The 115,343-nt window shown below is 59.8% G+C and carries 97 protein-coding genes and 2 tRNA genes (2 of these 99 only partly in view); 17 read left to right on the forward strand and 82 right to left on the reverse strand.

The window, feature by feature from the left end:
- The 10 genes from ACEG18_RS04210 to ACEG18_RS04255 form a co-directional block, all read right to left on the reverse strand.
- Nucleotides 1–418, reverse strand: partial view of a hypothetical protein gene (locus tag ACEG18_RS04210; protein WP_368145756.1) — the 5' portion only. 146 nt of this gene lie to the left of the window's left edge; the window shows 418 of its 564 coding nt (coding positions 1–418); it begins with the start codon at nucleotides 416–418; the stop codon falls past the left edge of the window.
- The gene (locus tag ACEG18_RS04215) at nucleotides 382–615 is read right to left on the reverse strand and encodes a hypothetical protein (protein ID WP_349100624.1); all 234 of its coding nucleotides are present in this window, start codon (nucleotides 613–615) and stop codon (nucleotides 382–384) included. The genes ACEG18_RS04210 and ACEG18_RS04215 overlap by 37 nt, the downstream gene beginning before the upstream one ends.
- 10 nt (nucleotides 616–625) lie before the next feature.
- On the reverse strand, nucleotides 626–1,267 hold the full coding sequence (locus ACEG18_RS04220) for a type II secretion system F family protein (RefSeq protein WP_372541380.1): 642 nt from the start codon (nucleotides 1,265–1,267) through the stop codon (nucleotides 626–628).
- A complete protein-coding gene (locus tag ACEG18_RS04225; protein WP_372541382.1) occupies nucleotides 1,264–2,190 on the reverse strand; it encodes a type II secretion system F family protein in 927 nt (308 codons plus the stop codon). The genes ACEG18_RS04220 and ACEG18_RS04225 overlap by 4 nt, the downstream gene beginning before the upstream one ends.
- Nucleotides 2,163–3,491, reverse strand: coding sequence for a TadA family conjugal transfer-associated ATPase (locus ACEG18_RS04230; protein ID WP_006235095.1), 1,329 nt, complete (start codon nucleotides 3,489–3,491; stop codon nucleotides 2,163–2,165). Before ACEG18_RS04230 ends, ACEG18_RS04225 begins: the two co-directional genes overlap by 28 nt.
- On the reverse strand, nucleotides 3,488–5,137 hold the full coding sequence (locus tag ACEG18_RS04235; RefSeq protein ID WP_372541384.1) for a nucleotide-binding protein: 1,650 nt from the start codon (nucleotides 5,135–5,137) through the stop codon (nucleotides 3,488–3,490). Before ACEG18_RS04235 ends, ACEG18_RS04230 begins: the two co-directional genes overlap by 4 nt.
- Nucleotides 5,137–5,796 (reverse strand): Flp pilus assembly protein CpaB, encoded by a 660-nt coding sequence (gene cpaB / locus ACEG18_RS04240; RefSeq protein WP_231500753.1) that lies wholly within the window; start codon nucleotides 5,794–5,796, stop codon nucleotides 5,137–5,139. The genes ACEG18_RS04235 and cpaB overlap by 1 nt, the downstream gene beginning before the upstream one ends.
- Nucleotides 5,797–6,047: 251 nt before the next feature.
- Nucleotides 6,048–7,001, reverse strand: a complete 954-nt coding sequence (gene rsgA, locus ACEG18_RS04245) for a ribosome small subunit-dependent GTPase A (RefSeq protein WP_372541599.1) — start codon at nucleotides 6,999–7,001, stop codon at nucleotides 6,048–6,050.
- A gap of 482 nt (nucleotides 7,002–7,483) precedes the next feature.
- Nucleotides 7,484–10,165 (reverse strand): cation-translocating P-type ATPase, encoded by a 2,682-nt coding sequence (locus ACEG18_RS04250; protein ID WP_372541386.1) that lies wholly within the window; start codon nucleotides 10,163–10,165, stop codon nucleotides 7,484–7,486.
- Between the two features lie 140 nt (nucleotides 10,166–10,305).
- On the reverse strand, nucleotides 10,306–10,500 hold the full coding sequence (locus ACEG18_RS04255) for a hypothetical protein (protein ID WP_372541388.1): 195 nt from the start codon (nucleotides 10,498–10,500) through the stop codon (nucleotides 10,306–10,308).
- Between the two features lie 106 nt (nucleotides 10,501–10,606).
- Here ACEG18_RS04255 and pyk point away from each other — a divergent pair, with 106 nt between their 5' ends.
- On the forward strand, nucleotides 10,607–12,067 hold the full coding sequence (pyk, locus tag ACEG18_RS04260; protein ID WP_349108356.1) for a pyruvate kinase: 1,461 nt from the start codon (nucleotides 10,607–10,609) through the stop codon (nucleotides 12,065–12,067).
- Nucleotides 12,068–12,269: 202 nt separating this feature from the next.
- Here pyk and ACEG18_RS04265 read toward each other — a convergent pair whose 3' ends face one another.
- The 6 genes from ACEG18_RS04265 to pheS form a co-directional block, all read right to left on the reverse strand.
- Nucleotides 12,270–13,118 carry a hypothetical protein gene (locus tag ACEG18_RS04265; protein WP_372541389.1) on the reverse strand — a complete coding sequence of 283 codons (849 nt, stop codon included), beginning with the start codon at nucleotides 13,116–13,118 and terminating at the stop codon, nucleotides 12,270–12,272.
- 79 nt (nucleotides 13,119–13,197) lie between these two features.
- Nucleotides 13,198–13,968 carry an energy-coupling factor ABC transporter ATP-binding protein gene (locus ACEG18_RS04270; RefSeq protein ID WP_233509116.1) on the reverse strand — a complete coding sequence of 257 codons (771 nt, stop codon included), beginning with the start codon at nucleotides 13,966–13,968 and terminating at the stop codon, nucleotides 13,198–13,200.
- Between the two features lie 46 nt (nucleotides 13,969–14,014).
- Nucleotides 14,015–14,851 (reverse strand): energy-coupling factor transporter transmembrane component T family protein, encoded by an 837-nt coding sequence (locus tag ACEG18_RS04275; RefSeq protein ID WP_118384977.1) that lies wholly within the window; start codon nucleotides 14,849–14,851, stop codon nucleotides 14,015–14,017.
- The gene (cbiM, locus tag ACEG18_RS04280) at nucleotides 14,829–15,914 is read right to left on the reverse strand and encodes a cobalt transporter CbiM (RefSeq protein WP_117790189.1); all 1,086 of its coding nucleotides are present in this window, start codon (nucleotides 15,912–15,914) and stop codon (nucleotides 14,829–14,831) included. The genes ACEG18_RS04275 and cbiM overlap by 23 nt, the downstream gene beginning before the upstream one ends.
- A 325-nt stretch (nucleotides 15,915–16,239) precedes the next feature.
- Nucleotides 16,240–18,693, reverse strand: a complete 2,454-nt coding sequence (gene pheT, locus ACEG18_RS04285) for a phenylalanine--tRNA ligase subunit beta (RefSeq protein WP_372541392.1) — start codon at nucleotides 18,691–18,693, stop codon at nucleotides 16,240–16,242.
- A gap of 180 nt (nucleotides 18,694–18,873) precedes the next feature.
- The gene (gene pheS / locus ACEG18_RS04290; protein ID WP_055250566.1) at nucleotides 18,874–19,950 is read right to left on the reverse strand and encodes a phenylalanine--tRNA ligase subunit alpha; all 1,077 of its coding nucleotides are present in this window, start codon (nucleotides 19,948–19,950) and stop codon (nucleotides 18,874–18,876) included.
- A gap of 505 nt (nucleotides 19,951–20,455) precedes the next feature.
- On the opposite strand from pheS, the gene ACEG18_RS04295 reads away from it, so the two are divergent.
- Nucleotides 20,456–22,039, forward strand: a complete 1,584-nt coding sequence (locus tag ACEG18_RS04295; protein WP_372541395.1) for a carboxypeptidase M32 — start codon at nucleotides 20,456–20,458, stop codon at nucleotides 22,037–22,039.
- A 205-nt stretch (nucleotides 22,040–22,244) separates the two neighbouring features.
- Here the strand turns inward: ACEG18_RS04295 and glmM are convergent, their stop codons facing one another.
- The 3 genes from glmM to ACEG18_RS04310 form a co-directional block, all read right to left on the reverse strand.
- Nucleotides 22,245–23,576 carry a phosphoglucosamine mutase gene (glmM, locus tag ACEG18_RS04300; protein ID WP_118206072.1) on the reverse strand — a complete coding sequence of 444 codons (1,332 nt, stop codon included), beginning with the start codon at nucleotides 23,574–23,576 and terminating at the stop codon, nucleotides 22,245–22,247.
- An 83-nt stretch (nucleotides 23,577–23,659) separates the two neighbouring features.
- On the reverse strand, nucleotides 23,660–25,972 hold the full coding sequence (locus tag ACEG18_RS04305) for a DUF4012 domain-containing protein (RefSeq protein ID WP_372541396.1): 2,313 nt from the start codon (nucleotides 25,970–25,972) through the stop codon (nucleotides 23,660–23,662).
- A 149-nt stretch (nucleotides 25,973–26,121) separates the two neighbouring features.
- Nucleotides 26,122–27,144, reverse strand: a complete 1,023-nt coding sequence (locus ACEG18_RS04310; protein ID WP_372541398.1) for a DMT family transporter — start codon at nucleotides 27,142–27,144, stop codon at nucleotides 26,122–26,124.
- A 289-nt stretch (nucleotides 27,145–27,433) separates the two neighbouring features.
- On the opposite strand from ACEG18_RS04310, the gene ACEG18_RS04315 reads away from it, so the two are divergent.
- Nucleotides 27,434–27,508, forward strand: a tRNA-Val gene (locus ACEG18_RS04315).
- 334 nt (nucleotides 27,509–27,842) lie between these two features.
- Nucleotides 27,843–28,529, forward strand: a complete 687-nt coding sequence (locus tag ACEG18_RS04320; RefSeq protein ID WP_372541399.1) for a DUF5710 domain-containing protein — start codon at nucleotides 27,843–27,845, stop codon at nucleotides 28,527–28,529.
- 319 nt (nucleotides 28,530–28,848) lie between these two features.
- Here ACEG18_RS04320 and ACEG18_RS04325 read toward each other — a convergent pair whose 3' ends face one another.
- Nucleotides 28,849–29,418 (reverse strand): hypothetical protein, encoded by a 570-nt coding sequence (locus tag ACEG18_RS04325; RefSeq protein ID WP_372541401.1) that lies wholly within the window; start codon nucleotides 29,416–29,418, stop codon nucleotides 28,849–28,851.
- An 11-nt stretch (nucleotides 29,419–29,429) separates the two neighbouring features.
- Between ACEG18_RS04325 and ACEG18_RS04330 the strand changes: the two genes are divergently transcribed.
- Nucleotides 29,430–29,921 carry a hypothetical protein gene (locus ACEG18_RS04330; RefSeq protein ID WP_372541403.1) on the forward strand — a complete coding sequence of 164 codons (492 nt, stop codon included), beginning with the start codon at nucleotides 29,430–29,432 and terminating at the stop codon, nucleotides 29,919–29,921.
- A 100-nt stretch (nucleotides 29,922–30,021) separates the two neighbouring features.
- On the opposite strand, the gene ACEG18_RS04335 is transcribed toward ACEG18_RS04330, so the two are convergent.
- The 13 genes from ACEG18_RS04335 to ACEG18_RS04395 form a co-directional block, all read right to left on the reverse strand.
- Nucleotides 30,022–31,488, reverse strand: a complete 1,467-nt coding sequence (locus tag ACEG18_RS04335) for an ATP-binding protein (protein WP_372541405.1) — start codon at nucleotides 31,486–31,488, stop codon at nucleotides 30,022–30,024.
- 430 nt (nucleotides 31,489–31,918) lie between these two features.
- Nucleotides 31,919–32,767, reverse strand: a complete 849-nt coding sequence (locus ACEG18_RS04340; protein WP_199408835.1) for a PTS system mannose/fructose/sorbose family transporter subunit IID — start codon at nucleotides 32,765–32,767, stop codon at nucleotides 31,919–31,921.
- Nucleotides 32,767–33,516, reverse strand: coding sequence for a PTS mannose/fructose/sorbose/N-acetylgalactosamine transporter subunit IIC (locus ACEG18_RS04345; RefSeq protein WP_372541406.1), 750 nt, complete (start codon nucleotides 33,514–33,516; stop codon nucleotides 32,767–32,769). Before ACEG18_RS04345 ends, ACEG18_RS04340 begins: the two co-directional genes overlap by 1 nt.
- A gap of 103 nt (nucleotides 33,517–33,619) precedes the next feature.
- Nucleotides 33,620–34,654 (reverse strand): SIS domain-containing protein, encoded by a 1,035-nt coding sequence (locus ACEG18_RS04350; protein WP_147349540.1) that lies wholly within the window; start codon nucleotides 34,652–34,654, stop codon nucleotides 33,620–33,622.
- Between the two features lie 97 nt (nucleotides 34,655–34,751).
- The gene (locus ACEG18_RS04355) at nucleotides 34,752–35,636 is read right to left on the reverse strand and encodes a PfkB family carbohydrate kinase (RefSeq protein WP_117790911.1); all 885 of its coding nucleotides are present in this window, start codon (nucleotides 35,634–35,636) and stop codon (nucleotides 34,752–34,754) included.
- A 30-nt stretch (nucleotides 35,637–35,666) separates the two neighbouring features.
- Nucleotides 35,667–36,665 (reverse strand): SIS domain-containing protein, encoded by a 999-nt coding sequence (locus ACEG18_RS04360; protein WP_055310759.1) that lies wholly within the window; start codon nucleotides 36,663–36,665, stop codon nucleotides 35,667–35,669.
- A gap of 48 nt (nucleotides 36,666–36,713) precedes the next feature.
- A complete protein-coding gene (locus tag ACEG18_RS04365) occupies nucleotides 36,714–37,544 on the reverse strand; it encodes a PTS system mannose/fructose/sorbose family transporter subunit IID (protein ID WP_055310758.1) in 831 nt (276 codons plus the stop codon).
- On the reverse strand, nucleotides 37,531–38,316 hold the full coding sequence (locus ACEG18_RS04370) for a PTS mannose/fructose/sorbose/N-acetylgalactosamine transporter subunit IIC (RefSeq protein WP_055310757.1): 786 nt from the start codon (nucleotides 38,314–38,316) through the stop codon (nucleotides 37,531–37,533). The genes ACEG18_RS04365 and ACEG18_RS04370 overlap by 14 nt, the downstream gene beginning before the upstream one ends.
- Before the next feature lie 27 nt (nucleotides 38,317–38,343).
- A complete protein-coding gene (locus tag ACEG18_RS04375) occupies nucleotides 38,344–38,805 on the reverse strand; it encodes a PTS sugar transporter subunit IIB (protein WP_099432598.1) in 462 nt (153 codons plus the stop codon).
- Nucleotides 38,806–38,818: 13 nt separating this feature from the next.
- Nucleotides 38,819–39,235: a PTS sugar transporter subunit IIA gene (locus tag ACEG18_RS04380; RefSeq protein ID WP_055287649.1), complete on the reverse strand. Its 417-nt coding sequence runs from the start codon at nucleotides 39,233–39,235 to the stop codon at nucleotides 38,819–38,821.
- 214 nt (nucleotides 39,236–39,449) lie between these two features.
- The gene (locus ACEG18_RS04385) at nucleotides 39,450–40,154 is read right to left on the reverse strand and encodes a GntR family transcriptional regulator (protein ID WP_055287651.1); all 705 of its coding nucleotides are present in this window, start codon (nucleotides 40,152–40,154) and stop codon (nucleotides 39,450–39,452) included.
- Between the two features lie 8 nt (nucleotides 40,155–40,162).
- Nucleotides 40,163–40,951, reverse strand: coding sequence for a GntR family transcriptional regulator (locus ACEG18_RS04390; RefSeq protein ID WP_117790910.1), 789 nt, complete (start codon nucleotides 40,949–40,951; stop codon nucleotides 40,163–40,165).
- A gap of 372 nt (nucleotides 40,952–41,323) precedes the next feature.
- Nucleotides 41,324–42,358: an SIS domain-containing protein gene (locus ACEG18_RS04395; protein ID WP_147349540.1), complete on the reverse strand. Its 1,035-nt coding sequence runs from the start codon at nucleotides 42,356–42,358 to the stop codon at nucleotides 41,324–41,326.
- Between the two features lie 850 nt (nucleotides 42,359–43,208).
- On the opposite strand from ACEG18_RS04395, the gene ACEG18_RS04400 reads away from it, so the two are divergent.
- The 4 genes from ACEG18_RS04400 (at nucleotide 43,209) to ACEG18_RS04415 (ending at nucleotide 47,704) form a co-directional block, all read left to right on the forward strand.
- Nucleotides 43,209–46,247 (forward strand): insulinase family protein, encoded by a 3,039-nt coding sequence (locus ACEG18_RS04400; RefSeq protein WP_372541409.1) that lies wholly within the window; start codon nucleotides 43,209–43,211, stop codon nucleotides 46,245–46,247.
- A 146-nt stretch (nucleotides 46,248–46,393) separates the two neighbouring features.
- Entirely contained in the window at nucleotides 46,394–46,657 is a 264-nt protein-coding gene (locus ACEG18_RS04405; RefSeq protein WP_372541411.1) for a type II toxin-antitoxin system HicA family toxin, read from the forward strand.
- Complete coding sequence (locus ACEG18_RS04410) at nucleotides 46,650–46,979, forward strand: type II toxin-antitoxin system HicB family antitoxin (protein ID WP_022094981.1); 330 nt, start codon at nucleotides 46,650–46,652, stop codon at nucleotides 46,977–46,979. The genes ACEG18_RS04405 and ACEG18_RS04410 overlap by 8 nt, the downstream gene beginning before the upstream one ends.
- A 128-nt stretch (nucleotides 46,980–47,107) precedes the next feature.
- The gene (locus tag ACEG18_RS04415; protein ID WP_372541412.1) at nucleotides 47,108–47,704 is read left to right on the forward strand and encodes a 5-formyltetrahydrofolate cyclo-ligase; all 597 of its coding nucleotides are present in this window, start codon (nucleotides 47,108–47,110) and stop codon (nucleotides 47,702–47,704) included.
- Nucleotides 47,705–47,924: 220 nt separating this feature from the next.
- On the opposite strand, the gene ACEG18_RS04420 is transcribed toward ACEG18_RS04415, so the two are convergent.
- Both ACEG18_RS04420 and metA read right to left on the reverse strand, forming a co-directional pair.
- A complete protein-coding gene (locus ACEG18_RS04420; protein WP_372541413.1) occupies nucleotides 47,925–48,887 on the reverse strand; it encodes a hypothetical protein in 963 nt (320 codons plus the stop codon).
- Between the two features lie 467 nt (nucleotides 48,888–49,354).
- On the reverse strand, nucleotides 49,355–50,281 hold the full coding sequence (metA, locus tag ACEG18_RS04425) for a homoserine O-acetyltransferase MetA (protein WP_006235124.1): 927 nt from the start codon (nucleotides 50,279–50,281) through the stop codon (nucleotides 49,355–49,357).
- 210 nt (nucleotides 50,282–50,491) lie between these two features.
- Between metA and ACEG18_RS04430 the strand changes: the two genes are divergently transcribed.
- On the forward strand, nucleotides 50,492–51,469 hold the full coding sequence (locus tag ACEG18_RS04430; protein WP_372541415.1) for an L-lactate dehydrogenase: 978 nt from the start codon (nucleotides 50,492–50,494) through the stop codon (nucleotides 51,467–51,469).
- A 314-nt stretch (nucleotides 51,470–51,783) separates the two neighbouring features.
- On the opposite strand, the gene ACEG18_RS04435 is transcribed toward ACEG18_RS04430, so the two are convergent.
- The 13 genes from ACEG18_RS04435 to ACEG18_RS04495 form a co-directional block, all read right to left on the reverse strand.
- Entirely contained in the window at nucleotides 51,784–52,431 is a 648-nt protein-coding gene (locus ACEG18_RS04435) for a cyclase family protein (RefSeq protein ID WP_372541417.1), read from the reverse strand.
- A gap of 85 nt (nucleotides 52,432–52,516) precedes the next feature.
- Complete coding sequence (locus ACEG18_RS04440; protein WP_372541419.1) at nucleotides 52,517–53,485, reverse strand: SIS domain-containing protein; 969 nt, start codon at nucleotides 53,483–53,485, stop codon at nucleotides 52,517–52,519.
- Between the two features lie 144 nt (nucleotides 53,486–53,629).
- Nucleotides 53,630–54,385 (reverse strand): GntR family transcriptional regulator, encoded by a 756-nt coding sequence (locus tag ACEG18_RS04445; protein ID WP_372541420.1) that lies wholly within the window; start codon nucleotides 54,383–54,385, stop codon nucleotides 53,630–53,632.
- Between the two features lie 2 nt (nucleotides 54,386–54,387).
- Nucleotides 54,388–56,370, reverse strand: coding sequence for a RecQ family ATP-dependent DNA helicase (locus ACEG18_RS04450; RefSeq protein WP_372541422.1), 1,983 nt, complete (start codon nucleotides 56,368–56,370; stop codon nucleotides 54,388–54,390).
- A 416-nt stretch (nucleotides 56,371–56,786) separates the two neighbouring features.
- Nucleotides 56,787–57,506: a GntR family transcriptional regulator gene (locus tag ACEG18_RS04455; RefSeq protein WP_117821108.1), complete on the reverse strand. Its 720-nt coding sequence runs from the start codon at nucleotides 57,504–57,506 to the stop codon at nucleotides 56,787–56,789.
- A 104-nt stretch (nucleotides 57,507–57,610) separates the two neighbouring features.
- Nucleotides 57,611–58,618, reverse strand: a complete 1,008-nt coding sequence (locus tag ACEG18_RS04460; RefSeq protein WP_117821107.1) for a YitT family protein — start codon at nucleotides 58,616–58,618, stop codon at nucleotides 57,611–57,613.
- A gap of 206 nt (nucleotides 58,619–58,824) precedes the next feature.
- A complete protein-coding gene (locus ACEG18_RS04465) occupies nucleotides 58,825–59,454 on the reverse strand; it encodes an HAD family hydrolase (protein ID WP_372541424.1) in 630 nt (209 codons plus the stop codon).
- A gap of 160 nt (nucleotides 59,455–59,614) precedes the next feature.
- Nucleotides 59,615–60,598, reverse strand: a complete 984-nt coding sequence (locus tag ACEG18_RS04470) for an SIS domain-containing protein (RefSeq protein ID WP_372541426.1) — start codon at nucleotides 60,596–60,598, stop codon at nucleotides 59,615–59,617.
- 200 nt (nucleotides 60,599–60,798) lie between these two features.
- A complete protein-coding gene (locus ACEG18_RS04475; RefSeq protein ID WP_117848824.1) occupies nucleotides 60,799–61,632 on the reverse strand; it encodes a PTS system mannose/fructose/sorbose family transporter subunit IID in 834 nt (277 codons plus the stop codon).
- 13 nt (nucleotides 61,633–61,645) lie between these two features.
- Complete coding sequence (locus ACEG18_RS04480; RefSeq protein ID WP_006235136.1) at nucleotides 61,646–62,440, reverse strand: PTS mannose/fructose/sorbose/N-acetylgalactosamine transporter subunit IIC; 795 nt, start codon at nucleotides 62,438–62,440, stop codon at nucleotides 61,646–61,648.
- 36 nt (nucleotides 62,441–62,476) lie between these two features.
- Nucleotides 62,477–63,400, reverse strand: coding sequence for a PTS sugar transporter subunit IIAB (locus tag ACEG18_RS04485; protein ID WP_117583855.1), 924 nt, complete (start codon nucleotides 63,398–63,400; stop codon nucleotides 62,477–62,479).
- Nucleotides 63,401–63,582: 182 nt separating this feature from the next.
- Nucleotides 63,583–64,665: a DMT family transporter gene (locus ACEG18_RS04490; RefSeq protein WP_372541428.1), complete on the reverse strand. Its 1,083-nt coding sequence runs from the start codon at nucleotides 64,663–64,665 to the stop codon at nucleotides 63,583–63,585.
- A gap of 260 nt (nucleotides 64,666–64,925) precedes the next feature.
- Complete coding sequence (locus ACEG18_RS04495; RefSeq protein WP_006235139.1) at nucleotides 64,926–65,918, reverse strand: SIS domain-containing protein; 993 nt, start codon at nucleotides 65,916–65,918, stop codon at nucleotides 64,926–64,928.
- Between the two features lie 204 nt (nucleotides 65,919–66,122).
- Between ACEG18_RS04495 and ACEG18_RS04500 the strand changes: the two genes are divergently transcribed.
- Nucleotides 66,123–66,845 (forward strand): GntR family transcriptional regulator, encoded by a 723-nt coding sequence (locus ACEG18_RS04500; protein WP_372541430.1) that lies wholly within the window; start codon nucleotides 66,123–66,125, stop codon nucleotides 66,843–66,845.
- 47 nt (nucleotides 66,846–66,892) lie between these two features.
- Here the strand turns inward: ACEG18_RS04500 and ACEG18_RS04505 are convergent, their stop codons facing one another.
- The 22 genes from ACEG18_RS04505 to ACEG18_RS04610 form a co-directional block, all read right to left on the reverse strand.
- Nucleotides 66,893–67,474, reverse strand: coding sequence for a GNAT family N-acetyltransferase (locus tag ACEG18_RS04505; RefSeq protein WP_372541432.1), 582 nt, complete (start codon nucleotides 67,472–67,474; stop codon nucleotides 66,893–66,895).
- A 78-nt stretch (nucleotides 67,475–67,552) separates the two neighbouring features.
- Nucleotides 67,553–68,578: a threonine aldolase family protein gene (locus tag ACEG18_RS04510; RefSeq protein ID WP_372541434.1), complete on the reverse strand. Its 1,026-nt coding sequence runs from the start codon at nucleotides 68,576–68,578 to the stop codon at nucleotides 67,553–67,555.
- Between the two features lie 45 nt (nucleotides 68,579–68,623).
- Entirely contained in the window at nucleotides 68,624–69,487 is an 864-nt protein-coding gene (locus ACEG18_RS04515) for a phosphatase PAP2 family protein (protein ID WP_372541436.1), read from the reverse strand.
- 215 nt (nucleotides 69,488–69,702) lie between these two features.
- On the reverse strand, nucleotides 69,703–73,335 hold the full coding sequence (gene mfd / locus ACEG18_RS04520) for a transcription-repair coupling factor (RefSeq protein ID WP_372541438.1): 3,633 nt from the start codon (nucleotides 73,333–73,335) through the stop codon (nucleotides 69,703–69,705).
- A gap of 158 nt (nucleotides 73,336–73,493) precedes the next feature.
- On the reverse strand, nucleotides 73,494–74,159 hold the full coding sequence (gene nth / locus ACEG18_RS04525; RefSeq protein WP_035136768.1) for an endonuclease III: 666 nt from the start codon (nucleotides 74,157–74,159) through the stop codon (nucleotides 73,494–73,496).
- A gap of 63 nt (nucleotides 74,160–74,222) precedes the next feature.
- Nucleotides 74,223–76,025: an ABC transporter ATP-binding protein gene (locus tag ACEG18_RS04530; RefSeq protein ID WP_372541440.1), complete on the reverse strand. Its 1,803-nt coding sequence runs from the start codon at nucleotides 76,023–76,025 to the stop codon at nucleotides 74,223–74,225.
- Between the two features lie 126 nt (nucleotides 76,026–76,151).
- Nucleotides 76,152–77,507 (reverse strand): DNA recombination protein RmuC, encoded by a 1,356-nt coding sequence (locus ACEG18_RS04535; protein ID WP_372541442.1) that lies wholly within the window; start codon nucleotides 77,505–77,507, stop codon nucleotides 76,152–76,154.
- A 124-nt stretch (nucleotides 77,508–77,631) separates the two neighbouring features.
- Nucleotides 77,632–78,066, reverse strand: coding sequence for a hypothetical protein (locus ACEG18_RS04540; protein WP_372541443.1), 435 nt, complete (start codon nucleotides 78,064–78,066; stop codon nucleotides 77,632–77,634).
- A 438-nt stretch (nucleotides 78,067–78,504) separates the two neighbouring features.
- A complete protein-coding gene (gene rbr / locus ACEG18_RS04545) occupies nucleotides 78,505–79,044 on the reverse strand; it encodes a rubrerythrin (protein ID WP_117634424.1) in 540 nt (179 codons plus the stop codon).
- Between the two features lie 115 nt (nucleotides 79,045–79,159).
- Nucleotides 79,160–80,065, reverse strand: coding sequence for an HhH-GPD family protein (locus tag ACEG18_RS04550; protein ID WP_372541445.1), 906 nt, complete (start codon nucleotides 80,063–80,065; stop codon nucleotides 79,160–79,162).
- Between the two features lie 21 nt (nucleotides 80,066–80,086).
- Nucleotides 80,087–80,572, reverse strand: coding sequence for an RrF2 family transcriptional regulator (locus ACEG18_RS04555; protein WP_022094514.1), 486 nt, complete (start codon nucleotides 80,570–80,572; stop codon nucleotides 80,087–80,089).
- A gap of 343 nt (nucleotides 80,573–80,915) precedes the next feature.
- Nucleotides 80,916–80,993: transfer RNA gene (locus tag ACEG18_RS04560), tRNA-Asp, on the reverse strand.
- 409 nt (nucleotides 80,994–81,402) lie between these two features.
- On the reverse strand, nucleotides 81,403–81,870 hold the full coding sequence (locus tag ACEG18_RS04565; protein WP_372541447.1) for a YfcE family phosphodiesterase: 468 nt from the start codon (nucleotides 81,868–81,870) through the stop codon (nucleotides 81,403–81,405).
- Between the two features lie 96 nt (nucleotides 81,871–81,966).
- The gene (locus ACEG18_RS04570; RefSeq protein ID WP_006235156.1) at nucleotides 81,967–82,683 is read right to left on the reverse strand and encodes a LytR/AlgR family response regulator transcription factor; all 717 of its coding nucleotides are present in this window, start codon (nucleotides 82,681–82,683) and stop codon (nucleotides 81,967–81,969) included.
- A gap of 72 nt (nucleotides 82,684–82,755) precedes the next feature.
- Nucleotides 82,756–84,099 carry a histidine kinase gene (locus ACEG18_RS04575; protein ID WP_372541449.1) on the reverse strand — a complete coding sequence of 448 codons (1,344 nt, stop codon included), beginning with the start codon at nucleotides 84,097–84,099 and terminating at the stop codon, nucleotides 82,756–82,758.
- Nucleotides 84,096–85,283: a glycosyltransferase gene (locus ACEG18_RS04580; protein ID WP_372541450.1), complete on the reverse strand. Its 1,188-nt coding sequence runs from the start codon at nucleotides 85,281–85,283 to the stop codon at nucleotides 84,096–84,098. The genes ACEG18_RS04575 and ACEG18_RS04580 overlap by 4 nt, the downstream gene beginning before the upstream one ends.
- 171 nt (nucleotides 85,284–85,454) lie before the next feature.
- The gene (locus tag ACEG18_RS04585; RefSeq protein WP_372541452.1) at nucleotides 85,455–86,714 is read right to left on the reverse strand and encodes an MFS transporter; all 1,260 of its coding nucleotides are present in this window, start codon (nucleotides 86,712–86,714) and stop codon (nucleotides 85,455–85,457) included.
- Between the two features lie 101 nt (nucleotides 86,715–86,815).
- Entirely contained in the window at nucleotides 86,816–87,760 is a 945-nt protein-coding gene (locus ACEG18_RS04590; protein ID WP_372541454.1) for a zinc dependent phospholipase C family protein, read from the reverse strand.
- A gap of 92 nt (nucleotides 87,761–87,852) precedes the next feature.
- Nucleotides 87,853–88,587 carry a LytR/AlgR family response regulator transcription factor gene (locus tag ACEG18_RS04595; protein ID WP_372541456.1) on the reverse strand — a complete coding sequence of 245 codons (735 nt, stop codon included), beginning with the start codon at nucleotides 88,585–88,587 and terminating at the stop codon, nucleotides 87,853–87,855.
- A gap of 38 nt (nucleotides 88,588–88,625) precedes the next feature.
- On the reverse strand, nucleotides 88,626–90,017 hold the full coding sequence (locus ACEG18_RS04600) for a sensor histidine kinase (RefSeq protein ID WP_254179401.1): 1,392 nt from the start codon (nucleotides 90,015–90,017) through the stop codon (nucleotides 88,626–88,628).
- 112 nt (nucleotides 90,018–90,129) lie between these two features.
- Complete coding sequence (locus tag ACEG18_RS04605) at nucleotides 90,130–91,407, reverse strand: metal-dependent hydrolase family protein (RefSeq protein WP_055285286.1); 1,278 nt, start codon at nucleotides 91,405–91,407, stop codon at nucleotides 90,130–90,132.
- Nucleotides 91,408–91,538: 131 nt separating this feature from the next.
- Nucleotides 91,539–92,990, reverse strand: a complete 1,452-nt coding sequence (locus tag ACEG18_RS04610; protein WP_148332789.1) for an APC family permease — start codon at nucleotides 92,988–92,990, stop codon at nucleotides 91,539–91,541.
- A gap of 354 nt (nucleotides 92,991–93,344) precedes the next feature.
- On the opposite strand from ACEG18_RS04610, the gene ACEG18_RS04615 reads away from it, so the two are divergent.
- The gene (locus ACEG18_RS04615) at nucleotides 93,345–94,346 is read left to right on the forward strand and encodes a C39 family peptidase (RefSeq protein WP_372541458.1); all 1,002 of its coding nucleotides are present in this window, start codon (nucleotides 93,345–93,347) and stop codon (nucleotides 94,344–94,346) included.
- A gap of 188 nt (nucleotides 94,347–94,534) precedes the next feature.
- On the opposite strand, the gene arcC is transcribed toward ACEG18_RS04615, so the two are convergent.
- The 3 genes from arcC to ACEG18_RS04630 form a co-directional block, all read right to left on the reverse strand.
- Complete coding sequence (arcC, locus tag ACEG18_RS04620) at nucleotides 94,535–95,497, reverse strand: carbamate kinase (protein ID WP_055310076.1); 963 nt, start codon at nucleotides 95,495–95,497, stop codon at nucleotides 94,535–94,537.
- Nucleotides 95,498–96,152: 655 nt separating this feature from the next.
- On the reverse strand, nucleotides 96,153–99,692 hold the full coding sequence (gene nifJ / locus ACEG18_RS04625) for a pyruvate:ferredoxin (flavodoxin) oxidoreductase (protein ID WP_117800772.1): 3,540 nt from the start codon (nucleotides 99,690–99,692) through the stop codon (nucleotides 96,153–96,155).
- 449 nt (nucleotides 99,693–100,141) lie between these two features.
- Nucleotides 100,142–100,624 carry an FHA domain-containing protein gene (locus ACEG18_RS04630; RefSeq protein ID WP_372541460.1) on the reverse strand — a complete coding sequence of 161 codons (483 nt, stop codon included), beginning with the start codon at nucleotides 100,622–100,624 and terminating at the stop codon, nucleotides 100,142–100,144.
- 518 nt (nucleotides 100,625–101,142) lie between these two features.
- Between ACEG18_RS04630 and ACEG18_RS04635 the strand changes: the two genes are divergently transcribed.
- The 3 genes from ACEG18_RS04635 to ACEG18_RS04645 all read left to right on the forward strand — a co-directional run bounded on the left by ACEG18_RS04635 (nucleotide 101,143) and on the right by ACEG18_RS04645 (nucleotide 103,091).
- A complete protein-coding gene (locus ACEG18_RS04635) occupies nucleotides 101,143–102,501 on the forward strand; it encodes a radical SAM protein (protein WP_372541462.1) in 1,359 nt (452 codons plus the stop codon).
- A 170-nt stretch (nucleotides 102,502–102,671) separates the two neighbouring features.
- Complete coding sequence (locus ACEG18_RS04640) at nucleotides 102,672–102,875, forward strand: hypothetical protein (RefSeq protein ID WP_196033940.1); 204 nt, start codon at nucleotides 102,672–102,674, stop codon at nucleotides 102,873–102,875.
- Nucleotides 102,876–102,905: 30 nt separating this feature from the next.
- Nucleotides 102,906–103,091 (forward strand): hypothetical protein, encoded by a 186-nt coding sequence (locus ACEG18_RS04645; RefSeq protein WP_196033943.1) that lies wholly within the window; start codon nucleotides 102,906–102,908, stop codon nucleotides 103,089–103,091.
- 884 nt (nucleotides 103,092–103,975) lie between these two features.
- Here ACEG18_RS04645 and ACEG18_RS04650 read toward each other — a convergent pair.
- The 6 genes from ACEG18_RS04650 to ACEG18_RS04675 form a co-directional block, all read right to left on the reverse strand.
- Nucleotides 103,976–105,607: an ATP-binding cassette domain-containing protein gene (locus ACEG18_RS04650; protein WP_349099981.1), complete on the reverse strand. Its 1,632-nt coding sequence runs from the start codon at nucleotides 105,605–105,607 to the stop codon at nucleotides 103,976–103,978.
- 344 nt (nucleotides 105,608–105,951) lie between these two features.
- On the reverse strand, nucleotides 105,952–106,890 hold the full coding sequence (locus ACEG18_RS04655; RefSeq protein WP_022094220.1) for an FHA domain-containing protein: 939 nt from the start codon (nucleotides 106,888–106,890) through the stop codon (nucleotides 105,952–105,954).
- A gap of 3 nt (nucleotides 106,891–106,893) precedes the next feature.
- The gene (locus ACEG18_RS04660; protein ID WP_372541464.1) at nucleotides 106,894–108,738 is read right to left on the reverse strand and encodes a serine/threonine protein kinase; all 1,845 of its coding nucleotides are present in this window, start codon (nucleotides 108,736–108,738) and stop codon (nucleotides 106,894–106,896) included.
- Nucleotides 108,735–109,640, reverse strand: a complete 906-nt coding sequence (locus ACEG18_RS04665; RefSeq protein WP_349099984.1) for a hypothetical protein — start codon at nucleotides 109,638–109,640, stop codon at nucleotides 108,735–108,737. The genes ACEG18_RS04660 and ACEG18_RS04665 overlap by 4 nt, the downstream gene beginning before the upstream one ends.
- Before the next feature lie 245 nt (nucleotides 109,641–109,885).
- A complete protein-coding gene (recR, locus tag ACEG18_RS04670) occupies nucleotides 109,886–110,482 on the reverse strand; it encodes a recombination mediator RecR (RefSeq protein WP_118385154.1) in 597 nt (198 codons plus the stop codon).
- A gap of 13 nt (nucleotides 110,483–110,495) precedes the next feature.
- Nucleotides 110,496–110,816, reverse strand: a complete 321-nt coding sequence (locus ACEG18_RS04675; protein WP_006235174.1) for a YbaB/EbfC family nucleoid-associated protein — start codon at nucleotides 110,814–110,816, stop codon at nucleotides 110,496–110,498.
- Nucleotides 110,817–111,154: 338 nt separating this feature from the next.
- Here ACEG18_RS04675 and ACEG18_RS04680 point away from each other — a divergent pair, with 338 nt between their 5' ends.
- Entirely contained in the window at nucleotides 111,155–111,631 is a 477-nt protein-coding gene (locus ACEG18_RS04680) for a hypothetical protein (RefSeq protein ID WP_372541467.1), read from the forward strand.
- A 25-nt stretch (nucleotides 111,632–111,656) separates the two neighbouring features.
- Here the strand turns inward: ACEG18_RS04680 and ACEG18_RS04685 are convergent, their stop codons facing one another.
- From ACEG18_RS04685 to dnaX, 3 genes are read right to left on the reverse strand one after another with little or no spacing between them, the layout of a single operon-like run.
- Nucleotides 111,657–111,929, reverse strand: coding sequence for a DUF4160 domain-containing protein (locus ACEG18_RS04685; protein ID WP_117757924.1), 273 nt, complete (start codon nucleotides 111,927–111,929; stop codon nucleotides 111,657–111,659).
- Nucleotides 111,922–112,182 carry a hypothetical protein gene (locus tag ACEG18_RS04690; protein ID WP_117817911.1) on the reverse strand — a complete coding sequence of 87 codons (261 nt, stop codon included), beginning with the start codon at nucleotides 112,180–112,182 and terminating at the stop codon, nucleotides 111,922–111,924. Before ACEG18_RS04690 ends, ACEG18_RS04685 begins: the two co-directional genes overlap by 8 nt.
- A 54-nt stretch (nucleotides 112,183–112,236) precedes the next feature.
- Nucleotides 112,237–114,717 (reverse strand): DNA polymerase III subunit gamma/tau, encoded by a 2,481-nt coding sequence (gene dnaX, locus ACEG18_RS04695; RefSeq protein WP_372541469.1) that lies wholly within the window; start codon nucleotides 114,715–114,717, stop codon nucleotides 112,237–112,239.
- Between the two features lie 115 nt (nucleotides 114,718–114,832).
- On the opposite strand from dnaX, the gene ACEG18_RS04700 reads away from it, so the two are divergent.
- Nucleotides 114,833–115,343, forward strand: partial view of a hypothetical protein gene (locus ACEG18_RS04700; protein ID WP_372541471.1) — the 5' portion only. 206 nt of this gene lie beyond the right edge of the window; 511 of the gene's 717 nt are visible here — the first part of the coding sequence; the start codon lies at nucleotides 114,833–114,835; its stop codon lies beyond the right edge, outside the window.

Below are 115,343 nucleotides of genomic sequence, written 5' to 3' on the forward strand. Positions count from 1 at the left end.
TGATGTCGAGATAGCCGCTCAGAGCAAGTTGCGCCGTGGGTACCTCGCGATAGGCACGCAGCATATCCGCCGCCGCTTCGGTCATCGGTCGGTCCTCGGACCATGCAAGCCGGACCGCAATCGCGTTGCCCTCAGGCGAATCCGTCGCAGTGCCAGACCGCTTGTCGAGCGTCCGCAGAAAGGTTTGCGCCGTGACAGCGACATCCGAATCGTCCGCATCTCGCATCTCATCTTTTTGAGACGCCACCGCCGAATCTGAGCCCAAATCGGAGGCGGTCCCAGGACGCTGCTGCCGCGCGGCGTTAAGCCCCCAAAGCACCGCCGCTATCGCCACGGTCAGGCAAGCAAACACCAGCAGCACCCCGATGGGGCGCTCGCCCTCTACAGGCTGTTGATGCCCTCGCTGATAGCGTTCCATAGATCTTGGACCTTGCCCTTAAATGCGACGATGGCGATAATCGCGATCACCACGAGCACGCCGACCAAGATGGCATACTCGGTGGTACCCTGTGCACCCTCCTCCTGCAATAGTTCCTTGGCGCGCTGACGAACATGTGCCGCCCGGCAAAACGCCCAGCCCTGGACCTTGCCAGCAGCGTCAGTCATCGTGTTCATGTATTCCTCCCTACATCATCCCGCCTGTTCCCAGCAGCGGGCCCAATATGGACAGAAGCAACCCCGGCAAGATGAGCGTGCCGGTGGGAATCAGCAGCTTGACGGGCGCACGCTCGATCTCGCGCTCGACCGCGGCGCGATGAGCCGCACGGATCTCGCGACTTTGAGCGGCCAGCGTCTCGGCAAGTGGGGCACCCAGGGCGAGCGCCTGCCCCACCGTGATGGCAAAGGTCTCGAGCGCTCGCACGTCCAGGTCGCGCGCGGCGGCCAACAACTCGTCCTCACGCGTGCCCACGCCCACCTGCCACGCCATGCAGGCGCGCTCAAGGCGAAGAGCCAGCACTGACCGGCGGTTGGCGCAGAAAATCTCAAGCGCCGCATCAAACGAAAGACCGGCCGAAAGACCCAAGCGCACAACATCGATCATCTCGGACACTTCGCCGAGCGACACTCGCGCCGGGCCGCCCGCTCCAACCGCGCCCTTCACTCGCGCGGTCAGAGCATCGACCACCGAGCGACCCGCGGCAGCGACCAGCACCGCCTCGCGCTTGCAGGCCCCTGCGATCTTGCGTGCATCCGCCCGATCCAAACCCGTCGCGACAAATACACTCAGGGCGCACAGGCAAGCCGCAACTGCAACCGGGGCGCTCATAGCTCCACCCGCATAATGCGCCGGATAACCACCAGGGCAACGGCGTTGAGGGCAAGATCCAGCACCACAGCGCCCGCGCCGGCAGGCGTCGCAAGACCGCGACGAAAATCTGCCGAAAGCAGCGCCAACACCGCGCACATGCCCGCCGGCATCGCCGCGACCATATGCGCAGACATGCGAGCCTGCGACGTCTTAACATCTAGGCGGCGCTTGAGCTCAATGCGCTCCCCCACCATGCTCGACGCCTCGGACAGTAAGTCGGCAAGCGGAGCGCCGGTGCGCTGAGACACCTTAAGCGCCAAGGTCACAAGCGAAAGACCGGGGGCGTCGATACGCACGAGCAAGTCATCGAGCGCGTCGGTCGCCGAGATGCCGCAATCGATCGCCGCCGCCACCCGCAAAAACTCGGTATGCACTGGCTCTTGCGCATGAGCGCCCACAAAGCGCATGCCCTGGGCCAGCGAATGTCCTGAGGCAAGCGACATGGAAAGTGCGGTAAACGCCTCGGGCATTGCCTCTTCTGCATCGTGTTGCTCGCGCCGGCTCTCAAAGCCATCCCGAGCGGCACCAACGGCAAACGGAGCAACAAGTCCCAAGGCAAATCCGAGGGGCGATAACGACACCATCGTTAGTAAAACGCAGCAGACACCGCTCGATAGCAGCAGAAACGTCAAACGTCCCGAAGCATCTTCGATCACGAGGCCAAGGCGATGCGCCGGAGCCAGCGATGCCCACGAACGGGCGATCTTTTTCAGCAGATCGTTTTCCACCAGCTCACGCGGCAGCTTCTCTGTCACCGTCTCGAGCGCCTGACGTGCCAGCTCCGCCGGCGGTACCTGCGGCACACGAGGTTCCGCCCCGCACGCCGTCGCGACAGAAAGCCCTGCCAAACCCCCTACGACGAGGGGCACAGTGATCTCCATTCGTCCACCTCCTCTTGTGTGAGCGTCCCCGACCGCAGGCCTTCTGCGATAAACGGCGGCTCGCGGTCAAGCGTCCAGGTGCGCTCGGCGGCATCGAACGTCACATAGCGCTCGAGCTCTACGCCGCCCGATGCGGCGCGTCGCACCCCCGAATACGAGGAGACGAAACGCCTGCCATCGGCGTGGCGCTCGGACATCACGATGCCGTCGAGCGCCATGGCAATCTGCTCCTCGATGAGCTCGCTCGGCAGATCGATGCCATAACGTGCAAGCAACGTCAGACGCACCACGGTCTCCTGTTCTGAGCCCGCATGAAGTGTGGTGAGCGACCCGTCGTGGCCCGTGTTCATGGCCTGCAACATGTCGCAGCACTCGGCACCGCGCACCTCGCCCACCACGATGCGGTCGGGGCGCATGCGCAGGGCATTGGTCACCAGGTCGCGGATCGTCACCGCGCCCTCGCCCTCAATTGAAGCCTCGCGCGCCTCTAGACGCACCACGTGCGGATGATGCGCAAACTTGAGCTCGGCAGAGTCCTCGATCGTCACGATGCGCTCGCCGGTGGAAATCTCGCATGACAACGCGTTGAGCAGGGTGGTCTTACCAGATCCCGTGCCTCCCGCAACCGCCAGGTCCTGTCGCAGCGACACCGCGCACGACAGCAGCTGCGCATACCAAAGCGGCAGCGACCCCAGCCCCACAAGCTCGTCCAGCGAGCAGATACGGTCCGAGAACTTTCGGATGGTGAGAATCGGTCCGTCAATCGCCACAGGCGGAATCACCGCGTTGACGCGATAGCCCGTTTTGAGGCGAGCGTTGACGATGGGGCTGCGCTCGTCGATACGGCGGCCAAGTGGCGAGATAATGCGGTCGATAAGCACACGGATCTGCTCATCATCCTCAAACGCATGCTCGATGGGGTACAAGACGCCGCCACGTTCAAAGAAAGCCGAGCGGCAGCCGTTGATCATGATCTCGGTAACGGTGTCGTCCTCGATGAGCGGCTGCAACGGCCCCAAGCCCACCACGTCATCCAAAATCTCGTCGATGATAGTCTCGCGCTCGGGCGTCGCGAGATCGGTCGGCTCCTCAACATTGAGCGCCGCCTCCACCGCAGGACGCAATTCCGAGCGGGCAAGTGCCGGGTCGATATAGGCGCTGATACGCGCCACTTCGTCGTAACCCATGCGGTCCATCACGGCGCGCTTGGTGCGTCGTTTCACCGCGCGGCGACGCCCCGCATCTACAGGCGCTGCCGCCGCCGCAGCGCCGGCAGCCTTAATCCTCGTTTGCAGGCTCATCGCTGATCACCCTCGCGCGACCAGGGAAGGCGAATACGCGGGCGTTCGGTGCGCATTGCACGGTCGGCGACCATATCGCTCCAAGGGCCGACGGCGCACCCCAGTTCCACGAGCATCTCGCGCGTGGCCTCGCGCACGCTGGTCGCAAAAGCGCTGGTCTGCCCCACTGCCTCGTCAGCACGCCCAAACGCCATGAGCGCGGCGAGATCCTGCCCGCCATCGGCGATACGAATCTTGGAGCTCAACGCACAGGCAATCTCAAAGCGCATAGCGACATCCTCGTCTGCCCCGCGCGCACCGAACCGGTTGAACACGGCGCTCATACGCGTGCGCGGCACACCTACTCGACTTGCCAGTTCAATGACGCGCGACGCCGATGTCGCGGACGACACCGCAGCATCGCCAACGACCAGGCAACGGTCGCTCGCCGCCACCGCAGCCGCCACGGCGTCGCCCCAAAAGACCGAGGTATCGATAAAGACCACGTCGGATTCGCGACGCAGAGCATCAAGCAGTAGCTCCACCGGACGTGCCATGAGCTCGGCTTGCTCGGGCGCCGCGACGGGACCCCAGAGCGTAACGCCCGGTGCCACGCGCATCGATGTGGCTACGATATCCGGCTCGGTGAGCGTGCCCGCCGCCGACGGCTCGATAAGTGCCGCCATATCGCGCGGAGCATCGACGCCTAACAAGTCGTAAAGGTTTCCAAACATCAGGTCCAGGTCGAGCACGGCGGCACGCAAGCCCAACAGCGACGATGTGTGTGCCATGGTGGCAACGATCGTCGACTTGCCGCAACCGCCCGAACCCGAAATGGCGCAGATGACCGGAGCTCGATGCGGCGAAGCGGCAGCGTCTGCCGGCGGCATCGGAGGCGGCGGGGCGGGCGTCGGTGACAGCGTCCCCGTCTCCCCCGCCGCAACCGCATGCTGCGTCCAAGCCGGCATGGCAGCTTGTTCGGTCTGCGAGGCAGGCTCGTTCTGTGCAATCTGCTCATGCTGCATCAGCGACAACTCGCCGCACCCGGCAAAGCCCTCAACTTCATCGAGTTCATCCGCCAGATTCACGCCGTGCACGTATCCCATATCTACAACCGGGGAATCGCCAGCATGCTGCGCCGGCCCTCCAGCGTCATCGTATACAAGAGGGTTCCGGGGGCGCCGACCATGCTCGGCTTCCGCTTTTCCATAATCATCAACACGCGGGCCTCTTGTAGCGCGAGGCGCCCCGGGTTCCCTATCAACAAAAGCATCGGGCTCAATCGTCATGCGCCGATCGGAATCAACCGCTCCCTCGCCCGCGCGCCCGTTGCCGCATATACCGTGTGCAGCGATGACCTCGGTCGCCCCCGCGCGAAACAGCCCCTCGATATCCGACGGATCGAGCGCTTCTATCAACACGACCACGCGACTCACGCGGCCTTCGGCCGTCAGGCGCGCAACAGTCTTGCGCACATCTTCGGTATCAAACAGAGGCGCCGCGATGATGGCAGCCCCGCGGCGCGACGGAAACGCCCGCGCCATGGAAACCAGCCCGTCCAGGTCACCCACGCGAAGCACCTGTGCACCCACATCACGGCCCTCGACTTCCCGCTGCAACAGCCCGTAATCGCCGCACGCGCAGCACGCAAGCCAGATCGCCTTCATCACTCGTCGCCTCCGCTCTTTTTGCCGCGCGCCGTGGCGGGAATCGTCAGGCTGACCGTTCCCTTGCCCGAGGCTCCCAGCAGTTCCTTGACGTCTTCGGGGTCAGCCGCCAGCGTCACCCATTCGATCTTGCCCTCGCGCGTGGCACCGGAATCCTCACTGGTATCGATCACGTACGCGCCGCACAGCCGATCGGTTACGCCGTCTTTTTGCACATACACATCCACGTAGCTGCCCACGCCCGTAGCACCGCCGACCGAGTGCTCGGCATCGACCGCCACCGAAACGGCGACCTTGCCCTTAGGCACCTCGAGCTTGCGGCTCTCGGCCTTGGTGTAGACATTGCAGATCACGGCGTTTTTGGGAATACGCGAAGTCGTCACGTCGCCGCGCACCTGGCGCAGCTCGGTCGCCGCGTCACGCGGCAGCAGGCTCGTCAGCCATTCCTGGGTTATGACATTGGTCTCATCGAGGGTCTCGCCCACATCGATATCGCGCGCCGCGACGCATACCTCGACGCGATCGCCACCGTACTTGGCCAAGGTCTCAGCCTGGACCTGTTCGGCTTGCGAGCGGATCGATGAACCGTAAACCATGCAGAGCAGAGCAGCGAGCACGCCCGCGACCAGACTGATAGCGATGCGCTTGCTCTTGTTCACGGCCGCTCCTCTCATGGCAGTGCCGGGCGAATGCCCGTACCACCATTGTCTGGGCGGTCAGAGTGCAAAGCGGCGCAATCGCGATCTTGGTTTTCGATGTCAAACCAATCGCTGACCAAAAGCTGACCAGCCCGTCAAGCTCGTGGCAAGGTTTTGGTCGGCACGTCAGCAAACTGCATGTTTCGAGGCTTTTCCGCAGCAAAAAGCCGTCTCCCGAACAGTTGGGAGACGGCTGTCATAGGAAAAATCAATTACAGATGGACATCGGGATCGAGCATTTGAGCGCTCACGCGCATGGATGACGCCAGGTTTTGGAACGTTTCCAGACGCAGGCTGTCAATCTGCCCGGCGTCTTCGGCCTCGCGAACGGCGCAACCCGGCTCATGGACATGCGTGCAATCGCCAAACCGGCACGCACGCGATGCCTCGACAATCTCGGGGAAGGCGCGCGCCAGACCCCGCTCGTGACCCACGAGCGGTAGGCTGCGCAGGCCCGGGGCATCGGCGATCACGCCGGCGTCGCCCGGCAGCGTCACCATCACGCGCGCGACGGTAGTGTGACGGCCCTGGTCGTCGCGTTCGCGCACACCGCCGGTCGCCAACGTATCGTGGCCCAGCAGTGCATTGAGCAGCGTCGACTTGCCGGCACCCGACTCGCCCAGAATCATGGCGCAGCTCCCGACAGGCACGCAGGCACGGACCTCGTCCAGGCCGCGGCCCTCGGCAGAGGACGTCACGATCACGCGCACGTCCGGACCCACCAGGCGGCACACGCGGTCCAGATCGCGCTCGAGCTCCTCGGTATCGCAGCGATCAGCTTTGGTGAGTACCACCACCGGCTCGGCATCGCAGTCGAGCGCCAACACCAGCGAGCGCGCCACGCGGTCGAGCAGCACCTCACCGGCACCGAGCGCCTGCACGATTAGCACGCTATCCACGTTGGAGCAGAGCACCTGGCGCTCTCCGCGGGCACGGCCGCGCCAACGCTCAAAGCTCGTACGGCGCGGCAGCACGCACTCAATCACGCCCATATCGTGCCCGGGAGCGCGGCGCACCGCCACACGATCGCCCACGGCAGGCAGCAGGACCTCGTCCTCACCGCGCGACTTGGCAAACCCCACGGCATGCTCGGCGCGGAAGGTATCGTCGGCAGTCGCCACCAGCGGAAACCCGCGATCCAAGCGCACCACGGCGCCAAGCTGCATCTGCTCGGGCTCCTCGGCATGTGCGCAGAAATCATCAAAGGCAGTCTGCTGAGCTTCATCGACCGGCAGGTCATCAAACGCCGGAACGTCCTGCAGCGCGTCGAGTCCCGGCACGCTTGCCAGCAGCTCCTCAGCAGATGCGGGAGCCTCGGTCGCGAGCTTCCGACGACGATCGCGCTTAGCCCGCGCCCCCGTCGTCTTTTTCTTCGCTTTAGCCTTAGCCTTGCCCACAGATGCCTCCCAGCACAAAACCACACAACTGAGCAGGTATTTTACCCACAAAAAAGAGTCGGTCGAGCAAACGCTCGACCGGCTCACACACTTTCCCTCAGCCCTTTTCATCCGCACGAGAGAAAAGCCAGCAAAGTCACCGCAGGGCCCGCCCGCCGAGAGGGGTTTCCTAAGGGCACATCCCGCAGCCGCAACGCGGCGAGGACGTGCCCGTGGAAACCCCGCAGGCGGGCAGGCCCGGGCAGGTTAACTTACTCCTTTTCCACGGCGCGCATGATCGCCTTGTAGATCTCCATCAGCGGGATGATCAGGAAGGCCAGGCCCAGGGCAGCGACAACGCCCTTGAGCTCAAGCGTCACGGGGCCAAAGAACATCTCGGCAAGCGTCGGCTGCACGGTTACGATCACCGTCAGCACCAGCGCCAGCGCGGCGGAAGCCCACAGCCACTTGTTCTGATTCTTCATGGTGAACAGCGACGCACGACGGCTGCGCATATTGAAGCAGTGGAAAATCTCGACCATGTTGAGCGTGATGAACGCCATCATCACACCTTCCTCGTCGGCATTGCCGGCGATCATATCGGCGATGTGGATGTAGCCCATGTCAAAGTACACGCCCACAAAGAAGCTCGCCAGCACCAGCACGGTGATGATTAGGCCCTGGACCACACAGTCCAGGCCCATATTGCCAGCAAAGACGCCGTCCTTGGCGTTGCGCGGCTTGCGCTTCATGATGTCGCCCTCGGCATCCTCCATGCCCAACGCGAGCGCGGGGAAGCAGTCGGTAACTAGGTTCACCCACAGCAGCTGCACCGGCTGGAAGATGGTAAAGCCGATGAGCGTGGCGATAAACACCGAGAACACCTCGGCAAGGTTGGCCGAAAGCAGGAACTGGATGACCTTGCGGATGTTGTCGTAGATGCGACGGCCCTCTTCGCAGGCACCGATGATGGTGGCGAAGTTGTCGTCGGCAAGCACCATGTCGGCGACGTTCTTGGTGACATCGGTACCGGTGATGCCCATGCCCACGCCGATGTCGGCGCGCTTGATGGACGGAGCGTCGTTGACGCCGTCGCCCGTCATGGCCACGATCTGATCGCGCGACTTCCAAGCCTCGACGATGCGGGTCTTGTGCTCGGGCTGGACGCGGGCGTACACGCCGTAATCCTCGATGTGCGCATCGAGCTCCTCGTCGCTCATGCGATCGAGGTCGGCACCGGTGATGGCCTGGCTGCGATCGGCGACGATGCCCAGCTGCTTGGCGATGGCCACGGCGGTGTCGATGTGGTCGCCCGTGATCATGACGGTGCGGATACCGGCGTCGTGCGCCTCGCGGATGGCGTCGGCGACCTCGGGGCGGACCGGGTCAATCATGCCGGACAGGCCGCAGAAGACCAGGTCGTGCTCGAGCGCGGCGGGGCTGCAGTCGGCCGGGACCTCGGTGTAGGTGCGGCTTGCCAGCGCCAGCACGCGCAGGGCCTCGTCGGCCATGGCCTTGTTGGCGGCCACGAGCTCGGCACGACGCTCCTCAGTCAGTGGAACGACCTTGTCGCCGTCGTAGATATGGGTGCACAGGCCGATCACCACATCGGGCGCGCCCTTGGTGTACTGCTCATACTCGCCGTCCAGGGTCTCGACGACCACGGACATCATCTTACGGCCCGAGTCGAACGGGGCCTCGCCCACGCGCGGGTGCTCGGCAGTCAGGCCAGTAAGACCAGCCTTGCCGGCGTCGTTGACGAGCGCGCACTCAGTCGGCTCACCCACGGCCTCGCCCAGCTCCTCATCCCACTGGGCGTCGGAGCACAGAGCCATACCGGCCAGGAACTTCTCCTTGGGCGCGGCGAGCTCGTGCTTGACGACGGTCATCTTGTTTTGGGTAAGGGTGCCGGTCTTGTCGGAGCAGATGGTCTGCGTGCAGCCAAGGGTCTCGACGGCAGAGAGCTTGCGGATAATCGCCTGGCGCTTGGCCATCTTGGTCACGCCAAGCGACAGCACGATGGTCACGACGGCGACCAGACCCTCGGGGATGGCAGCGACGGCGAGCGAGACAGCGACCATAAAGGTGTCGAGCAAGGCAGTCGGATCGGTAAGGACGTTGCCCACGCCGTGGCGGAGGATGTCAACGCCAAAGATCACGACGCAGATGATAATCACCATGATGGTGAGGATGCGGCTGAGCTCGGCAAGCTTCACCTGCAGCGGCGTGAGCTCTTCCTTGGCCTCGGCCAGGGCGCCGGCGATCTTACCCATCTCGGTGTTCATGCCGGTGCCGACCACGACGGCGCGGCCGCGGCCGTATACCACGGTGGAACCCATGTAGCACATGTTCTTGCGGTCGCCGAGCGGCACGTCATCGGTGCCCGCGGCAAGCTCAATCACGTCGGCGTGCTTCTCTACGGGCACCGACTCGCCGGTGAGTGCGGCCTCTTCGATCTTCATCGTGGCGCTCTCGAGCACACGGCAGTCGGCCGGGACGGAGTCGCCCGCCTCGAGCATGATCACGTCACCGGGCACGAGCTCGGCGCTCGGCAGGTGCACGAGCTTGCCGTCGCGCAGCACCTTGGACTGCGCCGCGCTCATCTCCTGCAGGGCCTCGAGGGCCTCCTCGCTTTTAGCCTCCTGGACCACGCCCAGCACCGAGTTGACGATAACGACGAACATGATGATGGCGACATCGGCAAAGTCCGCCTCGCCCTTGACCATGCCCGTGAGCGCGCTGATGACGGCGGCAACGATCAGCATGATGACCATGGGGTCGGCCATCTGCTCAAAGAAGCGCTTCCACAACGGTGTCTTCTCTGCTTCCTCGAGCTTGTTAGGGCCTGTCTTGGCGAGGCGCGACGACGCCTCGTCGTTGCTCAGGCCGAGGTTCTCATCGACACCCTGGTCGCTGAGCACCTCCGCCGCAGCGGACAGGTATTCCTTTTGCATATAGAGTCCCCTCCTGGGATTCGGGCCACTCAGCAGATTGATGCCCGATCATAATTCCCAGGAGAAGGGCAAGGGCTCATCAAGGCTGCCATGCTGAGCGGCAGTTGATAGTGGAGCTATGGTACCCCAAAGCGACGCGTCTAGCCAAAACATTCCATCTGGAAACACGGCACAGGCGCAACGGTGCAGACCGTGTGATGCTCAATGTTGGTAAAACGTTTTTTCTTCGGCACTTCGTCAAACTGAAATATCGCCCAGATAGCAGCGGTAAGAGCAGTTGATAAAATTTTTTCATATACCGTTTTCCCGCAAAAAATGAACTTCTTAATCGGCATACGGTCGTTTTTTTGGGGTATTCGGTCGGTATTTCGTTATAATCAACTCGATTTTATTTCTTATGGTTTATCTATCAGCGCAAGACGATGTCAGATGGAGGTCTGAATGTACAAGCGCACTAAGATTGTATGCACCATGGGTCCCGCCTGCGATAGCGACGAGACCATCCGCGAGATGATCAAGGCGGGCATGAACGTCGCCCGTTTTAACTTCTCGCACGGCTCTTACGACGAGCACCACGGTCGCATTGAGCGCGTCCGTCGTATTTCCAAGGAGCTCGGTCTGCCCGTCGGCATCCTGCTCGACACCAAGGGCCCCGAGGTCCGCACCGGCCTTCTGGTCGATGGCAAGAAGGTTGCCGTCAAGACCGGCGACAAGATCGTCGTCACCGCTCAGCCCACGTCCGAGGATTTCCACGGCACCGCTGAGCACATCTCCCTCGACTACCTGGCTCTGCCCTCCGAGGTCGAGAAGGGCTCCCTCATCCTGATCGATGACGGCCTGGTTGCCCTCGAGGTCGAGTCCGTCAGCGGCCAGGACATGACCTGCGTCGTCAAGAATGACGGCCTGATCGGCGAGCGCAAGGGCGTCAACATGCCCAACGTCAACATCTCGCTGCCCGCCATCACCGAGCGCGATCGTCAGGACATCCTCTTTGGCCTGACCGAGAACATCGACTACATCGCCGCTTCCTTCATCCGTGACGGCGAGTCCGTCCGCGGCATCCGCAAGCTTTGCCGCGAGAACGGTGGCGAGCACGTGACGATCTTCCCGAAGATCGAGTGCGCTCTGGGCGTCGAGAACTTCGATGAGATTCTCGAGGCTTCCGACGGCATCATGGTCGCCCGTGGCGACCTGGGCATCGAGATCAAGCCCGAGCTCGTTCCCCACATCCAGAAGGAGATCATCGCCAAGTGCAACGCGGCCTACAAGCCCGTCATCACCGCTACGCAGATGCTCGACTCCATGCAGCAGAACCCGCGCCCGACGCGCGCCGAGGTTGCCGACGTTGCCAACGCCATCTACGACGGCACCGACGCCGTTATGCTCTCTGGCGAGTCCGCTGCCGGTAAGTACCCGGTCGAGGCCGTTAAGATGCAGGCCAGCATTGCTCTCGAGACCGAGAAGTACCTCCCGGCCCACGCTCCGCTCGAGGTTCCGGCCGATGCTCACGGCACCCGCGTCGTCAACAACGTTGTGGGTATGTCCGCTGTGAACATGGCCACCACCGTTGGCGCCAAGTGCATCACCGTGCCGACGACCACCGGTCGTACTGCTCGCCTGATCTCGCACTTCCGTCCCAACATGCCGATCTGCGCGTTCTCCCGCCACGAGTGGGCCGTCCAGCAGATGATTATGTACTGGGGCGTTATCCCGCACCAGGCCGAGATTACCCAGGGCACCGTTAACGGCACGATCGTCAAGGCAATCGAGACCGCTAAGGAGCTCGGCTACGTCGAGACCGGCGATCTGACCGTCGCCACCGCCGGCGATCCCCGCATGAGCGTCCAGCTCGAGGACAAGGTCTCCTCGACCAACGTCGCTTACGTCGCTCAGGTGCGCTAAATCGCACTTGCAAGCACACTTGCATTGCAAAGGGCCCGGAAGGCTTCGCCTTCCGGGCCCTTTTTTAGACCTTCTTCGTATGCCGCATCATCGATTTGTGTTCAGTCGCGAACCTTTCCAATGTCGAGCGTACCACCGAAGATGCCCTGCGACGGGAGCTGTTGGTCAATTGGGATGAACTGTTCACCGTTAAGCCGACCGGCTAGCAGCTAGCGATCAGGGGGACTGCGGGAACGTCAGAAGCAGCAACGCGAGCCGCAAATCCCGCCTCGGTTAGCTCGATGACCTCGGTAAATGTTGCATCGAAGAACTCCTCGGTTAGCAGGCGATACGGCGGATGATCGGGCTCACCAGGGTTTTCGCGCACAATCTCGTGCATAACGCCAATGGTCTTGAGCACATACTCCTTATGGATGGGATACTGCCCAAAACGCGTCGCCGCAGTATACAGGCGATCGGTCGCACGCGGAATGGAAACGATGCCCAGCGTCTTGCCAAACCAGTCAAAGTCGCCTTGCTTTTTAATGCGGAATTCCTCGCACGGCTTGCCGCCGTGCGCCTCCAGGTACTGATTCACGCGCGTATTCCATACGGTATCCGCCACCAGATGCGACCAGACGCCCAGCGTCAAATCGAGCAGCGACTGCGCCACGTCACCGGGCGCGATCGAAAGCTCGCTAGCACCGGGACCAGCAACCGGCTCGGCGTCCTTGTAGCGTTGGGGATAATGCACCCGATTGAGTCGCTCGCGCTCCTCGGCGATCGAGGTCGCGGCAGCCGGCGTACCAACAGACGCCCCTTTGAGCAGCGGCGCCACATAGGTATCCCAGAACTCGTGCTCGCGCGGCTTAGGGATAGGCTCGGGGTTTGCAAAGTGCGTAATGCGATACGGAATGGGATCAGCGATACCAGGGACCATATAGCCCACGAAGATATCCGGAACCACGCAGCCAAACAAAAAGGCATTGCGGTCGCGCACGCTATTGGCAAGCGCGCCGGTGCACTCCAGCAAACGCTCCGTCTGAGCGATATGAATGTTCCAGCTTGGCATAGCCACCCCCATAAAAACCTGGATAACTATACCATCACGGCAAAGCCGCGCGGGCCGCTACGCACGCTCTACGCAGCAACTATTCCGCAGCGCCGCTCTCGGTTCCATACGAAGACACCGGCGCCTCGACCACATGGTGATATCGATCGATATAGATGGCGCGGGCACCCAGGCGTCGTACCAAATCCTGATGGTGCGTGCTCATCAAGACCGTCTTACCGGCAGCAACATAGGCCAGTAGAAAGTTGACCACGATGTCGCACGAGTCCTCGTCAAGTCCGTTGGTAGGCTCGTCGAGCACCAGGATATCGGGGTTCATCGACACGACGGCAGCCAGCGCCACGCGCTTCTTTTGCCCGCCCGAAAGCTGATAGGGCGAGGCATCGACCAGATCGGCAACCTGGAACAGCTCCATGGCATCGCGCACGCGGCGCTCGAGCTCGTCTGCCGGCAGCCCCATCTGCGCGGGACCAAAAGCAACTTCCTCGCCCACCGTAGCGCAGAACAGCTGGGCGTCGGCATTTTGAAACACAAAACCTACGCGCTGATGAAAACGCTGAGCGGCCGCGGAATCCTTTAGAAACGCCGCGTCGATCGCGTGCCCGTCAAACAGGTATGCCCCTGCGTCCGCGAGTTCAAGGCCGTTAATAAGGCGCATAATCGTCGTCTTACCGCAGCCGTTGGGACCGAGCAGGGCAACGAGTTCACCACGATCGACCTGCAGCGACACACCATCGACAACCGTATGGCCCGCATAGGAGAACACCACGTCGCGCAGCTCGATGAGCGGCGTGGCCTCGGCGCCGCCCGCACCGTTCGTGCCCGCCGCACTATTCATATCGATCGTCAAAACGTCGCCCTTCCCTAGTTGCATCCCCAGCCGGAACCAGCAGCGCCTACAGCACCGCGCACAACACGGCGAGCAGAACCACGCCGGCCGCATAGACCGCATCGCGCCAGCCAAACCCGGCGCGTGCAGGCGCCGGGTACACGCCGGCAAAGCCGCGGCAAAGCATAGCCTCGTCCATCGCGCGGCTGCACTCCATCGCCTTGATAAACGTCATGCCCATGATACCCGCCAGCGAGTCGGTGCGCGAAAAACCCGCAGGCGCGGAACCGACGCTGCGCAGCATGACCGATTCGCACAGATCGTGCGCTGTGCGTCCCAGCACCTCGATATGCTTGAGCGCCATATCGAAAGTAAAGATGACCTCGTCGGGCAGGTGCAGCATCTTAAGCGCCGCCGACATGCGGCTCCAGGTGAGCGTCCACGAAACACCCAGCACCAGCGACACGTTAATGAACGTCTTGAGTGCAATCTTGAGCATGGCGCCCGAGGCAGAAGCACCCAGCAGCAGGGCAGGCAGCGCCAGAACCACGGCAAACCCCGCGGCAGCCAACGCCGGCACAAAGGTAGCGCGCAGCCCGCGTACGGGGCGCACCGCGACCAGCACCAACGCGATCGCCGCCATCAACATCAGGTACAGCGGGCTTTGCGTCAGACACACGCACAGGACGCAAACGAACATCCCTAACAGGCGCACCGGAGCCGAAACGCAAGAAAGGGCGCGGTCGACCATCGACCCGCCCTTGTTCGCGCCTCCACCCAGGCGAACCCGCTCAAGCAGGCTCGCCAGGTGCAGGACGTTCTTTTGCATCACACGATGCCGAGCCCCCGCGGGCTCGTATCGCTCCTCGGCCGCAAGCCAACTAGGCAGCTCGGCTATTGCCATGAGCACCGCTTTCCTTGACCGTCAGCGAGACCAGGCGGAATGCGATGGTGAGCACCGCCACGCCAATCACGCCCGAAAGAATATACATCGCGGCCTGGCCGGCAAAGCCAAGGCCCTGCTCCTCGGAATAGGCCTGCAGATAATCGCCCGTGGGCAGGGCATCGGCAAAGGTCGGAGTGTCGAGACCGACCGAAGCCTGCAGACTGTCGTCACCAGCCTCCTGAACGGCGATCGCGGCGCCCTCGGCGTCCCACTCACCCCAGGCGTCACCGGTGGCAAGCAAGCCGAGCGGCGTAGCCACGACAAGCACGGCGACCAGGATGAGCGTGGGGACCAGCGAGGTCTTCTTGGCGGTTGTGCCCTCGGCAGCAAGCTGGCCATCGACGGCCTCGGGCCCGACGATAACGCTCGGCGCCGTCTTCTTGATAAAGCCGTAGATCGCGGCAGTCGCCACGCCCTCGACCACGCCGGCAACCAACATATGCGGAATCATCATGGCCGGAATGGCAATGGACAGCGGGAAGGGGCAGTACAGCGGCGCGCCCGAAGCGTTAGTAAAGAGCATGGGCTGAATACCAAACTCGACCGCCGCGCACAGGGCCGCCAGGCACAGGCCGACCCAGCCGCTTACGATGGCCGAAACCGAGGTGCCCCAGCTCTTGTCGTGCAAACGGCTGTTGAGCGCACGGAACACGATAGCAGCGGCAAACGGCAGCACGAAGGCCATGTTAAAGCAGTTGGCGCCAAAGGACAGGATACCGCCGTCGCCAAACAGCAGCGCCTGCAACGCCAGCGCGACCGAAACCGCGATGGCCGCGGCCTCCGGGCCTAGCAGCAGCGCGATGAGCGCGCCGCCGACGGCGTGACCAGTGGTGCCGCCGGGCAGCGGCACGTTGAACATCATGAGCAAAAAGGAGAACGCAGCGCAAATACCCAGAAAGGCCATATGCTCGCGATCGAGCGTGGCGCGCACTTTCTTGATGCAGTGAACCCATACGGGCACCATCGCCACCGCCATAACGGCATCGGTCTGCGGGGACAGATAATTATCTGGAATGTGCATGAGCCCTCTCAATCAGAACGTTGCGTGTTACGTTTCCAACAATCCGTAACACCGACTCTGCATACTAACAAAAAGGCGCACCGCCCACAACGCAGCACGCCCTTGCAATACGTACGTTATTAACCCAGGTCCACGCACCGTCCAATAAAGGCCCATGCACTCCCAACTTTCCGGTCAACCGGAAGAAGGTGCGGTCCGCTCGCAACAAGGTTAACGCAGGAACCCGCCCCCGAGAGGGGTTTTCTAAGGCAACATCCCGCAGCCGCGAAGCGGTGAGGACGTTGCCGTGAAAACCCCGCAGGGGGCGGGTTCCGAACGGCAAAGATTACGAGCGAACCTCGCCGTTTACGCCCTTGCACACCTTGGTGACGATCTTCTGGTGCGCCTTCTCGACCTCTTCGCTGGTAAGCGTGTGGTCGTCGGAGCGATACGTAAGCGCAAAGGCCATGGACTTTTTGCCCGCTCCGATGCGGATGGGATCGCGGTAGACGTCGAACAGGCGCACGCCCTCGAGCAACCTACCGCCGGCGCTGGTAATGCGACGCTCAAGATCCTCGCAGGTCACAGTGTTGTCGACCACGATAGCAAGGTCGTGCTCAACGGCCGGGTACTGCGAGAACTCGCGATAGTTCTCCTGGTTGCGGGCGCCCTTGATCAGCTTGTCCAAGTCGAGCTCAAAGGCAACGACGACCTCATCGATGCCCATCGCCTCGCGCGCCTCGGGGTGAATCTCGCCGACCCAGCCCAGCACGGTACCGCCGGACAGAACCTCGGCGGCACGACCCGGCTGCAAGAAAGCGTAGCCCTCGCCCTCGACGGGACGGAAGCGAACCTTCTCGATGCGCAGTTGGGCGAGCAGCTCCTCGACAATGCCCTTGCCAAAGAAAAAGCGCAGCTTGCGGTACTTCATGTTCCAAGACTGCTCGCTCCACTGGCCCGAAAGCACGCCCGCGACGGACTTGGTCTCCTTGGGCAGGCTGGCGTTTTCGCGGCCATGGAACAGGCTGCCGACCTCGTACAGGTGCACGTTGGGCGTACCGTGCGCCTCGTTGTAGGCCACGGATTGCAGCAGGCCCGGCAGCAGCGAGCGGCGCATCTCGGTCTGCTCGGCCACCAGCGGGTTCATGAGCACCACGGGGCAGCCGCGACCCTCGGCGGGCATGCCGATCTTCTCCAGGTCGCCCGGGGCGGCAAAGCCAAAGGTCGTGGTCTCGTTGAGGCCGCAGGCGCGCAGGATCTCGCCGACCTTGCGGGTAAGCTTCTGCTCGCGCGTCAGGCCGCCGATGTGGTTCTTGGCAGCCGGAATGGTCGCCGTGACGCGACCCATGCCCCACAGGCGCAGGACCTCCTCGATCAGGTCGATCTCACGCGGCAGGTCGGGACGGAAGCTCGGCGGCGTGACCATAAAGTCCTCGCCGTTGCGCTCGACGGTGCAGCCCAGGCGGGTGAGCGAGCGCTCGATAAAGTCGGGCTCGATGTCGGCACCGCAGATGGCGTGCACACGGGCCAGGCGCAGCTTAATGCTGTCGATGGTCTTGGGCGCGGGGAAAACGTCGACATAGCCGGGAGCAACCTCGCCGCCGGCGATCTCTTCGATGAGCGCGCAGGTAACGTTGGCGACATCCACGCAGCCGGTCTCGTCAACCTGGCGCTCAAAGCGAATGGAGGCGTCGGAGATCAGCGACAGGTCACGGCTGGTGTGCGAGGTGCGGCCGGCGTTGAAGCAGGCGCTCTCGACCATCACGTCGACGGTATCGTCCTCAATCTCGGAATCCATGCCACCCATAACGCCGGCCAGCGCCACGGGACGCTCGCCGTCGGTGATAAGGCCCATGCCGGCGTCGAGCACGCGCTCCTCGCCATCGAGGGTCGTGAACTTCTCGTCCTGCTGGGCGGCACGAACCACCACGCGACGGTGGCCATCGCGCTCGGCAAAGGTAGACAGGTCAAAGGCGTGCAGCGGCTGACCGGTGAGCATCATCACATAGTTGGTGATGTCGACGATATTGTTGTGCGGGCGCACGCCCAGGGCGTTAAGGCGCTTGACCATCCAGTCGGGCGAGGGGCCGACCTTCACGTTACGTACGATGCGGGCGACGTAGCGGTCGCACAGGCCCTCGTCGGCAATCTCGACGGAAAGCTCGTCGTCGGTCGCGCGGCCGGTCTCGGCCTTGATGGCGGGCAGCTCAACGTGGAAATCGCGGTCGAAGATGGCGCCGGTCTCGCGGGCCATGCCGATCATGGACAGGCAGTCGGGGCGGTTGGGCGTGATCTCGCAGTCGAGCACAGTGTCGCTCGAACCCACGTACTCGGCAAACGGCATGCCGCAGGGCGTATCCTCGGGCAGGATCATAATGCCGGAGTGGTCGCCGCCCAGGCCGAGCTCGCGTGCGGAGCAGTTCATGCCCATGGACACGACGCCGCGGAGCTTGCTCTTCTTGATTTTGACGTCGCCGGGAAGCACGGCGCCGATCATGGCCGTGACGATGTGGTCGCCGGCCTCGAAGTTCTGCGCGCCACAGACGATCTGCAGCGGAGCGGGGTTGCCGTCGGCGTCGAGATTCTTGTCACCCACGTCGACCGAGCACACATACATATGGTCGCTATCGGGGTGCGGGGTCTTGGTGAGCACCTTGGCAGTCACCACGTGGTCGAAGGACTCGCCCACGGTGTCGATCGCCTCGATCTCGGTGCCGGTACGGATATATTCGTCCGAAAGGGTCTTGGGATCCTCCGGAATATCGATCATGGTCTTGAGCCAGTCGTAAGAAACGCGCATCTAACTGGTCTCCTTTCATCTGTAACGTCTGCAATAAACAGACGGAAAACTCCAGCTACGGAGACGGGTTTCCGAGGTGCCGCAGATTGCCTTGAAAGAGGAGGGCCGCGTACTTAGGTACGCAACCGACGATTGAAAGGCAAGGTGCGGTGGCTCGGGAAGCCGCCGGGACAGGTCAACTTAAAATTGGTTCAAGAAGCGCATATCGCCCGTCATGAGCGTTCTGAGGTCGGGCAGGTCGTAGCGCAGGGCCGCGACGCGCTCGGCGCCAATGCCAAAGGCGAAGCCGGTGTACTTCTCGGGATCGATGCCGCAGTTGATCAGGACGTTGGGGTCGACCATGCCGCAGCCCAAGATCTCGATCCAGCCGCTGTGCTTGCAGAAGTTGCAGCCCTTGCCGCCGCACACGTGGCAGCTCACGTCCACCTCGCAGCTGGGCTCGGTGAAGGGGAAGAAGTGCGGGCGGTAACGCGTCTTGCGATCCTCGCCAAACATGCACTTAACAAAGTAGTCGAGCGTGCCCTTCAGGTCGCCAAAGGTGATGCCCTCGTCGACGACCAGGCCCTCGATCTGGTTGAACTGCGGCAGGTGGCAGGCATCGGCCGTGTCGGGACGGTAGACGGTGCCCGGGCAGATCATGTAGATGGGCGGCTTCTGCGACTCCATAGTGTGGATCTGCACGCCCGAAGTCTGGGTGCGCAGCAGCACGTCGGACTCGCCGTGGGCGTGAGCCTCGGGGTGCGCGACGCTGCCGGGGTTGTTGTCGACCACGTAGAAGGTATCGCGGGCCGAGCGGCTCGGGTGATCCATGGGAGCGTTGAGCGCGGTGAAGTTGTAGTAAGAGGTGTCGACCATGGGGCCGGACTCGACGGTGTAGCCGATGCCGCAGAAGATGTCCTCGGCCTCCTCGATGATTTGCTTGATCAGGTGCTGGTGGCCGATCTGCGGACGGATGCCCGGCAGCGTGATGTCGACGGCGTCGTGCTCGAGTGCGCGCTTGAGGGCGGCGGCCTTCATCTCGGTGTTTCGCTCGTCGAGCATGCCCTCGATCAGCTGGCGCATCTCGTTGGCGCGCTTGCCCATCACGGGACGATCCTCGGGGGCGAGCTTGCCCATCATGCGCATCAAGCCGGTGATACGACCCTTGCGACCGAGCAGCTCAACACGCGCAGCCTCGAGCTTGGCGGCGTCATCGGCGCCTGCGACGAGCTCCTTGGCCTCTTCCTCGAGTTTGACCAGATCATCAATCAGACTCATGTCTTCCCTTTCGTCTCTCGCGCATCCACTTGCCGCGGCGGCTGGAGCCACCCGGAGCTGCGGATGTGCGGCCCGGTTCGGTAACAAAAAAACCGCCCTCGGGCATGTGCATTGCCCAAGGACGGTTGAATTCCGCGGTACCACCTTGTTTGACCCGGCGGATGTCTGGCCCGCCGCGCCCACTCTGTGCCCCTTGTCGCGAGGCTCACGGCTTCCCTACTGGGGCTTCGCCGCCGCTGGCCGCGTGCCCGTTGAGGTCGCTGCTCGGGAGTGAACGCTTGGCCCTTGTCACCGCAGGAAGGCTCGCAGCCCATGACCTTCCCTCTCTTGCCGGCGACGCGGCGGGCAAAACCCTCTCCGTCAACGCATTGGGCTATAGGATAACACATTCTGCGTGTGCATCGCCGCGTTCCGTTTTGTTCGCACTGGGTACAAGGCAGGTAGCTGTGCAAACTGGCCGCACGCCCACCCGTGGCGCTCGACCTGCGAGATCAAGGATATAGGTATGGGAAAGAAACTCGATAAGAAGGCCAAGGCCGCCGTGGCAAAGACTGTCAAGGGCGTCAAGGCTGCTAAAGTCGACAAGGCCGTCAAAAAGTTCCGCAAACTCGAGGGCAAGCTGTGGACTCGTGAGTACCTGCTCAAGATTGCCGAGTTCGATGGAGCGACGATTGCTCCTGCCAACGGCGCAGCAGCGCGTGCCGACGCCATGGGCACGCTTGCCGGTGAGCATCACAAGCTGCTGACCAGCGAGAAGTCCGTTGAGCTCGTACGCTCGTTAGCGCGCGAGACCGTCGCCGGCGGCAAAATCGACGACCCGCAGCTGCTCGACGAGATCCGCGTGCTCGGCCGCGACCAGCGCGAGGCAAGCGTTATTCCTACCGAGGAGGCCGAGGCCTGGACCAGGCTCACCTGCGAGGCCGACGCCGTGTGGCATAAAGCAAAGGCGGCCAACGACTGGGCAAGCTTTGAGCCCTATGTGGACAAGATTGTGGGCCAGCTCAAGCATCAGGCCGAGCTTATGGACCCCAAGCGCGACCCATACGACGTTTGGCTCGACCAGTACGAGCGCGGCCTTTCGGCCAAGAGCTTCGATGCGTTTTGCGATGAGGTCAAGGCGACGGTCGTGCCGCTCGTGCACGCCATCGGCGAGCGCGGCCAGCAGCCCGATGCCGACTTTTTGCACGCCCGCGTGCCCGAGGCCGCCCAGCGCGCCATGAGCTTCGACCTTATGAAGCTTGTCGGCCTGAACCTGGACGACACCACGCTTGCCTTTACCGAGCACCCGTTTAGCGAGGGCTTTGCCGTGGGTGACGCGCGCATCGCGACACACATCTACGAGGACGATTGCATCTCCAACGTCTACAGCATCATCCACGAGGCGGGACACGCCATGTACGAGCTGGGCGTCAATCCTGCCTATGCGCGCACCTGTCTTGAGGGTGGCACCTCCATGGGCATCCACGAGAGCCAGAGCCGCTTCTTCGAGAACACCGTGGGTCGCAGCCGCGCCTTTATGGGACCGCTGCTCGAGGTGCTGCGCCGCCACGCACCCGAGGTCTACGGCAACGTCGACGAGGACACGCTCTACCGCGCCGTGAACATCGCGCAGCCGTCGTTGATCCGCACCGAGGCCGACGAGCTCACCTATCCGCTGCACGTTATGGTGCGCTACGAGATCGAGCGCATGCTGTTTGCCGGCGAGGCCACGGCCAAGGACATCCCCGCGCTTTGGAATCGCTTTATGAACGAGTACCTGGGCATTCCCGTTCCCGACGACACGCGCGGCTGTCTGCAGGATACGCACTGGAGCGGCGGATCGTTTGGCTACTTCCCCACCTATGCGCTGGGCAGCGCCTACGACGCCATGTTCGTGCCGGCCATGTGCCGCGACGGCGTCGACCTCAATGGCGCCTGTGCGAGCGGCGACCTGGCACCCGTCCGCACCTGGCTGGGCGAGCACATTTGGCAGTGGGGCCGCGCCAAAGACGCGCCGGAACTCATCAAGGGCGCCTGCGGCATGGCCTTTGACGCCCGCTACTACTGCAGCTACCTGCAGGACAAGTTCACCACGCTGTACGAGCTGTAAGGATTGACCAGCACGCCATCGCCAACGCCAACCATGTTGACGCCAATGTCTTGGCAACGTCAGCGAAAACGACCCTAAGCGAGCAAGGTGACGTGAAATGAAAGGGCGCTGACCTTCTGGTCGCGCCCTTGAAATTGAACGTCAGATTGCCGCTTAGGGACGTTTGCAGCGTCGAGCCGTTACGCGGTTTGGTAAAACCGCGTAACTACAGAGCCTCGAGTGCGCTAGCGATGCGCTTCATGGCGGCGTCGGCGGCCGATTGGTCCGGAGCCTCAGCCAGCACGCGAATCACCGACTCGGTTCCGCTCTTGCGCACCAGCACGCGGCCCTCGCCCGCCAGCGACGCCTCGGCCTCGGCGATGGCGGCCTGCACGCCCATGTTGCCCAGCGCGGCGTCCTTATCCGCCACGCGCACGGCAACCTGCGCCTGCGGCAGCAGCTTGCACGGAGCCGTGAGCTGCGAGAGCGTCTCGCGCTCGGCACGAATCACTTCCATCACGCGCAGCGAGGTCATAATGCCGTCGCCCGTGCGCTCGATATCGCCAAAGATCGTATGGCCCGTCTGCTCGCCGCCCAGGCTGTAACCGCCCTCGCGCATCTTGGCATACACGTGACGGTCGCCCACACCGCTGGTCACGGCACTTAGGCCGGCAAGCTCCAACGACTTGATCAGGCCAAAGTTGCTGGCAATCGTCGGAACCACGGTACCGCCCGAAAGGCGACCGTGCTTGTTCAGGTACACGCCGCACACGTACAGGATCTGGTCGCCATCGACCACGCGGCCGCGCTCGTCCACGGCCAGACAGCGGTCGGCATCGCCGTCGTAGGCAAAGCCCACGTCCAGGCCCTGCTCCACCACGTGGCGCTGCAGACGCTCCATATGCGTGGAGCCGCAGTCGACGTTGATGTTAAAGCCATCGGGCGCGGCGTTGATCACGCGCACGTCGGCACCAAGCGCGTCAAACACCGGCTTGGCCACCGAGGACGCCGAGCCGTTGGCGCAGTCGATACCGATCTTGACGCCCTGCAACGAAAAGTTCGCGCTGGCGATGAGCGAGGCAATGTAGCGGTTGCGGCCCTGCATGTAGTCCACCGTGGCGCCGATGTGGTTGCCCGTGGCCAGCGGCACCTCGCTCTTGCCATCGATGTAGTCCTCGATGAGCTCCAGTACGTCCTCGTCCATCTTAAAACCGTCGCTGTTGACGAGCTTAATGCCGTTATCGCAAAACGGATTGTGACTCGCGCTGATCATGATGCCGCAATCGAAGCAGCCTTCCACGGTCTGATGCGCTACGCCCGGCGTGGGGATCACGTGCAGCATATAAGCGTCCGCACCGCTCGCGACCAGGCCACTCACCAGCGCCGCCTCGAACATATAACTCGAGCGACGCGTGTCCTTACCCACGATGACGCGCGCCTTGCGCTCGCGGTTGGCGCCGTAATACCAGCCCACAAAACGGCCAATCTTATAAGCGTGTTCTACCGTCAGCCCAACGTTGGCCTCACCGCGAAAGCCGTCGGTGCCAAAGTACTTCATGCGCTCTCCTTACAAAATAGGGGCGAACAGATTGCCTGTCCGCCCCAAAATGGTACTCGATTATCTGCGCTACCAGAAAAATCCTACGCCGACGCGCTGTCGCGAGCCGCCTGGCATGTAGGAGTCTGACGCAGCGTAAGCGGCTTGTCCCCCGCCTCGGCCGACGTGGTCAGCGTATACGTGATCGTCGTCGTCTCGCCAGCATGCAGGTCAACGGTGCCCGAATAGAAGGGAATTCCATGCCACGTAGCGGCGCCAAGACCAAACTGGGTGCCCTCAACCGTAAGGTCACTGATGTTGCCGCCCGTCGGGGCAAACAACGAGACATTCAGACGCTCGTCGTCGCGCGCGGCATCGGGCGCGCTCGCCGCGACGTAATCGGGCAGCTTGCCTGCCTCCTCCTGCGTCATGATGTTCGTCAGGGTAACGGTGATGCGATACGAGCACGTGCCGTCGCCGTTCTTGACGCCCTGGCCAATCTGCGTATCAGCGTTCAGGTACCAGTCGAGCTTGGAGAAGCTCAGGTTGTTAAAGTAAACGCCGGCAACGGGATCGGCACTCGGATCATCCGGATCGGGTAGCGAAGCGTCAATGCCCGTCTCTTTGATGGCATTCTGCTCATCATCGTTTCTCATCCAAGCAATCAGACGGCCCTCTTCGGCACCGCGCTCGAATGCACCGACAAGCTTTGTAACGTCGACGTCACCGATGCCACCGAGAATCTTGTCGAAGGCGGCGCTGGCAACAGCCGCAAAGATGCCGTCCGATTCCTCGACCGGATAGTTCCAATACACATCGTGCATGAGAACCTTCGCCGCGTTGGTACCGTCGACGACCGTACCATCGGGCAGCGAGACATTACCGACAAGGCCCAGCAGATACTGCAGGAACACCGGGTCGATACCCACGACGCCGTCAACGTCCTGCCCATACTGGGACTTCCACAGCGCGGCGACACGCTGTGAGTTGCGGGGCCAATCGGGCGAATACGCGTTACCAGAGTTGTACAGGTTACTGTGGTCACCAAACAGTGCCTCGTCCTCTTCGTCGACGCTCTCAACCGCCTCGTCTTTGCCAAGCGCAATACATGGAACAAACTCGCCAATCGACATCTGGCCGTCGGTGACCGAAATCAGGCCCTGCGAACCGCCAAAGCCGCCGCAAGCACGAATCTCGACGTTGTTCATGGCGTACACAAGGTAGTTACGCGTCTGGCCGTTGGCGCCGAGCATCTGGGGAAGGACGGGGGCGACCTTCTCCGCCGCGTCAACCGCGCCGTTGAGGGTAGCAAAGCCGTCCTTGGCCTTATCGACCAGCTCGGTCACCTGGGAAATATGAGTATCGCCAATGCCCTGGATCTTCTCGTTGGCGCTCTTGAACACCTTCGAGCTGCTGGAAAGCGAATCAGCGACCGCCTGCAGCGCGGACACGTTAATCATGCCGTCCTGGAACAGCTTGCCGGGCGTGGCCTGCGAAAGGTTATCGGCCATGGGAACCAGCGCATTGCTCGAGACATCGGACAGGACGTCGATCATGGTGCGGGCCGCATTGATGTCACTGCCATACACCGGGATAAACGAAGCCGCCGCCCACAGCGGGCTCGAGGTCTCCGCTTTCATGCTGTCGCAGAGCTCATCAATCTTCTTCGCGTCGTCAGGCAGCGTCGAAAAATCGCCCGACGTGACCTTGTCCTTAAGGCCACCGACGATCTCGACAGCCTCCTTCGCTTCGCTCTTTACGGTCTTTGCCGAGTTAAGCAGCATAAAGCCGCTTGCGCCAAGCGCAACGAGAAGCACCGCGACTACAGCGGCAATAATGGCGCCGGTGTGACGCTTTTTGCGCTCGCCCTTGCGATGGCGATGACGGACCAGACCGTCAGAGGTCGAACTCGACGAAGCGTCGCTACCGTAGTTCAAGCCAAAATCGTAATAATCTTCCTTGGAACCCGAGCCCGCAAACTCGGCACCGCTATCATCCAGGCGGGCGAACGTGCCAGTCTCGGAAGCGCCGGTGTAGATCGTGCCAAGGTTACCCGTAAGCCCCGCGCCACCGGCAGAGGGAGTATTGTTGGCGGCCTTGCCGGCATTAACGTTGCCGGCGGCATTCGCGGCGTTGGCAGCACCTGCATTGTTCTCAGGTGCCGAAGGAGCCCCGCTCGGCTGCGACGTGGAGGTTGCACCGCCCGCAAAGACATTCCCTCTTGCACGGCCGGTCTTTTTTGCCTTTTGTGATTGCTCGTACAGAGCGGTAAACATCGCCGTCTCGCCCGGGGATACGCGCTTACCGGAACCGCCCTGTCCAGCGCCGCCCGGCGTGCCAGCCTTACCAGCCCCGTTCGGACGCGGCGGAACTGCAGGACGGCCGCTATCGCTGCCCTTAAAGTGATTACCAGCCATAAAGAAATCCTCGCAATTGAGTCGTAATGAAAAAATCCATAACGTTACTAGTTTATGGCATTTTGGGCATCGACAGCTAAACTCCAGACACGGACATCAATTGGCGAAAATGTGGCACAACACCTTTTCTGTCTTGGCGGCGGCGCCAGCTACACCGTGAGGAACATCATCACGATGATCATGGCAAAGCCGATAAGGTCGGTCGGCAAAAACACCGTGCCCAGCATAACGGCGCTGGTGATGGTCGCCGAAACCGGCTCCACAGTTCCGATGAGACTCGCACGCACCGAGCCGATGTCCTTAACGCCCTGCATATAGAGCATGTAAGCAAAAAACGAGCCGATAACCACGAACACCGCGAGCGCCTCGACGCCGGCAGCGTCGAGCGCCGGTATATGCGCCCAGGGCTGCACGAAGACACACGAGACCACACCCGCCGTGAGCATTGCCGAGCCCGTGACGATGGGGCTGCCGTATTCGGGCAGGATCTTAGCGGGAATCACCGCCATACACGTGGCGCTGACCGCACACATAAGACCTGCTGCCAGGCCAAGCGGCGAGATATTCAGGCTGGTGGGGTCGCCGCCGGTGGCGATTAAAAAGGTTCCACCCAGAGCCAGGCCAATGCCGATGACTTCGCGAGTACGCGGCATGCGGCGATCGGTCACGCAGGTGTAGCCCATGATGATAACGAGCTGCAGGCACTGGAGCACCGTCGCGGTTCCGGCGTTCGTCAGACGCACGGCCGAAAGGTAGCAAAACTGGTTGAACAGCAGACCAAAGGCGGTAAAGAGCAGCAGCTGCTTGCGATCGGCGGGTGTGGTCCAGAGCTTAATCAGGCGCTCGCGGTCGCGCGTAACAACCACGGCCATAAAGAGTAGACCGGCGAGAATCTGACGCACGCTCATAAGCCACAAGGTGTCGACGTGGTAGGTATCGAACAGAAAGCTCGCGCTGGTGCCCGAGAAGCCCCAAAACGAACCGCCCACCAACGTAGCCAAGACGCCCGTGATCATCTTGCGCGTCGAAGCGCTGTTCAGGCGGTCGCGCCATGCGCGACGGGTGTTGCGGCTGAGCTCGTCGGTGCCCTCGGGCACGTCAATGTTCGATATATCGGTCATCGGCACCGAAGCCCCTGCGCCTTCGGCCTGCTCGACACGCTCTTTGCTCATTCCACTCCCCCGAAGCAGCCTGGAAACAATTCGGCTTACCTTACCACGGCGAAGGCACCAGCTGGAGGCTTGTCCGCTTATCGGTAGGACAATTCCGCAGGCGTCTTTCCATAGCTCGATACCGCAATGGCCTTGCATTGCGCGACAGCCAAATCGCGGCAGCAGGCTCTTTTGAAATGGATATGACAAAGCCCCCGAATTCCACAATGTAAGCGATTTTTAAAAATGTTCTTGCCACCGAGTTCAGGCTCCGTTATATTATCCCTTGCGCGCTTGCGCACCCTTGATCGGGCGTTTAGCTCAGGGGGAGAGCGCTTCCCTGACACGGAAGAGGTCAGAAGTTCAAATCTTCTAACGCCCACCAAATGTTCGCAGCTCAGAGGCTATGTCTCTGGGCTGTTTTGTTTTATGTCGCTAAATCCGCTGGCAGCTCCAACCGTCATCGCAACGTAACATCAATTCACCTGACAAATGGCAGCCAAACAAATTCAATACCCCAACATCAACAATAGCCAGGCACAAAACTGCGCCGCAAGCTGCTCCAGCCGCCCAACTGGCCAAAAGCCGACCATCTACTTGCCGATCTATCCATCGGCATAACCAATCAGTCCGCACCGCAACTTCTCAGCAAAACGCCGCGATGTCTGCGCCCTGCGGTATCCTTGAGCCACTCGCACCTGCAGCACCAAGGAGCCGCCATGCGCACCGAGCTCGATGTCCCCTTTTCGCACAAAGAAGAAGCCAAGGCGCTGGGCGCCAAATGGGACCGGACCAAGAAGATCTGGTATGTACCCAGCGGCGTCAACCCCGAGCCCTTTGCCGAGTGGCTGCCCGGTGTTGACCGATCCGACCCCTCAGCACCGTATATATATCTAGTACTGGGCAAGCGCGAGTGCTGGAAGTGTCACAAAGAGACCTCGGTCGCGGCCTTCGGCATTCCCTATCGAACCGATGACGGCAAGGGCATCGCCATTGCGCACGCGCCCAACGAAGCCGGGCACATTACCATCGACACGGCCAATGCCAACGCGCTCGCCATTGTTCCCGCTCTTGGCTGCGTCCCGGGCGAGATCCGCGACTATCTTTCTAAGCGCTGTGGCTACAAACCCGTAGGCGCACGAGCCTCCAAAGCCCCGTCGCTCGGCAACACGTGCACCAGTTGCGACGCGCTGCAAGGCAGCCACTGTCTGTTCGAAGAACCCACGTCCCCGTTTGCCCTCACCGCCATCAACAAGCTGCCGGCACTGGAGTTTGTGCGTGTCGAAGTTGCCGGCGTCTTTGGCGTCCCGGCCACGCGCACCGACTTTGACCAGGCACTCTTTACTTGGGCACGCGACCATCACGCCGAGTTCCACAAGCAGCTCGGTGAGTGGATTTATTTGTAGGAACGGAGATGCCTTCACAGCCAGCTCCTCCGCATCACCCATCCCTCGTCGCCGGCGTCGTACACGATATCGAGGCCACAAACAGGGCATTTCTCCTGATACACCGGCATATGAACGCCTGTCCGTTTTCTCACTTCGTCGCTGAACCTGTCACGTGCATCGATGAACCGAATGTCGAGACACGGTATTTGCGAGCCGCAGCAAGGACAGGCGACAGCAAACGACCCGCAATCAACTTCTACGCCCGGAAACATATTGTTGTCGATAAGGGCACGCGGCAGTTTTCCGTACTTCCCCATCGCAATATCGCCTCGCCAGCTCACGCTCGCTCCCCTCTCGCTATACAAATCAGGAAGAGCATGCACCGGCAGGCGTGCGCGAGATTGCATCGCCGCGCGATCCGATCAAACGACACGATCGTAAAAGACCGCCAAAGCCAAATTTCATCGTCGGTCGCACCCTGTCCGGCAAACTCAATATCGACGGGTATGTGCTTCAGATAACTCATGTCGGGCGCAAAACGAGGGTCCGGTCCGCCTTTATGAACAGGACCGTGCAGAACAAACCATCCGTTTTCGGGCTCGAACCGCTCAACAAACGCAAGGCCGAGCACCTTATAGCCCACCTCGGTTGCAAATATGACTCCGACTGGGATGCCACATTCCATGCAGTTGAGCATTTTACGGTTGTAATTCTGGTCTCGAAAACCAACGGTACCCGGCGCTTGAACCGAGTACTTAATGACCCACGTACCATCGTCCAAATAGAGCGGAGGCACATCGTTGATGCTCTCGGTTTGCCGCTGGCGCGCTTGTACCCCGCTACCCCACTCCCCTGTATACTGATGTAGCACGTGTTTCATCCGGGCTTGTTGGGCCGGATTGTTCATGGGAGGGTCTTATGGCTGCTTCGAACCCGCCTAAGGGAAGCGTTTCTTCTTCGTCCATCAAGCCGGTGACGCGCAAGGCCGTGCGCTGCCAGCGCGAGGTCGCCTGGCTTGTCACGCAGGCGGCGGGCAGACTCGTGGCGAGCACTCAGGACGTCAATGCGCCTACGCCGAGCTTTGTGTTAGCGGCGGCGCTGGATTTTGTGCGCCAATTGGAGCTTGCCGCACAGGATGCCAGCGGCCACCTCGACTACCAGAATGTTATGGCGCCCGACCTGCAAACGTTCTGCCACATGGCCAAGTTGCCCGCCGCACCCAATGCGCTTTCGGACGCAGGCTACATGTTTACGCTCTCGGGCGCGGACCTTATCCGCGACATCTACGCATACTGCAGCGAGCTCGCCGAACGCCACGTCTTTGACGCGGCAGAAGTCAAACCGGGATATGTCATCAAGCTGGTTCTTAGGCTGTTCTTGATGGACGGGTTCGGGGCCATGCCGGCGTAAGCCGAGTCTTTAGCATCACCGTCGACTGGGCAACAATCGCTTTACCTTAGTGGGCGCCAATCGAGGGTCGATTATTGGGTCGCCTCGTCCACTAACGCATTTATTCCACGCGCTCTGACAGTCGATATTTGCGGTTGCGGCTTGTCGACGGCGCCGTCGGCTCAAGCTCACCCTGCTCAATGAGCGCATTGACGCGTGCCCTAACCTGGGAAACCGTGAGTCCCGTGCGCTCCACCAGTTCGCGCGTCCCCAATTCGCCGTAGCGATTGAGTGCCGTCATAATCAAGTCCCCGCCATGATCGACTGGCTCGATCTTTGAACGGTAAAGTACGACCTTGAACCGATCGAACCCCGGGCAGAACAGGGGCTCGGCCAGACCATGCGCGCGCATGGCATCGATCATCATCGGGATGCCCGAGCCATTGCCCTCAGCCGGCGAACCTGCGCCATCCGGCAGCGGGACAATCGACATGAGTTTCACGAGCGTCGCGTTACGGCATCGGGAGCTGCCGTCAAACAAGTTCTCGCGAGTCTTCCCTCCATAAAGGCCGCCGGGATTCGTCACCTCGATACGGTCGTCAAAAACGTCGACGGCGATCGATTGCCCACAGAACCGATCCCCGTATTCTCGATGGATTACGGCGTTGGCGATTGCCTCGCGCAGAACCTCCTCGGGAATCTCCAGCGAGTCGACACGCGAGACGCCTTGGACGGTCGAGGTTCGCCGCAAATTCTTGGCGACGGCCGCGACAGCATCCGAGATCATCTCGCCCAACGTTCCCTCACAGATTGTGCGGTCCATAAACCTTAGTGGCCCCGCAGCTCCCTTTTGAGTTCCCACGTGGACAGCCACATCAATGAAGAGCTTGGGATAGAACTGCTGAGGGTAAACGCCCGCGGCAAGGAGGCCGGCCTTGGTAACATTGCCCTGGAAGTCGAAGAGATTCAGGCGCTCCATCTTTGTCTTCTTGTCCGCCGCACCGCGCATCGCTCGAGGCGTCAACGAATAGGCACGCTCTATCGTGCGGTCGACCAGCGACTCGTCGAGATCGCCCACACTCGTGCCGGGCACCGCATCGCGATCGCTAGGACTCGTCCGTTCATATGACGACAGTGCCAAAACCTCGGTCGACGAAAGCGGGACATCTTTGTCATCGATGCGTTTGTAGCTGCCACCTTGAGCGCCCCGCTCTATGACATAGCAAGGCTTGCTCGACGGGTCGAGCTCCTCAATCGCGATGACCAGAACCACGGTGCCCTGGAGCTCCACGCGCTCAATGGTGTATTTGGGCGGATTGGCCAGCTTTCCGCGACCGCCGGCATCGCCCATGCCCGCCACGAATTGGTTGAGCACTTTCTCGGTCTCAAAGTTTGCAACTGGGACAAAACCCGCGCGCTCGCTCACTCCGAGTACGATGATGCCGCCGGCGGTGTTTGCGAAAGCGCTGACCGTTTCCCATACGTCGCGGGAAAGCGTCGTGGCGCTCTCCTTGACCTCAACGTTAAGATCGTCCGAGCCCATGCGCCTTAAAGACTCGAGCAGACCGGTCAGTTCGTTTTCGTTCATCTGCACGTCCTTTCGCTCGGTTCTGCGAAGAATGCCGCGAATAGATTTCCTTCGTCTCTCAGTTATCTCTCGTAATTATCTCTCATCTTTCTGTTATCTCTCATATTAGAGAGGAGTGAGAGATAAAAGATAAGATGTCTGCCATCTGTTTCATATAAACATGTTTTTGCTGGTAGAACAATCGGTATTGAGATAATACCATGATTGCTTGTCTCTTTGCTGCTCGGTTATCTCTCATATTTATCTCTCGTCTTTCTGTTATCTCTCGTATTACTGATGAATGAGAGATGAGAGATACGTGAGTGATGCATGGGCCTGGACTATTGGACGGTCGGAAAATCCCTCAAATAAAAAACGGGGCCGGCCTTACGCCGAGCCCCGTTTTCAAACGGTCAGTTAGTTATCCAACGCGCGAGCATAGCAGTCAATATTACGCCGCCGCGAACACTCCCAAGCCCGTTCCGATGATGCAAATCGCAAAGATGCCCAAGATGATCCAAATGGTCTTGACGCCCTTTTTGTACAGGGCGACGCAAGCAAAGGTTGCCAGCAAGGGCAGCAGACCGGGGAAGATCGAATCGAACAGATCCTGCAGGACAATCTCCGAACCACCCACGTCAAAGGTCAAAGCCGTGGACAGCGAGACCTGCGCCGCAATCATGGCGCCGATAACGGTCATTCCGAGGACACCGGCAGCATGCGTCATGCGAGACATAAGGTTGTTCTCTTCGGACTGCTGCAAAAACTTGGTTCCCAAGTCGTAACCCAGATGGGCGGCGACGATACGCGTTGCAAAGTTAATCACGGAGTAGATGAGCGCGTACACGATGGGGCCGAGCGGGTTGCCCGTCGAAGCGATACCAATACCAATGCCGGCGGCAACCACGCGGAACGTACCCCAGTAGAACGAATCGCCGATGCCGGAAAGCGGTCCCATGAGGCCGACCTTCATGGCGTTAATCGAGGACGTGTCGAAGTTCTTATCGGCAGCCGCCTGCTCTTCCATCGAAACCGTTAGGCCGGCTACAAACGGAAGCACATGAGGCGTGATGTTAAAGAACTCGGTATGGCGATCGAGCGCCGCATAGTAATCGTCGTCGTTGGGATAGATCTTTCGCAGGGGCTTCTGAATAGTGTACATGAAGCCCATTGCCATCATCTTGTCGTACGACTGCGAGCACTGGCTCGTAAACTGGCGAAGGAACATGCTCCGATACATATCGGGAGTCATAATCGCGTCCTTCTTGGCCTCTTTGAGGTCGGTGTTCTGGATAGCCATTAGAAGTCCTCCTCTTCATCTGCAGCAACCGTCTGCGGACCGGACGAGCCCTCGCGGAAGGCCAGGAGCAGCGCGACGCAAATGGCAGCTGCGGCGACGCCGACCACGTCCATCTTGAGGTAGATGACCATAATGAAGCCGATGAACAGCCAAGGAAGAAGCTTGTTGTCGCCCATGGTCCTGATAAGGAGTGCGAAGCCGATGCAGACCATGACGCCGGATGCAACGTTGAGGCCGTCCATCACAAACTGCGGAATCGCGTTGAGCGCATTGTTGATGAGGTCGGCACCAAAGAACAGCGAGCCAAACACCAGCAGTGCAGACGGAATGCCAATCGACAGCGGCACGATAGTCAGATGGTACAGATTCGCCTTGGCAAGATCGCGATTTGCCAGAGCGGTCTCAATCTTCTTGCAGGCAAAGGCACCCGGAACGGCGTAGCAGAAGTTGCGCCACACCTGAAGGAAGACGGAGACGGGAAGGGCGAGCGCGACGGCAGTTGCCGTGCCCGTACCCGTAATGACGGCAAACGCGCAGCCAAGCACGCCGGAGGTATAGACCTCGGGAGGAACCGCCGCGCCGACCATGATGGCACCCATGAACATGGACTCCAAGGCAGCACCAACGATAACGCCCTGTTGAACGTCACCAAGAATCAAGCCAACGAACAGCTCGTAAACAACGGACGGCCAGGCATTGTAATGCCAAATAACTGCTCGTCCATGGACGCCATAATGCGACCAGTGCAACTAGGAGGTACTGGGCAACCATTTTGATTAACCCCAGTAATAAGCCTGCAGGCGAGACGTTCAGCACGTCTCGCCTGCAGACAACAGCAGCAATTTGAAAGGATTAGTAATTCATCTGGTGATAGTAACGACGCGTGGTGAGCGGGTGGTTGCGGACGTGCTCGAGATGGCAGCTCAGGCGCTCGGTGATGGTGTAGGTGACCATCGGGGAGACGATCTTGCGGAACTCGGGGTCGCTGAACGGCAGCTCGACCTCGGCGGTGTCGAACTTGTTCACGCGGACATGGACGCCCTTCTCGTCGGCGAGCATGTGAGTGAAGTTGTCCACGCGGTCCATGAGCTTACGGGTGTCGTCCTCGCCGTAGAGCATGATGAGGCTCGTGCCCTCCTCGCACAGCTCGATGGTGCCGTGGAAGAACTCGGCGGCGTGGATGGACTTGGTCTTGATCCACTGCATCTCCTCGAGGATGCACATGGCGTAGTCGTAGGCCTCGCCCCAGAGCATGCCGGAGCCGATCACCATGTGGTAGTCGGTGTCCTTGAAGTCCTCGGCCATGGCGGCGCAGCGCTCGTCCTGGGCGTCCTTGGCCTTGATGAGGTACGGGGCGATGTTGCCGAACTCCTCCATGAAGGTGTCGTACTTGGGGAAGGCGCCGGCGTTCTTGAGGAAGCGGGCGACCAGCGTGATCTGGTAGGTGTAGATGGCCTCGCACAGGACGTCGTCCTCGGCGAAGCTGAAGAACTTGTAGTCGGCGTACTCGGTGGCCGGGGTGTTGTCGTTGGAGACATACATCAGCGTGCGGGCGCCCTGCTCCTGGCAGAACTTGGCGGCCTCGATGATCTCGGGGGTGGTGCCGGTACGGGTGGAGAAGACGCAGACCGAGTCCTTGTTGAAGGCCTTGGGCGGGCACGCGAGGAACTCGGCGGCGATCTCGCAGTGGACGTCGACGTCGGCCGTGGTGGTCTCGACCCAGTACTTCATCGGGAGCGTGTGGGCCCAGGTGCCGCCGCAGCCGATGAAGAAGATGTTGGAATAGCCCTGCTCGCAGACCTCGTCCACGGCAGCCTCAATCTGAGGACGGAGAGCGAGGGCATCGCTCACAACCTTCTCGTAACGAGGCTCATCGAAATTGAACATAGCAATTATCCCTTCGTTTAATAGAACGAAATTCGTTCCAATGACAACTTGTCATTTTGTTACGTATTAATACTTAATGGTCTAAATAAAAACCCTTCTAGGAAAGGGGGACCTGACTGTCTTTCATCTCGGCGAGTTTATGCTCGAATCCAAAGCCGCCGGGTTTAAGGCAATTTTTAGCTGAATAGTCAGCAGCGAACTCCATTGCATCCCGAATGATCCCCACATCGAGCGGTTGCTTTTTACTCCAGCCATGCGAGAGACAGCTCACAACAAACGCAGTGATATACGAATCTCCCGCGCCCATGGTGTCAAGCGCATCTACGGGTCTTATATTTCCCTGGTACCATCGGGAACCGTCAAAGAACACAGGCCCCGTAGATCCCCGTGTAGCAATCGTGTAGCGACAACCATGCTCTATGGCCCTCTTCAATAGAACTTGAATCTGTTGATCGCTCTCGCCGGAACAGGAAAACAGACCAAGGGTTGTAGCAGGGCAAACAAGATCGAAATATGCGTCGGTTCGATACTTATCTTTAACGGAAAAGTCGTAAACCGCCACAGCGGGAAGATCTTGAACTAGGTGCACATCATCCTGCAGCTTTGCATTGACGCTGGTAAAAACCGCATCGAATCCCTGAAGAAACTTGACATCAGAATCGTTGATGTGGGTTTTGTGCGCCCAGCAAGCCCCTGTATCGTAACCAACTTCGACACGTTCACCGTCGTAAACATTTACATCGCAAGTCTTGGTTGTCGCTTTTTCAGGCATAGATGATTGCGAAAGGTCAACGTTCAGCGAAGAAAGGGCATCGGTGATTATTCGCCCTCCCAGGTCGTTGCCGATCTCCCCAATATACGCAGCCTGTGCGCCAAGCATGCTTGCATGGGCAGCGACGTTTACGGCATTGCCACCAGGATACATAACGCCTTTGTTGAGATAGCGATCAATAACGTTGTCACCAATTGCTGCGATTTTCACCTCAACGCCTCCCATCACGTACGGTCTTTATTAGTACTCGACCTTGCGGTAATAACGGCGGATGTCGAGCGAATGGTCACGAATTTCCTCGAAATTCTTGCTCACACGCGAGAGAATGGCATTGAGCACCACCGGAGAAAGCATCCAGCGGAATTCATCACTGATACCCGGCAACTCATAATCATGTGTGTCGAATACGGTGAAATCATCCGCATATTGCTTACAGAAGCGTGCAACGCGCTCATCAAGAGGCCTAGTCTGCGCCTCCGTCATTGCGAGCGCGACACAAACGCCCGGCTCAACAAGTTCGATAGTGCCATGGAAGAACTCAGGCGATGTAACGGATTTGGTGCGCAGCCATTGGGACTCCTCGAGCACACACATGGCAAACGAATACGTGGGGCCCCACAGATTGCCAGAACCGATCCAGATCTGATACGGGTCGTCCTTGTGCTTCAGAGCATATGCGCGAGCCATCTCGTCAGCGTTCTTGCCGACGGAAACGAGAGCAGCAGGGAGATTCACAAGCTCATCAGCGAAGCGATCGTAGTCATCGAAAAAGCCCCTGTTCTTGAGAATCTTTCCAATCAGAAGGTACAGCACGAGCTCCATAGGACGACCCTGCTTATAGATCACTCCATAATCGGAAAGTTCACCAAGCGGTGAACCGTCCACGCCAAGCGTAGAGACAATGGTGCAGCCTGCGTCTTTTGCCGCCTTTGCCGCCGCGACCGTCTCTTTGGTGTCGCCCGACTTGGACGCCATGAACGCCAAGGTCCCCTTACCGATGCGCCGATTGCCAACCGTGAGGAAATCTGCCGAAACTTGGGACTGGACGGGAATATCGGACATAACAGAAACCATATAGTCAAACGGCTGCATCATCGCAAGCGAGCCACCTGACGAGGTGAAGAAAATCGAATCGAAACCCTTTTCGCAAATTTCGTCAGCAATGCGTTCAATTTCGGCACGTTGATTGTAGATATAAGCACCGTTATCGAGAATTGCCTGTTCATCAAATGAAACCATGAGATATACCTTTCTAATTCAATTGGGCCAGACGGCGAAATCAACCATTTAGATTGCAAACACTCCGAAGAAGGAGCCGACGATACCAACCGCCATGAGAATAACGAGAATCCAAGCAATTTTGACCTTGTGCTGGACGAGTTCGTAAACTCCAAGTGTCACAAGCAGCGGCAGCAGGCTCGGCATGATACCGTCGATGATGCTTTGGATAGTCTGCGCACTGTCGCCGGTACCGAGAGAACCAGCCACGCTGACCGATACAAGGTTGGGCACCATAGCGCCGATAACCATAAGACCGAGAATTGCAGCCCCCATAGTGAGCTTTGGCATAAGACCAGATTTCTCGATCTTGCTCAAGAAACTGGTTCCGAATCCATAGCCCCATTTAAGGCAGAACCAACGAATCAGATAATGCGGAACATTGAATACGACAAGGAAGAGAAGCGGGCCGAGAATGTTACCCTGCATAGCAAGCGACACACCCAAGCCAGTGGCGATGACACGCAACGTTCCCCAGAACAGAGAGTCACCGATGCCGGCCAGCGGGCTCATAAGAGCGGCCTTTACGCTGTTGATGGAGGATTCGTCAAAATCCTCTTCGTTAGCGTTTGCCTCTTCCATCGCTGCCGAAATGCCCAGAATTAATGTTGAGACATAAGGAGTGGTGTTGAAGAACTCCATGTGACGCTTAGCAGCAGCAGCCTGGTCATCCTTATTCTTATACACGCGACGAATGATGGGAAGCATGGAGAAGCAGTATCCCATGTGCTGCTGGCGCTCGTAGTTCCAGGAGTACTCCATCGTAAGCGAACGGAAAAATACCGATTTTAGATCACGCTTTGTAATCTTGTTGGAACTGGTGTCATTAGAAGTCGTCATCGTCGAAGCTCCCTTCCGAACTAAGCTGTGGCGTCTGAGCAATGAAGTTTGGCTGGACCACCACGAGGATTACTGCGAGGCAAAGCCCAATGATGGCAATACCAAGGATTGGAATGCTCATGTAGGCACAGAGCGCAAACCCGAGCACGAAGAAAATAGCAGTCTGCTTGTTGACAATCATTGAAGCGAGCAGTGCAATGCCGAGCGCAGGGATGAATCCACCCGCAATAACCAGGCCGTTACTTACAAACTCGGGAATTGCGTTAAGCACCGCGTTCATAACCGGCGTTCCGAGATAGAAAGCAAGGGAGCACACGAAAAAGCGAGGAAGCGATTTGACGATGAATCCACCAAGCAGATGCATCCGCTCCATACCTTTGAGGTCGCCCTTTGCCACGCAGTCGTCCGCTTTATGGACGAAAAACGGCATCACGATCAGCGTAAGCGCGTTATCAATGATGAGATAAAGCGACGCAATCGGGAAAGCGAGCGTCAGCGCAACTTCAGCGCCCTGACCCGTCGAAATTGCAAAGGCAGTGCCCAAAATACCACCGGTGATAACGTCAGGCGGAACGGCCGCCCCGATGGTAACCGATCCAATGAACACCATTTCAAGCGTGGCGCCGACAATAATGCCCGTCTGCAAATCACCCATCACAAGACCGATGAGGACGCCCGTGACAATCGGGCGAGAAGCAAGGCAAGTGCCAAGTGCCCACTCAAATGTCACGCACATTGCGACGAGGCCGATAAGGATCGCTTGAGTCAACATGAGGGATCCCCTTTCTATTGTATGTGCTTAAATCAAAATCTTCTCGTCTCTAGGTACCTGCCTGATCTCCACCTCGATTCCGGCATCACTGAGCTCATGTAGAAGCTCCACGTCGCGATCGGTAGCGAAAACCGTTGAAGATAGGCGTACATCTGCACCCTCACGCGGCTTCGTTCCTCCAATGTTGATATGCTCGATTTCGCTGTAGCCCTTTGCCAGGCGGTAAGCATCTTCGATGCTTTCAACGACAATGAACAAACGGTACTTATCGGTCACACCGCTCCTAAGAGCCTCGATAGAATCATCGACCGATTTGATAACCAATTTGACGCCTGCCGGACGTGCCAGCTTAAGCGTCGTCTTGCGCACGTCATCTTTCACAACCGCATCGCAGGCAATCAAAATGCAATTGGTGTCAAGCTCTTGCGTCCAAGTCATGGCAACCTGACCATGAAGCAAGCGATGGTCAACTCTCAGCAGCTTAATCATCTTTGTTCCTTTCTCAAAAATCCTCGTCTTCTTCTACCGAATTTGGCAGCGAACATAGGCATGTGCCCTTTTGGCGGACACTTGAAACCAATGCAGCGAGCTCGGCGTCATCAAGTGTGCTCAATTTCGAAAACACTTCGAGCACTAGTGGTAGCGACATGCCGGCAATGAGCCTTAGAGAATCGTCACCCAACCTTTCCATAAAAGCGTTATTCACTGACCCACCATAGACATCAGTGATGACAATCCACTGGTCTGCTGGGTCGCGAGAACGGTCCCAAAAATCTATCAACTCGTTTACATCCATCGTGTCCTCATCGACATATGCGCATAGCACCTTAACGCGAGGATCTTCACCGCAAAATAGCTGGAGCGTTTCACGCATCGCTCTAGCAAGTGGCCCATGGCTGGCCAAGAGCAACTTCCTCATTTATCTCCCAATCTCAGTCAATCATCTGTTAATAGAACGTTATATTTTGTATTGTTATCTACAGTATCCTCGAAACTTTCGCTTTGTCAAGACAGATCAATCAAGCTTCCTAAGCGGTAATAATTCGCCCGTAAACGGCAAAAAAACGCCCCTTTGTCGGGGCGTTTTCAATCTCTTGTTATTCGGTTAAGAAAGATCCGGGGTTTGGCTTTCGCTAGAGATAAAACTTTAAGCGCTCAGTGCAGTACACCTGCCGCGAAATAAACAATGGCACTCCCTGCGCGCTGCAACGCTTATCTACAAATAATAAAAGGGCAGATCCCGGCTTTACATTCAAATGTTCTGCCTCGTAAGCACTTGCAAAGCACACCTGCAACGTTCGCTCGTTATTGCCAAGTTCGATATGGCGTCTTCCCAGCACCTCAAGTAGAGAACCCGATAAATCTTCATGTTCCAAAAAGGCAAGAGAAGGAGTGTAGCTATTGGTTTCCAACATCGTTGGCACGCCATCGACTAAGCGCAAACGTCTAGTCTGAAGAATATTCTCGTCCTCCTGGACCTGAAGAAAACGCACGTCGCGCAGCGTAGGATAAATCCAAGCTACTTCGAGCACTACGGTAGAAGGCTTTTTATTTTCTTGAATGCAGGAATGGGTGAAGCTTTCCTGGTCATCGGCTGCATAGGCATTGCGTGTCGTGGTAACAAAAGTCCCTTTCCCTCGCGTGCGCTCAACGATATCGGCATCCTCTAGTTCCTTGATTGCCGATCGAACAGTAATACGACTAACGCCATATTCCTCCATAAGCTCCGTCTCAGTAGGAAGCTTATCCCCTTCGCTATATACGCCACTTTCTATTCGACTCACAAGATCGTGAACGATCTGCTTATACAATGGAACAGCGCTCTCCACTTTAACCATTATTCAACCTATTGCTTTCTACACTCAACGGCTTCAAGTCCCCGCCAATTGATGCCGAGTTGATTAGCCTTAATCGAAAAGAAGTATTTGAAATAATCACCCAACATCACCTGCTTAGTAAAGTGCACTGGCTTACCAGTGCTCATATAAACGGTCTCACTCAATATAAACATCGCAGCTTCTCCTGCGATATTAAGGATGCGCTTCTCCTCATCCGTAGCAAGCCCTGCTTCAAGCACAATAGACGGGAAACAATTATCCTCTAGTCGCAGCCCCGTCTCTCTCTCAATCGTTTCATAAAGTGATGCGTTCTCCATATCGACACCCAGTAAAAACCCGAAGTTCTTTACTGGAAGATAAATATGTTCAATCATTGCATTTATGTGGTTAATTGACCTCACGCGTTTGAGGTAAACCGCAGATTCATTCTCTTCCATTCGCAAATGACGACGGACGGCAACGGGCGGCTCGACCTCCTGAAGAGCGAGAACACGAGACGAGGTTTCGATATTATTTTCATGGCAAAAATAAGTGAAACCCTTAAACGTGCTCAAGCTCGAGACGATTTTAGGCTGCCGGATAAATGTGCCCTTGCCATGACGCGTATCAAGCACGTCGTCATCCACAAGAGTTTGAATTGCCTTCCGTATCGTCGCACGGCTAACCTCGTATTCTTCGCAAAAACCATTTTCGCTAGGCAACACGCCACTTTCGGAAAACTCGCCCATCTCAATACGGCGGCGCAAATCATCAGCTACTTGTACATATAGCGGCACAGCACTAGTCGGGTTAATCATAACGTTCTCCGTATAACATTCTATGAAACTTCTATACGTTATAAGATAACCTATTACGTATTATTTTGAAAGAAATAGACGGTTCAATCTTATTTTTGAACCGTCTACAATATCAAACACTCCATATGAAGGTGTCGAATGCCACTTGTGGCGCAAACAAGAGGGGCATTTGGCAAAAATGCCCCATTTCGCCTTGAAGTCGCTACCGTGAAATGCCAACGAGCCGCATGGTCGAGTCCAAGCAAATACGACCTCAAGCGGCCAGCTACGGCATGGCTCCCTAGAACGAGACTGCGACATTTGTTTGCATTGTTTTACGAACGCAACATAACGAATTATTTCCGAGCAAAATAACGACCGCTGAAAGCTGCTTTAGTAGTTCATCTGGTGGTAGTAGCGACGCGTGGTGAGCGGGTGGTTGCGGACGTGCTCGAGATGGCAGCTCAGGCGCTCGGTGATGGTGTAGGTGACCATCGGGGAGACGATCTTGCGGAACTCGGGGTCGCTGAACGGCAGCTCGACCTCGGCGGTGTCGAACTTGTTCACGCGGACATGGACGCCCTTCTCGTCGGCGAGCATGTGAGTGAAGTTGTCCACGCGGTCCATGAGCTTACGGGTGTCGTCCTCGCCGTAGAGCATGATGAGGCTCGTGCCCTCCTCGCACAGCTCGATGGTGCCGTGGAAGAACTCGGCGGCGTGGATGGACTTGGTCTTGATCCACTGCATCTCCTCGAGGATGCACATGGCGTAGTCGTAGGCCTCGCCCCAGAGCATGCCGGAGCCGATCACCATGTGGTAGTCGGTGTCCTTGAAGTCCTCGGCCATGGCGGCGCAGCGCTCGTCCTGGGCGTCCTTGGCCTTGATGAGGTACGGGGCGATGTTGCCGAACTCCTCCATGAAGGTGTCGTACTTGGGGAAGGCGCCGGCGTTCTTGAGGAAGCGGGCGACCAGCGTGATCTGGTAGGTGTAGATGGCCTCGCACAGGACGTCGTCCTCGGCGAAGCTGAAGAACTTGTAGTCGGCGTACTCGGTGGCCGGGGTGTTGTCGTTGGAGACATACATCAGCGTGCGGGCGCCCTGCTCCTGGCAGAACTTGGCGGCCTCGATGATCTCGGGGGTGGTGCCGGTACGGGTGGAGAAGACGCAGACCGAGTCCTTGTTGAAGGCCTTGGGCGGGCACGCGAGGAACTCGGCGGCGATCTCGCAGTGGACGTCGACGTCGGCCGTGGTGGTCTCGACCCAGTACTTCATCGGGAGCGTGTGGGCCCAGGTGCCGCCGCAGCCGATGAAGAAGATGTTGGAATAGCCCTGCTCGCAGACCTCGTCCACGGCAGCCTCAATCTGAGGACGGAGAGCGAGGGCATCGCTCACAACCTTCTCGTAACGAGGCTCATCGAAATTGAACATCCCTTACTCCTAACTCACTTAGATGAACCCTTCATTCATCCCATAACGTTATAATACTTTATATAACTAACTATGCAAGTATTATTTTGCTTCTGCTCTTTCCTCAAGCCCCTTAAAACAACAATCGGCGTTGTTGGACACAGCGCGCAAGTTCATTGAACGATTCAATGTGCATCGTCTCTGGTTAAATGACGTCTTATGCAAATACCTTTAATCCGCTTGAGGCCGACGAATCTTTTGACTGCCCGCAGAAGCTTTCCCGGAATTCCCTATGGATAGACGCACCGGCAATCGCTTCGTTATCTGGCTTATTGCGCATTGCCGGGGCGTCTGGGAGAAAGCACAATCTACCGCGTGGTCAACTAGCGTTTCATCGGAATCGACCGCATCCGCGCCAAATACTAAATCGCAATCGTTGAAACTCGTCCGATCATATGGCGGCAATTTCTCGCCATAAAAATGCGTACGAAATAAGGGGGCAGCCGTTTGCAACTTGCTTTATTCGTAAATGTTTTTACTGAAAAAACAATCACCAACCAAACAGCACTATTAACAGCACTATTAATTGTTTGGCTCTTTGCTGTACAGCCATCTTTCGTATACGTCTCTCGTCTATCTCTCATCTCACGGTTGGAGACGAAAGGTATGCGGGAGTGGATAATTGGACGACATTTGGGCCTGCGACGGATTATTTCGTCCGAAAATCCACGCTCATTTGGCGGGACACGCGGGGCCCATGCCAATCCGCCGGCATCGTCTTCAGTTCGCTGCAGTGCCGCGGTCCCATATGGGTATACTCTCGAGGATTCGACTCGATTCGCCCCCGCTGGGGCGTCAAAGGAGACTGCATATGCCCACCACCTCAACCGACCCACGCGCCGCTGCTGCCGCGCTGCTGGTGCCCGGTACCACCTGCCACGGCTTTGCCGTCGAGCGCTGCGAGACCGTGCCCGAGCTCGACTCAGACGCCTACGTGCTGCGCCACACTGCCTCGGGCGCTCGCCTGCTGTACCTGGCGTGCGACGACGAAAACAAGGCCTTTGCCATTGGCTTTAAGACGCCGCCGGCCGATTCCACCGGCGTGTTCCATATTCTTGAGCACTCGGTGCTGTGCGGATCGGCCAAGTTTCCCGTCAAGGAGCCGTTTGTCGACCTGATCAAGAGCTCCATGCAGACGTTCCTCAACGCCATGACCTACCCCGACAAGACCATCTACCCCGTTGCCACCACCAACGAGCAGGACCTGTACAACCTGATGGATGTGTACTTGGACGCCGTGTTCAACCCGGCCATCTACACCAAGCCGACCATTTTTGAGCAGGAGGGCTGGCACTACGAGTTGGACCTGCCGGAGGGCGCCGAGGACGCGGGTAACGGCAGCTCCGCGAGCCTGCGCAAGGGCACACTGCGCTATAACGGCGTAGTGTTCAACGAGATGAAGGGCGCGCTGTCCGACCCCATGAGCGTGCTGGACGACGCCGTCAACGCCGCGCTCTATCCCGACACCGCCTATGCGCACGAGAGCGGCGGCGACCCGCGCGCGATTCCCGCGCTCACCTACGAGCAGTTCCTGGACACGCACGCGCGCCACTACAATCCTTCCAACTCCTACATCACGCTCTATGGCGACCTAGATGTGGACCGCGCGCTGGCCTTTTTGGACGAGCGCTATCTGTCGCAGCCGAGCGCCGCGAGCCGGCGCATGGACGCAGCCGTTGCCGCCGGCGAGGACCCGTCCACGCTGGCGCCCAATCCGCTGGACGTGCAGGCGCCCGTGACCTGCGAGTATAAGCGCGTCGAGATGGCCACCACGCCCGAAAACGCCCTGGTGGGCCTGGGCCTTGTGCTGGGCAGCGCGCTCGACCGCAAGCGCACGATCGCGGCGGATATCCTGTTCGAGGCACTGCTGGGTTCTAACGAGGCGCCAGTTAAGAAGGCCATTCTGGCCGCCGGCCTGGGCGGCAACGTGGTGAGCTATACCGCGGCCGAGAGCCTGCAGCCCTACGAGCTCATCATGCTGCAAAACGCGCAGCCCGGCGTGGCGCGCGAGCTGCGCCACGTGTTCCAGGACGCCTGCCGCGACCTGTGCGAGCACGGCGTTCCGCGCGAGCGCCTGGAAGCCATCATCAGCAGCAACGAATACGATCTGCGCCAGCGCGACTACGGCATCGCCGACGGCGTGGCCATTGCGTGCGACGCGCTGAGCACCTGGCTCTACGATGACGACGCCGCGACGCTGGCACTCAAGTACGGCCCGGTGTACGAGGAGCTGCGTAGCGAGCTGGACGGCACCTACTTTGAGGACCTGCTGCGCGAGCTGGTGCTGGAGAACGACCACATGGCGCTCGTCGAGCTGGTGCCGGTGGACGCCGCCGAGGGTTCGGAGGGTGCCGAGGCCATCGAGCTGGCAGCCAAGCGCGACGCCATGACCGATTCCGAGCTGGCCGACGTGGTCGAGCGCACGGCCGCGCTGCGTGCCGCGCAGGAAGCCGAGGACACGCCCGAGGACAAGGCCACGCTGCCGCGCCTGCGCGTGTCCGACATTGGCGAGGCGCGCCCCGAACCGCCGCTGGTCGTGGACACGACCGCGCCCATCTCCTGTCTGCGCCACGACATCCCTACCAACCGCCTGGCCTACGCCATGCAGTATTTCGACCTGAGCTGCGTCGCGTTTGAGGACCTGCCCTATGTGACGCTGCTCTGCCGCCTGCTTAAGCAGCTGCCCACGCGCGAGCATTCAGCCGAGGAACTCGACAACCTGCTCGCCGGCAAGCTGGGCTTTTTGAGCTTTACGACCGAGGTCATGACGCAGCCCGACGTGGACGGCGTGCGCCCCTACCTGCTGGTGAGCGCCGGCGCCCTGTCCGAAAAGATCGACGCGCTGGCGAGCCTGCCGCGCGAGGTGTGGTCGAGCACGCTGTTGCTCGATGCCGACGCCGACCGCGTTCGCGACGTGCTCACGCAGATTCGCATTGGGCTTGAGCAGGGCTTTATCAACAACGGCCACTCGGCGGCGCTCGGTCGCGCGATGAGCTACAGTTCGCCTTCGGCCGTGGTGCGCGAGCAGCTCTCGGGCGTGGACTTCTACCTGTTCCTGCGCGATCTGCTCGAGCACTTTGACGAGCGACTGGACGACCTGCGCGCCAAGCTTGCCGAGCTGGCAGACCGCATCTTTGTGGCCGATGGCTGCATGGCGAGCTTTACCGGCAGCGACGAGGACTTTGACGCGTACTGGGATGCCGCGGGCAACCTGGGGCTTGGCGCTGGCGACGGCGCTGCCAGCGGCACGCTCGTGGTGCCGGAGCCGCACGACCGTCACGAGGCGTTCGTTATCCCCAGCGACATCTGCTTTGCGGCAAGCGCGTGCGACCCGCGTCGCCTGGGCATCGACGTGACGGGCGCTTGGGCCGTAGCTGCCAACGCGCTCTCCTACGACTACCTGTGGAACGAGATCCGCGTGAAGGGCGGTGCGTACGGCTGCGGATTCCGCGCGGCCGGTGAGCGTCAGACGGCGTTCTACACCTACCGCGACCCAGCAATCGACCCCTCGATTGAGCGCGTGGAACGCGCCGGTGCATGGCTCGGCAGCTTTGAGCCCGACGAGGCCGCCTTTGAGGGCTTTATTGTGAGCTGCGTGAGCGGCATGGACGCGCCGGTGAAGCCGTACGCGCTCACCAAGCGCCGCAACACGACCTACCTTGCCGGGCTCGACCCGCATGCACGCGAGGAGCGTCGCGCCCAAATGCTCGCGGCCACACCCGGTGAGCTTCGCTCGCTCGGCGCCGACGTGACGCGCATCGCAGCCGAGTCGCCCACCTGCGTCTTTGGCGGCCGCGACGTCATCGCCAAGAGCAACGCCGGCTTCAACGTAGTCGACCTGATGGGCTAACCACAGCAAGCAAAACCACTACAAAGGGGACAGGCCCCTTTGTAGTGGTTCGAACACTTGTTCTATACGTACACATGTTCTATAGTATGGGTGATTGCATCGGATCTAAATTGCAACTAGAATATAGTTGCAGAATGTGAGGCGGGATGACTCGAGCCGATAAACTCATCGCCCAACTGTTTAGCTGCCCTTCGACGTATCGGTATGCCGATTTTTTAAAAGTCATGGCCTCATATGGCTTTGAAATGGACAGCAAAGGCAAGACATCCGGATCGCGCGTTCGCTTCTACAGGCCCTCAGATGGCAGGATGTTCGTGATGCACGTGCCTCATCCATCTGACGAATTGACAGCGGAGACAATTCGAAACATCGTTCGATTTCTGCAGGATGTCGGAGGCAGTCATGAGTAACGTTTTGGCATACAAGGGCTATTTCGCCCCAGTCGAGTTCGATGCCGAGCAGCATGTACTAACAGGTATGGTCGCCGGCATTAGGGATGCAATCGTATTTGAAGGCTCCACGGCTGAAGAAGTGGAGCAATGCTTCCACGACGCCGTCGACGATTACCTTGAGTTTTGTGCCGAAAAGGGCAAGGAACCAGAGCGGGCTTTTAAGGGCTCGTTCAATGTGAGAACAGGCTCCGAGCTTCACAAGCAGGCAGCACTGGCGGCGGCAAAAAAGGGCGAGTCACTCAATAAGTTTGTGACCGAAGCAATCGCCGCGGCGTTATAGCGTTAACGCATGGGCCAAAACCACCACAAAGGGGACAGGCACCTTTGTGGTGGTTTCGACATTTGCCCAGATAAAACCTGCCAAAATAAACCTGTCCCTTTTTGGTAGGTTTGGGAGAGGAAGCCGGGATGGACAAGGCTGAGTTGCGGCGGGCGGTGATTGCTCGGCGTGATGCTCTTGATTTGGACTTGCGGGCGGCGAAGTCTGCTGATATCTGTGCGCGGCTAGTTGAGCTGTTGGATCGCTCGGATGCCGCGGCGCCGCACACCGTTGCCAGCTATGCCGCGATGGGTTCCGAGGTCAACCCTGCCGCGTTTGCCGCTGCGGTCGCCGCGCGCGGCTGGCGCGTGGCCTATCCGTGCATGCTCTCGGCAATTGATGCCGCAGCTTGTGGCCAGCGCATGTGCATGCGAGCAGTTGCCGCCGACGATGCGTCCGCGGCTCCGTTTATCGCCCACCCCGCGCGGGCCTTCGCGGCCACGGACATCGACAGCGACCGCTTCCCCATCGTGCCTGCCGAAGCACTCGACATGATTGTTGTGCCGCTCGTGGCCTTCGATCAAACCGGCGCGCGCCTGGGCTACGGCGGCGGTTGCTACGACCGCTACCTGCCCATGCTCTCACCCGCATGCCAAATCATCGGCATCGCCTTTGATGAACAGCGTGTCGACCACGTTCCCACCGATACCCACGACCAGCCGCTACCCCACATCATCAGCGTCTAACCGCTGGCGGGCTGCACCCCACAAAAATGAGCGTGGAAAATCTCCCACTTTGAGCCCCCTTACGAGCCAAAAACGGGAGATTATCCACGCTCATGTTGCAAACGTCCGTTTTTCCACGCTCGTCCGTCCAGATTTCCGCGCTCATTCGGCAAGCGTCCGAAAATCCACGCTCGTGTGTCCGATTATCCACGCTCGTGCAGCTTAACGCCCCGCAACCGCCTCAACATGCACGCGGCACGCCGGCAACTTTGAGTTTGCGATCGAGCTTTGACGGGTCCCTCAAATCATCCCAGCACAAGCGCACGATTTTGCAGTTATCAAGCAGCGAAAGCCTCGACTCGCGCTGACGTTCATCAAATTGCGCCTTTGCGAGCTTGCCCTCCTCCGCCGCCTTCTCGCTTTTAACGAATCCGTCGAACTCCCCAATAATCAACCGGTCACCCACGCGCCACAGATAGTCAACGCGATACGGCTTTCCCGGCTCAACCGGGTCGAACAGCTCAACTTGCAGCTCCGGAACCTGCCAGCCGCGCTCGATCATCAGCGCACGCGCCTTGGACTCGCCGCCGCTTTCCGACAAGCCGTCGGCACACCGCGCAACCCTGCGCGCAGTCACAACACCGCGACGATTCAAACCAAGCTTGTTGACTGCCTCAACAAGGTGCTCCTTCGACAAAAGCTGCTCATGGAGCGCCGAGTCCGCAATGATCAGCCCCTCGACAAACGACGCGTCGACCAGGCAATCCGTAATCGTTTGATCGATATCGGTCACGGCAATATCCATTTGACTGGCCCGCGTTCGATAAGCATAACGATGGCGAATGACCTGAGAGCCCGGCGTCGTCGATTGCGCCGGCATCGCGGCGATATGGATGTGCGTCAAATTGGCATGCGAAACCGAAAGACCATAGATAACAGCCGCCGTATAGGAGCAAAACGTCCAGTCGGGGTGCTTTTGCGCAAGCGCCCGCACCCGATGCAGATAACGTTGCCGAAACTTGAGCTCGGACCAGTATTCCGGACGCGCATACAACCCCGGCATGACCACTTCGAGACTTCCCGCCGCCACCCGCCGCTCAATCTGCTTTGCCTCCGCCGTCGTGCGCGCGTACACGCAGCTCATCTGCTGCTCGCAAGCTTTAATGTGGCTTGTGAGTCTTTGATTCGCCGTCATGTTTGCCACGTCGCCTCCCAACTCTTGGAACGGCGCCAACGTACCAGGCGGTTTCATGCGAAGTCTGACCAAATGCCAACCAAAAGCTGACCAAATGCTTGACGGTTTTGAACGCTTTAGGTTAATGGCTTATATCTGCAGGTAGAACGGTTGTCGAGAGGTCCCTGTCTCCACATTTTGAGCCTCAAAAGCCACCGACTTCATTGAAAGAAAATGTGCCGTGGATCAAAACTACCTAGTTTGCGATGCGGCCCGTATGTACTCGACGCATGATGCTGCCGCCGGTACAACAGCTGCAGAAAAATCGAGCGTGGAAAATCTCCCACTTTGGGCCCCCTTACGAGCTAAAAACGGGAGATTATCCACGCTCATTCAACATGCGTCCGATTATCCACGCTCGTGTGTCCGATTATCCACGCTCGTCGCGTAGCGGCCACGGTAACCGCCGCAGCAGCAGCCACGGCCACAGCCGCAGCCTAGTGCTCCTCGCCGGCGCGAGCCAGGTCGTAGGGCGTGGTCTGGTAGACGTAGTAGTTGAGCCAGTTGGTGTAGAACAGCTGAGCCTGACTGCGCCAGACGTTGCGCGGCTCGGCGGTGGGGTCGTCACCCGGGAAGTAATGCGCCGGCACCTGAGGGTTGAGCCCGCGCTTCACGTCGCGCTCGTACTCCAGACGCAGCGTATCGGTATCGTACTCGGGATGGCCAAAGACAAAGAAACGGCGGCTGTCGGTCGACTTGACGATGTACAGCCCCACCTCGTCGGACACGGCCACGACCTCAAGCTGCGGCTCGGCCTCCACGTCCTCGCGGCGCACGTCGGTGTTGCGCGAATGCACGGCATAGAAGCGGTCGTCAAAGCCACGGACCAGCGGGCTTTGCGGCTTCACCAAATAATGCTCGAACACGCCACTTGCCTTGGCCGGTAGATCGTACTTCTGAATGCCGTAATGATGGTAGAGCCCCGCCTGCGCTCCCCAACAAATGTGCAGCGTGGAGTGCACGTGCGTAGTGGACCAATCCATGATCTGGCAGAGCTCGGGCCAGTAGTCGACCTCCTCGAACGGCATCTGCTCCACGGGCGCGCCCGTGATAATCAGGCCGTCGTAGTGGATGTCGCGGATGTCGTCGAACGTGCGGTAGAACGTCTCCAGGTGACCGGCGCTCACGTGCGTGGCCTCGTGCGTCTTGGTGCGCAGCAGGTCCACCTCCACCTGCAGCGGCGTGTTGGAGAGCTTGCGCATGATCTGCGTCTCGGTGGCGATTTTGGTTGGCATGAGGTTGAGGATGAGCACGCGCAGCGGACGGATGTCCTGGTGCAGCGCGCGGTACTCGGTCATGACAAAGATGTTCTCGCTCTCGAGCTGCGCGGCGGCAGGGAGGGCGTCGGGGATGCGAATGGGCATGGATGCTCCTTACGAGTCAGTTGCAGCTATGGTACAACGACCGGCCCCATCCGCGCGAGCACATCGCCCCGAGACACCGTCAGCGGCCCAAATCACTCCAAAAGTAGAGATTAAGGCATGTCCCAAAATCTACGGCACTTTAGCCTGGCAAAGTAGCAGCAGAACGCTACAATGGTTCGACGCGAAAAACTCGGCCGAAAGGATACATATATGTACCAGACGCGTAAGATCGGTGTGGTCGGCCAGGGCCACGTAGGAGCACATGTCGCCAACAGCCTGCTTATGCAGGGCATTGCCGATGAGCTGTACCTGTGCGATATCAACGAGGCCAAGGTGACGTCCGAGGTCCAGGACCTGCGCGATTCCCTTTCGTTTGTCCCGTACAACACCAAAATCGTCAACTGCTACGACCACTACGAGGAGCTTGCCTGCTGTGACGTCATCGTCAACGCCGCCGGCAAGGTCGCGCTGGCCGCCGGCAACCGCGACGGCGAGCTGTTCTTTACCACCGACGCCGCCCGCACCTTTGCCAAGCGCATCGTCGACGCCGGCTTTGACGGCATCTTCGTGAGCATCTCCAACCCCTGCGACGTCGTATGCACCGAGCTGTGGCACCTGACCGGCTACGATCCCAAGAAGATCATCGGCTCGGGCTGCGGCCTGGACTCCGCTCGCCTGCGCACCGAGATCTCCAAGAAGGTCGGTGTGAGCCCCAAGTCTATCGACGCCTACATGATCGGCGAGCACGGCTTTAGCCAGCTGGCCGCCTTTAAGGCCGCAACCATCGCCGGCAAGAGCCTCAACGAGCTTCAGGCCGAGAACCCCGGCAAGTACGCCTTCGACCACATGGAGGTCGAGGAGCTCGCGCGCAAGGGCGGCTATGTGACCTACCAGGGCAAGCAGTGCACCGAGTACGCCGTCGCCAACTCCGCCGCGCGCGTCTGCGCCGCCGTTCTGCACAACGAGCACGCCGTGCTTTCGGCCTCTACGCTTATGACCGGCCAGTATGGCGAGGAGGGCATCTTTACCTCCCTGCCGTGCGTGATCGGTGCCGAGGGCGTCGAGGAGGTCTACACGCTGGACCTGTCCGAGTACGAGCTCGAGGGCTTCCACAAGAGCTGCCAGCACATCCGCGACAACATCGCCCAGCTCGACTGGTGGGACACCGAGGCCTACGACGCAAAGTAGGCCGCTGGCTGCCGCAACCTTGCGAATCTAAGCGCGATACTAAGCGGGCCGCGCCGGAAATCCCCGGCGCGGCCCGCTTTTTTGACTCACGCAGCGCCCTTGCGAATCGAAGGTGAATACTTTTCCGCGAAGTGAACGAGCAAAAATGAACCCCCGAAGCATCCACGCTTTTCAGGCGCCGTTTCCTGCGGTTTCGCCGAGTTTTTCCTGCAGTTTTGGCATCAAAAAGTGTGGATGCTTCGGGGTCCAAAATAGGTCGTTCACTTCGCGGAAAAGTATTCACCTTCGTTTTTCGACAGATGGAACAGGGCGCTTTAATCCTCAAACCACGCGATTGCGCGAATGGGCGAGCCGTCGCAATCCTCGATTTTGAGCGGTGCGCAGCTAAACCAGAACAGATCGTCGCCGCAACAGTCCAAGTCCTTTAGATTCTCGATGTTGACGATATCGCATGCGCGGAACAACTTCTTGTGGCGCGTCAGGTTTTCGTCCGCGATGGGGTCGAGTCCAATTACATCAAAGCCGATGCCCTTGTAGCCGCCGTCGATGATCAGGTCCAACACTTCGTCGTCCAAGCAAGGATAGTCGCCAAAGTACGCCTCGGTTCCCCAGCGCTTATCCCAACCCAAGTTGAACAGCAAAAACTCGGCCTGGGTCACCTTATCGCCATAGGGACGGAGTTGCTCCACAGTAATGGCCTCACCCTCGGCGAGCATGCGGCAATCGACAACCAATGCCCTGCCTATAAACTGGCTTGCTGGAAACGCATCGAGCGTCGTGCGGTCGGCAAACAGATGCGCCGGTGGATCCATATGCGTCCCCGTATGGGTGTACATCTGCATGAGCGTCTCTTTAAATCCGTCGTGCTCGTAGGTACTCGCTGGCAGCAGCTTGGGTGTATCGGCTCCGGGAAATACCGGCATGTCTTCCCTAATCGTGTGAGTCAAATCAAGCACGCGCATGTTCAGTCCCCATTTCTTTCTTGGCAAAGCAAAACGGGGCCCGCACTTGGCGGAAGCCCCGTCGTGAGAGGTTATTCCCGGTATATTAGTACTGCTCGATGCCCATGTAGCGACGAACCTCGGGGCTGTGGTCGAAGACCTTGCCGCGGGCGGCGCGCAGCTCGCAGCTCATCGCGTAGAAGAAGATCGGCTCCAGGAACGAGCGCACGCTGGCAGGCACTTCGCCCACGCCGTACTCAAGCGCGTCGAGCACCATAATCGTATCGGTGTGCGTGTTGAGGAACGCAAGCGCGCGCTCCTCCATGGGGCGGCACTCGCCCGCGCCAAGCTGCACAAAGTAGAACACGCCGGGCTCGGTGGCCTCGAAGGGACCGTGGAAGTACTCGCCGGAGTGGATGTAGCAGCAGTGCTGCCACTGCATCTCCATGAGCGAGCAGATGGCCATGGCGTAGGTCTGGCTAAAGTTGGGGCCGGACCCCAGGATATAGAAGAACTTGTGCTGCTGGCAGAGCTCGGCAAAGCGGGCGCCCAGCTCGGCGTTGACCTTCTCGCGGGCGGCGGGCAGCAGCGCATCCATCTGCTTGAGGCCCTCATACATGTCGGCGAGTGCCTCGTAACCCTCCTGCTGGTCGAGCAGCTCGGCAGCCATCAGAGCGCCGATGCCCTGCGGCACCTCGGCCTGTGACACGCCCTCGCCCCACGGATAGACCCAGGTGGTCCACTTGCCATTGTCGATCTTGGAGCCCTCGCAGTCGGTGAGGGCGACGACCTCGGCGCCGGCGGCCAGCGCCATCTCGCAGCCGTCGACGACCTCCTGCGTATTGCCGCTGTGGCTGCAGGCGACGACGAGCGACTTCGGCCCCAGGCTCTTGGGTGTCATCAGGCAGAACTCGCGTGCCGTGTAGACCGTCGAGGCAAACGTGGTGGCCTCGCGCTTGAGCAGCTCGTTAGCCGGCATCAGGTCGATCATCGAACCGCCACAGGCGATCCAAAAGACGTTCTCAATCTTGCCCTTGCGCTCGATGATTTCCTGAACCAGATCATGTGCGTTCATCCTGATGTTCCTCCTTGTGGGGCGGCTTTGAGCGACGGCAGCTCGTACCTGCTATCGTTCTATGTTGTTCTATTTATAGCACGCAAGCAGTCACCGGTGAAGTCATCACGGCAAATTTGTTCTATGTTGTTCTATCTATGGACGTTAGATGTCGAAGACGTAGCGCGAGCCCACGATCTTTTGGCGCCCGAGCAGCAAGGGCCGCTCGTCCGCATCGGTAAAGTACGCCTCCATATAAAAGAGCGGCTCGCCGACCGGCACCTCCAGCAGCGGGGCCGCCTGAGCATCGGCAAGCGCAATCTCCACGGTGCAGGGGTCGGACTTGTGCGGCGCGCGGCCCGAATACTCGGCAACGAGCGCAAAGATTGAGTTATCAGTGAGGTCCTCGGCGGCCAGCGTCTGCAGGTAGGGATGGTCGGCGAGCACAAAGGCGTTGTTCTCGAGCATGACGGGGATGCCATCTGCCGTGCGTACGCGCTCGACCACGATAAGCTCGCAGCCGGGCTCCACGTCAAAAAACGCCGCATCCTCGTGCGTCGCCGCGACCACCGTGCGCGACACCAGACGCGCACCCGGCACCATGTCGTTGGCAGCGCAACCCTCAGTAAAGCTCTGGACGTCGCCCTTCTGGCGAATCTTGCGCTTGAGCTTGGGCGCACACACAAAGGTGCCCCTCCCCTGCTGACGGTTGAGATACCCCGCGCGCGATAGTTCCTCGATGGCACGGCGCACGGTGACGCGCCCCACGCCGTAGGACTTCGCGAGCTCCATCTCGGCAGGGATGCGCGAGCCGGCAGGGTACACGCCGCGGGCGATTTCACCCTTCAGGTCGTCCATAACCTGCTGGTACAGCGGCACGGCGGACACATCTGAGCTGCCGGTTTTATCGTCGAATGCCATCGTTACGCTCCATCCCGCGCATGCTCGGACTCAAACTCTTCAATCGCCGCCATAAACTGCTCGCCAAAGGCGTCGGCCTTTTTCTCGCCAATGCCGTTGACCTGGATAAGCTCGTCGCGCGTCTGCGGGCGCAGGCGGCACAGGCCGCGCAGGGCCCTGTCGGAGAAGACCATGTACGGCGCCATCTCCAGCTCGGTCGAAATCTCCTTGCGCAGGGCGCGCAGGCGCTCGAACAGCTCGGCATCGTCGCCCACGCGAGGGCGCTGATCCATCTCGGCCTCCTCGCGCAGCAGATCCACCGCACGGCGGGCGCGGGCCGAGGCTTTGCGCTTGGACGCGCGACGCTTAACGGTAAAGGCGAACGCCTCGTCCTCGACCTCGCCAGCACGCGGGCCCAGCCCCACGACCGGGTACTGCCCCTGCGAGGTGGCCAAATAACCGCGGCCGCACAGCTGCCCGATGATGTCCTTGATGCGCCCGACCGATTCGCTCGACAGCTCACCGTAACCGCGGTCCTCGTCCAGATGCATCTGGCGAATGCGCTCGGTGTTGCCGCCGTGGAGCACGTCGGCGATGAGCGACTTGCCAAAGCGCATGGGGCGCGTGGCGACGTAGCGCACGGCGGCGCGGGCCATATCGGTGACGTCCTCGACCTCGAACTGCGTGAGGCAGTTGCTGCAGTTGCCGCAGCCCTCGGCCTCGTCCGTGGCGGCGCCACCCGCACCAGCTGCGGTCGCATGCTCGGCTGCGGCCTCGTCGCCAAAGTAGCGCAGCATGTATTCGCGCAGACAGCCGGTGGTATTGCAGTAGCCCTCCATCTGGCTGAGCAGACGATATCGATTCTGAAGCGCCCACGCACGCTGCTCGTCGTCGAGCGCCTCGTCGGCAGCATCGCCGCGGTCGATCAAAAAGCGACGCATGCGAAAATCGTTGCCGTTCCACAGCAGGTGGCAGCTGGCCGGGTCGCCATCGCGGCCGGCGCGGCCCGCCTCCTGGTAGTAGGCCTCGATGCTCTCGGGCACGTTGTTGTGGATCACGTAGCGCACGTTGGGCTTGTCGATACCCATGCCAAAGGCATTGGTGGCAACCATCACCTGAATATCGTCGTCGATAAAGGCGCGCTGGCTTTGGCGACGGGCGTCGTTGCCCATACCGGCATGGTAGCGGCCAACGCGAATGCCGCTGGGACCCAGCGCCTCGGCAAGCTCACCTGCCAGCGCATCGACCGTCTTGCGGGTCGAGCAATACACGATGCCGCTCTCGCCCGAATGCGCGATCACATAGTCGCGCACCCACGCGGCCTTGGCCTTGTCGCCCATCTCCTCGCAACCAAAGTAGAGGTTCTTGCGATCGAAGCCCGTCACCACCGTCGCGGGGTTTTGCAGGCCGAGCATCTGCTGAATGTCCGCACGCACGCGCTCAGTCGCCGTAGCGGTAAAGGCCGCCACGATGGGTCGCTGCGGCAGGGAATCGATGAACTCGCGAATCTGCAGATAGGCGGGGCGGAAATCCTGGCCCCACTGGCTCACGCAGTGGGCCTCGTCAATGGCCACGAGCGGCACGCCGATGCCGCCTTCGGCCGCAGCTTCCTGCGCAAAGGCTAAAAAGCGCGGCTCGAGCAGGCGCTCGGGCGCCACGTACATAAGCTGGTAGCGGCCCTCGCGTGCCCGCTTGAGCACGGTGTTTTGTTGGGCAGGAGTAAGGCTGGAGTTGAGATAGCTGGGGCGCGCACCCGCCGCGAGCAGCGCACGGGTCTGGTCCTCCATTAGCGACAGCAGCGGGCTCACCACAAAGGTGATGCCGGGCATCATGAGCGCGGGCACCTGGTAGCAAATGGACTTGCCGGCGCCCGTGGGCATAACACCCAGCGCATCGCGACCGGCAAGGATCGCATCGACCATGCGGTCCTGCCCCGGGCGAAACGAGGTGTAGCCAAAATAGGCGCCGAGCGTGTCGAGCGCCATCTGCTGCATGCTATCGGTCATGGTTTCCTAACGTCCAAGTCATCTGCCGCCGATTATACGCCGCCACGCGGACCGGCGTCGCCCGGCTACCGGCCACGGGCGGCGCAATCCGAAAGGAACGAGCGTGGATTTTTGGACACTTTCCGGATGAGCGTGGATAATCTCCCACTTTGGGCCCGTCACCAAGCCAAAAACGGGAGATTATCCACGCTCATTCTATGGGTAGTCGATGTTTTGGCAAAGTCAGCGAAAGCCCGCCAGAGCGAGCAAGGTGCCTTGAAACGAGGCGGCATTGACCTTCTGGTCATGCCGCCGAAGTTGAAAGGTAGATTGCCGCTCTGGCGGGCTTGCAGCGTCGACCGGTCCGCCGTTCGTCAGAACGGCGGAACCAAAGGCGCAGCGTCGAGCCGTTACGCGGTTTGGTAAAACCGCGTAACTTACATCACCATGACGTAGCGCGATCCCACGTAGTACTGCTTACCCATCAGGACCGGCTCGCCATTGGGGCCGATAAAGCCGGCACGCAGGTTGAGCAGCGGGTCGTGCGGAGCAATGCCCAGCTCGGCCGCCTGCTCGGCATTGGCTCGAACGGCCTCGACCGTGCGGTAGCCAACCGAGACGATCGGCGTTCCGCCAACACGCTCGACCTCGGCAAAAATCGACTTGTCCTCAAGATCGGCCGTCAATAGCTCACGGTAGGCATCAAACGGCACAAAGATGTTCTCCTCAAAGATGGGCTCGCCGTCGGCTGTACGTACGCGCTTGATGTGCAGCAGCAGCGCGTCCTTCTGCAGGCCAAAGAACTCCATCTCGTTTTGACGTGCCGGCACAATCTGGCGATCGACCACATGTGCGCCCGCCTTCATGCCATTGTCGGCACACAACGCAGTAAACGTCTGCAGCGTCGAAGCATGGAACTGGCGATTGATGTGCGGCGTGGAGACAAAGGTGCCGCGGCCCTGTTGCTTAACCAGGTAGCCATCGGAGCAGAGCTCTTCGACGGCGCGGCGCACCGTAATTCGGCTCACCTCGTACTGCTCGGCTAGCTCAAGCTCGGACGGAATACGCTCCTTGGGTGCATAAACACCTTTCTCGATCGCATCCTTAATTTCGTCGTAAATCTGCTGGTAAAGCGGTGCATTTTTGGGCGCAGGCATGTCTGATCACTCTTATCAAAATATCGAAATAACTAATACGTATATAACGTCTTTTTATATGTTACCTCAGTTTGATAAAACGATACACCACATACAGCAAATCCTTACTTGCCGTCGTCCTGCTGCAGGCTGTCCTGCTCGATGAGGCGCGCCTGCCTGCTGGCCATGCGCGCGGGCTTATCGGGATCGGGTACGGCCGTGGGCATGGGCTCGTCGACATGGCCGCCCCACCAGCCGCCCACAAAGTTGAGCGTGTGGAACACGTTGATCACGGCGCCGGGATCAATGTCGCACACCAGTTTGATAATGTCCTGGCTCTCGTAGGTCGAGACAACGGCATGCAGCAGGTACATCTTTTCGCGGCTGTATCCGCCGATGACCTCGGCACAGCTAATGCCGTGCTGAAAATGGTCAACATAGGCAGTCATGACCTCGTCTGCCTTGCGCGTCGTGATCTGGAGCGTCACGCGGTCGTAGCGACGATAGAAACTGTCGATGGTCTTGGTCGAAATAAACTGGAACACGATGGAGTACGCCGCCTTGTCCCAGCCAAACATAAAACCAAAGATCGCCAGGATAAAGCAGTTGAAACCAAAGATGACGCCCCAGATGGTCTTGCCCGTGTGGTTGGAGACCCATAACGCGATAAAGTCGGTGCCGCCGGTGGATGCGCCGGACTTAAGCGCGATGGCAGCGCCCAGACCCGAGACCACACCGCCAAAAATAATGAGCATGATCTTGTCGCCCAAAAACGGCGCGAAGTGAAAGACGTTGAGGAACAGCGACGAGAGCACGACCTGCATCATCGAGAAGATGACGAAGCGCTTGCTAATGCCGCTCCAGCATAGGAGCGCCACGGGGATGTTGAGCGCGAGCATGCCGAGCGAGATGTCGATGTGAACGCCGCCCAGCGAGGTAACGCGATCGAGCAGGACCGCGACGCCGGTGAGTCCACTCGGAAGCAGGTCGGCGGGCTGAATGAACGCCTGGATCAGGAATGTCTGGAGAACGGCGGAAATTGTGACCGCCACGGCGGTGATGGCGCGGCGGACGATGGTGAGGCGGCCGAGCACGAGCACGCGGTCCGTGAGCTGGTCGATGGCGTTCGCCACGTAGGCTCCCTTCGAAGGCAGATGTAGTTGTAGGGCATGCCCGCGATTGTAGCATGGAGCGTGCGGAGGCGCTTCAATTCACCCTCTCTCGACAACCATCAGAAGGACCGTGAGGCCGCTCAAAAGAAAAACGCCGTGAAGAGAGCGATCCCTTCACGGCGAATTCGGCATTTGCCCAGATAAAACCTGCCAAAATAAACCTGTCCCTAAATGGCAGGTAGGATGTCGGACAGGTTGTCGATGACGACGTCGGCGGCGGACTGATCCAGGTTGACGCCCTCGTGCGGACGCAGCGCCAGGACTCGGGCACCGGAACGCTTGCCAGCTTCGATGCCCAAAGGCGAGTCCTCGATAACCAGGCACTCGGCAGGCTCCACCCCCAGCGCCTCCATGGCACGCAGGTAGATCTCGGGGTCGGGCTTAAACGCACTGCACTCGTGACCGCTGATGGTGTAGTCCAGCACGTCGGCGATACCGGCGATCTCCACCAGCTCGTCAATGAGCTCGCGATAGGACGAGCTCGCGATGGCGCACTTCACGCCGCGCTCGTGCAGCTCACGCATCACCGGCTCCGTCTGCTCGTTGAGCAGCTCGGCATACGGAACAGGGTGGTCCGGGCTGTAGACCTGCTTGTACTCCACGCGCAAGCGCTCGCGCAGCTCAACATCGTCGGGCACCAGCGCCTCCCAAATGGCGGGCTCGTTAGACCCCGAAAGATCGGGAATCTCGTCAAAGTGAAAGCCCTTCTCCTCCATAAACGCCACGCGACGACGGTTGTAGAACCACTCGGTATCGACCAGCACGCCATCCATATCAAACAGCACTGCCTTGATCATACGCATCTCCTCCCACCTGCCAAAAAGGGACAGGTTTATTTTGGTAGGTTTTATCTTGGGTTGTGCGGCGCGACAGACACGCCCTCCCCAGAGCAAAAAAGGGGATGGGGCGCAAACCCCATCCCCTCTCAATCAACCCGTAAGGTCTACTTACTTGTGATTAGTAGGAAAGCTTCCACATGTAGCGACGCATGGTCAGCGGGTGCTGACGGGCCTCGGCGATCTGGTTGCCGTACTCGCGCATAACGGCGAGGTGCAGCAGCGGGTTGAAGTAGGTGACGACGCTCGCGGGCACGGCGTCAGCCAGGCCGTAGTCCTTGGAGTCGATCAGAGCGACCTTGGCGCCCATGCGCTCAAGGAAGGTGAGGGCGCGGGCGTCCATCGGACGGGTTGCGCCATCGGACATGAAGAAGACGTAGGGCTTACCCTCGGTGGAAACCTCGAACGGGCCGTGGAAGTACTCGCCGGTGTTGTAGGCGGCGGCGTCGATCCACTGCATCTCGGTGAACAGGAAGGCGGCGTGAGAATAAGCCATCTTCTCGGAGGCACCGGAGGCCATGAAGTAGATCATCTTGTCGTCCTTGAAGTCCTCGGCGAACTTCTTGGCGAGCTTCTTGCAGTGCTGAGCGGCGTTCTCGCAGAGATCGAAGACGTTGGTGAGGCCGGTGATCATGTCCTCGTAGTGGTCATAACCCTCGGTCTGCTGAAGGATCTCGACAGCAAGAGCGATGGCATAGCCGGGCTTCTCGCACTTGGCAGCGTAGTTGGCGTGGAAGCCGTGAACGATGACGTGGTCGGCGTCGACGGTCAGAGCGGAGCCAGCCTTGTTGGTGAGGGAGACGACCGGGCAGTTGTGCTGCTTGGCGGTCTTGTTGGCCTCGACGGTCTCGGGCGTGGAGCCACCGAGGGAGCAGGTGATCACGAAGGTGTGCTCGTTGACCCAGGAAGGCGTGTCGTAGTTGAACTCGTTAGCAGTGAAGATCTGAACGTTCAGCTTGTCCGTGTTGTTGGCCAGGAAGTACTTGGCGGGGTAAAGGTCGGACATGGAAGCGCCGCAGCCGACGAAGGCGACGCTGTGAATCTCGTGGTTGGACAGGACGTCAGCGACGATCTGCTTAGGGAGGTTAAGGTCGATCTCGTACATCTGACACATTCCTTTCGATTTTTTGCGGCGCCACTTTGCCGGACGCACGCAGGGTTACCGTGGTTTGGACCGAATCGCCGGCCCGTTGAGGATGTGACAAAGGGACTGCCCCATTGTCACATTTTGGGGATGGAAGCCTGCCTGGGGTATGGGATGCCAGGCAGGCCCCCCGGGGAAAGCGGTTAGACGCTTGGTCGCGACTAGGCCAGGATGCCGGCCGCGGAGAGGGCAATGCCGCCCACGATGGCGATCACGAGAAGCCAACCGGTGTTGACGTTCTTCTTGATGAGCCAGTACATAAGGCCGGTGAGGCCAAGGGAGATCATCTGGGGCATCATACCGTCCAGGATGTCCTGGATAACGACGGTGCCCTCAGCGAACTGCAACGGGGTAGTTGCACCGATCAGCGTAGCGATCATGCCGCCCACGGACATAAGACCCACGATGCCGCAGACATACATGAGCTTCTCCATAAGGTCGCCGCCCTGAAGCTTGCTCAGGTACTCGTGACCGCCCTGATAGCCCATCTTGGCTGCGAACCAAGTGATCAGCACAGAGGGGACGATGGAGATGAGCATGGCCAGGATCGGGCCCATGATGGAGCCCTGCTGAGCCAGCTGAACGCCCAGACCAAAGGCGATAACGCGGATGGTGCCCTGGAAGAAGGAGTCACCGATGCCGGAAAGCGGACCCATGAGGGAGGTCTTGACCGCGTTGATTGAATCGGGATCGAAGTTCTCGGGATCCTTGGCGTACTCCTCCTCCATGGAGGCGGCGAGACCCAGGATGAAAGCGCTCGTCTGCGGGGTGCAGTTGTAGAACGCCATGTGACGGTGGTAAGCCTCTTTCTTAGCAGCGAGCTGCTTGGGGTCGGACTCGTCCGGATAGAGGCGATCGAGCGTGGGAACCATGCCGTAGAGGAAGCCCATGTTCATCTGACGCTCGTAGTTCCAAGAGGCCTGGATGGCCCAGGAGCGCCAGAAGAACTGGCTGACCTTCTTGTTCAGGGACACGTCCTTGGTTGCGGTTGCCATAGTGTGTTCCTCCTTAGTCTTCGTCGTCTTCGAGCGGATCGTAGTCGGAATCGACACCGGCGGCTGCATGGGAACCGTTGAACTTGAAGCCCATGAAGACGACAGCCAGGCACACACCGATCAGAGCGACCGCGATGACGGACAGGTTGAGGTAAGCGGCGAGCAGGAAACCGATGAACAGGAACGGAGTCATACCCTTCTTGATCATCATGGTGAGCAGCAGGGCCAAGCCGTAGGCGGTCATGATCTTGGTCGAAACGTTAAGACCAGTGGACAGCCACTCGGGAACCATGTTGACGATGGCCTGAACCAGGTCGGTGCCGACAAAGACGGCGAGGAAGATCGGCAGGAAGTACATGACGGCGTACAGACCGGAGCCGGCGCAGATGTGCATACGGTAGGCGGTCTTGAACTTTCCGTTATCGATCGCGCTATCTGCCACATGGGTGAGGGCGGCGATGATGGAACGGAACACGATGCCGAGGAGCTGACCCAGGACGGCGACCGGGATGGCGATCGTCATGGCGGTCTCGGCAGAAGCATCGGTCAGGCACGCAAAGGCAGCGGCCACGATGCCGCCCAGGACCATATCGGGCGGAACGGCGGCGCCGACCTGCACCAGGCCCATGGACACGAGCTCGACGGCGGCACCGACGGCAAGGCCGGTGGGCACATCGCCCAGCAGCAGACCGACGAGCGTAGCGCCAACGAGGGGCTGCTCGAAGTTAAGACGACCGAGCAGGCGGGAGTCCCACATGCAGAACACGCCGACGAGGCCGACGAGCACCGCACTGATGAACGTATTCATACCCTTCTCCTTTCAGTCAGGCAAAAGCCTGGTTGATTACAGCTTGGCGTCGATGTCGACGCTCTGATACGTAGGGGTCTGCTGGACGTAGAGCTTGATGCCCATGTCGAGCAGCTGGTTGACGTCGGCCTTCTGGGTGGCGTCGAGGAAGACGGAGCTGTCCTTGCCGCCGACCTGATCGGCACCGTCGTGGTTGGCGGTGGCACCCAGGTTGATGGCGTCGAGCTTGTAGCCCTGGCAGAACTGCAGCATCTCGGCAGTGTTGCCAAAGACGAACATGACGCGCTCGCCGAGGGTGTTGAGCTTGTCCATCTTGGCGAGGGCACGCTCGACGGTGAAGACGTTCAAGCGCACGCCCTGGGGCTTGGCCAGCTTAAGAGCGCCCTTCTTGATGTCATCGTTGGCGGCAGCGTTGTCGACGACAATGATGCGCTCGGCCTGAACCTTGGTGGTCCAGGTAAAGACGACCTGGCCGTGCAGCAGACGGTAGTCAAGACGTGCGAGGACGATCTTGGCGGGGCCGGAGCTGTGACGGGACGCCTTGGCCTTCTTGGCGGGGGCCGCGGCGACCTCGACCGGTGCGTTGGGGTTGGTCAGACCGGTGCGGGCCTCGTTGATGAGGGCCGCGAGCTCGGCGCCCTTAACGGGGACGGGGCTCATAGCAAGCGTCAGTGCCAGCGGAATGTTGAAACCGCTGACAACCGTGAACTTCGTGCCGTTCTTGGAAAGCTCGACCATGCTGTTGTTGACCGAGCTGCCGAGCATATCGGTCAGCACATAGACGGTGTCGTCCGCGTTGAACGTGGCGATCATGGCGTCCACCTTATTGGTGATGGGCTCCTTGTCGTCACGAGCAAGCGACACGACGTGGACGTTCGACACGTCGCCGAGAACCATCTCGAGCGTGTCTTTGGCGCCTGCGGCCAGGCCGCCATGAGATGCGAGAATGATCTGATTCATCTTGCCTCCTCCTTTTCGTTATGGTCATTATAACGTCTTATACGTTGCTTATATCGCTAATTAGTATAAAGACCGTTCGCGGATGAAAATCGACCGTTGACGGGTTTAACGTACTTGAAACGTTGGAGCTAGGTAGGCCGGCGCTGGCTGGATAACCCCAGATCAAACGCCTCGCCAATCCCCTATCGCACGAAGTACCAGGGGCTTTCCTGCACGGTGGGCTCCAGCGCAATGCCCGTGCGCTCGCGGAACAGATCCATGTCCTGCGATTTCTCCGTCCACCACGCGTTGGGCTTAAAGGTCATGCTCTCGACAATACGTTTGACAATGGCACTGTTGCGCAGCTTGGAAAAGTCGGTGTTCATGATCACGATGGAGGCGAGCACCAAAACGATGCCCAGGACTTTGATCGCGCCGGCCGGCTCGGCATAGACACCAATGCCCACCACAACGGTTGCCACCGTCTCGAACGAGGCCACGACGGGCACCTTCGACGTCTCGAGGTCCATAGAGAGGCCCTGCATGTAACAGATGTAGGCAAGCGCCGTGGGCACCAAGCCAAACCCCACAAAGAGCAAAATGAGCTGCGCGGACATGGCCGCGGCCATATCCACCCACGGAGCTGTGATGACAGCCATAACCGCACCGCCAAAAACAAAGCCCCAAAACGTAACGGCAAGCGGGTGCAGCGTTTTGGTTGCCATGCGGCTGAATACCGCCAGCAGCGCACCGCAGAGGCCGGCGATGACACCGGACGCAACGCCCCAGACCGAGAAATGGAAACCGGAGAGGTCGCCGCTCGTCACCGCGAGCACGCAGCCCAGCACGTTAAAGACAATGGCGATGAGTTTGTTGAGGGTCACGTCCTCGCGATAGAGTACGCGGCCGAGCGCGACGCCAAACACCGGTGATGTATAGAGCAGCACCGAAGCCGTAGACATGCCCACCTCGCGCATGCACTCGTAATAGCACGTGTTGGCGATGGCCAGTCCAACAACACCCACCAGCGCACAGGGAACGAGCTCCTTGGGGCTCGCCTTAAACAGCGCCCAGGGCGTAGCAGCCCTCCCCTCGCTGGAGTTCGAACGGCTGCCCATGAAGGCAAGAACCGGTGCCATCATGATGGCACCGGTCAGCAGACGGAAAGCCGCCATGCTCTGAGACGAAACCCCCATGGCCGAGATCCCGTTAACAAAGATGCCGATGGTTCCCCACATAAGGGCGGCGATCAGCACCAGCGCATAGCCCACATTACTTCTCTTCAACGCAGCCTCCTCGGTATTATTGCCAATATGTTTCATGCTACGTTATAGTCGTTATATACATTTATCAAGACACAAATCGGCGAACGGGAAATCTCTTGAAACAAGGAGTGTCCCAAACTGCCGGCAGAAAGGGAACGTCCCCAAGTGCCGCTCTAGCAGTTGCGGTGAAATAGTTCTCAAATAGAGGCCTCACACCCCCAAACGGGAACTATTCCACCGCAACTTATGAGGGATATTGGGCTGTTAGGCCACTCTATCCCTTAGTAATCAAGCTTCCACATGTAGCGGCGCGTCATGTAGTCCTTGTGGGTGACGGCAGAGAGCGCGCGCATGTAGACGTTGTTGAGGATCGGGGCGAAGATCAGGTGGTTGAAGTACTCGCTCACGCTGTCCTTGATGTCGTTGAGGCCAAGCTCCTTGGCATCGAGCTGATAGACGCGCTCGCCACCGTACTGGTTGACGAAGCGGATGCCGCGCTCGTCGTTGCAGCGGCTGCGGCCGACGCTGATAAGCTGGAACAGCGAGGTGCGCTTGTCCAGGATCTCGAAGGGACCATGGAAGAAGTCGCAGGTGTTGATGGTGCAGGAGTCGATCTGCAGCATCTCCTGCACGTTGCAGATGCTAAAGACGTAGGCGGCACCAAAGAGCGGACCCTGAGCCATCACGTTGATGCAAGGCTTGTCGGCGTTCTGCTCGGCCCACTTGGCAGCAAGCGGACGGGTGTACTCGACGGCCTTGCGATAGATGGGGTCGACCAGGTCGAACGCGGCCATAGCGGTCTCGTATTCGGCATAGCCCTCGGTCTGCTGCGTGAGCTCCATGGCGATCATGGTCACGACGGCGGAGTTGGTACGGCCCATGCAGGACTCGTCGACGGCCAGGCTGTCATACTGGATCTTGTAGTCGCAGACCTCGGTGAGGCCGGACTCGTCGACATAGATTGCGATGGTGCTGGCGCCGTGGTCCTTGGCGACCTGGGCGGCGACGATGGTCTCCTTGGTGCCACGCATGGACACGACGACGGCCAGGGTGTTCTCGTTAACGTAGGCAGGGGTTGCGTGCACGAACTCGTTGCTGGTGTAGCTGGAGCTCACGACCTGCGTGGCCTCGTGTTCCATAAAGTACTGGGCAGGATAGTTGCCGCCGTTGGATCCGCCGGCGCCAATCCACACGACGCGCTTGATGCCGCCCTTGTCTGCCTTGTCAGCCAAAACCTGGGAGACGACGTCCTTAACCTGTTCCTGAGTAGTCATCGTGCATCAGCCTTTCTTCTCGTTTGATGCTCTTGATGGCATACAAGTTACATACATGTTTTGGTGATGTCGACTAGTTGTATGCTATATTTGTCTTGGAAAATTTGCTGATGCGGTTTTTGATAACTGGTACCAGCGGTTTTATTGTTGTATTGGATACATGCTTGATTAGGTAAGCATACAAGTTAGATACAGGTTAGTCGTATGAGCGCTTCGTCTAAAAAGAAACTGACCCAATACGAGCGTCTGGCGGGCATGCTGCGTGACCGCATCGCCGCCGGCACCTACGCACGCGGAGACAAGCTGCCGTCCGAGATGGAGCTCATGGACGAATCGGGGCTGTCGCGCAGCACCGTGCGCCACGCGCTTAAGGTGTTAGTTGACGAGGGCCTGGTGCGCACCGAGCGCGGACGTGGCGCCTTTGTGGCCGACACGCCCGCGCTCCACGAGAACAACCTGGTGTTTTCGAGCTACACGGCACAGGTACAGGGTCAGGGCATGAAGCCCACCACGCGCACGGTGGACTCGGGTTTTGCCAAGGCGGGCGGCAGCATAGCTAAGTTCTTTGACGCCGCCGTGGGCAGCAAGCTCGTCAAACTTGTCCGCCTGCGCTACCTGGACGACGCGCCGCTGTGCCTGGAGACCACCTACCTGCCGCCAAGCTTCGAGACGCTCATCGATCGCGATATCAACGGTTCGCTCTACGCCACGCTGCGACAGGAGTTCCATCGCGCACCGGCGCAGGGGCATAAGACCTTTGAGGTGTGCTATGCCTCGCAAAACGAGGCGTTTTTACTCAACGTCGAGCGCGGGCAGGCGCTGATCCTAATCACCGACTACGTCTACGACACCGACGGCCGCCCGCTCCACGTCTCCAAGCGCATCCAACGAACCGACCGTGCCAAATACACCGAGCCCATCGGCTAACTCAAACCAAAACCACCACAAAGGGGACAGGCACCTTCGTGGCGGTTTTAGGCGAGGAGGTCGGGGAACCAGGTTGGTTTGGGTTGGTTAGGGACGCGCTCGGCTAGGACCAGCTCCATCCAGCACATGTCGTACCAACGGCCGAACTTTTGGGCGCAGCGGTCGAAGGCGCCCACCAGGCGATACCCCATATGGGCATGGAAATCCTGGCTGTTGTGCGTCAGGTACTCATCGTCCTTATCGTGCGGCACGGCGATGAGCGCGCACATGTTGGTGATGCCCATCGCGGCCAGGCACTGCTTGAGCGCATCGTGCAGCTTGCGGCCCAGCCCGCCGTGGCGCACGTCGCGCGCCAGGTAGATCGACGTCTCGACCGACCAGTCGTACGCCTCACGGCTGTTGAGCGGACTCACATAGGCATAGCCTACCGGGCGCCCGTCCAACTCCATCACCAGGTACGGATAGCGCTCGAGCGTACGCTCGATGCGCCCGGCGAACTCCTCAACGCTCGGCACCTCGTATTCGCAGGTAATTGCCGTCTCGCGCACATATGGCTCATAGATGGCAAGCAACGCCGGCGCATCGTCGGACGTCGCCAGGCGAATCGCAGGCTCGGACATCTCGGTCATACAATCCTTCCCCCACAAAAGCAAAGGCCGCCCTGCGCCAAACCCAGGCGTAGGACGGCCCCTCGTCATTACATCAAGCTACAGGACAGCCGCCAGCGCGTCGATGTCCTCCCGCGTCGTGGCCCAGCTGGTGCAAAAGCGCACCACCGTGTGGGTCTCGTCGTACTTTTCCCAGTACTCGATCGAGGCATGCTCGCGAATGCGGGCCATGTCTTCGTTGGGCAGAATCACAAACTGCTGGTTTGTGGGCGTCTCCAAGAAGAACTGGTAGCCGCGCTCGTGCAACACGCGACGCAGCGCCTGAGCGGTCTCAATCGCCTGGCGACCAATCTCAAAATACAGGCCATCGGTAAAGAGTGCCTCAAACTGGACGCCCGTCAGGCGGCCCTTGGCCAACAGCGCACCGTGCTGCTTAATGCGCGGAATGGGATGTGCCGGAGCGTGCATGCCGCAAAACACCACGGCCTCGCCGCAAAGCGCGCCGCACTTGGTGCCGCCGATGTAGAACACGTCGCACAGCTGCGCCAGCTCGGGCAGGGTAATGTCGCACTCATCGGCCGCCAGCGCATAGGCCAGACGAGCACCGTCCACAAACAGCGGAATCTCGCGCTTCTGGCACACTGCGTGAATCGCCGCGAGCTCGGCCTTGGAGTACAGCGTGCCGTACTCGGTCGATAGGCTCACGTACACGGCGCCCGGAAACACCGTGTGCTCGTAGCTCTCGTTTTCGTAGAACACCTGGATATAGCTCTCGAGGTCCTCGGCGTGCATCTTGCCCTCGTAGCCGGGAATGGTGAGCACCTTATGGCCGCCAAACTCGATGGCGCCCGCCTCGTGGCAGGCGACGTGGCCGGTCTCGGCGGCAACCACGCCCTCGTACGGCGCGAGCAGCATGTCAATCACCGTCGCGTTGGTCTGCGTGCCGCCCACCAGCAAAAACACGTCGGCATCGGGAGCCTGACAGGCCTCGCGAATAAGCTGCTTGGCACGCTCGGTATGCGCATCGGTGCCGTAGCCGGGCTGCGGCTCCATGTTGGTGTCGACGAGCGCCTGCAGCACCGCCGGATGTGCGCCGTGGGAATAGTCGTTGTTGAACGCGAGCATGGCAATCCTCTCATACCAGGTATCGACCAGATGATTCAGGTGGGGCTATTGTACGCCGTTGGGATAGGCAATGCGCGCGGCAAGACACTCAAGTGCCAGCACCAGGGCAAAGCCGCAGCTCACGTCACTCAAAAAGTGTGCACCGATCACGATACGGCCAAAGGCGACGAGCGCCGCGACGGCCGCCGCCACCCAAAAGACCACGCGACGACGCGAAGGCTTTTCCGTAAAGGCCGCCGCGGGAAGCCCCGCAAGCATAAGGCCGATTGCCGCATGCGCCGTGTGCCCGCTCGCGAACGACTTAAAGCCGTCCTTGATTACGCCGGCCGCAATATAGCTCCACTTGTCGGGATTGCCGATTACCCACCACGGCTGAAAATTGAGCCCCGGCGTGACCTCGATCACGCGCATGCGCGGGCGCGACCACAGCGGCTTGACAATCACGTTGAGGATGATGGCCTGAGCGACCCACACGGCAAGCACCATCAACGCCCAGCGCGTGAGCTCGTCGGGGTCGGTGTCGCGCGTAAGGCGATAGGCGATGAGGTTGGCCGCGATGACCAGCACAAACGTCAGCACTAGCTGAACGGCAATGAGTTTACCGCCAACCCGCAGAGACGAGATAATCTCGTAGCCGGCCAGGCCAACATTGACGAGGATGCCGACCACGGCGAGCCATTTACTCCCCCTGGAGTCGGGACGCGCCGCGCGCACGAGCATGACGCCCGCGATACTCGCCGTCAGCTCGAACGGCAGCTCGCCAGCGGCCTCGATAAAGCGACCGTACATGCTGCCGATATTGAACAGCGCACTCGAGATCTGGTAATCGAAAAAAGACCCGACGAGCAGACAAAAGGCCAGGATGACCGCGATAGCAGCGGCATCTTTCTTATAGATGTATCCGAACATGCTTTCCTTTCGGTCAGGTGAAGGGCGGTCAACCTGCAATGTGGGTGAGACGAAGATGGCTTTGTCCCGTAAACACCCTTACAGGTTGAGCATAAGTAAGCGAAAACGTTCCATTTGTGGCAAGGTGGCCCGAAAGAGGAGGGAAGCGTACTTGAGTACGCGACCGACGAGTGAGGGTCAGATTGCCCAAATGGGGCGTTTGCAGCGTCGACCCGTTAATCATCGTCGGACGCGCCCAGCTGCTGCAGTAGCATGAGCGCGGCCGCCACCGGGCCGGTGCCGTCGTTGGCGTCGAGACCTCGGCCCAGGCCGCTGCCCGCACCGGCGCCCGCCTTGTAGGGTACCGACAGCTTGCGGCTCTTGGGGAAGTTCACCGCGCCATAGCGGGTCTTAAGCTCAAAGGCCACCTTCTTGGGCACGTCTACGCCCAAAAACGTGATGCGGCCGCCACTGAGCGTGACGCTCTCGAGCCCCAGGCGCTCGCCGCGAATGCGGATGCGCGCGCGATTGAACAGGTTGAGTCCCGCCAACGGCAGCTCACCATGCGCGGCCTCGGTCTCTTCCTGCACCTCGTCGATGCTCTCCAGGTCCTCGGCCGCCGCGAGCTTACGGTACACGAGCACGCGCTGGTCCACCGCCGGCAGGTACTCCTCGGACAAGAAGTAATCGGCCGGCAGATTAATACCCACGCTCGCCGCCTCCACGCCGGCGTCGTCATCGCCGCGCGCCTCGGCCACAGCCTGGCCCAACATCTGCGTAAACAGGTCAAAGCCCACGCTCGACAGGTTGCCGTGCTGCTCAGCGCCCATCAGCGAACCGGCGCCGCGAATCTCCAGGTCGCGCATGGCGATACGCATGCCGCTGCCCAGGTCCTGGAACTCGGAAAGTGCAGTCAGGCGCGCCGTGGCCTCCTCGGTGAGCGGCAGCTCGCCCGGGAACATAAAGTACGCGTAGGCCTGCGTGGCCGAGCGACCCACACGGCCCTTGAGCTGGTAGAGCTGTGCCAGACCCAGGCGCTGTGAGTCCTCGATGATGAGCGTGTTGGCGGTCGCGTTGTCGATGCCGCTCTCCACGATGGTCGTGGCGATGAGCACATCGATCTTTTTGGTCGCGAACTCGATCATCACGTCCTCGACCTCGCGCGGGCTCATCTTGCCGTGCGCCACGCCCACGCGCGCCTCGGGCGCGGCCTCGTGCACGCGTGCCACAGCGTCATCGATGGTCTTGACGCGGTTGGACACGTAGTACACCTGTCCGCCGCGACCCACCTCCAGGCGAATCGCCGCGCTCACCACGTCGGGGTCGTACTCCCCCACGTGCACGATCACGGGGCGGCGCCCAGTCGGCGGCGTGGTAATCAGGCTCATATCGCGCACGCCGCTCGTGGCCATCTGCATGGTACGCGGGATGGGCGTGGCCGAAAGCGTGAGCACGTCAATCTGCTCGCGCAGGTTCTTGAGCTGCTCCTTGTGCTGCACGCCAAAGCGCTGTTCCTCGTCGATGATCACCAGGCCCAGGTTCTTGGGGTTCACATCGGCCGAAAGCAGGCGGTGCGTGCCGATGAGCACGTCGATCGTGCCCTCGGCAAACGCCTTGAGCGCGCGCTTTTGCTGCGCCGGCGTGCGGAAGCGGCTGAGCACCTCGACCTCCAGGCCAAACGGGGCAAAGCGCTCAAAGAATGTCTCGTAGTGCTGCTGGGCCAGAATGGTCGTGGGGCAGAGCACCATGACCTGGCGACCGGAGTCCACGCACTTAAAGGCCGCGCGCAGGGCGACCTCGGTCTTGCCGAAGCCCACGTCGCCGCACAGCAGGCGGTCCATGGGCTTGGGCGCCTCCATGTCAGCTTTGATGTCGGCGATGGCCTCCAGTTGGTCGCGCGTCTCGTCGTAAGGAAAGCTCTCCTCCATCTCGATCTGCTCGGGCGTGTCGGGCGGGCAGGCGATACCGGTAATCGACGAGCGGCGCGTATACAGGTCGACCAGGTCAAACGCCAGCTTTTTGGCGTTCTTGCGCGCCTTGTTGGTGGCACTCGTCCAGTCGGCGGTGTTGAGCCTGGTCAGGCGCGGCTTGTCACCGTCGGGACCAACATAGCGCGTGATGCGGTCGACCTGCTCGAGCGGCACGTAGAGCTTGTCGCCGTCGGCATATTCCAGCAAAAAGTAGTCGCGCTCCTTGCCGCCCACTTCCTGGCGCGCGATCTCGCTAAAGAGTGCGATGCCGTGAGTGGCGTGCACCACGTAGTCGCCCGGCTTAAACGGAAACGTGATCTGCGTAATGTCCACCTTGCGGCGGCTGCGCGCGCGGTTGGCGTCCATGCGGGCGTTGAGGTCGGCGATCGAGAACACGGCCAGGTTGGCATCGGGCACCACCACGCCCTGCGGCAGGGCGGCATCGACAAAGGTCACGCGTCCGCGCGAGATGGTGGGCACGGCGGCGCCGGCGGCAGCCTGGGCGGCACCCGCCTCGAGCGAGCGGGCGTTGAGCGCGTCGGCCTTACGCTCGCGAATGGAAGCATGGGCCTCCTGGCGGCTGGCGCGATCGGCAGAGTCTGCCGTTGCCACGCGTACGCGCTCGCCAATGACGCCTGCATTTTCGGGCGCGGCCGTCAGCGATTCCTCAAAGGTAATGCCCTCGTCACCAAAGGTGAGCTCCATCGACTCGCGCGCACCGCGATCGGGGATGGCAAACACGCAGGCATAGCGCTTGCCCACGACTTCCTGAATGCGCGTCATAAAACGGTTGTCCGAGCCTGCGATGGCAGGCTGCTCAATCTTGAGCTCTGCCGTAACCGCACCGCCCGCGCGAATCAGGCTCACATAGTTCAGGCGCTGCTGAGCACCAAAATCGAGCTGCTGAGCACGTACATACAGGCCATCCAGTCGGTCAATCCCCGCCTCGCCGGCACGAGCCTCGATATCCTCGTAGGCACGCAGGCAGTCGTCGAACAGCGAACGCGGCTCGGACAGCACCACCAGCGCCTTGCCGCTCACGTGTGCCAGCGGGCTTACGGTCTGGCCGTACATCACCGGCAAAAAGCGGTCGAGCTCGGGCGTGACGATGCGTGCATCCACCATCTCGAGCAGCGCCACCAGCTTGCTATCGTCCTGGCTGGCGCGATAGAGCGCCACATGCATGTTGTGGACCGCCTCGTCGGTAAGCGCCAGCTCGCGGCACGGGAAGATCTCGATGCTGTCCTCGTTGCCGATGGTCTGCCCCGTGGAACTCACCATGCGGCGGATGCGATCAATCTCGTCGCCGAAGAACTCGATGCGCACGGGTGCCTTCTCCTGCGCGGGGAACACCTCGACGGTATCACCGTGCACGCGGAACAGGCCGGGCGCGTCGGCGGCACCGGCATTGGTATAGCCCATGCCCACCAGGCGCTGCGGCACCTCATCGAAGGGAATCTCCTCGCCCACCGCAAAGGTTGTCGACTCCCAGTAGCGGCTCTCGACTGGCGGCACGCAACGCAGCAGCGCGCGGGCCGAGGCGACCATGATGCAGTTGTCGCCGCGCACGATGCGTCCCAGGGCCTCGCAGCGCTGCGCCACCACGGCATCGTCGGGCGCCTGCTCGCGCCACGGATAGTCCTTGCGCTCGGGAAAGCGGCACACGCGCGCCAGCCCCACATAGGCGGCAAGGCTGCGCGCAGCGCGATCGGCCGCATCCTCGCCGCTCACGATGTAGACCGTCGGGCGCGGACGGCGCGCAAACTGGGCGGCCGCCATAAGCGTACGGCCCGACTGCGACACGGCCAGCGTCACGTCCTCGCCGGCATCGAGTCCGGCCTCGACGGTCTGCAAGGCCTCGGCAGTGTAGAGCTGCGCGGCTATACGGTGAATGAGCATGCTGTTCCTCCGGCATCGCAACGCCAAAAGCCCGCCGGGGCAAGCTCGGCGGGTCGTACGTCAAAGATCATTGTTTGTCATGGTAGCGCATGGAGAGGACTCCTGCTCAAGGGCAAACCCGGCCCTGCAAAAAACGCCAGACGAAGATGCATTCCGCCCTACCCCGCTACGCGCACGCTGGGGCACAAATCTGCCAGCGGACACTCGTCGCACTTGGGTTTGCGGGCATCGCAGATCTCGCGACCGAAGGTAATCCACTGATGGTTGACCGACTCCCAATACTCGTGCGGCAAAATCTTGAGCAGATCCTGCTCGGTCTTGAGCGGCTCCTTGGCATGCGTCTTGGGACTCAACATCAGGCGGTGCGCAATGCGGTTGACGTGTGTGTCCACCGCAATGCCCTCCACGATGCCATACCCCACGTTGAGCACGATGTTCGCCGTCTTGCGTCCCACGCCCGGCAGCTTTACAAGCTCCTTCATGTCGGCCGGCACCTCGCCGCCGTAATCGGCGACGATCATCTGCGCGGCCTCGACGGCATGCTTGGCTTTGCTCTTGTAGAAGCCGAGTGACTTGATGGTATCTGCCACGTCAGCCACGCTCGCCCCGGCCATGGCCTCGGGCGTGGGCCACTGGGCAAACAGCCGCGGCGTCACCTTGTTGACCTGCGCGTCGGTTGTTTGCGCCGAGAGTAGCACCGCGATCAGCAGGCGGAAGGGATTCTCGTGGTCCAAAAAGCACTCGACCGGGCCATAGCGACGGTTGAGGCGCTCGCACACCTCGATGGCGCGCTCGCGCTTGGCGGCATTGGTCTCGCGTGGCATAACGACTCCTCGGCTCAACGGCACAATAAACTTATGGGCACAATTGTCCCACGTCCGAGACGCTTACGCCTCCAAGAATGCGCCGGTCTGACGGCTCCACAGGCTCGCGTACTCGCCACCCGCCTCGACGAGCTGCGCATGCGTGCCGTCCTCGACAATCTCACCATCGGCCAGCACCACAATGCGGTCGAGCGCCGCCACGGTGGACAGGCGGTGCGCCACCACAATGGAGGTGCGCCCGCGCATCAGGTTTTCGAGCGCCTCCTGCACCAGCGCCTCGGACTCGCTGTCCAGGGCAGAGGTCGCCTCGTCGAGCACTAGAATCGGCGCGTCGGTTAGGATGGCGCGGGCGATAGCCACGCGCTGACGCTGGCCGCCCGAGAGCTTGACGCCGCGCTCACCCACCATGGTGTCAAAGCCACGGGGCAATCGGTCGATAAACTCCAGGGCATTGGCCAGGCGCGCGGCCTCACGAATCTGCTCATCAGTGGCGTTGGGACGACCGTAGGCAATGTTTTCGCGAATGGAGCGGTGGAACAGCAGCGCCTCCTGCGGCACGTAGGCAACCTGGCGGCGCAGGCTTTGCTGCGTGCAGCGCGAGACATCCTGACCGTCCACGAGCACGCGGCCGCCCTGAACATCGTCTAGGCGCAGCAGCAGCTTGGTGAGCGTCGTCTTACCCGAGCCCGATTTGCCCACCAGGCCCACGCGCTGGCCCGCCGCCACATGAAGTGTCAGGTCATCGAACACGTTCTCGCCCGCCGCAGCGTCACGGTACGCAAAGCTCAGGTGCTCAAAATCAATCGCGCCCTCGGTTACTTTGAGCTCAGGGGCGTCCGGGTCGTCTGCCACCAAACGTGGCTCGTCCAGCACGCGCGTCATCTCGGCCGCATCGCCCAAAGCGCGGTTGATACGCTGCATCATGGAGCTCACGTAGTTCAGGCGCATGGTGAGGTTGTACGTATAGGTAAAGATCATGACGAGCGAGCCGGCCGAGATGCCAAACCACGCGTTGCCGCCCGCCACGAACACACTCACCACGGCCATGGTGATGACGATAAGGCCCGAGGTCGTAAAGTTGCGCTGCATCATGGCGTGCATCGAGACCGTCTCGGCGTCGCGCGCGGCACGATCGGCGGCATCGAACAGATCGCGTTCAAAGTCCTCGCGTCCGCAGGTCTTGACGGCCAAGATGTTCGTGACCGCGTCGGAGAGCACACCCGAGAGCTTGTTCTGCGCGGCGGACGTCGCGGCCGAAAGCGGCATGATGCGCTTGTACATAAGCCAGACAAACGCAATGTAGACGACCATGATGCACACCAGGATCACGGTAAATGTGGGCACCACCGGAGCGAGCGCCGCCACCGTGCAGATGACCGAGGTGATAGTGGGGATGAGCGAATACACCGTCACATCCACCAGACCCGTGTAGCCGCTCATAAAACGGCTCGTCTGGCTCACGAGCGATCCGCCAAAGCGGCTGGTGTGGAATGTCATGGATTGGTTGGAGAGCGTGTCGAAGCACAGACGCGCCAGGTGATAGTTGCCTGCGATCTCGAGCTTGTAGACGGTATAGTCCTGTAGCTTGGAGAGGATTTGACCCACCAGGTTAACGAGTACGAGCGCCAGGATATAGGGGGCGAAGACCTCAAACACCCGGTCACCCGCCACGGGACCGGCCTGGACGCGGTCGACGATGAGGGCCATAACGTAGGTGTTGGCAAACGTGAGCAAAAAGATGTAGCCCGCCGACGAGAACACCGAGAGAAAGACAATCAGCGGCTGCGTGCGCGTCACACCCCAAAACCGCTGCAGCGTGCGGCGCACGGTGGAGCGTTTGAGTGGACTGGTGCTTCTCTGAGACATGGGCTTCCTTTCGCGTCTGATAGGGCGAAACGCCATTGTTGCACATTGAAGCGCACTTCAGGCAAGCACGATGCGAAAAGCGGTGGGGCACCCGCGTTTACGCCGGCGCCCCACCGTCCGTTGCGACTAGTCCTCGTCTTTTTGGTCTGCGGGCAGGCCTGCGGACTCCAAGCCCAAAATCGCGTCGGCCTCCCGCGCGTCTTCCAGCGCGTCGATGTCCTTGAGTTTGCGCTCCATGACGTTGGTGCGCGTGGTGATGATGCCCTCGACCGTTTTGCCCGCGGTCTCGATCTGCTGCTGGGCGCGGCGCAGCGCCGCCTGATAGCGCGGCAGCTCGGCCTTGACGGCGGAGAGCACGCGCAGTACGTCGTCGGTACGTTTTTGCAGCCTAAACGTCTGGTAGCTCATCTGCAGGCTGTTGAGAATGGCGGCCATGGTGCTGGGACCGGCTACGTTGACGTGATAGTCGCGGCCCAGGGTCTCGATAAGCCCGGGGCGGCTGACGACCTCGGCGTACAGCCCCTCAAACGGCACGAACATGATGCCAAAGTTGGTCGTTGCCGGCACACTCAGGTACTTTTCGCAGATGTCTTTAGCCTCGCGCTTGACCATGGTGTCGAGCGTCTTGCGCGCAGCCGCCACGGCCTCCGCATCGCCCGACTCCTGCGCGTCGAGCAGGTGCTCGTACGCGTCGCCCGGAAACTTGGAGTCGATCGGCAGCAGCACGGGATCGCCCTCGTCCACCGGCAGCTTGACGGCAAACTCAACGCGCTCCGAGGCGCCGGGCTTGGTGGCGACGTTTTCCAGATACTGGTCGGGCGTGAGGATGTCCGTCAGGATCGCACCCAGCTGCACCTCGCCCAAAATGCCACGGGCCTTCACATTACCCAGCACGCGTTTAAGGTCGCCCACGCCGGTGGCGATAGACTGCATGTCGCCCAAGCCCTTGTACACGGCCTCGAGCTGGTCGCTCACCTGCTTAAACGATGCAGACAGGCGGTCGTTGAGCGTACGGGAGAGTTTCTCGTCCACCGTCGCACGCATCTGATCGAGCTGCACGTTGTTGTCTTTGCGGATGGCGCCCAGCTGGGCATCGACCGTCTCGCGCACCTTGTCCAGGCGGTGCTCGATACCCTCACGGTTGGCACCGAGCTGTTGGGCCGTCTCACGGCGCAGGTCATCCATACGGTCGCCAGCCTGCGAGAACTCACGCGCGATGGTCAGGTAGCGTTGCTGCTCCACGGCCACATCGGTCGTCTGCTGCTGCGCGATGGCGTTTGCCGTGCGACGGGTTTCTGCCAACGCGACGTTCAGGGCATCGAGCGCGTTGTTAGCCTGCTCGAGCGCTGCCAGCGTTTCCGCGCTACTGTCGCCATGCTCCCGCAACTCGGCACGCAGGCTCTTGAGTTGGAGGGCGCAAGCCACAGCAACCCCCACCGCCACCAAGGCGATCACAACAAGCACAATATCAATAGCAGACATAAACTCCGCCCAACAAACCCAATCGAGCACCAATCAAAACCGCAATCAATCTTACCCCGCCACACACACGGATCACTCACTGCCTTGCAGACAAATATCTCTTAGAGCCGCGGACGCTAAAACGCTAGCTCTCCCAGCCGGTGCGAATGGTTGTCATGACGTCGCCTAGGCGCTGGCCGAGGGCTGACAGATGCTGGAGCACCTCGTTGGGCGATGCGCCGTTGAGGATGCACGTGAGGGCATACGACGCCAGAAAGATGGCCGCAAGCCCCAACGGGACGAGCACCATCATCGCCAAGGTGCGCAGGCGCTGGCCCAAACGGCGGCGGCGCGCGCGGCGTTTGTCGAACGCGAGCTCCTGCGCATATGAATCTTGCTGTACGGAATAGGCCTCTGGCGCCGATTCACACCCGGGCACAGCTGCAGGTACAGCAGCGGGCACGACATTTTGCGCAAAGGGCTGGACTGCCGCCCCTTGCATTTGCATCTCCATGAGTCGTTGCTGCTGACGCAGCATGCGCTCAGCTTGTTGCTGCGGAGTCTCAAGAAACAGATCCATGCTGGCCTCCAAAATCGGAGCATTCGACGCTTGCGCCCAGCATCCCGCACCATCGCGGCCGCAGCAACGAAATCCGCGGCAATAGCCGCAAAGATTCTTTTGTCAGAAAACTGTCGAAAACCTCAACAACTCCCCTACCAGCACTTTCTCTGAGCTTTTTTATCGAATGATCTTTTGCCCTTCCGCCAACCCGCCAACTAACCAAAAGCTGACCAAAATCTTGACGGAAGTTGTGAAGACAGGGACCCCAAACAAAACGTGCCGCCCCATAAGGGGCGGCACACAAACTTCTAATCAGCTTTTCTGTAACGAGCATGCGACGACCCAAAGCGGGCCGGGAGGGCCGGATTACCTTCCCTCAACGCGACCCTGCGAAGCCGTGAGCGAGGAGGGAAGGTAGTCCGGCCCTCCCGGCCCAGCTCACGCTAGCGCCACGCGCTAGTAGTTCACCACCTGCTCCTCAAAGTACGCCTTCGGGTGGTTGCACACCGGGCACACTTCAGGCGCCTCGGCACCAACATGCAGGTGTCCGCAGTTCAGGCACTTCCACACCTTTACGCCCTCACGCTCAAACACCTCGCCCGACTCGATGCGCTCGACGAGTTTGTTGTAGCGCTCCTCGTGGGCCTTCTCGACAGCGGCGACGCCACGGAACTTCTCGGCGATCTCGGCAAAGCCCTCCTCCTCGGCGGTCTTGGCGAACTCGTCGTACATCGTGGTCCACTCGTAGTTCTCGCCCGCGGCGGCATCACGCAGATTGTCCAGGGTATCGGGGACGGCGCCATCGTGCAGATACTTAAACCACAGTTTGGCGTGCTCGGACTCGTTGCCTGCGGTCTCGGCAAAGATATTCGAGATCTGAACGTAGCCATCCTTCTTGGCCTTAGAGGCATAGTAGCGATACTTGGTGTGTGCCTGGGACTCACCGGCAAAAGCGGTCTCGAGGTTCTTCTTGGTTTGGGAGTTCTCAAAATCCATAGGTGTACTTCCCTTCAACGCATGCCGCCCGTAGGCTCCGAGCGGCCTCGTCTTTAGGATGCCCCTCAAGCCGAGAATTTAAACCTTACAATCCCGTTCTTCAGATTTGAGCGGGCTACACACTCAACCAACGATCGTCCTCGGCTCGGCAAAAGCCCTCGCGCTCCAGGTCAGCTAGAATGCCCGCGATCAAGTCGCACTCGACCGGCCCGCGACCGGCTGCCGCTTCCATCTCGTTAACGCCCACCACGGCATCAGCAAGCGTAATCCCCGCCGGCTGCCCATCGCGCGCTGCCAGCAACATACGCACGATATGCGCGCGCTTTTGGCGACGCGAGCCCTCAAACTTGGACTGACGACTATAGCCCGCCGACCGCCTGGACGGATTGGGCAGCGTCTTTTTTAGATACGCGCCGTAATCCAGCAACGCGTAATACCACGCGCGCGGCGTGTCGGCATCGTCTTGAGGCGCGGCAAAGGGCGCAATCTCATCCGCCGCCGCACCAGGGGCCGCCGGACAGGCGGCTTGGATCAGCGGCACCAGCTCGCGATCGGGAACGGCCGGCACATCGGGAAAGAAATGATGCAGAAAGACCGTGCGCACATTGGTCTCCAGATACACGCCTGGAAGATCAAACGCAAACGAACGGATGCCCTGCGCCGTTGCCGGGCCAATACCAGGCAGCGCGACCAGATTGTGCGTCTCGCGCGGAAACTCCCCGCCCCAATCCTCTACGACCCGTTGAGCGGCCCCATGAAGCGCCAGAGCGCGTCGGTTGTAGCCCATGCCCTGCCAAGCGTCCAAAACATCGGAAGGCGCGGCCTGGGCAAGCGCTTGCACAGTCGGAAAACGATCGAGCCACACCGGCATGCGTGCCTCCACACGCGGCACCTGCGTTTGCTGCAGCATGACCTCAGAAAGCCAAATGATGTACGGATCGCGCGTGCGGCGCCACGGAAGGTCGCGATAACGCAGGACCCCTTCCGAACGAATCATCGAACGAAAGGGGTCCTGAATCATGGCTATACTCCTTATGCGGCGCTATTCCTCCCGGTAAGCGCACGCGCAGGTGGCGTACTCGGGAAACGCTTCGCGGTCGGCGAACTTGGGATCGACGGCCGGGAACTGGCGGTGAGCGACGATGTCGCCGAGCGAAACGGAATCGAGGTAGTCGCGCATCAACGCCTGGGCTCCGGCCCACAGGGGATGATAGCAGCACGCGCCCATGCGCGCACAGTCACCATCGGGCGCGGTGCAATCGTTCATAACCATAGGACCCTGAACGGCCTCGACGACCTGGCGGATAGTGACGTCGTCCGGACTGACCTTGAGACGCATGCCACCGTGGACGCCACGCAGGCTCTCCACAATACCGGCCTGGACCAAACCGTGCTGAATCGAGCGGGCAAACGAATACGGGACATTGACCTCTTCGGCAGCGGTGCGAACAGAAAGCAAACACTCCGGATCCTCGGCAAGCATCGCCAGCATACGAAGGGCGTAATCAGTCTTCCTCGATATGTCCATTTTTCCCCTTTCAAGGAATACGAACAGCTCGAACGAGCTCCGGGGCCGAGCTTGCGTCGAGACGCTAAATGACCGCCAGGACATCCAAATGGTAAATCGGATATCCACTGAGTGCCGCGCTTGAAGCGGAATGCATCAGATGCGGCCTACAGTGCAATTTAGTATAACCTAACCCTCTGCTTCATTGAACAGATGTTGCGCAACAAACCCCCTGTTTGAACACATATATCAGTAGAGGCTGGCTCGCTCGTTGCAAATGCGGTGATTTGGATAAAGAGGCATATGAGATCGATGACCTATTAAACGCAAAAAGCCACGTCCGAAGACGTGGCTTTAATTGCGTTGGCGGGAAGTACGGGGCTCGAACCCGCGACCTCCGACGTGACAGGCCGGCGCTCTAACCAAACTGAGCTAACTCCCCAGGCAGACGTTCGCGTTTGTTTCCGCTCGCGTGCGCTGCGGGGATTAGTATACACAGAAGTCTGTCCGGCGCGCAACAACTTTTTTGAAAAATTTTTTGGGGCCATCCGGGAGGGTTTCCGGGGCTGGGGGCGGGGGTTAAGTTTGCTGCTCTACAGTCCTGCGCAAGACGGAAAGCACATTAAGTGCTTTCCTTTGCGTGCGGAACTCGCGACAAACTTAACCCCCGCCCCCAGCCCCGGAAACCCTCCCTGCCGTCACATGCTTCAAGCTGTTGTTGTTCCTCGCCGCTTCCGCGGCTCGAGGCCCCCGTTCTCCTCGGCGGGGTTGTCTAAGGGTCTTGTTGAAACTCTGCCTTTGGCTCAAAGAAAAACGGGAGATGCGTTGTGCATCCCCCGTTTTTGTTGCGGTTAGTCCAAGTCAATAAACTTGGTGCTTAGGATCTTGCCGTCTTTGACGAGCATTCTGGCCATGGTGGGGCCTCGAGTGCCTCTGGGGTAGCTGGCGCTGCCCGGGTTGAGGACTAAGCAACGGCCCACGTGGGCTTCTTTGGTTACATGGGTGTGACCGTTGATGGCTACGTCTACGGATCCCACCGGAAGGTCTTCGCGGTAGTGGGCTACGGCGAATTTGAGGCCTTCGTAGGTAAAGAGCGCAAGACGGTCTACATCGGGGCCGTAGTCGCGGTAGTAATCGTTGTTGCCCAGTACGGCCCGCACGGGGGCGATGGTGCATAGGTGCTCGTAGTCCATCTCTGACGTGAGGTCGCCGGCGTGGATAATCAGGTCTGCGCCTTCAAGCTCATCCAGAAGCGCAGGCGAAAGATAGCCGTGGGTGTCCGAGATGATGTCGATGCGCTTGGCGCTTGCACTGTTCATGGGATCCCTTCCGCAAAAAACGATTCGGCAGATACATACAAAAAAGGCCCCACGGCTCCGCAGACAATGGGTCTACAGGGCTGCGGGGCCAGTGTGCTAGAGACTCAGGGCCTTCTTAAGTGGCACGACGCGGCGGCGCGAAACCGGCACGCGTTCGTCGACGCCCGTAATGCCCAGCTGGATGGCGCCCGAGGGCACCGTCTCGACGTCCGTGACGCACGCCAGGTTGACGATATAGCGGCGGTGAACGCGGAAGAAGCCAAAGTCGCAGAGCTTGGCCTCAAACTGCGCCAGCGAGGTCGTCGACAAAAAGCGATCATCGACGGTATAGATGCAGGAGTAATCGTCCTTGGCCATGATAAAGCGAATGTCGTCCACGGGAATGAGCACCTTGCGGCCGCCCTTTTCCACCGGGATACGCTCGATGGTCACCTTGCTGTCCGTAACCGGCTTGGCGCGTTGCATGACCTTCTCGATCGCGCGATCCAAGCGAGCTTCCTCGACCGGTTTCATCAGATAATCGACGGCATCCACGTCGAATGCCTCGACCGCATGGTCGCTATACGCAGTCACAAACACGATCGCCGGCGGATTTTTGAGCTTATGCAGCGCCTCGGCAAGTTGCAGGCCCGAGGCACCGGGCATCGAGATATCGAGAAACACGACATCCACGCGACTTTCCATAAGCATCTCGATGGCGGAGCGGACGCTCGACGCCTCCGTGATCGTGCCGATCTTGCCCGTTTGCTCGAGCAGGAAGCGAAGCTCCGAGCGAGCCGGCGCCTCATCATCCACAATCATCGCACGCAGCATAGGGATAAAACCTTTCGTCAACTAACAGCGCCGGGCATCCGTCGCATGACGTTGAGCCCGTAGCCTTTTATTTTACTCTTGAATGTCAAAGATGCTCTCTGACAAATCAAGATGAAGGAGCACTTTGGTGCCCTTGCCCGGCGCCGATTCGACACGCGTATAGGAGTGCGGCCCATAAAAGCGATGGATGCGCTCCGAAATATTGTGCATGGCCACACCGGCGCCGCCACCCTGGGGAGAGCTGGCGTCGGGACGGGCAGAGCGCTCGTCAAACAGTCTGGCGGCGGTACCCTCATCCATGCCCACGCCATTATCGGCCACGGCAATCAAGATTGCATCCTCGCCGTCTTGGTGAACGGTCACGTCGATCCTCAGGGCGTCGTCATCGCCCATACCATGACGCACGGCGTTCTCGACAATCGGCTGGATCACGAACGCCGGCACCAGCGTATCTTCCACGTCCTCGGACACATCGAACGTCGCAAGCACGCGGTCCTCGCCAAAGCGGGCCTTCTCAAAGGTAAGGTAGCGCTTGGTCTGTGCGACCTCGCGCGAGACCGGAATAAGCGATCCCGAGTTGTCGAGCGTGGCACGATAGAACGATGAGAACTCACGAAGCAGTTCGCGGGCCCGCAGCGGGTCGGTGCGCGTAAACGATGCAATGGTGTTCAGCGTGTTGAACAGGAAGTGCGGGTTAATCTGCGCCTGCAGCGCACGCACCTCGGCGCGCGCCGTGAGCTCCTTTTGCACCTCGAGCTCGTGGATGGCGAGCTGTGTGGACAAGATCTCGGCAAAGCCCGAGGCAAGCGCGTACTGGGTACGGTCGACGGCGCGCGGGGTCTTGTAGTAGAACTTGAGCGTACCGACGGTACGATCGCCCACCTTGATGGGGGCGATAATGCCGGCGGGGACTTGGTTGTGCGAGCCGTCCGAGCCCACGACATCCACCATACGGTTGAACGACTGCACGATGCCATGTTCGATAACGTAGCGTGTGGCAAGCGTGTGGATGGGAGTATCGGGCAGCAGTTTTTCCTCAAACTCGCCCGCGCAGGCAAGCACGTTGTCCTCGTCGGTGATGGCCACCGTCATGGCGCGCGTCTCGGGCAAAATGCGCTGGCACACCAAACGCGCCGACTCCTGCGTCAGACCGCCCTTAATGTCCTCGAGCATGGCCGAGGCCACCGAGAGCGTCTCCTCGGTGTACTGGGAGCGCACCGAATCGGGATTGAGCGTCAAAAAGATAAAAATGCACAGAAAGATGCACAGCAGCGCGCAGGCAATCACCGTGGCGATCGGCTCGATACCGGTCACCAAGGCAAAAATAAAGTACACCAGCACGCAAATGGCGCAGGCAACGGCAATGATGCGAAAGATTGATATTGAACTATCGCGCTGGGCGCGGCGGTCGATCATTCGGCCCCCTCCAGGATACTGATCAGTTGTGCGTCACGCCAAAGCCCGTCCATGATCTTGGGCCAAAAGCTCTGGAAACGCAGATAGCTTGCAGCGTTTTGGCGCGCATAGGCCTTTGCCTCGTCGATACCATGGCGCCAGATGCGCAGGTAGCCCTCATGCTCGCGGGTAAACACGCTGCGGACCATAGCGGTCTTGCGCACGCGGTCGTCGAGCTCGCACGAAATCCACGGGCCCGGGTAGGGCATGAGCGATGCCGCCGTAACGGGAATGAGCTCCTTTTGATGCGCGGCGAATGTCAACTTGGCCCGTTCGTAGTACCAACGGTATACATCCTGCATAAATCGCGGTGAGCGCTTTTCGGACTCCGGAGGCAGATGGCGCACGGTCCACTCGTTATCGAACCACACGTCGTAGCCAAACATGCGCATGTTAAAGAGGTAATCCAAGTCCTCGCCGCGGGTGATAAACGGGTCAAAGGCCACACGCGTAAAGGCGCGGGCGTGCAGGGCCATCAGGCCGCCGCACACGTAGTTGGAGCGCGAGATGCGGGTGCCCGAGAGCGCCTTTTTCATCCAACGGTTGAACTCGATGCGCTTGGTCCACCAACGATGGCAGATGCCCGCCTTGTCCGTGGGAGCCAACGACGAGCCGTCGCGATCGTAGAAATAGCCGCTCTTGACCAAGATCGGCAAGCCCTGACGTGTCTGCTGCCCCAACGCATAGGTCGCGCGCTTCATAAAGTCGGCGTCGATGACAGTCTCATCGTCATCCAAATAGATAACCGCGTCATGCCCCAGCACAGCGGCACAGGCCAGCCCCATGTTGCGGATGGCACCGTAGCCTCGCAGGCTCACGCACTCGCCCGAACCCTTGGGCGCGATCTGAGCAACCCGGTCTGCGATGCGCGAGGCCTGGGTGTTGGTGACAACGGTGACCTTGAGCGTAGGATGAGCGTCGACAATCTCGTGCACGCGCAGCGACACATCGGCTGTGGCAGAAACGGGACAGACCACCAAAAGGATGATGCGCGGGATGTCGCGCACCTGCTCAAGCGAGGCCAGGCAGCGGTCGAGTTCGGGATTGTCGGCGTTGAGTCGTGTCGAATGGTCATAGGTGCCAGGGGCGTTTGCGCGAGCGTCATCGCCCGCCCAATACGTTGGAATCACGACCGTGGCGTTCATGCCTTACCCTCCCTGCAACACAAAAACGGGACGCCGCCAAACACAGGCGACGCCCCGCGACCTAGCTGACTCCATCATACCCACTTGGGCTAATCATTGTTCGAAAGTCAGAATGTTTATTGCGGATAACCCCAAAAGAGTATCGCGGACAGGCACAATAGCCGCTCGCTCCTATGCGGCATGCCCTGCCGCCCGAGTCATGCGGGACAGGCGGACCAGCAGCATAAAGCCAACGACCAACAGCACACCAATGGAAAGGACGCCCAGCGACGGGTTGCCGGTCAGCGAGGTGACAACCGACACCAGGAAGGTGCCCATAACGCTTGCATAACGACCAAAGATGTCAAAGAAGCCGTAGTACTCGTTGGACTTTTCCTTGGGGATAATGCGGCCAAAGTAGCTACGGCTGAGCGCCTGCACGCCGCCCTGGAACAGGCCGACCATAATGGCAAGCACCCAGAATTCAAAGGCGGTCTTTAGGAAGAACGCGGCGAACAGCACAATGCCCATGTAGGCGGCGACCGCCACCAGGATCATGTTGAGCGTGCCCACGCGGCCGGCGAGCTTGCCGTAAATGATGGCAGACGGAAAAGCAACAAACTGCGTGACGAGCAGCGCCAGGACCAGTTGGGTCGAGTCGATGCCCAAAGCCGATCCGTAACTGGTGGCCATGGAGATGACCGTGTGCACACCGTCGATATAGAAGAAGAACGCGATCATGTAGACCAGCACGGTCTTGTTGTGGGCGATCTCGCGCATGGTGTGTCCGACCTCGGAGAACACACCGCCCACGATGTGGCCGATAGTGTCCTCGGGACCGCGCTCGCGACCGTACTTTTGCTTATAGGTGCGAATGAGCGGCAGGGTAAAGATGAGCCACCAGGCACCAGTGATGATAAACGACAGACGCGTTGCCAGCATGGTGGGGACGCCAAGAGCGGGGCCACCCATGATGAGCGCCAGGCAGATGATGAACGGCACGGTGGAACCGATGTAGCCCCAGGCATAGCCCGAGCTGGACACGGCGTCCATGCGCTCGTCGGTGGTAATGTCGGGCAGCATGGCGTCGTAGAACGTCATAGAAGAGTTAAGGCCGATGGTGCACAGCACGTACACGGTCAAAAATGCCATGGCGGACATTGGGATAGCCTGCGCCAGGCAAAGCACCAGGCCCGTGAGGAAGAAGCCCAGGAAGAACTTGATCTTGTTGCCGGCGTAGTCGGCAAGCGCGCCCAGAATGGGCATGAGCATGGCGATGACCAGCGAGGCGATCGTCTGCGCATTGCCCCAGGCGACCACCAGGTCGGCCGAGGAAGCACCGGTATTGATGGCGTTAAAGTAAATGGGCACCACCGAGGTATTGAGCAGCACGAGGGCCGAGTTTCCCACATCGTACATAACCCAGTTACGCTCGAGTTTGGTGTATTTCATGGACAGGGACCCTTCGTATTTGCCCGATATGCAGTTAGTTCATCGTACCCCAATTGTCCAGAAGCACCGGTAAGGATTCGGCAAAGGGACACGCACGGGCCCTATTCCTCGCGATCGAACTCCTCATCGGCATTGAGCACGCGACCGCTGTAGTTGACGTGACTGGTCACGGCATCCATGTCACCGGTCTCGATAAAACGTGCGACCGTGCACTCGTAATCGACCAGCGCGCGATCAAAGACCTCGGGGAAACTCTCGTTCGAGACCTCGTCGGTAAAAGGATTCTTCCATGTCAGATGGCCCAGGTTACCGGTGCGCTCGGGCAGCTCAGTCGTCACGCGATGGGCAAGGCCGTCGAGCAGCGAGTAGTCGTGCACCAAGCCCTCAACCAGCGAGATCGCGCGCGTCTTTGCGGAGCCGGCCGGCTCAATCGCGCGGTAAAGTCGCTGCATATTGGCAACGGCAGCACCGTACTCCCCCGCCGGAATGTCAATGCCGTACACGCGTCCGGCAACATAGCTCATCAGCACGCCGGCCACGCGATTGATGCGATCGGTGGTGACGATCTCGCCCGCCGGCGGGTAATCGTCGACCGTAGCGCCATCGCGCTTAAGCTGCAGCATCAGTACGTCTAGATCGCTCTCGAGCACCGCATGGACCTGGCTGCTCGAATCCTCAAGCTCTGAATCGGACTCCACGATGCCAAACTGCTGCTCATAGACAAAGGGATGGGCGTTGCGGTCGAGCACGTAATGAGACAGCAGGCCCAGCGCAAAGGCGCGACCCAAGCTGGCGTCGCGCGGCAGCAGATGCGACACGCCGTCGCGCAGGCACGCGAACTGGCGAGACATGCGCGACCGATGCATGACCTGCGCCAGCAGCGTGCAGTCGGAAACACGCGGTGTCAGAATGTGAAAGAAAAACGGGTCTGGGCCTTGGTTGCCCAAGATAAAGGCAATGCGCTCTTCATCGGACGTGATGACGCCCTGCGGAAGACGGTCGATGCTTTCCTCGCCAAACAGATGATGGGTGATAAGCGCGGGCATAATGATCCTTTCGATTTCATTCGATGCCACCCATTATGCCCACCGCGCGCCCATGCCAAACCTGCGATGGTAAACGACGGCACGCAGGCCTCTTACGCAAGCCCCAGGTGCGACTTGACCTCGGCGGCACGACGACGGGACACCGGTACCGTCGAGCTCACACGGTCGAGCCTGAGCTCCATCAACCCCGTGGAGCCAATCTCAACATTGTGCACGTCTTCCAAATTGACCAGATAGCTGCGATGAACGCGAATAAAGCCCTCGGAGCTCAAGCGACGCTCGAGCGAAGAGATCGACTCATTGATCAGGTACGTTCCCTCGGCGCAGATGGCGTTGCAAAAATCGGCGCGCGCCTCAAAGTAGCAGACGTCTGCGGCGGGAATGAACACCTTTTTACCCCCGCGGTCCACCGTCAGACGCAAAGGCTGGCGCGGAGCGTGGATAACACGGCGGGCACCCAAGGCTGCCTCGATCTTGTCGAGTGCCTTTGACAGGCGTGCGTCCTCGACCGGCTTGACGACATAGTCGACCGCATCAAGGTTATACGCATCGGCGGCAAACTCGGCAAACGCCGTCACAAACACAACCACCGGCGGCGTCTTTAGGTTCTGCAGCGTCTCGGCAAGCTCAATTCCCGAGCGGCCGGGCATCGTGATGTCCAAAAACAACACGTTGGGCTTGTTCGAGAGAATCGACTCCACGGCCTCGGTGACATTGCCCGCCTCGGCAATCTGACCCACACGCGTATCCTTTTCCAACAGATAGCGTAGCTCAGCCCTAATGGGAGGCTCGTCATCAACCACCAAGATGTTCCAGCCTTCGGACATATGTGCTTCCCCTCTTTTTCTCTCAATCCAACCGCGTGCTACGCCGTCAACGGTGCCGGCTCATGCGGCTCGCCGTTCAGCTCGACGATGACCTGCGTTCCCACGCCCTCCTGGGACTTCACGCGCATGCCGGAATCTTCTCCGTAAAAGAAATGGATGCGCTGAAGCACGTTGAAGAGCGCCAGGCCGCAACCTCGCTTGACGGAGCCGTCGGCGGTAATGCTCTCGGGCTCCTCTCGGCGATGTTGCTCAAACAGATGCGCGCAGACCTCTTCGCTCATACCGATGCCATCGTCCTCGACGATGATCTCCAAACCGTCATCGGTCTCGAAAGCCCTAACATGAATAGAAAGCGGCTCGGTCTCGCGCTGCGCGTGCTTGATGCAGTTTTCGAGCAACGGCTGCAAGATAAACGGCGGCACCATGCAATCGCGCACCTCAAAGTCGATATCGACCGAAACGCGCAGACGGCCGTCGCCATAACGAGCCTGCATAAGATTGATGTAGCGAGTGCCCTGTTCCACCTCGTGCTCGAGCGTGGTGAGCGTATCGGAATCAGAAAGCGTCTGACGGTAGTAATTGGAAAAGTCGATCAGCAGCGACCTGGCCTTGTCCGGCTCGGTACGCACGAGCGACACGATGGTGCTGATGGTGTTAAACAGAAAATGAGGATCGACCTGCGATTGCAAGGCGCGCAGCTCCACGCGGGCCGTAAGCTCGTCCTGGCGCTCGAGCTCAAAGCTCGCAAGCTGCGTGGAAATGAGGTCGGCAAAGCCCGAGGCAAGCGCCGTCTGGCGCATATCGATGCTGCTCAGACGGGGATAATACAGCTCGAGCGTGCCCACGCAATGCCCGCGCACGGTAAGCGGTGCGACAATACCGGCGCGCAGACGCGGAAAGTAGCCACCCGTCTCGGTCGAGGCATCGCGCGAGAACACGCTTTGCTCACCGCTGTTGATCACGTTGAGCGTAGTCCGCAGCACCACCGGGGTGCCCGCGGGGCATTTTGCCGAGCCCTCGCCCCAGCTTGCCAACACCTGCTTGCCGTCGGTAAAGCAGATGGCAGAGGCGATAGTTTCGGACAGGATAATCTTAGAGGCGCCCAGGGCAGCTTCGGGCGTAAGGCCGCGCGACGTGTAGGCGAATATTTTTGAAGCAATGGCGAGCGTGCGGTCGGTTGCGCTCGATGTAAGGTCGTCGGGAACGACAAAGACGTATGAGAAGAAGAAGCACAGCATGACCAAGCCGGCAATGACGACAACGGCCGGAACGGGATTGGGATTATCGGTTAGATCCCAGATGAGCAGCAGGATAAGCAGCGGAACGACAATACCGAGCAAGATGGCTTGAACCACATGCTGAGCGGTACGAAAGACCTTGGTAGAGTTGTAGCTCTTGCCCAGAATCAGCCTATTGAGATCCACCGTCATCTCCTTCTTACTGACGCACCCCATAGCAATAAAGAGGGCCGCAAGCGACCCTCTCCATTGCATTATGCAATCAAATACTGTGTTTTACATCAAGCCATCGATGAACGGTAGCTTAGGCGCTGTACTTGTTTGCCTCACCGAAGGTGCCGCCCTCGACAATCCAGCCGTCCTTCATGATGACGTCCATGTTGTCGGTGTTGAGCACGTGGATGTCGGCGGCGACGTCACCGTTGACGACCAGCAGGTCGGCGCACTTGCCGGCCTCGATGGAACCGGTCTCGTCCTCGATGTGGCACATCTTGGCACCGTTGAGGGTGGCACAGGTGATGGTCTCGACCGGGGTGAAGCCGATCTTGTCGACGAACTCGTACATCTCCTCGATGGAGCAGGTGCCGTACGGGGTGACGAAGGAGAAGGAGTCGGAGCCGATCGTCATGACGACGCCGCGCTTCTTGGCCTCGCGCAGGCAGTCGTAGTTGCGCTGCAGCTCCTTCTCGACCAGGGTGCCCTCGTACTTGTCGTGCAGCTCGGGGACGTAGACGGGCGGATAGGTGGCGTACCAGGTGGGCAGGAAGGCGATCGTCGGGGTGAAGAAGGTGCCCTGCTCGGCCATGAGGTCCATGGTGCGCTCATCGATATCGAAGCCGTGAATCAGCTGCTCGCAGCCAAAGCGAACGGAATCGTAGGCAGCGGCGTGGTTGTTGTAGCAGTGGCTCCACACGGGGATGCCGACCATCTTGGCCTCTTCGACCACGGCCTGAATCTCCTCGGAGCAGTAGTGCTGGTCGCGGCCGGAGTCCCAGCGCCAGATGCCGCCACCGGTAGCCCAGATCTTGATGGCATCGGGGTTCTCGCGCAGGCGACGACGGACGGCCTTGCGCAGATCCCAAGGACCGTCGACCTGGTCGCCCCAGGGGTGCGATTCCTTGTTGAGCTCCTGGCTGCAGTGATGGGAGTCGCCGTGGCCGGCAACGCGGCAGAAGCCAAGGCCGGTGGCCAGAACGCGCGGGCCCTTGAAGACGCCCTTGTCGATGCAGTCACGGATCTGGATACCAAAGCGGCCGATCTCGCAGACGGTGGTGAGGCCGTGGGTGAGGCAGTCGTAGGCCTGCTTGACGGCGACGGCCTGCTTCTCGAGAAGCGGCTGCATGACCCAGTCGGTGTCATCGTCGGTCAAGTTGCCCGAGAAGTGCAGGTGGGTGTCGATCAGGCCGGGAAGGACGGTCTTGCCGGCGGCGTCGATGACCTCAACGCCCTCGGGAAGGTCCTGCATGGCGCCGGCGTACTCGATCTTGCCGTTGTCGTCGACGAGAACGAGGGAGTTCTCGACCGGCTCGGCACCGGTACCGTCGATGAGCTTGCCGCCAACGATTGCATACTTAGTGGACATGGTTCCTCCTTATGGATCCATATAGTGGGCGAGGCCGTGTTGGGTTAAGGCCTCACAAAGCTACCCAAGTGGCGCCGGGTTCGGCGCGCGGAAGAGAGGGTCCCGCGCACCTGATCCGCCCCGGCTCGGCGTTACTTTTTGCGGGAATTGGTGAAAGCCATGAGGGCCAGGCCAATAGCCAACCAGCCGATCACGATGCTCCACTCCACCATGTTGAGGGAGGCGGGAGAGAACGGAATCACAAGCAGGCCGATGATGATGGCGCAGGCAGCGATAGCGAGGGAGATGCCAAACTTGCCACCGGGCACCTCGTAGGGACGAGGCAGGTCGGGCTCGGTGAAGCGCATGCGCAGGCAGGCGAGGGCGACCATGCCGCAGGAGAAGATGAAGGCGAGAGCCGACACGTTGGTCAGAGGGATAAGCATGTTCTTGCCCAGGAACGGACCGACGACGGTGATGACGCCCAGAACAACGCAGGCGAGCTTGGGAGCGCCGGACTTGGGGTCGACCTCGGCGAACTTCTCGGGCAGCTGGCCCTTGCGGCCCATGGCGAGCATGATGCGGCTCGTTGCGCCGTAGAAGGAGTTCATCGGGCCCATGGGTCCAAGCGTGGCGATGACGAGCATGGCCAGGTACAGGAGCATGTTGATGCCCTTGAGACAGGCAAGCGCGGGAACCGGGCTCTTAACAAACTCATGCCAGTCGAGAATGGTACCGAACGAGTAGATGCAGACCATGTAGAAACCGCCGGCGGCCAGCAGGGCCAGGGAGATGATCTTGCCGAACTTGTTCCAGTTGAGGCCCTCGGCTGCTTCCTCAGCCTGCTGAGGAATGGTGTCGAAGCCGGCGTAGAAGAACGGGGTCAGAACCAGGACCGACACGATGCCGGCAAACAGGCTGGTGCTCTCGGTAGCGGCCTTGCCGCCGCCAGCGCCGGTGACCTGGGAGAACACGGGCATGGCGTTGTCCGGCGAGCCGGTGAACAGCGAGACGCCCATGGCGAGCAGCATGCCGCAGAGCAGGGCCTTGGTCAGGAAGGCCTGGAGCTTGGCGGCCGAGCTGGCGCCGCGGAAGTTGAGGAAGATGACGTAGACTGCAAAGCCGAGCGCGATCAGCGTCGGGAACAGGTAGACGTCGGCCCCCAGGATGGTGTAGAGCTTGACGGCGCGCAGCCACTCAAGACCGGGTAGGCTGCCGAACATCTCGGACACGAGGGTCGAAATGGCGATGGCCTCCCACGGGCACAGGATGCCGTTGCCCAGGGCCAAAAGCCATCCGGTGATGTAGCTCAGTGTACGGCCAAAGCTACGATCGACATACTCGACGATGCCGCCCGAGATGGGGATAGCAGCCGTGAGCTCACCGAAAACAGCTCCGACGGGCACGAGGAAGATTGCACCCAAGAGGAATGCGATCATAGCGGGAACGGGACCGCCGCCCACGACCATCCAGTCGCCGACCTGCAGAACCCAACCGGTACCGATAATGGCACCAAAGCCGATGGTGAAGAAGTTCCAGAGCGAGAGCGTTTTCTTCATGCCGCCGTTATCCTCGACTGCAACTTCTGCGTTCTTGTCCGCCATTGTTCCCCTCCTTTCCTTTTTGACGCCCTTGGCGTCACCCCTTGCGCGGTCCGTTTTGCCGCGCGCTTTTATTCCATGGCTTTAAGATACGGCCTTGGCGCAGCAGCGCCGCTCGCAGCTCGACCGAAGGCAGAACTGCAAAACGAGCGGCACCGTTTTTGGGACGAACGGCGGGAGACGTCATTCGTCTTGGACGCTTTCATCTTGTCTGCTTTTGAAGACCTGTTGCCGTGACGCTTGGCGCGCGGCGCGGCAACGTTCATACCATTTGTCAGGCTTTTGGCGCACATACCCATGTGTCGTGCATCTTTTTATGTAGGATAGACAAGTTACACATGAGGCAAGGTGATTCGAATGGCATACGGATACAATGACGGCGACCAACGGCCACAAAGCGTGCGCCTTGCCGGCCGCACCACGCCAACGCCCAGAAGCACCTCCGACAACGACAACCCGCAGCGCCCCCAAGAGCAGCCCGGGGCTTCTTCGCGGCAGCAAAGCCGTACCGTGCAGCAGTCAGACCGCGTGAGTACGAGCACACGCCAACGTCAGACCGACACATCGCAGCCACGCCGCTACGATCGCCGTAAGACCGACTACTACGTCAAGCGTTCCTTTTCGCGACCTCAACGCGATCGCGGCAATTCCTCCCCTCACCCCGCGTCGCACACCACAAGCCACGCGCTTCCGGCCCGCCGCCTACGCCTTGCGCTTTGCTCCATCGCCGCCTGCCTCGTCTTTGTGTTTTTGGGATCCTGTATCTCCCACGGATCAGCCGGTCTTGAGCCCACTGCCGAGGACAAGCTGCTTAAAGCTCCCGTCGCGCCCGGTTACTCCTTTGCGTTCTCGACCCCACGCTCGCAATGGCAGGCCGGCACCATGCCCCACATCTACCAAATTGACCCCGCATGGTCGGAGCTGCCCTATGCCGGTGGCACTATTCGCGAAAACGCTTGCGGTCCTACCTGCCTCACCATGGTCTATATCTTTAAGACCGGCCATACCGATAAGACGCCGGTCGATATATGCGCGCTGGCCGAAGCCGGCAACTACGCCCCCACTGGTGCCACCGAGTGGTCGTTTATGACAGGCGGTGCGTGGCAGCTGGGGCTCAACGGAACACAGCTCCATAACAATCGCGAATCGATTACTCAAGCACTTCGCTCGGGTGCGCCCGTCATCGCCGCAGTGCGCCCCGGTACGTTTACCAACGTAGGCCACTACATCGTGCTCTACGGCATCGACGATGCCAACCAGATTGGCGTCTACGACCCCAACTCGGCCAGCCGCAGCGCCCGCCGCTGGGGCGTCGTAGAGGTCCTCAACGAAGTCGAAGCCATGTGGGCCTACTACTAGTCATTGGGGACAGACTTAAATGGGTGGTCATTGGGGACGCTCTTGTTTGACTAGTCGTTTAAGAACGTCCCCAATGACCAGGTGAATAGCAAAAGCCCCGCAGTCGGAGCGGACTGCGGGGCTCATGAAGAGAGGCTAGTTTGTGGGCGCTTTGCCTGGCGCCCACAAGAGAGTCAGCAGAGTAGAGACTACTCGTGGATGCGGGTACCGGAGAGGCCGGCCATGGTCTCGGCGGCCTTGTCCAGAGCGCCGATGATGCAGGTACGACCCTTGCGGGAACGCGCGAACTTGATGGCAGCGCGGACCTTGGGCTCCATGGAACCCTTGCCGAACTGGCCCTCGTCGGCAAGGCGCTCGGCCTCGTCGGCGGTGATGTCCTCGAGCTCCTCCTGGTTGGGCTTGCCAAAGTTGATGGCGACATGCTCAACGGCGGTCAGCAGGAACAGAACGTCGGCGTCGCAGTCCTCGGCCAGCAGCTCGCCGCCCAGGTCCTTGTCGATGACGGCGGGAACGCCCTTGTAGCAGCCCTTGTTCTCGTAGTCGCGGACGACGGGGATGCCGCCGCCACCGCAGGCGATGACGATGAACTCGTTGTCGAGCAGGTTGAGGATGGAGTCAGCCTCGACGATCTTCTTGGGATCGGGGGAGGCGACGACGCGACGCCAGCCGCGGCCGGAATCCTCGACGAAGACCTTGGAGGGATCCTCGGCCATGAACTCCTTGGCCTGCTCCTCGGTGTAGAAGGGGCCGATCGGCTTGGTCGGGTTCTTGAACGCGGGATCGTCGGGATCGCACTCGATCTGGGTGACGACGGTGGCGGCGTGCCAACGCTTATAGCGCTTGTGCATCTCGCGGCCGATGCCCTGCTGCAGGTGATAACCAATGTAGCCCTGGGACATGGCGCCGCACTCGGGCAGCGGCATCTCGGGGGTGCCGATGGCGTCGTGGGCAGCGGCGAAGGCGTTCTGGATCATGCCGACCTGCGGGCCGTTGCCGTGGGTGATGATGATTTCGTTGCCCTGCTCGATGAGCCCGAGGAGAGCGTGGGCGGTGTTGCTCACGGCCTCGATCTGCTCAACGGGGTTGTTGCCGAGGGCGTTGCCGCCAAGGGCGACGACAATACGATCGGGCTTGCCAAGAGGCTTAGACATTGCTGGAATCCTTTCTGTAAAAGGCCTACAACCCATTAATAACCCGCGTCCGTGCGATACGCGAGTTTATTAAGGTTTATATTCTCTTTATCGCTCATTTTATTCATTTTGAAAATAGCGGAACGGTGAACGGTCGTTTTTATCCGCTCAGCGTACAGAACTCCAGCTAAGACATATCTACGTAATTTACGTGCGACTTTATTTAAATGAAGCGAGGATTATGTCGGATTATGCAAACTATATCTCTGCTAAACACAAAACGGACAGCGCAATATCTTACTCGCACTATACGAGATTCTATGCACATATAAGTCGAGTATGCACCCCTGCAAAAACAAGGGGCTTTTCATCCAGCAAAAGGAATAAAGAAAAGCTCCGAAAAGGCGGCAACAGCCAAGTCCCCCATCCATCCCCAAAGTGGCGCGAGGTTTCGCGGCAAAGCCGCGAAACAGCGAAGGGGACAAAAGCCCCCCACAACCACGTCCTTCATCCGCCCACACAATCCGAGGACGTAGTCGCAGCAGGATCTGAGGGCTAACCTTCGCGGACACTCCGCAGGACGAAAGAACCCCCGCCGCACGTAGTGCGCAGCGGGGGTTCTTTCATGTCCGAGGACGTCCGCGAAGGTTAGCCCTCAGATCCTGCGGTGGGAGACCTAGGCCTCGTTGTACACCGTCTTGAGCTTCAGCAGGTGCTGATAGCGGTCCATAGCGGCCTGCTCATTCTCCTTGAAGAGCTCCTCGGCGCGCTCGGGGAAGGAACGCGTCAGCGAAGCGTAACGGGCCTCGTTCATCAGGAACTCCTGATAACCGCCCGCAGGCTCCTTGGAATCGAGCGAGAACTTCTTGCCGGCAGCAGCCTCGGGGTTGAAGCGGAAGAGGTTCCAGTAACCGCACTCGACAGCCTTCTTCATCTCGGCCTGGCAGTTCTGCATGCCACCCTTCTTGATGGAGTGCATCTCGCAGGGGCTATAGCCGATGATGAGGGACGGGCCGTCGTAGGCCTCGGCCTCGTGGATGGCCTTGAGGGTCTGAGCCGGGTTGGCGCCCATGGCGACCTGCGCCACGTAGACGTAGCCGTAGCTCATGGCGATCTCGGCCAGGGACTTCTTCTTGGTCACCTTACCGGCAGCGGCGAACTGAGCGACCTGGCCCAGGTTCGAGGCCTTGGAGGCCTGACCACCGGTGTTGGAGTAGACCTCGGTGTCGAAGACGAAGACGTTGACGTTGTGGCCGGAAGCCAGGACGTGGTCCAGGCCACCGAAGCCGATGTCGTAGGCCCAACCGTCGCCGCCGAAGATCCAGAAGGACTTCTTGGTGAGGTAAGCCTTGTCGGCGAGGATCGCCTTGGAAGCGTCGCAGCCGCACTTCTCGAGCTCGGCAACGTAGGCAGCGGCAGCGGTCTTGGAAGCCTCGGCGTCGTTGACGGAGTCGATCCAAGCCTGGCCGGCAGCCTTGAGCTCATCGGACGGACCATCGGCAGCGATGATGTCCTGGGTAGCGGCGATCAGCTTGTGCTGAACGGCCTCATAGCCAACGGCCATGCCCAGACCGTGCTCGGCATTGTCCTCGAACAGGGAGTTGTTCCACGCCGGGCCGTGACCGTCCTTGTCCTTGCAGTAAGGAGCGGTGGCAGCGGGGTTGCCCCAAATGGAGGAGCAGCCGGTGGCGTTGGAAATGAACATGCGGTCGCCGGCGACCTGGGTCACCAGACGTGCATAGGCAGTCTCGGCGCAGCCGGCGCAGGAGCCGGAGAACTCCAGGTAGGGCTGCTTAAACTGGCTGCCCTTGACGTTGGCCGCGATGAGCTCCTTCTTCTCGGAGACGTTCTCGACCATGTAGTCCCAAACGGGCTGCTGGTCCATCTCCTGCTCGGTGGGAACCATCTCGAGGGCGCCCTTGGGGCAAACTTTGACGCAGTTGGTGCAACCCATGCAGTCGAGCGGGGACACGGCCATGGTGAACTTCATGCCCTTGGCCTTGGGGCCCATGGCGTCGAGCGTGCGGGTAGCCTCGGGCGCGGCGGCAGCCTCGTCCTCGGTCATCGCGAACGGACGGATGGTGGCATGCGGGCACACGTAGGCGCACTGGTTGCACTGGATGCACTTGGTCTCGTCCCAATGGGGAACGACCACGGCGACGCCGCGCTTCTCGTATGCGGAGGCGCCCAGCTCAAACTGGCCGTCGGCGCAACCGACGAAGGCGGAAACGGGCAGGCTGTCGCCATCCATGCGATCGATGGGCTCGAGCAGGTTCTTGACCTGCTGGGCGATAGCGGACTTGGTCTCCTCGGAGAGCTCGACGGGAGCGGCATCCTCGGCAGTTGCCCAGTCGGCCGGAACCTCGAACTTACGGAAGGCGGTAGCGCCGGCATCGATGGCCTTGTGGTTGGCGTCGACGATGGCCTGGCCCTTCTTCATGTAGGACTTGGTGGCCGCGTCCTTCATGTACTGCAGAGCGTCCTCGGCGGGCAAGACCTTGGCCAGCGCGAAGAAGGCGGACTGGAGCACCGTGTTGGTGCGCTTGCCCATGCCGACCTTGGCGGCCAGGTCGATAGCGTCGATCAGGTAGACGTTGACGTTGTTGTTCGCGATGTAGCGCTTGGCCACGGCGGGCATGTGCTCGGCGAACTCCTCGTCGCTCCACTGGCAGTTGACCAGGAAGGTGCCACCCGGCTTGACGTCGCGGACCATCTTGAAGCCCTTGACGATGTAGCTGGGGTTGTGGCAGGCGACAAAGTCGGCCTTGGTCACGTAGTACGGCGAACGGATCGGGGAATCACCAAAGCGCAGGTGCGAAACGGTGACGCCGCCGGTCTTCTTGGAGTCGTACTGGAAGTAGGCCTGAACGTACTTGTCGGTGTGATCGCCGATGATCTTGATCGAGTTCTTGTTGGCGCCGACGGTACCGTCGCCACCCAGACCCCAGAACTTGCACTCGATGGTGCCGGGGGCTGCGGTGTTGGGCGCATCCTCGGCCTCGGGCAGGCTCAGGTTGGTCACGTCGTCGACAATGCCGATGGTGAACTCGCGCTTGGGCTCGTCCTTCTTGAGCTCCTCGAAGACAGCGAACGCGGACGCGGGAGGCGTGTCCTTGCTGCCCAGACCGTAACGGCCGCCGACGACCTTGATACCCGTCTTGCCGGCCTCGTAGAGAGCGGAGACGACGTCCTGGTAGAGCGGCTCGCCGATGGAACCCGGCTCCTTGGTACGGTCCATGACGGCGATCTTCTGGACGGTCTCGGGGAGAACGTCGACGAAGTGCTTGATGGAGAACGGACGGAACAGACGAACCTTGACCAGGCCGACCTTCTCGCCGTGAGCGTTGAGGTAGTCGATGACTTCCTCAAGCACGTCGCAGAAGGAGCCCATGCACACGACGACGCGATCGGCATCGGGAGCGCCGTAGTAGTTGAACAGGCCGTAATCGGTGCCGAGCTTCTCGTTGATCTTCTTCATGTAGCCCTCGACGACGGCGGGAAGCTCGTCGTAGACCTTGTTGCAGGCCTCACGGTTCTGGAAGAAGATATCGCCGTTCTCGTGGCTACCGCGGGTGTGCGGGTGCTCAGGGTTGAGCGCGTGATCGCGGAAAGCCTGGACGGCGTCCATGTCGCACATCTCGGCCAGATCCTTGTAGTCCCACATGGCGACCTTCTGGATCTCGTGGCTGGTGCGGAAGCCGTCGAAGAAGTTAAGGAACGGGGTCTTGCCCTCGATGGCGGCAAGGTGAGCCACCGGCGAGAGGTCCATGACCTCCTGGACGTTGCCCTCGGCGAGCATGGCGAAGCCGGTCTGACGACAAGCCATGACGTCGGAGTGATCGCCAAAGATGTTCAGGGCGTGGGAAGCGACGCAACGCGCGGAGACGTGGAAGACGCCCGGGAGCTGCTCGCCCGCGATCTTGTACATGTTCGGAATCATCAGGAGCAGACCCTGAGAAGCCGTGTAGGTGGTGGTCAGAGCACCGGCACCCAGCGAACCGTGAACGGTACCGGCTGCACCTGCCTCGGACTCCATCTCGACGACCTTGACCGGGGTGCCGAAGATGTTCTTGCGACCCTGGGCCGCCCACTGGTCGACATGGTCGGCCATCGGGCTGGACGGCGTAATGGGATAGATTCCCGCTACCTCGGTGTACGCATACGAAACATATGCGGCCGCCTCGTTGCCGTCCATAGACTTAAACTTACGCGCCATATACCCCTCTCCTCTCATATAGGTATACAGGCCCCGGCGATCGCCGGGATGTTGGCGTGATGGGATTTTCGCTGTTGCTTCCAATCATCTGGCAGGCAGGCTCAGCAGCAGGTACATGGCGTGGAGAGAAGGCATGCCGAGGCGAGGAGGGCTGCACGCGCTCCACAAGCCCAGCTACCCGTCTTGCACATGACCGAGCGCCGCAAAGGCCGCATGCCGGATGCTCCCGGGCACGCCCCGGCGATGGGAAGCGCCCGCAACGGAAATCCGCATGCGGGTTTATTGTACCCCGCCGTCAAGTGTAATTTCGGCAAATATAGGCGGGCGGTAAAGGTTTACCCCGACTGACCGCCAAGGGGCGAAATGGCCCCTCGTCCCAAGCGGCCGGCCCTGGCGCGCCAAGGAGTGTCCCCAAGTGCCGGCAGAAAAGGAACGTCCCTAACTGCCGGCTAGAGGGCACCGAAGAGAATGGCGTAGGTAGTGGATTCGCCGAGCTTGAGCTCGTCGCCGGGATTGAGTTGGGCGGAACGGCCGGGCTCGACCTGAATGCAGACGCGCGTGGCCCCGTTTACCACCACGGTTCCGTTGGTGGACGACAAGTCCTCGACGTGCCAGATATTTTGAGCATCGCACCAGATATGGGCATGGCGGGCCGAGACATCGTCGCCGACGTCGGTAATATCGCCCTCACCAGTGGCCAGCGCGCCAATCTCAACACCCTGCTCACTCGGCTGAATCCAGCGCGGGGCGCTCACGACAAAACTGTTTTGTACGCGCAGCAAGCCCAAGGGGTGCGCCGGGGCGGGTTCGCGTTCGCCCGCGGTCATCGACATGCCAAGCGAACGCGGCGTCGACGTGGCGCCGCCACAGGTCGCATGAACGCGGCGGCTCGCCCGACTTGGAACCAAGGCGGGCGTGAGAGCAAACGGCATAGGGAACGAATCTTGCGGATGTACTCCTCGACGTCAGGCAGGTAAGCCCCACGAAGTCGCCGGGGAGGCCCAAGCAGCCCGGCACCACTTCCAGATTCTGACCAGGGCGAGTCGTTCGCCGATAGCTGAAGGCTCGCTCCCACCCAAAAAGGGGAGATTCGCGTTGTTCCCCAATCGCTCTCGCATCTTTCATTTTGCTCGAGGTGGGCTATAAAAAACTTTCCTGGTGAAAGGCGGTGATTGGTTTCCTTTCTTTCTAGATGAGCGCGCCTGTAATCTGTTTTCATCCTAAATCAAGTTAAGATCGGACCTTCCAGAGGCAAGTCGACTCAAACTGCGAGGCTCCATGCTGGAATAAAGAGCGCTGTCGAAGTGCCAACAACGCAAAGCTTGCCAGTCTCAAATAGAACCTTTTGGGAGTCCGATTGAGCCGCACGCCGAATCCCCGCTGGTGGTTTTTTATAGCTGCGTAACAATAAACAAGGTTAGTGCCAGTCCAGCATGAAATTGAGGAACGTATGCATTTTTTCTCAGTAAGTGATCGTCGTTACTGCTTCGATGAGGTCACTCGCAATTGCTTTCAGGTTGACCAAGCATCAGAAGATGCGCTTCGCGTATTTGAAGCATCGGGAAGAACGGTCAACTCGAAGTTGCTAACGAAGTCACTTGCTGCGAAAGGCTACGACCAAACGACCATAGCAGAACTTGAAGACGACATTGATGAATATCAACGATTGTCTGAGCGGACTATCTCAACAAAAGACACGCCTCGAAAACTTAGATCCATCGAACTCCACGTTTCACATGCATGCAACCTTGGTTGTAGTTACTGTTTTGCCGGTAAAGGAGATTATGGGACGTCTCCTCTGCTGATGACAGACGAGATAGCCTTCAAGGCGGTCGACTACCTCGTCGCAAGTTCATCGGAAAACGAAACGCTTACGATCGTCTTTTTTGGTGGGGAACCCATGATTAACGAGCCGCTGATATGGAAAACGGTCGACTATTCAAAAAGAATATACCCCAATAGAAACTTTACCTATTCTATTACGACCAACGGAACGCTTTTGAATGACACTGCTGTGAATTCTTTCAAGGAGCACGGGTTTTCTGTTCTGATTAGTCTCGATGGTACAGGATGTAAACACGATGCATCGCGCCCGTACAAGACGGGAGGCGGCTCTTTCTCCGATATCGACAAAAACGTTCGTCGTTTTTCCGAGTCGTTCCCCTTCGGCGCAAGAGCGACCTTAACAAGAAATAACTGTAACCTTGTTGAAGACTATCTTCAGTTTAAAGAGATGGGTTTCAGAAGGATTTACTTCTCGCCCGTAAGCTCATTCGATGAGAATATCAAACTCGACGAACACTCATTAAACAAAATCAGGGCGGGCTTAATAGATTTGGCGGATCAATATCTCAAACAGATTGATCAAGGGGAAAAGCCCTTGTTTAGAACATTGAAAACTGCAATTGATTTGATTATGAGCAACAGGATCGCCTTTGTCGGATGCGGGGCTGGCAGGCGTTTTATTTCTGTGACTCCCGAAGGAGACGTATACCCCTGTCACAGGTTTGTCGGGATGATGCGATTCAAAATGGGCAACATCATCACCGGAATTGACGAAACTAGGTATATTGAAAACTGGAGTCAGGGTGTCGAAAAAAGAATTGACTGTACGGACTGTTGGGCTCGGTCTTTCTGTGGTGGGGGCTGTAGCTGGGAGGCTGCAGACGAGTACGGCTACTTACCCAAGAGTCTACACCCTGCATCATGTGAATATAGAAAAATGTGCTACGAGATGGCTTTTGACCTTATTTCCCGCCACTCATCTTCGCAGGAGAAAAATCAACGAGAAGCTACTGTATCGGAATAAGCGGTTCAGCGCATTGCTGTCACCATTGTGGAGGTGTTCGTTCTTCTGATTACCGTCTGCAAAGCTTATTGCTACGTTCGCCGAAACCATTCTAGAAATATGGTGAACTAGACATCTTGGTTTGTTATACACAATATTGAGGTTTTTTCTGCACTCAAAGGGAGGTAGTCGTGAAGCATATTCATCCGATTAATCCAGGAAGTAGCGACGAGGCAGGCGTGAAGCCGATGTCTTTTGACTGCCTCTTGGGCATTACTGACATCTGTACTGTTTATGATAAAGCAGATGGCTGTGGTGCATACGATTACTGCGACTATGACATGGATGGCGGCAGCATCTGCGTTGTAGATCACTGTGGCATTGATCAAACGTAGTCTCTAATTGGATTAAGGTGAGGAGCTGTTATGAAGCATATCCATCCTGTTGGTTCAAGTGGAAATGAAAATCCTCCCGTTGAGCCTTGTTGTCTTGGAGTTGATATATGCAATTTTTACGACATCGCCGAGTGCCCTGTTGCGGATTGGTGCTATGTCGATAAAGAATCAAGCTGCGTTTTGCCAGCAGATTGGTGCGATCCAGTTGACGAGTAGTTTTTGTGGCTAGAAACTATTTGGTCCAATTCAGAATAAGATGGGAACAAATACCAAAATCTCGTGTCTGGGAGGAGTTATGCCATTATTGCAAGGTCTCGTTGGATTAGCCTTTATACTTACATTATATTTGGCACCTTTTTTAATTTTATTCTTCATTATCCGACTCTTTCTTCGGAAAAAATAGGAGTATCACGCAAACATTAGCGTAGCTTTCTTCCAATATGAGCCGAGCATTGGCAAGTGGAATAAGAAGCCCGACCGTTCGCCATATGAAAGTGATCGGACGGGCTTCTCTATTTAACCCGGGCCGCCACCCATAGCGGCTTTCCAAGCGTATTCTCGGTGCAAAGCAATCGTCAGTTTAATCCTATGCGTTGATACCGCATTTCATTTGTTCGGCTCGAATTCTACGGCCTTGCAGCCCTCGCACTCTCCGGCAAACGGATTGAACGCGAAGGCAGAGATGATGTGTGCGTGGACATCGAGGCTGCTGTAGGCAACATACTGGGGCATGGACCCCCGCTGCGCGTGGCATGCGGCCCGGCATATTCATTGCCGTCCAACCCCGTGTAGTTGCAGCAAAGGGCGGAACCTCAATGCTCAGCTCATGTTGTCCGTGGGACACGAGAATCGTAAGTACACTTTGATGCGATTCCCACGCTGATACTGAGCCACCTGGAATAAGATACGTCGCGACAACACTTCGCTTCACCTCTGTCTCGACAAGACGACGTAGACTAAAGTTTCCTTTAGTAAGAGAACGAGAACTATATCTGAAAGCGTTGCGATGGCGTGAAGGCACCGAATCCGAACCGCCTGAATGCTACGTGCATCTGCATCGCTTTTTTGTTATCTCTGCCAGTTGGGTAGCACTACACTTGTCAGCATTTACCCTGGTACATGCTGCCTAAATCCACTACCCCTTCTACCGCGCCGACCATCTCGTCATCGTGAGAGACAACGATGATCAGCTGGCTTTGCTTGTTGCGCTTAACATAGGCCGCAAGCTCGGCGCGGCTTACAGCGTCTAACCCAGTCGTGGGCTCGTCGAGCACCAAAACTGACGACTTGCGTGAAATCGCCGACCATAAGTACACGCGGCGCAGCTCACCGCCCGAAAGCGCGGAGCAACGTTTCCCGAGTAACTCCTTCACGCTGTTTTCCAGCGAAGGTAGGTCATCTACACCCCGGTGATAGGGAGAAAAGGGCGTGTCGAAATACTCTAACAGCTCTTTCACCGTTTCGTCCGGCGCGAAGCACGACTGTGGGCAGCACGATATCTCTCTCGCACGTATGTAATCCAAGTCGCATTCTTCGATTGGCACACCGTTGTATTTTACTTTGCCTTTCGATGAGTATAGCCCGAGCATCAAGTAAAGAAGTGACGTCTTGCCTCTTCCGTTCTCCCCAACTATGCAATATGTACCAGGACCGGAAAACTTGAAAGAAAACCCGCCGAGGACCTCTCGGACAGATCCGTCTGGAAGGACAACCGAGAATTCCAAATCAGATACCGAAATGTCATTTATTCCATCAAGTTTCGCCAAATCGGTCCGATTCCACCCCGATCTCGCCTTTTCCCTCGTCGCGATAGCCGTCCTATCCCATGATGCTTTGGCGTCCTGATAGGATTTGAACAATGACATCATACTTTTCAAAGTCTTAAAGAGAACCGCGAAGTATGTACCGATGATAGTGTACTCGCCTATTGACATAGTCCCGTTAATGATTCGTACTCCGGAAACAACAAGTATCACCGCTTGAAACAACGCTGCGAAAAGACCATCGAGCGATGCCAGAGAATATGATAGCTTTCCGGAGCGCAAAACTTTGGGAAAATAGCTCTTAAATCCAGCGTCGAGCGCTTGTTCGCTCTTGCCGTACGAAGATGCCAGTTGAATGTTGAGAATCTGATTAAGCTGCGATGCAATTGCGGCGTAAAAGGCGCTGTCCGCCTCTTTCTTCTCATACGTGACCCTATACAAAAGTTTCCTCAACCCAGTAATTACACAGAAATACACGATGAGGAGAATGATGGAAAACACCGCGAGAGTTGAATCAATTGACCATATGATAAGCAATACGATGGGAATAGCTACAATGGACAGCGGCGCACTGATAAAATTCGCCAAAACGAAGGATGAGACCACGCTGGAGTCGGAAATAATCCGTTGCGTTGTATAGGCTGGATCGATGGTCCGACTCACCAAGTAATCGTCTCTTTCAAAACGCAAGACGGCCTCCCTGAGAAGATCAAAGGAAAGTCTCGTGGTTATGCGAATGGAAAGTGTTCCTGCAAAATAAGTAAAGAGGGTGGAGAAAACTCCTATTGACGCAACCAGGAGCGCGAAGAGTACGGCGTCTCTTTCGCTGCGGTTACCAAGAAGAAAATCTAAGAATTTCCCGTTCACGTATGGCATGGCATAGGAGAGAGCGGTTCCAATCACCGTGATAGCAATGAAGACGAAAGCCCCTTTTGCTCTGATGAACCTCGAGAGAACGCATCGAATCAAGGAAGGCCCCAATCTACCCGCCACAAAACATCAATCACTGATACCTTACACCTCAACACAACAGGAGCGAAGATTTGTCAATGAGACTGCTTTAAGATTGCCTTGGGCCAATACGATCTCAAGCTCTTCCTACAAGAGAGTCGGAATCGGACATCTCCTCCGACGAATCTGGCAATCGGGCGGTTGAAATATCTTTTTCAACCGCCCGATTGCCACAATAGATTGGAGCGTCCGCCCGCAAACGACCTCGTTTTACACCCACCAAATCCTTTGCCTTTTGTCGCCTTTTTGCTGTTCGCAGCCTTAAACAAGAACTATTTCGCCGCAACTTATCGAGGGGTTGGCTAGAGGGCACCGAAGAGAATGGCGTAGGTAGTGGATTCGCCGAGCTTGAGCTCGTCGCCGGGATTGAGTTGGGCGGAACGGCCGGGCTCGACCTGAATGCAGACGCGCGTGGCCCCGTTTACCACCACGGTTCCGTTGGTGGACGACAAGTCCTCGACGTGCCAGATATTTTGAGCATCGCACCAGATATGGGCATGGCGGGCCGAGACATCGTCGCCGACGTCGGTAATATCGCCCTCACCAGTGGCCAGCGCGCCAATCTCAACACCCTGCTCACTCGGCTGAATCCAGCGCGGGGCGCTCACGACAAAACTGTTTTGTACGCGCAGCAAGCCCAAGGGGTGCGCCGGGGCGGGTTCGCGTTCGCCCGCGGTCATCGACATGCCAAGCGAACGCGGCGTGGAGGTGCCTCCGCCACAGGTCGCGTGCGCGTAGTCGATGGCATAGTTCACCGAGGACCGCACATCCGCCGAACAACCGACAGCGACAAACAGCACCAGCACGGCCTCGGCGCGCTCGGCGGGCATGAGTTCCGCCGCCTGGGACAGGCGATCGAGCGCGTTGCGATAGAGATTCGTGTCCTGGTGGCACTCTTCGAGCGCGCGTACCATCGGTTCACCTGCAGGACCGCACACCATATTGATCACAGCCGTGGAGTCCATGGGATTTCGCTGGCGCAGGGCCAGTTGCGACATAATGCGCGCAGCCGAGGTACCGTATTCGGCAAAGTAGCGCTGCTGAAGCGTGCCGACCGGCGCGCGAACGATAAAGCGGGAAACCCAAGAGCGATCGGCGGCTCGGCTCTGCGGGCTGCGGCCGTCGGCGAGCGGACGGGACGAAAGCACCAAGCCGCACAGCTCGATATGGCTCAGATGCGCCGCGCGCTTAAAGATGTCAAACATGGCCCCGCATGGGGTGAGCTCAACTTGAGATGCCATGACCTAGGCCTCCTTGGTCGTAGAAATAGAATCAGACGATACTTCGACAGGTACGCCAAAAGTACGGGCAGCTGCGGCTCCACCGGCAAGCGGAGTCGCCATCTGGGCTTTTGTGCGTCGCGGTGCCGAAACGGGAAGTTCAAAGGCAAAGCCCATCGCAAGCAAAAACCACGTAAGCGTATAGGTTGCAACCAGAGCGGCAACAAGGCCGCCCATCAGAGCGCGTTGGGAAAATACGCTACATGCAGCCACAACCAGCACCGGAACCTCGCAGGCAGAAAGCGCAAGCACACCCTGCAGGAACCCCGAGCGCCGATCGCGCGCAAGTGCCCCCGCGGCAACGCCGGCTATGCCTGGCAACGCCAACGCCAGTGCGGCAATAATACCCGGTAGCGACCCAGACCACACGAGCGATCCCAAAGTCGCCGTCACGCGAGCGCCCGATGCCAGCAGCGCGGCCGAAACCACGACCACAGCCCAAACCACGCCGCAGACGACCGCCGCGCCGACCATCAGCGCGCGACGAACCGCGCGGCCGGACGCATCCATAGGGCACGGCGTAAGCGGCTCGCCGCGGAGCGAACGACCGACATTTTGCGCATAGTGGTCACAAAACGCCGAGAGCGCCGCCTCGACCGCCGCCGGCTCGGGACGATCTTTTTGATGGCTGGACAGACAGGCCATTACCACGTCGAACAGCTGGGCATCGACAAACGCCAGCGCATCGCGTAGCTCTTCGGAATCCGGCTCAAGCCTTAGCTGCTGGGCCTGCTCGGCCGCGGCGAGCGCCACATCGGGCTCACGACGAAGCAGCTGAGTCAAATCGCAACCGGGCGCATGGGCACCAATGGGATAGTCGGGCCGCGTGTCCATCTTGAGACGGTAGGGGCTCGCGATGTCGCGCGTCTTTTTGCGCGAACCCGAGGTGCCCGAAGTGCCCGGCGCGGCTTCGTATGGCGCGACGCCGGCAATGAGCTCGTAAACCGTGCTTGCCGCGGCATAGACGTCGATCGCCGGCGACATACGCAAAGCGCGCAGGTCGGGAATATCGTCGGTGAGCATCTCGGGCGGGGCATAGGCAACCGTCGCGCGACGCAGCGTGGCATAACGCTCCGTAAACGACGCCTTGCCGCCGGTACCGGCCACGGCCGACGCAGGCTCAAGCGCCAGCGACGAGCCAAAGTCGATCAGGCACAGGTCAAAGGTGCCCTCGGCAAGCTGCCGATCAAGCGGCAGGCGCGCCGTGCGCACCATAATATTAGCGGGCGAGATATCGCGATGGACAAAGCCCTCGCCCACCAGGCTCATACGGCAGAGCAGATCGAACAGGTCGCGACCCAGACGCGCCGCCACAAGCGGCGACAGGCGTCCGGCATCGTCCACGGCGAGTCGCGAACGCAAGCGGGCAAGCGTCTCGCCCTCGACCCATTCCATGACAATTGCAGGCACACCGTCAACCACGCCCCAGCCATAGAGGCGGGGAAAGCCCTTAAGGCCCGAAAGGGCGCGATGGCATTCATATTCCTCGCGAAATGCCGCTTTGAACTTGGCGACCAGCGCCTCATGGGCGGCATCGTCGTCAAACTCATCGCGCGTCGGCAAGATGAGCTGTTTGAGTGCTACGGCCTCGCCTTGGGCGTTGACGGCACGCGTCACGCGGCCGATACCGCCACGGCGCATGGTGGCATCGTCGGCAAACAGTATCGTAAAACGACGCAGATAGGCAGGCAGTTCGTCCTGACCGAGCGCAATGGCCGGCTCAAACCCGTCGACACGCGCCAGGCGCAGGCCGACCATGGGATCGCGACCGAGCGATTGTGGTGTGGTGGATGCAAGATCGGTCATCATAGGGCAAGCGCCGCCACGTTATTGTTGAAGTTACCGAGCGCGACGTCATCATCGCCGTAATGGCCGACCCATTGACATAGGTTGGTGTAACAGCCCCACAGATTGGCATACTGCTGATACCACCTTGACCGGGGCGAGAATGTCTGACGACCGAACTCGGCTCGAATGACAAACATCTCCCCGACCAGGCTGTCGCACGGCCTGGGATCTCCCGTAGAGTTATAGGTCGAGACCACGTCATTGGCACGAGAAACATAGCCGTCGAGCATGTTGTACTTGGTCACAAGCCAACTGTGAATGCTCTCTTCCTCAGCAGCGGAAAGGCCACCGGAGTTTGCATCGTTGTCAGTGTTGCCGCCCGTCGAGCCGCCGTTTCCAGACCCTCCGGCAGAGGAACCCGACCCAGAGCCGCCGCCCGAACTCGACGAATCCGAGCCGGAGCCAGAAGTATCCGAGCTACCGGGCTTTCCGGACTGCTGGACGTCCTGCTCCTTCTGCTGCTCGACCTTATTCACCGTTGCCGCCACGCTATTGTTGGACAACCGATCGATGATCTTGGTGTTGGTGAGCACGATGGTTTTGCCATTGGCAAGCGTGACTTCGTTGTCCGGGGCCTCGGCACCGTCCGCATCGTCGGTGCCAAACACAATATGCGCGACCACGCTTGCCCAAGCATATCCAGTCGTGGTGCCCAGATCACTTTTGACCTCATGCCCCACGCGCGGTTCGCGTGCGGCATGCGCCTGCATCATGGACGGCGCGGTCATGCCATAGGCAGAAACGCCAGCTATGACCAGCACCAGCGAGCAAGACAGCAGTGCGTACGCCCGCGGCGCCAAGCCCAGTCGGCGTCGCATGCGCACCGCGGCGCCGCGCTTTGTCTGAGTGCCACCGGGCCGCATGCGTTCTCCTCCAACAAAAACACGCCGCTCGGGAGCGGCGCATTCATTCGAATCCATATTTGAGTGTATCAGCGAACCCAAAAGGTTGCGCAACGAATGGGCAAATTAAGGATGCAAGTGGAAGCATCCATGCGATAAGCGGATACAAAGCATCTTTGTTGCACAACAAACTTACAGTCGCACGGGGAAATTATGGCTACCCCGTGCGTCGCGAGGAAAACATACGGCAGGAGTAGGCTCGCCACCTAAATCGTGCGACGGGCCTCTATGGCGCGCCCAAGCGTAAGCTCGTCGGCATACTCCAGGTCGCCGCCCACGGGCAGGCCGCTCGCCAGGCGCGACACCTCAACACCCAGCGGCTTGATGGTGCGGGCAAGGTAGCTCGCCGTGGTCTCGCCCTCGATGTTGGGGTTGGTGGCGATGATGACCTCATGGATATCCTCGTGGCCCAGACGCGCCAGCAGCTCGCGGATGTGCAACTGCTCGGGACCAATCTTGTCCATGGGACTGATCACGCCGCCCAATACGTGGTAGAGACCGTGATAGCTGCCCGTGCGCTCAATCGCCTGGACATCGCGCGGCTCGCCCACCACGCAAATGCGAGTGGTATCGCGCATCGGGTCCTGGCAGATGGAGCACTCGTCGGCCGTGGCGTAGTTAAAGCAACGGCTGCAAAAGTGGACCTCCTGCTTAACCTCCAGGATGGCCTCGGCCAGGCGGCGGGCCTCCTCGGCATCGGCCTCGAGCAGGTAATAGGCGATGCGCTGGGCCGACTTGGGACCAATGCCCGGCAGACGGCCCAGCTCGTCGAGCAGTTTTTGCAGACTGTGATTCGCACTCATATATATGCGTGTCTTAGAACGGCATGCCCGGGATGTTGAGGCCGCCGGTGATGGCGCCCATCTGCTTGTTGGCGAGCTCGTTGACGCCGCGGACGGCCTCGTTGACGGCAGCCATGATCATGTCCTGCAGCATATCGACGTCCTCGGGATCGAGGGCATCGGGATCGATGGTGAGGTTGACGAGCTCCATCTCGCCGTTAACGGTCACCTTGACCATGCCGCCGCCGGCAGAGGCGTCGACGGTCTGGGACTTGAGGTTCTCCTGCGCGGCGGCAAGCTGCTCCTGCATCTTGCGAGCCTGCTTCATCATCTGCTGCATGTTCATACCGGCCATGATGGCTCCTTTACGTGCGGCCGCACGCCGAGCTGCAAGGGCAGCCGGAGCACGGCGGGACTTTCAAACTCAAAAATCGTACCACGGCGCGGGGCCAGCGAGCGGGGCGGACGTGTTACCTCAGTCGATATACATGTCCTCTAGCGAAACGCACCGCCCAAGATTATGCAAGGTCGAATTATGCAAGGTTACATAAAATCTCAAGCAAATCTAGTAGAGCCGAAATCGGCATTTCATGTGTGCCACTAAATTGCTAAATGCCGAACCGTTGCTCGAGGCGGCGCACATGGCGACAGGGTATAATTTGATTGTCATAGATAGCAATTTGGAGGTGCCCCATGAATGCCCCCGACGCGCTCCAAAACATCCGCTCAAAACACCCCGCTCTATATTTGGTTATCTATCTCTTTGCCGGCTGGGCATTGCTGGTTGTCGTCACCCACGCTATAGCCTTTGGAGCAGAACTGTTAGTAGCCAGCTCGGACCAGCCCACCGTCAAATGGGAAGCGACCGATGAGTGCACCGATGGAACCCGAACCATTTACTACAACAGCCCGTCCCTCTACCAAGAGTTCAAGGTCAAGATAAAGGACTCCAAGATTGTCGATGCCGAACCAGGCGCTTTCTTGACAATCGGAGCAACCCTCAACGCCGAGCAAGTCGAGTACACGGACAGCCGCGCGACGTATCGTGTCGACCTCAGCACCCTGGGCCGACCGTCACGCATCTGCCTGCTCGAATGCGAGATACGCGGCACCACGCTCCACATGTCCGAAATACAGATGCGCCCAGGCAAAGAGCCCCAGAAGAGCTAGAGGCCATAAGTCCGGCAAGCGACTCTTAACAGTAAAACGACAGCCCACCGGTTGTTTCTTTCCAGCGTTTGCAAATCAGCGCATGGTTAGATGAAACAAACTGCATGATATCGCGTAAATCCCGAGCAGGAATATCGCCCTTGTTATGGGCCAGCTTGCATCCGCCGGAGCGGGTAAGCCATATCTTGGTCGCCTCGGCGGTGGGGCGCTTGACCGCGATATGAACATGGACGGGCTCGCCGTTCTCCCCTGTCCAGAAAAAGATGATGTACGGCCCGAGTCGGAAAAGACTAGGCATAGACCCGTCCGCCTTCGTAAGCAAAACGCAAGATGAGCGGGGCATTGTTACGCACGAAATCATCGAGTTCTTTGAGGTCCGCTTCGCTAAAGCCCTCGCGTGACACCCAATTGAATGCCGGCAAGATGCACTCCGCCGTGTCAAAACCCCAATCGCGCGGGCGCTCCACAACAACCTTCACCGTGTTGTCCTCACGGACTTCGGAATACGAAACTTGCGTATCGTCCTCAAGGCGGACATATTCCCACATCATAAGCTCGCTCCGTTCAAAGACGTCTCTTCTTGAGCAGTATACCCGCCTGTACAGCTACTCCACCGGTTTGAAGATGGTGGACTGACCGAAGACGCTGCGGATGAGGGCTTTGGCCTCGTCCTCGGTCTGCGGGATGCTTGGGGCTGCGCCCTGATGGCCGAAGGGACTGCCCGCGCCGGGGTTGGACTCCCAGGGAGCTGCAGGAGCGTCCTCCTCTTTGGGGGCAGTTGCAGCGGGCTTGGGCGCGGGCGTCGCACCCGGCACGTCGAACGGAGGCAGATCGTCCCCGCTCGCATCGCCAGCGAAGCCGCCGACCATAGCGTCGTCGTAGGGCACCTGCTCGGATTCCCACGGCGCGGACTGCGCGACAGGCTGAGCCTTGGGGGCGGCCGAGCGCTCGGGCGCACGGGGTGCGGACTCGGTCGGGAGCTTACCCGTGGCAGGAGTGCCGGCGGGGTTGTCGGAGCGTAGCCAGGGGGCTTTGCCCAGGTCAGACGACTTGGGCGCGGGCGAGACGGGCTTGGGCGCGGGTGTCGGAGCAGCCGGTTTGGGCGCCGCGGGCTTAGGCGCCGACGGGGTCGATGCCGCTACCGGCGCCGCTTGCTGCTGCGGCGCGCTGGCGCTCGAGGATACAGGGGCCGCCGAGGACGCGGGTTGCGGGTCCGCAGATACCGCAGCCCGTGCAGATAGAGAATGCTCCTCATGTTGAGGAGCCGGCGTGCCACCCCCATCCAGGACATAGTCGACGGTACGACGACCGAAGACCGCGCAAACCGTCGGCAGGACCACCGACTGCGTATCGGCGCGACCGAGCATCTTAATGGCAAAAGTCGAACCCGCGGGGAACGAGACCGTGAGCTTGGAGCCGTCGTCGGCCGTGGCGCGAGCGTTGAGCAAAAGCCCCGCGTAGGAGGCCTGACGAGCCTTGACGCGCTCGACAACCTCGGCCCATTTGCGCTGCAGCTCTCCGGCATCCTCGACCGCAGGGGTCTCGGCGGCACCAGCGGCAGCAACCTGGGCGGCGGTGTTGGGCTGGGGCTTAGGTGCCGGAGCGGTGGCAGGCGCGGGGGCCGCAACGGGCTGAGGCGTCGGAGCCGGCGCAGGCTGAGGTGCAGGCACTGCAGGCTTGGAAGCTGACACGGACGCAGAACGGGGCGCAGGCTGAGCAGCCGGAACAGCAGCACCACGGTCCCAAGGCATACCGCCCTGGCGCGCGGACGTAGCAGCGGGGGCAGCGGATGCCGCCGGAGCGGCAGCACGAGCGCCCGAAATGAGCGTCGGCTGTTGGGCAGCAGCGGGTACGGATGCTGCAGGCGCGGCGGCCTGGGCAGCAGCCACGCTCGCCGGCACGGCGCCGTTGGCAACCATGGCCTCCAGGCGTGCCACGCGCTCGGCCAATGCCTCAATCGTTAAATCAGCCTCGGGACGCGCCAGACGCGTGCAGGCGATCTCGAGCACCAGGCGCACGTCGCTCGCGCCCCTCATCTCCAGTGCGGCATCGTCGAGCACTGTCAGCACACGAGCCAGGCGGTCGGCAGGATGCTCGCCAAAGGCAGCGGCCTCGGCAGCAAGCGCCTCGGCCTGCTCGGAGCCGCCCTCAAACAGCTCGGCACGGGCACCGGCAACGCAGGCAACGTACACGTCACGCACATGCGCTACCAGGTCGCGCGTCAGCTCCAGCAGGTCGTTTCCTTCCTCGACCTGCGCACGAATCAGTCCATAGAGCTCGGCAACATCGCGATCGGCAATGGCGCGGGAAAACTCGCCCAGAATCTGGTCCGAAACCTCGCCTAAAAGCGAGCGGGCGTCGTCCGCATGCACAGAACCGTTACCAAAGACGCTCAGCTGCTCCAGCGTGGACAATGCGTCGCGCATGCCGCCCTTGGCATGGCGCGCCACGATAGCCAGCGCCTCGTCGTCGTAATCGAAGCCCTCCTGCTCGCACACGTATGCCAGGCGATGCTCAATATCCTCGTTGCCGATGCGATGGAAATCGAAACGCTGGCAGCGCGAGAGGATGGTCTCCAGAATCTTTTGCGGGTCGGTGGTGCACAGCACAAAGATTACGTGCGCCGGCGGCTCCTCAAGCGTCTTGAGCAGCGCGTTGAACGCCGCCGTCGTGAGCATGTGGACCTCGTCGATGATATAAATCTTGTACTTGCCGCGCACCGGGGCAAAGTTGACGGAGTTGATAATTTCCTCGCGCACATTGTCCACGCCCGTGCGGGAGGCGGCATCGAGCTCGTAAACATCGGGGTGGTTACCCTCGGCAATGAGCTCGCACTCCTCGCAAGTACCGTCGGGCATGCAGCCGCTTGCACCCTCGGTGCGCGCCGCCTCGGCATTGCGGCACAGCAGCGCCTTGGCCAGAATGCGCGCCATGGTGGTCTTGCCCGTGCCGCGCGGTCCGCAGAACAGGTAGGCGTGGGACAGGCGCCCCTCGGTGATGGCGTGCTCGAGCGTCGAGACGATATGCTGCTGGCCCACCACGGAGTCAAAGGTGAGCGGGCGATACTTTCGGTACAACGATTCCATGGGTGCTCCCCCGGGTATACTGAGTCTTGTTGCCGCGACGGCCATGCGGTCGCACGGCATACTGCATTCATAATAACCCGTACGGCGAGCCCGCCGCGATAGGAGTCCAAAGAGCATGGCAGACGCAGAGAGCAACCTCGTTCCCTCCGAAGCAGCCGACCAGGTCGAGGTCGCGCTCGAGGCGCAGGCCGCGGCCGATGACGGCATTCTGTACCTCAACGAGTATCAGTACGAAAACGACCTCGTCACCGACTTTGCGCGCCTGGTCGCCTCGCCCAGGCGCCGTGGCTCCCTGTACGTCGCCGCCGCGATTGCCGCGCTCATCGGCATCGGCATGCTGGTGGCCGGCGGCAGCTGGATCAAGTTCGGCGTCGTGCTGATCGTGTTCGGCGCCTTTTTGGCCTGGTGGAGCAAGAACCTCCACCACACGCTTGCCCGCGACTTTATCGATGCCGTCGAGGCCGACAAGTCCATGGGCGGCCGCTACCGCCGCGTCGCCGCCAACGAGAACGGTCTGATGGTATGGGGCAAGAGCGGCAGGTCGCAGTTCTTCCCGTTTGAGAAGCTCGACCACGTGCTCGACGGCGAGCGCATCTTTGTGGCCATGTTCGCCGACCAGGGCGTGA

Source organism: Collinsella aerofaciens, from assembly GCF_041537385.1.
Classification (GTDB): domain Bacteria; phylum Actinomycetota; class Coriobacteriia; order Coriobacteriales; family Coriobacteriaceae; genus Collinsella; species Collinsella aerofaciens_BV.

What these genes read in the sequence shown, in the direction of transcription:
- ACEG18_RS04430 (WP_372541415.1), top strand. Translation starts at nt 50,492, where the DNA reads ATGTACCAGACGCGTAAGATCGGTGTGGTCGGCCAGGGCCACGTAGGA.
- ACEG18_RS04660 (WP_372541464.1), bottom strand. Translation starts at nt 108,738, where the DNA reads ATGATGACCGATCTTGCATCCACCACACCACAATCGCTCGGTCGCGAT.
- ACEG18_RS04540 (WP_372541443.1), bottom strand. Translation starts at nt 78,066, where the DNA reads ATGGATCTGTTTCTTGAGACTCCGCAGCAACAAGCTGAGCGCATGCTG.
- ACEG18_RS04685 (WP_117757924.1), bottom strand. Translation starts at nt 111,929, where the DNA reads ATGCCTAGTCTTTTCCGACTCGGGCCGTACATCATCTTTTTCTGGACA.
- ACEG18_RS04400 (WP_372541409.1), top strand. Translation starts at nt 43,209, where the DNA reads ATGCCCACCACCTCAACCGACCCACGCGCCGCTGCTGCCGCGCTGCTG.
- ACEG18_RS04645 (WP_196033943.1), top strand. Translation starts at nt 102,906, where the DNA reads ATGAAGCATATCCATCCTGTTGGTTCAAGTGGAAATGAAAATCCTCCC.
- ACEG18_RS04350 (WP_147349540.1), bottom strand. Translation starts at nt 34,654, where the DNA reads ATGTTCAATTTCGATGAGCCTCGTTACGAGAAGGTTGTGAGCGATGCC.
- ACEG18_RS04455 (WP_117821108.1), bottom strand. Translation starts at nt 57,506, where the DNA reads ATGCCTGCGCCCAAAAATGCACCGCTTTACCAGCAGATTTACGACGAA.
- ACEG18_RS04435 (WP_372541417.1), bottom strand. Translation starts at nt 52,431, where the DNA reads ATGCGCGTGCTTGATTTGACTCACACGATTAGGGAAGACATGCCGGTA.
- ACEG18_RS04225 (WP_372541382.1), bottom strand. Translation starts at nt 2,190, where the DNA reads ATGGAGATCACTGTGCCCCTCGTCGTAGGGGGTTTGGCAGGGCTTTCT.
- ACEG18_RS04265 (WP_372541389.1), bottom strand. Translation starts at nt 13,118, where the DNA reads ATGCCAAGCTGGAACATTCATATCGCTCAGACGGAGCGTTTGCTGGAG.
- ACEG18_RS04675 (WP_006235174.1), bottom strand. Translation starts at nt 110,816, where the DNA reads ATGGCCGGTATGAACATGCAGCAGATGATGAAGCAGGCTCGCAAGATG.
- ACEG18_RS04475 (WP_117848824.1), bottom strand. Translation starts at nt 61,632, where the DNA reads ATGGCAACCGCAACCAAGGACGTGTCCCTGAACAAGAAGGTCAGCCAG.
- ACEG18_RS04410 (WP_022094981.1), top strand. Translation starts at nt 46,650, where the DNA reads ATGAGTAACGTTTTGGCATACAAGGGCTATTTCGCCCCAGTCGAGTTC.
- ACEG18_RS04600 (WP_254179401.1), bottom strand. Translation starts at nt 90,017, where the DNA reads ATGACGGTGGATCTCAATAGGCTGATTCTGGGCAAGAGCTACAACTCT.
- ACEG18_RS04330 (WP_372541403.1), top strand. Translation starts at nt 29,430, where the DNA reads ATGGCTGCTTCGAACCCGCCTAAGGGAAGCGTTTCTTCTTCGTCCATC.
- dnaX (WP_372541469.1), bottom strand. Translation starts at nt 114,717, where the DNA reads ATGGAATCGTTGTACCGAAAGTATCGCCCGCTCACCTTTGACTCCGTG.
- ACEG18_RS04575 (WP_372541449.1), bottom strand. Translation starts at nt 84,099, where the DNA reads ATGATCGACCGCCGCGCCCAGCGCGATAGTTCAATATCAATCTTTCGC.
- ACEG18_RS04215 (WP_349100624.1), bottom strand. Translation starts at nt 615, where the DNA reads ATGAACACGATGACTGACGCTGCTGGCAAGGTCCAGGGCTGGGCGTTT.
- ACEG18_RS04570 (WP_006235156.1), bottom strand. Translation starts at nt 82,683, where the DNA reads ATGCTGCGTGCGATGATTGTGGATGATGAGGCGCCGGCTCGCTCGGAG.
- ACEG18_RS04590 (WP_372541454.1), bottom strand. Translation starts at nt 87,760, where the DNA reads ATGCCCGCGCTTATCACCCATCATCTGTTTGGCGAGGAAAGCATCGAC.
- mfd (WP_372541438.1), bottom strand. Translation starts at nt 73,335, where the DNA reads ATGCTCATTCACCGTATAGCCGCGCAGCTCTACACTGCCGAGGCCTTG.
- ACEG18_RS04325 (WP_372541401.1), bottom strand. Translation starts at nt 29,418, where the DNA reads ATGAACAATCCGGCCCAACAAGCCCGGATGAAACACGTGCTACATCAG.
- ACEG18_RS04465 (WP_372541424.1), bottom strand. Translation starts at nt 59,454, where the DNA reads ATGATCAAGGCAGTGCTGTTTGATATGGATGGCGTGCTGGTCGATACC.
- ACEG18_RS04480 (WP_006235136.1), bottom strand. Translation starts at nt 62,440, where the DNA reads ATGAATACGTTCATCAGTGCGGTGCTCGTCGGCCTCGTCGGCGTGTTC.
- ACEG18_RS04230 (WP_006235095.1), bottom strand. Translation starts at nt 3,491, where the DNA reads ATGAGCCTGCAAACGAGGATTAAGGCTGCCGGCGCTGCGGCGGCGGCA.
- ACEG18_RS04470 (WP_372541426.1), bottom strand. Translation starts at nt 60,598, where the DNA reads ATGTACGAGATCGACCTTAACCTCCCTAAGCAGATCGTCGCTGACGTC.
- ACEG18_RS04605 (WP_055285286.1), bottom strand. Translation starts at nt 91,407, where the DNA reads ATGTCCACTAAGTATGCAATCGTTGGCGGCAAGCTCATCGACGGTACC.
- ACEG18_RS04595 (WP_372541456.1), bottom strand. Translation starts at nt 88,587, where the DNA reads ATGTCCGAAGGCTGGAACATCTTGGTGGTTGATGACGAGCCTCCCATT.
- ACEG18_RS04655 (WP_022094220.1), bottom strand. Translation starts at nt 106,890, where the DNA reads ATGGCATCTCAAGTTGAGCTCACCCCATGCGGGGCCATGTTTGACATC.
- glmM (WP_118206072.1), bottom strand. Translation starts at nt 23,576, where the DNA reads ATGAAGTACTTTGGCACCGACGGCTTTCGCGGTGAGGCCAACGTTGGG.
- ACEG18_RS04555 (WP_022094514.1), bottom strand. Translation starts at nt 80,572, where the DNA reads ATGGACATATCGAGGAAGACTGATTACGCCCTTCGTATGCTGGCGATG.
- ACEG18_RS04275 (WP_118384977.1), bottom strand. Translation starts at nt 14,851, where the DNA reads ATGGCAATAGCCGAGCTGCCTAGTTGGCTTGCGGCCGAGGAGCGATAC.
- ACEG18_RS04505 (WP_372541432.1), bottom strand. Translation starts at nt 67,474, where the DNA reads ATGACCGAGATGTCCGAGCCTGCGATTCGCCTGGCGACGTCCGACGAT.
- ACEG18_RS04390 (WP_117790910.1), bottom strand. Translation starts at nt 40,951, where the DNA reads ATGATTAACCCGACTAGTGCTGTGCCGCTATATGTACAAGTAGCTGAT.
- ACEG18_RS04365 (WP_055310758.1), bottom strand. Translation starts at nt 37,544, where the DNA reads ATGACGACTTCTAATGACACCAGTTCCAACAAGATTACAAAGCGTGAT.
- ACEG18_RS04615 (WP_372541458.1), top strand. Translation starts at nt 93,345, where the DNA reads ATGGCATACGGATACAATGACGGCGACCAACGGCCACAAAGCGTGCGC.
- ACEG18_RS04485 (WP_117583855.1), bottom strand. Translation starts at nt 63,400, where the DNA reads ATGAATCAGATCATTCTCGCATCTCATGGCGGCCTGGCCGCAGGCGCC.
- arcC (WP_055310076.1), bottom strand. Translation starts at nt 95,497, where the DNA reads ATGTCTAAGCCTCTTGGCAAGCCCGATCGTATTGTCGTCGCCCTTGGC.
- ACEG18_RS04500 (WP_372541430.1), top strand. Translation starts at nt 66,123, where the DNA reads ATGAGCGCTTCGTCTAAAAAGAAACTGACCCAATACGAGCGTCTGGCG.
- ACEG18_RS04635 (WP_372541462.1), top strand. Translation starts at nt 101,143, where the DNA reads ATGCATTTTTTCTCAGTAAGTGATCGTCGTTACTGCTTCGATGAGGTC.
- ACEG18_RS04565 (WP_372541447.1), bottom strand. Translation starts at nt 81,870, where the DNA reads ATGAACAGTGCAAGCGCCAAGCGCATCGACATCATCTCGGACACCCAC.
- ACEG18_RS04450 (WP_372541422.1), bottom strand. Translation starts at nt 56,370, where the DNA reads ATGACCGATAGCATGCAGCAGATGGCGCTCGACACGCTCGGCGCCTAT.
- rsgA (WP_372541599.1), bottom strand. Translation starts at nt 7,001, where the DNA reads ATGCAGCTTGGCGCCGTGGTGCGCTTGGATCGCGGGTTTCCGCTGGTG.
- ACEG18_RS04405 (WP_372541411.1), top strand. Translation starts at nt 46,394, where the DNA reads ATGACTCGAGCCGATAAACTCATCGCCCAACTGTTTAGCTGCCCTTCG.
- metA (WP_006235124.1), bottom strand. Translation starts at nt 50,281, where the DNA reads ATGCCCATTCGCATCCCCGACGCCCTCCCTGCCGCCGCGCAGCTCGAG.
- ACEG18_RS04530 (WP_372541440.1), bottom strand. Translation starts at nt 76,025, where the DNA reads ATGTCTCAGAGAAGCACCAGTCCACTCAAACGCTCCACCGTGCGCCGC.
- pyk (WP_349108356.1), top strand. Translation starts at nt 10,607, where the DNA reads ATGTACAAGCGCACTAAGATTGTATGCACCATGGGTCCCGCCTGCGAT.
- ACEG18_RS04440 (WP_372541419.1), bottom strand. Translation starts at nt 53,485, where the DNA reads ATGAACGCACATGATCTGGTTCAGGAAATCATCGAGCGCAAGGGCAAG.
- ACEG18_RS04305 (WP_372541396.1), bottom strand. Translation starts at nt 25,972, where the DNA reads ATGGCTGGTAATCACTTTAAGGGCAGCGATAGCGGCCGTCCTGCAGTT.
- cbiM (WP_117790189.1), bottom strand. Translation starts at nt 15,914, where the DNA reads ATGCACATTCCAGATAATTATCTGTCCCCGCAGACCGATGCCGTTATG.
- ACEG18_RS04610 (WP_148332789.1), bottom strand. Translation starts at nt 92,990, where the DNA reads ATGGCGGACAAGAACGCAGAAGTTGCAGTCGAGGATAACGGCGGCATG.
- ACEG18_RS04665 (WP_349099984.1), bottom strand. Translation starts at nt 109,640, where the DNA reads ATGCGGCCCGGTGGCACTCAGACAAAGCGCGGCGCCGCGGTGCGCATG.
- ACEG18_RS04535 (WP_372541442.1), bottom strand. Translation starts at nt 77,507, where the DNA reads ATGTCTGCTATTGATATTGTGCTTGTTGTGATCGCCTTGGTGGCGGTG.
- ACEG18_RS04445 (WP_372541420.1), bottom strand. Translation starts at nt 54,385, where the DNA reads ATGGCATTCGACGATAAAACCGGCAGCTCAGATGTGTCCGCCGTGCCG.
- ACEG18_RS04550 (WP_372541445.1), bottom strand. Translation starts at nt 80,065, where the DNA reads ATGATTCAGGACCCCTTTCGTTCGATGATTCGTTCGGAAGGGGTCCTG.
- ACEG18_RS04375 (WP_099432598.1), bottom strand. Translation starts at nt 38,805, where the DNA reads ATGATTAAGCTGCTGAGAGTTGACCATCGCTTGCTTCATGGTCAGGTT.
- ACEG18_RS04585 (WP_372541452.1), bottom strand. Translation starts at nt 86,714, where the DNA reads ATGAAATACACCAAACTCGAGCGTAACTGGGTTATGTACGATGTGGGA.
- rbr (WP_117634424.1), bottom strand. Translation starts at nt 79,044, where the DNA reads ATGGATTTTGAGAACTCCCAAACCAAGAAGAACCTCGAGACCGCTTTT.
- ACEG18_RS04380 (WP_055287649.1), bottom strand. Translation starts at nt 39,235, where the DNA reads ATGAGGAAGTTGCTCTTGGCCAGCCATGGGCCACTTGCTAGAGCGATG.
- nifJ (WP_117800772.1), bottom strand. Translation starts at nt 99,692, where the DNA reads ATGGCGCGTAAGTTTAAGTCTATGGACGGCAACGAGGCGGCCGCATAT.
- ACEG18_RS04495 (WP_006235139.1), bottom strand. Translation starts at nt 65,918, where the DNA reads ATGACTACTCAGGAACAGGTTAAGGACGTCGTCTCCCAGGTTTTGGCT.
- ACEG18_RS04580 (WP_372541450.1), bottom strand. Translation starts at nt 85,283, where the DNA reads ATGAACGCCACGGTCGTGATTCCAACGTATTGGGCGGGCGATGACGCT.
- ACEG18_RS04385 (WP_055287651.1), bottom strand. Translation starts at nt 40,154, where the DNA reads ATGGTTAAAGTGGAGAGCGCTGTTCCATTGTATAAGCAGATCGTTCAC.
- ACEG18_RS04395 (WP_147349540.1), bottom strand. Translation starts at nt 42,358, where the DNA reads ATGTTCAATTTCGATGAGCCTCGTTACGAGAAGGTTGTGAGCGATGCC.
- pheT (WP_372541392.1), bottom strand. Translation starts at nt 18,693, where the DNA reads ATGCGCGTTTCTTACGACTGGCTCAAGACCATGATCGATATTCCGGAG.
- ACEG18_RS04630 (WP_372541460.1), bottom strand. Translation starts at nt 100,624, where the DNA reads ATGCCGTTTGCTCTCACGCCCGCCTTGGTTCCAAGTCGGGCGAGCCGC.
- ACEG18_RS04250 (WP_372541386.1), bottom strand. Translation starts at nt 10,165, where the DNA reads ATGCAAAAGGAATACCTGTCCGCTGCGGCGGAGGTGCTCAGCGACCAG.
- ACEG18_RS04335 (WP_372541405.1), bottom strand. Translation starts at nt 31,488, where the DNA reads ATGAACGAAAACGAACTGACCGGTCTGCTCGAGTCTTTAAGGCGCATG.
- ACEG18_RS04340 (WP_199408835.1), bottom strand. Translation starts at nt 32,767, where the DNA reads ATGGCTATCCAGAACACCGACCTCAAAGAGGCCAAGAAGGACGCGATT.
- ACEG18_RS04220 (WP_372541380.1), bottom strand. Translation starts at nt 1,267, where the DNA reads ATGAGCGCCCCGGTTGCAGTTGCGGCTTGCCTGTGCGCCCTGAGTGTA.
- ACEG18_RS04690 (WP_117817911.1), bottom strand. Translation starts at nt 112,182, where the DNA reads ATGATGTGGGAATATGTCCGCCTTGAGGACGATACGCAAGTTTCGTAT.
- pheS (WP_055250566.1), bottom strand. Translation starts at nt 19,950, where the DNA reads ATGAGTCTGATTGATGATCTGGTCAAACTCGAGGAAGAGGCCAAGGAG.
- ACEG18_RS04255 (WP_372541388.1), bottom strand. Translation starts at nt 10,500, where the DNA reads ATGCCGATTAAGAAGTTCATTTTTTGCGGGAAAACGGTATATGAAAAA.
- ACEG18_RS04310 (WP_372541398.1), bottom strand. Translation starts at nt 27,144, where the DNA reads ATGAGCAAAGAGCGTGTCGAGCAGGCCGAAGGCGCAGGGGCTTCGGTG.
- nth (WP_035136768.1), bottom strand. Translation starts at nt 74,159, where the DNA reads ATGCCACGCGAGACCAATGCCGCCAAGCGCGAGCGCGCCATCGAGGTG.
- ACEG18_RS04415 (WP_372541412.1), top strand. Translation starts at nt 47,108, where the DNA reads ATGGACAAGGCTGAGTTGCGGCGGGCGGTGATTGCTCGGCGTGATGCT.
- ACEG18_RS04515 (WP_372541436.1), bottom strand. Translation starts at nt 69,487, where the DNA reads ATGTTCGGATACATCTATAAGAAAGATGCCGCTGCTATCGCGGTCATC.
- ACEG18_RS04510 (WP_372541434.1), bottom strand. Translation starts at nt 68,578, where the DNA reads ATGCTCGCGTTCAACAACGACTATTCCCACGGCGCACATCCGGCGGTG.
- ACEG18_RS04370 (WP_055310757.1), bottom strand. Translation starts at nt 38,316, where the DNA reads ATGTTGACTCAAGCGATCCTTATCGGCCTCGTCGCAATGTGCGTGACA.
- ACEG18_RS04360 (WP_055310759.1), bottom strand. Translation starts at nt 36,665, where the DNA reads ATGGTTTCATTTGATGAACAGGCAATTCTCGATAACGGTGCTTATATC.
- ACEG18_RS04235 (WP_372541384.1), bottom strand. Translation starts at nt 5,137, where the DNA reads ATGAAGGCGATCTGGCTTGCGTGCTGCGCGTGCGGCGATTACGGGCTG.
- ACEG18_RS04295 (WP_372541395.1), top strand. Translation starts at nt 20,456, where the DNA reads ATGGGAAAGAAACTCGATAAGAAGGCCAAGGCCGCCGTGGCAAAGACT.
- recR (WP_118385154.1), bottom strand. Translation starts at nt 110,482, where the DNA reads ATGAGTGCGAATCACAGTCTGCAAAAACTGCTCGACGAGCTGGGCCGT.
- ACEG18_RS04680 (WP_372541467.1), top strand. Translation starts at nt 111,155, where the DNA reads ATGAATGCCCCCGACGCGCTCCAAAACATCCGCTCAAAACACCCCGCT.
- ACEG18_RS04320 (WP_372541399.1), top strand. Translation starts at nt 27,843, where the DNA reads ATGCGCACCGAGCTCGATGTCCCCTTTTCGCACAAAGAAGAAGCCAAG.